The following is a 115343-nucleotide window of genomic DNA, read 5'->3' as shown; positions in this document are numbered from 1 at the left end:
TCGATCAAGTTCGCGTTGTCGAAGTAATCGACCATCACCGCATCGCGAACTTCGAGACGAGCGGGCCGCTGTACTACCGCGCGGAGCCGGTCGGCTGCACGGCGACGATTCTGAAGAAGCTGTACAAGGAGAACGGCGTCGAGATCTCCAAGGACATCGCGGGCCTCATGCTCTCCGCCATCATCTCGGATTCCCTGCTGTTCAAGTCGCCGACCTGCACGCCGGAAGACGTTGCCGCCGCGCGCGAGCTGGCTGTGATCGCCGGCGTCGACGCGGACGCATACGGCCTCGACATGCTGAAGGCCGGCGCGAATCTGGCCGACAAGTCGATCGACGAGCTCGTCTCCCTCGATGCGAAGGAATTCTCGATGGGCAGCGCCAAGGTCGAGATCGCGCAGGTGAACGCGGTCGACGTGAACGACGTTCTGGGCCGCCAAGCCGAGCTGGAGGACAAGCTGAACGGCATTATCGCCGCGAAGGGCCTGGACCTGTTCCTGTTCGTCGTCACGGACATCCTGAACAACGATTCCGTCGGCATCGCGCTCGGCAAGTCCGCCGCTGTCGTGGAGCAAGCTTACGGTGTCAAGCTTGACGCCAATAGGGCGATTCTGAAGGGAGTCGTGTCCCGCAAGTCGCAGATCGTTCCGATTCTGACGGACACGTTCGGCAAGCAATAAGGTTATTAGAAAATAATTGAATTTATTCCTGTATTGGGTGCTTGGTCGCAAGTGCCATCCGGTATTTCAAAAAGGGGGCCTTATCCCTGCCGTTCAGGCTTCGCCCTGGATTTTCCAATAATTAGGATACTGATTCGAGGGGATAAGGCACCCACTTGCGAAAAGGGCAGGGCCCCCACACAGGGCAGAGCTGCGATACATACTGGGGTGGGGTATCCCAGTCGCTCCACCCGCGTATCGAGTCTCCTCCGCTTATCATCATTTTTTGCGGGGAAGTCGGGGGTAGAAGATTAGCTGTTACGAACGGTAATTCTGGAACGTATACTAGGGAGGTATGGCCACATGTCCGTTTACGATTATTCCGTTAAGACGATTCGAGGGACGGAGACGACGCTCGAGCAGTATGCCGGCAAGGTGCTGCTTATCGTGAACACCGCCAGCAAGTGCGGGCTGACTCCCCAATACGAAGGCTTGCAGGCGCTGTACGAGACGTACAAGGACCGCGGGCTTGTTATCCTCGGCTTCCCGAGCAATCAGTTCAAGGAGCAGGAGCCCGAGAGCAACGAGAAGATCGAAGCGTTCTGCACGCTCAACTACGGCGTTACGTTCCCGCTCTTCGAGAAGCTCGAGGTCATCGGCGACGACGCGCATCCGCTGTTCAAGTACTTGACGAGCCGCGGGCCTGCCGATCAATTCGACATCAAGTGGAACTTCACGAAGTTTATCGTCGATCGCGAGGGCAATGTCGTCGAGCGCATCGATCCGATGGTGGCGCCGGCCGAGTTCGAAGAGAAGCTGGCCGCGCTGCTGTAACAAGCGGCGTTAGATGTGGTTTGCGCATACGCATAAGCGTCGCGAATTTGCCCCCTCACGGGGGCTTTTTTGCGGTTCGTTGGGCTTCCGGATTGGGCTGTCGGAAAAGAGACAAGCGAGTCGAGTTGCCATCAAGCGAGTGAAGCCGCCGGGATATACGGCTCCAGCTCACGCTTGAGGCTGTCCGTGATGCCGACGAGAGGCAGCCGCGTTCGCTCGCAGGAGATCGCTCCGCTGCGGGCGAGCAGCCACTTGAGCGGCGCCGGATTCGGTTCGCGGAAGAGGAGCCGGATGCAGGCCTGCAGCTCCTCGAACCGGGCGGCGCCCTCCGCAGCGCGGCCTTCCCGGAACAGGCGCAGCACGTCGAGGAACCGGGCGGTGTGCGCGTTCGCCGAAGCGAGAAAACCGCCCGCCGCGCCTGCGAGCAGCATCTCCGGGAGGAGGGCGTCTTCCCCGCACAGGACCGGCTTGCGGTTCCCTCGCCGAAGCAATTCGCGGAGCAGCGTTAGATCGCCCGAGCTGTCCTTCATGCCGATGACCCCGTCCATCGACAGAATCGCGAGGGCGGCTTCCGGCGTCAGCCGCACGCCGGTTCGCGCGGGAATCTCGTACGCGACGACAGGCAGCCCGGTCGCGGCCGCTTGGCGGAAGTGCTCGACGATGCCCTCCTGAGAAGGGCGGCTGTAATAGGGAACGACGACAAGCGCGCCGTCCGCCCCGAAGCGCATCGCCTCCTCCGTCCGGCGGACGGTGGCGCGCGTGTCGTTCGTCCCCGTGCCGACAAGAATCGGCAGCTCGCGCTCGCCGACAATCTCCCGCGTCGCCTCGATGAGCAGGCGCACCTCCTCCCAGGAGACGGTAGGCGACTCGCCGGTCGTGCCGTTCACCACAAGTCCTTGAATGCCCTCTTCCGCGAGCCGTCCGATGTAACGGCGATAAGAGGCGATGTCCAGTTCGCCGTCCGGTCCGAACGGAGCGACGACCGGAACGTAAAGACCGCCAAGCGGCCGTTCGTTCAGCAGGTTGCTCATCTTGCCATCATCCTTCCATCCACGTGGTTTCGTTTCCCTCCTTTAGCGTATCATTTTCCAAGTGTGCATGGGTCGAATCTTCTCGATGGGGCCATCGACGGAACCGATGCCCGCTTCCCATCCCAGCCTCTCAGTCCCGCGCCCCCATGTAAAGCAGCCGCGCGACGTACCCCGGCTCGTAACGAGGCGTCACCATATGATCGCCCGAGCCCTTGATGAGCCGATACAGGCCGAGCCGCGCGGACATCGCGGGGTGGAAGCTGTATTCGTCCGTCTGCGGGAACACGTTGTCCTCCGTCAGATAGACGTAGCTGCGCGGCGTCGGGAGCGAGTAGAACTTCTTCAGGTCCAGCTTCTCGTACAGAGGGCCGGCGGGCTCGGGAGGCGTCAGCGAATACAGCCAATCGACCTGATCCTTGCTGCCCAGATTGGCGAACGACTCGCGGAACAACGGGTAGGGAAGCGCGATCGTATCGTCGGGGGAAGCGGCTCTAAGCTTCGCGAAGGCAGCCTGGGCCGCGGGAGGAAGCTGTTCGGCAACGCTCTGTCCGTCGGGCAGCACGAACGCGTTCAGGAACACGAGCCGCCTGATTCGCTCCGGAAGCTGCTCGGCGACTTTCTGAATGATCGTGCCCCCGAAGCTGTGGCCGACGAGGACGATGTCGCTTAGCCGCTGCTCGAGGATGTAACGGACGACGGACTTCACGATCATGTCGTGGGTCGCTTGCCGATTCGGGTCCGAGTCGTGGCCGGCATAAGGTGGCGCATGGACGGTGTGCCTCATCTGGCGCAGCTCTGCGGAGACGCCGTCCCAGAACGAGGTGTCGGCCCAGGCACCGTGGATAAGAACGAACGTGAGCGACTGAACGGAACGATAGGGAGGATGCATCGCGGGAATCACTCCTTTTCCGCTGTTCTATGGGTACTCTATGCCCGCAAGAATCGCGTCATACCGACGAACGGCGCGGGTTCGCTGCGGATGGACGACCTTCGACAAACTCTCCCGAGATCCGCTCCGAGCGTTTGACAAGCTTCTCGACAGGCGGCATGTACAATCGAACAAGCGGAGCCGCTCCAACTCCGATTCTCGCTCCGACTTCAGCCGAGCAGGTGAGTGTCGTTCATGATTCGATTGCGCCCTTATTTAACTGCATTAATTATTCTCTTCGCAATTAGCGAGCTCATCGGCAATGCCTCGGGGCACACGGCGAGTGCGGCGAATGCTGCGAATGCGGCGACCTCCCGGATTCAATACCGCTGGAGCTCCATCCCGCAGCCGCAGGCGTTCCCGAGTGTCTATACGGAAGTGGACGGCGTGCTTACCTTCCGCGGCTCGGCCGAGCGCAGCGCTCCCGCTTATGGAACCGTAGAGATGAAGACGTTCACACCGCTCAAGGCATGGAGCTTGACGACGAAGACGAGCTCCTGGGGAGGGGGCGCGGGGTGGACCGGTCAACCGGCCATCGTGCGCTGGGAGCCGGATGTGCTGCAAGCGATGAATGTGCAAGATAAGTTCAAGAAGCTGAAGGACTTCACTGAGGTTATCTACGCGTCGCTCGACGGGTACGTGTACTTCCTGGAGCTTAAGACGGGCGAGAAGACGAGGGAGCCGCTGAAGATCGGCAACCCGATCAAGGGGAGCGTCTCGGTCGATTCCCGGGGCTATCCGCTGCTCTATGTGGGCGAGGGCATTCCCGAGAAGGGGACGATCGGGTTCGGGCTGTACAGCCTGATCGACCAGAAGCGGCTTTACTATATGAAGGGGATCGATTCGTTCGCGAAGCGGGGCTGGGGGGCCTTCGACAGCTCGGCGCTGTTTAACCGCTTCGACGATACGCTGCTCGTAGGCGGCGAGAACGGCATGTTCTACAACGTGAAGCTGAACACGGCGTTCGATGCGGCGAAGAAGACGCTGACGATCAAGCCGGAGGTGAGCAAGTACCGCTATTCGATCGCGGGCAACTCGTATCAAGGCATCGAGAACTCGGTCGCGGTGTACGGGCATTACGCCTACTTCGCCGACAACGGCGGCAGCCTGCAGGCGATCAATCTGATGACGAACACGCCGATCTGGTCGCTTCCGTCCGTCGACGATACCGATGCGACGATCGTGATCGAGACGGAGAACGGCGTGCCGTATCTGTACACGGGAACGGAGGTCGACAAGCAGGGGAGCAAGGGCTACGCGGTGCTTCGCAAGATCAACGGCTTGACGGGGGACGTCGTGTGGAAGAAGCAGTACGCTTGCTACACGCAGCTTGGGGATCATCCGGTGAACGGGGGGCTGCTGGCGACGCCGGTGCTCGGGAAGCAGGCGATCGCGGATCGGGTCGTCTTCACGCTGGCGAGGTACGGGAGCTTCGGCGCGGGTCTGATGGTTGCGCTGGACAAGAAGACAGGGGACGAGCTCTGGTCGTGGAAAATGCAAAGGTACGCCTGGTCGTCGCCGGTCGATGTGTACGATAGCAAGGGGAATGCGAGCCTGCTTCAGGCGGATTCCGCGGGCAATGTGTTCGTCGTATCCGCCATGACCGGTCAGGTGAAGGGCAAGGCAAGCCTCGGTGCGAACGTCGAAGCGTCGCCCGCCGTGTTCGACGATTATGCGGTCGTCGCTTCTCGCGGGGGGAAGATCTTCGGCTTGAAGCTGGAATAACGGGAGAGCGGGTCAGCGGAGAGCCGAGCAGCGGGAGCGGAACGCCGGCGGTTGAAGCCGCAGCCCCGGCCGGGCGTTAGCCTTGCCGTGTCCCGCCTCCGCCGGCGTCAGTCGTGCCGCAGCAGCTCTTGCAGCTCCTCCTCGGTCAAGGCGGCGAGCGATTCGCCCGCGCCCGGCTCGAGCACCTCGTCGATCAGGTCCAGCTTGCGCCGCTGAAGCTCGGTCATTCGTTCCTCGATCGTGCCCCTGGCGACCATTCGGATTACCTGAACGACCTTCCGCTGGCCGATCCGGTGGGCGCGGTCCGCCGCTTGCGCCTCGACGGCCGGGTTCCACCAGAGGTCGTACAGGATGACGGTGTCGGCGCCCGTCAGGTTGAGGCCGGTTCCTCCGGCCTTCAAGGAGACGAGGAACAGGCTGAGCTCGCCGGCATTGAACCGTTCGCTCATCTCGACGCGATCCGCGGGCGGCGTCTCGCCGTCCAGCCGGAAGTAGGGGAGGCCGCGGTAGACGAGCTCCTTCCCGATCAAGTCGAGCATCGTCGTGAATTGCGAGAACACGAGAATCCGGCGGCCGGAGGCAAGTCCCTCGTCGATAAGCTCAAGCAATTGCTCAAGCTTGGCGGAGCCGCCCTTGTAGCCTTCGACGAACAGCGCCGGGTGGCAGATGAGCTGGCGCAAGCGGGTCAGGCCCGCCAGAATTCGAATCCGATTCGGTCGGTGATCCTTGTCCTTCAGATGCTTGACCGCTTCGGCGCGAAGCTCCGCAAGATAGGCGACATACAGCTTCTTCTGCTCCGGCAGCAGCTCGGACAGGCGATCGCTCTCGAGCTTGTCCGGCAGGTCGCGCAGGACATCGTTCTTCCGCCGGCGCAGCAGGAAGGGACGGATTCGCCGCGACACCTCGCCCGGCGGGAGCTCGAAGAACCGGTTCTTGTCGCCGAACAGCTCGGGGAACACCGCATCGCAGATCGACCACAGCTCGGCGAGACGATTCTCGATCGGCGTTCCGGTAAGGGCGAACCTTCGCGGCGCCGCGAGGCTCTTGACCGCCTTCGCGGTCTGCGTCGCTTCGTTCTTGACGTTCTGCGCCTCGTCGAGGAGCAGCGTGTGGAACGCAAGCGGGCGAAGGCGGCGGATGTCCTTGCGCAGCAGCGGGTAGGACGTGATCAGCACGTCGGGCGCCGCTTCGGCAGCCGCTCTGCGCTCTACGCTGCGCCAGACGGCCGTGCGATCCGCTTCGGCGCCGTCGACGACCGCGGCGCGAACCTCCGGCGCGAAGCGGCGCAGCTCGCTGAGCCAGTTGTAGACGAGGGAGGCCGGGCAGACGATCAGGGCGGGCTGCGCGGATGCGCGGATGCCGGGCAGCTCCGAGACGAGATACGCGATGCTCTGGAGCGTCTTGCCGAGCCCCATCTCGTCGGCCAGAATGCCTCCGAAGCGGTAATGGGCGAGCGTCTTCATCCACTGGTAGCCATACTTCTGGTAATCCCGCAGAATCGGGGAGAGGGACTCCGGCACCTCGTGGTCGAGGTGGTCGGGGTTCCTCATGTTCTCGAGCAGCTTGCGCACGGACTTGGCGAAGCGGACGGCGTCGCTCTTCTCCCGGTCGAGCGCGCCTGTGAGCAGCAGGGCGCGGGAGAGAGGGACGCGCGCACGCGAATTGTACCATTCGTTCTTCCGGATGGCCGCCTCGTCGAGCAGCCGCATGACCTCCAAGAAGGAAGGGCTCTCGAGCGAGAGCAGCGTCCCTTCGGGCAGCCGGTAATACTTGCGCTTCTCCTGGAGCGCCTTCACGATCTCCTTCAGCTCCGAGTCGCGAATGCCGTCCAGGTCGAAGCGGAATTCGAGCCAATCCATCCGTTCCTCCGTCTGGACGGTCACGACGACGGGGGAAGGGCCGGAATGAAGGCGCAGCTTCACGGCGGTCGTCGCGTACACTTGCGCCAGCTTCTCCAGCTCCGGAAGCTTATGGTACAGGAACTCGTATTCCGCGTCCTCGTCCGCCATGACATAACCGCCTTCGGTCTTGTAGAAGCCGCCGGCGTTCATGATGCGAAGAATCGCCTGCTCCTTCTCGCCCTCCCGGATCAGGATGCGATCGGAACGATGCCGACGTTCGTCCGCTTCCAGCGGGTGGACGACGATATCGCCGTAATGGAATTCGAGGCCGGCCAGCAGGCGGTCCCGCACGCGGTCGAGGAACAGCTTCGCCCGCAGCGGTCGTCGCGTCAGCTTCTCGGAGAGAACCGGATCGATGACGACCGTTCCGAGGCGCATCAATCCGGGCGCGGCGTGCTCGACGAAGGCGCCGATGCGGGCGGCGGAGATCGGCAGCCGTTCGCCGCTGCCGGCGCTGCCGCTGCCGTGCTCGTCGCCGAGCAGCTTCTTCAGTTCGGCAAGCTGCCGGCATTCGGCAGCGGGAATCCGGCACAGCTCCCCGTCCGCGATGGCGAGGCCGTACGCCTTGAGCACGAGCAGGCGGTCGAGACCGGCAGCCCGCAGCGCATACTCGCCGTCCTCCGCTTCGCCGAGCTCGAAGCGCAGCGGGACGGGGCGGTCCGAGACGGCGAGCTTGCCTTCCCCGGAATGCTCGGTCGCCAGGCGGGCATGCTCGGCGGCGGCCAGCAGCGGCTGCAGCGACTCCCAATAGACGGGAGGGATCGGCAGCGTGCGCTCGCTGCTGCCGGACTTCACGCGAGTCTGGATGACCGGAGCGGCGGCCAGCGCCGTTCGTTCATGGGAGGAGATCCGGGCGAGCAGGCGCACGATCTCGTCGTCGCGCGGAGACAGCGCATGGCGAGCCGGGTCGAACTCGGCTCCCCGCGCGAAGGCATACCGTTCCCCGCGCTCGCAGCGCTTCAGGAACTCGCGGATGTCGGCAACGGGATGGCGCTTCCCGCTGCCGACGTTCAGTTCCACGCCGATCAGCCATTCCGGCTCGGGAATGCCATACGGAAGCGGCCGGCAGACGTACTCGATCTCGAGCAGGGGGCGTTCCTCGCCGTAGGAGGCCGCCCGAGCGCCGAGCGTCGGCGCTTCGGGCAGGAAGAGACTCAGCAGCTTCTCGTCGAGCGGTTTCCCCTGGGCCGGGCGGGGGACGGCTGCGGAGGCGGCGTTCTTCTCTTCCTGCGGCTGCGGAACCGTCCCCGACTTGGTCAGCTCGACAATCGCCAGAAGAACGGCGGCGATATGCGAGCAGAGCTGGGAATAGGAGGCGAGCGAGGGGCATGTGCAGCTTGCGTTCACATCGGGAACGCGGCCTTGCCCGGACAGCTCGACAACGACATCGTAACGCTGGCTCGATTGGACCGTCGCGCTGTAGGCAAGCTTGGTCTCGTCGCCGACGTCCGGCTGCTCCACCCGATGCAAGATCACCTGTCCGCCCTGCAGGGCGGCTTGCCCCCGTTCATAGGAGAAGCGGCCGCACAACTGCTTCACTTCCCGGCTCGTCAATGCCATGATACGTTCCCCATTCCTTCCCGCACGCCCACCCGAATGAATGTTCGCTGTTTGTCGTTATCCCTATCCTAGCATATTTTCTTTTCTTTTTCTTGCCCTTGGTACCCTCGCAGCCCCCTTGCGGACAGGCAAGCCCGGGGCGGGTTTGACATCGGTTCTCCGGGAGGATTAGACTAACGCTATCAACCATTTGTATTATCGGTTAATAACGAGAGCGGAGGAGAGATCGACGATGAGCGAGTGGAACCGATCCCGCCGGGCCAAGAACGGCAAGTTCCTGAACGAGATTCCGGCGATGAATAAATTAACCGCCAGAGACGTCTTCTCGCTGCTGCGGGAGATGATGTCCTCACGAACCCTCCGGAAGCCGGCACGGCCGCTTCCCGTTGTTCCGCTCGGGCAGGAAGCGCTGCGGGACGGGCAAGACAAGGTCGTATGGTTCGGCCATTCAGCCGGCCTGCTGCAACTGGACGGCAAGACGATCCTGATCGACCCGATGCTCGGCCGCAGCCCGTCGCCGATTCCGTTCGGGCGCAACCGGCGCTATAGCGTCGGGCTTCCGATCTCCATCGACGAGCTGCCGCGCGTCGACATTGTTGTCCTCTCCCACGACCATTACGACCATCTGGACTCGGGCTCCATACGGAAGCTGATCCCGAAGACGGACCTGTTCCTCGTTCCGCTCGGCGTCGGCAAGCGGCTGAGGAAGAGAGGGGCGGCTGCGGATGCCGTCATCGAGATGGACTGGGGCGACGAACGCGAGGCGAAGGGCATCCGATTCGCCTGCGCGCCGGCGAGACACTTCTCGGGGCGCGGCCTGTTCGATCGGGACTCCACGCTCTGGTGCTCGTGGATCATCAAGACGGAGAGCAGAAGTCTCTTCTACAGCGGAGACGGCGGCTACGGCCCGCACTTCAAGAGAATCGGCGAGCAGCACGGCCCGTTCGACCTGGCTATTATGGAATGCGGGCAGTACGACGAGCGCTGGCATGGCGTTCATATGCTTCCCGAGGAGACCGTTCAGGCATTCCTGGACGTGAAGGGGGAGGAGCTTCTGCCCGTTCACTGGGGAGGCTTCACCTTGGCGCTTCATGCCTGGAACGACCCTGCCGCGCGGGTATCCGCCGAAGCGGAGAAGCGGGGAGTGACGATCCGTATCCCGCGAATCGGGGAAGTGGTCTACCTGGGGCGGGGAGCGGAAGAGCCTCATCCGGATTCGCCGTGGTGGAAGAGCCAGACGAACCGGCCCCTTAATAACGGCAACGTTGTTCAGTTCGGCTGACTTGCGCCGAGCGCAGCTTGGCACGGACGGAGGTATCCCGTCAATCCGGTTAAAGACGAAGACCCCGCGAGGGGTCATCTATTATTCCACGGAGGCATTATTCCACAGAGGCATTGGCGATATTTTGCTCCAGCAATTCCCCTACTTGCCTTGCTATATCTTCCGTGCCGGCGGTTAATTGACGCAAGACAAAGGATTCCACAATGCCCAAAACCGCCATGCCCAAAAATTTCAAAATAACTTCGGCATCCTTTTCCGGACGGATTCGATGAAGCTTGAGGCTGAGTTGGTGCATGATGAATTGCAGAAGCTGCTTGCGAAAAGAAACCGTGCTGTCACTTCCGAACAAAGCTGCAAAGAAAGCTTGATGCTCCGCGAAATAATGGAACCAGATCACGGTGCCTTCAATAAAGCCCTTCTCTTTTTTCTGTTCGCATATGACGCCCAATTCCTCCAATTGCTTATTCACGATGGAATCCAGCAAATCGTATTTGTCGACATAATGCAGATAAAAGGTTTTGCGGCTGATGTCGGCTCTCTCCGTAATGGATTTTACGGTGATTTTGTCGAATCCATCCTCAAGCAACATAAGCAGAAAAGCCGACTTGATGGCGTTCTGCGATTTTACAATTCTGCGGTCCGTTTGGTTGCTCATGGTACAATCCCTTTCTGTTACTACCCAAACTTCAACAAATGTATAGTACTACATGGAAATCAAAATCTGTCCCTTGAAGTCAGATAAGCAATCTTATAACGTAAATATACACGAGAGTAATAAAACTCTCAAGAGTATAATCATGAAATAACAGGAGGCTCTTTATGTCAGTGAATAAAAAAGAAGTCAAATTCAAGGCGCATGAGCTTATGGTTGCAGGTATTCTAAAATGTGCCCCGAAATGCGGAAAATGAAAAGCATAATCCGGCCATCGTGTGCGTTCATCCTGGCAGCAGTTGCAAAGAACAAACCGCCGGCATTTATGCCGAGAAGCTTGCCGAGCTTGGCTATGTGACGATTGTATTTGATGCGTCTTACCAAGGCGAGAGCGAAGGCGAACCTCGATATGCGGAAGCGCCGGCTGCACGCGTTGAAGATATCCGTTGTGCCGTCGATTATCTGACTGCCCTGGACTTTGTGGATGAGAACCGCATCGGGGTATTGGGCGTATGTGCCGGGGGCGGTTATGCTGTAAATGCCGCCATGACAGAGCGCCGAATTCGGGCGGTGGGAACGGTTGTCGGAGCCAATATAGGACGTGTGCAGCGCGAGAGCGCCGATCCGATCAGGGCCCTGGAGGCCATCGGCCAACAGCGAACGGCGGAAGCCCGCGGAGCGGAGCCGATGATGGTCAATTGGATTCCTTGCAGTCAAGCGGAGAGAGAGAAGGCGGGAATAACGGATATCGATATTGTGGAAGCCGTCGATTATTACACCACGCCGAGAGGGCAGAGCTCGAACTCTCCCAATAAATTGAAGTTTACAAGTTTGGATTCGGTATTGGGGTTTGATGCTTTCCATCTGGCGGAAGAGCTGCTGACTCAACCGCTGCAGATCATTGTAGGCGACAAGCAAGGGGCATTCGGTTCGTACAAGGATGGTCATGAATTGTACCGCAGAGCGGCATCCGCGAAGAAGGACTTGTTCGTTCTTGAGAATGTAAGCCACTACGATCTGTACGACCAGCCGGAGCCCGTTGGACAAGCCGTTGAGAAGCTTAATGCCTTCTATAAAGAAAATCTGTAGAAAAGAAAATCTGTAAAAATCGGCTCGTTGCCCAAACAAAAGAACCGTCCGGGGAGATTAAAGCTGGCCCGGACGGTTCTTCTGATTTGAAATCCTATTCCCCAGGTGATGGATTGGAATCACTTGATCTCCAGCACCTTGTATTCGATATCGCCCATCGGAGCGTTCACGACGACCTTGTCGCCGGAGGTCTTGCCGATCAGCGCGACGCCCATCGGGCTCTCGTACGAGATCTTGTTCGCCAGCACGTCCGCTTCCGCGGCTCCGACGACCTTGTATTCGACATTCTCGTTCATCTCCACGTCGAGCAGCACGACCGTCGTTCCGACCTGGATCTTGTTGTCGCTCTTCGACTGGACGATGCGAGCCTTGCGGAGCATGCCTTCGATCGTCAGGATACGCGTCTCCATGAACGCTTGATCTTCCTTCGCCGAGTGATACTCGCTGTTCTCCTTCAGATCTCCGTAGCTGATCGCCATCTTGATCCGGGCGGCCAGTTCCTTCCGCTTAACCGTCTTGAGCTCTTCCAGCTCCTGCTCGAGCATCAGCTTGCCTTCCGGGGTCAGCATGACTTCGTCGTTGGACATGAGAACCTCTCCTTCACTATCGCTATACGCCTTCGATAAGCATCCGTTCAGCCATACCGTAAGATTTAATAATATCGCTTCCGGAATCGTTTTGTCAATTTCGCTTCGCAGGATGTCGCGCCGGACTTCAGGCGGAAGGGGGAACCGTGAATAGAAAAAAATGGCGACGACGACAATAGGCATGTGAAAACTCGTCAAGCTTGCCGGCCGTTCGGTCGCGATTAGGAGGGAGGCCGCCGGGAAGATGTCGGAAGAGCGGAAGATCACGTTCCTGCAGGCTTGCACGATGATGGCGCTCATGAACGGCTTGTCGGATCATGTGATCGTCAACCCGATGATTCTCGATTCCTCCGGACGCGATTCGTGGATCACCGTGTCTGTCGCAGGCGTTCTCTTCCTCGTATGGAGTCTGATGGTCGTTGCCATTATGCGGATGTCCGGCATGAAGCCGTGGAGGCAATGGCTGCGTTCCGCCACGATGCCGGCCGTCTCCTGGCTGCTGGTCGCTCCCGTCTGCGCGCAATTGTACCTGATCGCGGGCATGACAATCGTTCATACGGCGAGCTGGCACGTGACGAATTATATGCCGGACAGTCCGGAACTGCTGCTTGTCCTCTGCCTGGTGACACTGACGGCATTGCTCGCGATCTGGGGCCTGCGGATCATCGCCATCACGTCCGGCATCCTGCTGCCCGTTGTCATTGCGCTCGGGATGCTTGTCGGCATCGGCAACACGTCGCAGAAGGACTACAAGCTCCTGCTGCCTATTCTCGAGAACGGCTGGCAGCCGGTATGGGATGGAGTCGTCTACGCCGAGGCGGGCTTCGTGGAGCTGCTGCTCTTCGTTCTGCTCCAGCACCATATCTCGGCCAAGGTGAAGGTATGGCAGATGCTTGCGTTCGGCTTGTTCCTGGTAGGAATTATGCTGGGACCGATCATCGGCGGCATCGCCGAATTCGGCCCGAAGGAAGCCGCGCTCCAGATGGAATCTCCTTACGAGCAATGGAGGCTGCTTCGCATCGGGCAATACATCGAGCACTTGGACTTCCTGTCCATCTTCCAATGGCTGTCGGGAGCTGGCGTACGCGTCAGCCTGGCGCTGTTCCTGCTCGTCGATCTGCTGCCGCTCAAGAGCGCCCGCGCGCGGGGCTGGACGATCGTCGGCATTATGCTGAGCTACATTGTCGTCATCCGGTCGCCGATCAACGAATACGACTTCTACCTGTGGATGTACGACTATTACATGCCGATCTCGTTCACGGTGCTGTTCCTGCTGTCGTTCGTATGGATGGCCGTGGCCGCGATCCGGAGGCCGTCGAGGAGGGGGAAGAGTTTATGAGCAGAGGCGAATCTTGCGCGAAGCGGAGCTGGACCGAGGAGGAGCTCGGCGAACTGTTCTCCGGAAGCGCCGATGTCGTGTTCCAGAGCTGCTCCTTCGGAGACAACGGAGACAACCGGGCGCTTCTCCTCTATGCGGACGGATTGTGCGACAGCCGCCTGATCAGCGAAGTCGTCATTCCCGAGCTTCGCCGCCAGTACGACAGCGCGGGCTCGTTCGCGGATGTCGGCAAGGCGCTGGCGGGCGTGCTGCCCGTGATGGGCGAACACTCCGAGCTGTCCAAGGAGCAATTGTGCGAAGCGATCTTCGAAGGGGCCTTGCTGCTGTTCTTCCGCAGCGAGGGAACGTTCTGCCTGCTGGAATATCCGCAGCGGCCGTCGCGGAATCCGTTCGAATCGAGCACCGAGATCTCCATCAAGGGACCGAAGGATTGCTTCATCGAGGACCTCTCCGTCAACATCGCCTTGATCCGCAAGCGAATCCGCAGCGAGTCGCTTCGCGTCGAGAAGTACGTGATCGGAGCGAGGACACGAACGAAGGTGGCGCTGCTCTACTTCCATGACATTCTGAATCCGCAGATACGGCAGGAAGTGCGGCGAAGGCTTGAGAGCTTCGAGGTGGACGGCCTTTATTCCATCGGGCAGATCGAGGAGCGGCTGGTCGGCTCCAGCTTTAAGCTGATGCCGCTGCTCGCCTTCAGCGGCCGCCCGGACATGGCGGTGTCAAGCCTGCTCGCCGGCCGCTTCGTGCTTATCGTGGACGGCAATCCCATGGTGCTGATCGGGCCGGCTGGCCTGGCGTTCATCATGAAGTCTCCCGAGGACATCCACTTTAATTACGCCTATGTCTCGTTCGCCCGCATCATCCGTATTTTCAGCTTATTCCTGTCGATCTTCCTCCCGGCAATCTGGGTTGCCCTGATGGCGTTCCATCAGGATCAGATTCCGTTCCGGCTTATGGCGACGATCTCCGTCGCAAGGCTCGGCTTGCCCTTGTCCGCCCAGATGGAGATGTTCATTCTGATCATGCTCATCGAGATCTTCCGGGAGGCGGGCATCCGGCTTCCTTCCGCGATCGGACAGACGCTGACCTCCATCGGCGGGCTTATCATCGGCGATTCCGCGATCCGCGCCGGACTCGTCTCGCCGTCCGTCGTCGTGGTCGGGGCGATCACGGCCGTCTGCAGCATTACGCTCGTCAACCAGTCGCTCAGCACGATTGTCAGCATCCTGCGCCTCTTCATGTTCGCGCTCGCTTCATTCGCCGGCATGTACGGCGTCATTCTGGGCATCGTGCTGTTGACCGCCTATCTGGCGACCCAGAAGTCGTTCGGCGTCTCCTATCTGTCGCCTACCTCGCCGCTCTCGGTCAAGGATATTGTTCAGGCGAACTTGAAGCTGCCGTGGGCTTGGATGAAGAACAGGCCGACGGTGCTCCATCCGATCGACAAGGACCGGCAAGGAGCGGAAGGGGAATGAAGCTGCGAAGGAGATTCGGCGCGCTCGCCCTTCTTGCGGCGCTCGTGCTGCTGCCGGGGTGCTCGAATTCGCACGATGTGCAGAACATGGCTTACGTCACGGCGATCGGTCTGGATTACGCGGACAACAAATACAAGGTGTACCTGCAGATTCTCAACTTCAACAGCGTTGCCAAGACGGAGAATCCGAATGTTGGCAGGAAAATTCCGATCTGGGTCGGACACGGAGAAGGGGATACGCTGTCACGGGCGTTCACGTCCGTCTCCGAGACGTCGCAGCTCCGGATGTTCTGGGGCCATGTGAAGGTCATCTTCCTGACGGATCGGATTCTGCGCGAGAGCAGCTCCCAGCCGGCCAATTCGATCAACCGGAATCGCGAGATCCGGTATAACATCTACCTCTTCGGGACGAAGGAGAACCTGGACGACATTCTGTCGGAGCCGTCGCTCCTGGATCTGTCGCCATTGGACACGCTGGCCTACAACGGCTCCCAGGCCGTCTCGGAACGGTTCTTTACGCTCCCGATGACCGGCAACCGGTTCGTCTCGCTCGTCAGCGAGCCCGGAGACGCGGCATGGATGCCCTCGGTGGAGCTGGAGCAGAAGAGCTGGACCGAAGACGAGAAGCCCAAGAAGATGTTCCGCGTGTCGGGGTCTTACTTCTTCCGGAAGGGGAAGATGACCGCCTGGCTTCCCGATGTCGACGCCGTGGGGATGAGATGGAAGGAGAAGGGGCTGGAGGGCATCCCGCTTCGGGTGCCCGCGGCAGGGAAGCCGCTTGCGGTCGTCAACGTCATGCGTCCGGAATATAAGGCGACTCCCGTTCTCGAGGGAGGCGACGTGCGCTTCGATATTCGCGTGAAGGCGGCGGGCTTCATCTACGAGATCTTCGAGAACCGCTCCGTGGCCGACATTGAACGGGAGACGGCGAAGGTCATAAAGGAAGAGATCGAGATGACGTTCCGCAAGGGAGCGGAGCAAGGGTGCGACCCGTTCGGCCTGCGCCAGACGCTGTATCGCACGCATCCTCGTGTGTTCAAGAGCCTGTCGGACAAAAAAGGGTTTATCTTAACAAAGGAGTCGCTTCGGAATGTCAACGTTACGGTCCATATTCGCAATATCGGCAAGCTGAAGGGGCGGGTGCAATAGCCGATCTCGTCCGAATCGCAGATGCGGAAGCGCGGTTCGGGCGAGCGCGCAGGGCGAGTTGTTCGGCGGCTAACGATGTGCTTGACAAAGTGACACTTTCCACGGTACAAGCTGCGACTTGTACGAATATGCTGTTATTCAGCGATGGGAGGTGATTACACGATGTCGATTCAATTTCTGGACGGAAGATTGTCCATTCATCGGAGCAACAGCGCGGGAGCCGATGCCTTGACGACGACTCCCCTCTTCATCGGGGATTTGGGGCTGCAGGTGATCGGCGCCATTCCGACAGGCAATGCGGCCAACGTACGGGCGGCCTTGAGCGGCACGGTCGGTATCGAGATGGTCGACTCGGGCATCTTTATCGATATTACGATCACGGTGGAACGCAATTCCAACGGTACGGCAGGAACCGGAGTCGTTATCCTGTCCGAAGTGCTGTCGACGAACGGCGTTGGCGCGTTCTCGCCGATCAGCGTCAATGCGGGCGACTTCCCGCCGGAAGCCGATGTACTGGCCGGGCAGATTCGCTATTCGATGTTTATTGAGGCATCGGAGGGAGGAGCGACGCTCAGAGGACCGGTCGTCTTTAACGGCTACGCAACTGCAGGGGCGACAACGTAATCGGCTCCAGGAAAGGGAAGCTTGTATCAATCAAACAGCGGCAGTCCTGCTGTACGGCACAGCCCGGACTGCCGCTGACGATAATAATTAATGATAATAATTAATGACATAAAGTTTACATAAATAATATTACGTCAATTAAGCAAAGCCCGATGCGTTTCTGCCAATCCCCGAGCCAGAGCAAACTCGGCTTCCCAGCCGAGGAGCCGAGCGGCCTTGGCAGGGTTCAGGCAACTGTTCCGAATGTCTCCGCTGCGACTCTCCGTCCGCTCTATGGCCGCCGGCGAACCGTGAACAGCCGAGAGCAGGGCGGCGAGCTGCCGAATCGATGTTTTCCTCCCTGTGCCGATGTTGATTATTTGTTTGTCTCCCAGACGCACGGCCGCAGCGTTAGCCCGGACGACGTCGCGGACGTAGACGAAGTCCCGCGTCTGCTCGCCGTCGCCGTGAACGACAAGCGGCAGATCGCGCTGCAGCCGATCGAGGAAAATCGCCACCACGCCGCCTTCGCCGACGGCACGCTGCCGGGGACCGTACACGTTGCCGTAGCGCAGGATCGTGTAATTCAGCCCGGTCAGCCGCGAGTAGAGTCGGATGTAGCGCTCTGCCGTGTCCTTGGACAGTCCGTAGAAGGAGAGCGGAGCGGGCGGCGATTCCTCCGAGATTCGTTCGTGCGGCAGATCGCCGTAGACGGCCGACGACGAAGAGAAGACGAGCTTGCCCGCTCCGGCGCTGCGGCACGCTTCGAGAAGCCTGAGCGTTCCGACGACATTGGTGTCGGCGTCCGCGGAAGGGGACAGGAGGGAGGGCCCGACGCCGATCTGGGCAGCCAGGTGGAAGACGCAGTCCGGCGCGCAGCGAAGCAGCAGCTCCGCGCTCTCGTCCGCGCGAATGTCGCCGATATGCAGCTTGGCCTCCCGGTTGACATTGCGCTCCAACCCCGAGACGAGATTGTCGAGCACATGAACTTCCGCCCCGTTGCGGATCAAATAATCGGTCAGATGGGAACCGATGAAGCCCGCCCCTCCTGTAATGAACGCTCTCACGACGATCCCTCCCGCATTCGCGAATCCGAGCCTGTCGTGTATCGTACGCTCTTCAAGGCGAATCGGCTTGTACAGGCGCCTCTGCGGCGGAAGCACAATTCGGAGGAGGGAGGGGGCACGAGACGCTGAAGGCGAGATGCCCGGATTTTCCGGATTTCGTTGCGCTGCGAGGACGATTGGAGGACGTGTGATCTCGAATATGACGAATACGATTTTGCGGGTCGGGACCCGATTGGCAGCTTGTACTGGATTAAGCGATAAGTCATTTGGTATAATGCATTATTATAATTAAGAAAGCAGGACTGGATCATGGGACGCAAATGGAACAACATCAAGAACAAGAAAGCGTCGAAGGACGCGAGCAATAGCAAGATTTATGCCAAGTTCGGGATCGAGATCTACGTTGCCGCCAAGAAGGGCGAGCCGGACCCGGAAGCGAATCGCGCGCTTAAGGTTGTCCTTGAGCGTGCCAAGACGTACAACGTGCCGAAGGCGATCATCGACCGCGCTCTGGACAAGGCGAAGGGGTCCGGGGAAGAGAACTACGTCGAGCTGCGGTACGAAGGGTTCGGCCCGAACGGCTCGATGATTATCGTCGATACGCTGACGAACAATGTCAACCGCACGGCAGCCTCCGTTCGCGCCGCATTCAGCAAGAATGGCGGCAATATGGGCGTCAACGGTTCGGTCGCTTATATGTTCGATGCCGCGGCCGTCATCGGCCTGACCGGCAAGTCGGTGGATGACGTCATCGAGCTGCTGCTCGACAAGGACGTCGACGTGCGCGATGTCGTGGAGGAAGACGAATCGGTCGTCGTGTACGCCGATCCGGAGCAATTCCACGCGGTCCAGGACGCGATCAAGAGCATGGGGGTCACGGAATTCACCGTGGCCGAGCTGACGATGATTCCGCAGAACTACGTGGAGCTGCCGGAGGAGGCGCTGCCTTCGTTCGAGAAGATTATCGACGCGCTCGACGACCTGGAGGACGTTCAACAGGTGTACCACAACGTGGAGCTGCCGGAAGAGGACGAGGACTAAAGTCAATTCGAATCGAAGCGGCAGGAACAAGGCGGACAGGGGCCCGGAATCGGGAGCTCTGTCCGTTTTTTGTGCGGGATGGGGGTGCGGACGGGCGATTCTATGCGAAAAATCACATACGTTCGGGGGAAAAAGGAGCTTTGCGGCGCAACGAATGCGAAAAACCGCATATATGGAGGCAATACGGACCCGAAGTCCCCGTATAGATGCGAAAAATCACATAAAATGCCTCGATCCATCAGGAAAACGCGCCGACGAATGCGATAAATCGCATAAAATCGTATAAAACGCCGAATCGGACCGGGGAATCGGAACGGGGAATCGCAACAGGGAGGCGGGCGGGTCAGGGAATCGAACCGGGGGAATCGGAACAGGGAGGAGAGCTGTTCAGGGGCGACAATGGTGACGGGTCGTGGGGGGGGGGGGCGCCCGATTCCGCCGTCTCGTCCATGCTTCCGCGTGCTTGCGCGAATATGTTGATTAAGGGGGAAAAACGGCTGCGGGAGGGATGGCAGTGAAAAGAGGGACAACATGGACAACAGAGACAACGTGTCGGTTCATGAGGCTGCCGGGGAGGTGAAGCCGGCGAGCGCACGGCCGCTGCTGCTGTATGTCCATATTCCGAAGACGGCCGGAACGAGCGTCGCTGCGATGTTCCATGAGCAATTCCAGGAGAAGCTGGGTGTCGTCGATATGGGGAATCGGGAGCATTGGCTGAACGTTCTGAAGCTCCTGCCTTGCCGCTACGATTGCCTGATCGGGCACTTCGCTTACGGCCTTCACGCGGAGCTCGCCCGTTCTTGCGAATACGCCTCGATGATGAGGAATCCGATCGCTGCGATGGTGTCCTACCATTCCTACATCGTCAGAAGAACGGACCATCCGCTTCATGCCTGCATGGGCGACGGCAGCCTGGAGCACTTTCTGAGCTTGCCCGCCGAGACGCTGGCCGTGTTCCGCAATTATCAGACGGCGATGCTCACCGGCAAGCCGGGCGCGTCCGCGGAGGAGACGATCAGGCTGATCGAGCGGGAGTACCCGATTGTCGGGACGGTCGAGCAGCTCGAAGAGACGGTGTTCCTGCTGCAGCAGCGGTACGGCTGGGGAGATATCCATATGCGCCGGGAGAATGTCGGGAACAGCGCGGTGCAACGGAACAAGCTCCGGCCGACGGAATATCGTCGGATCGCGGAGCTTGTCGGCGTTGATCTGATGGTTTACGCCTATGTCCGGGCGAGGATGGAGAAGACGGTACAGGCGCTTCCGAAGCAGCAGCAATCGGCCATCCGCGAATTCAAGGCGACCGGCCTGCTGCATCTATAGGCCGCGAACCCCGCCGAGGCTGGCGCCGCGCACGAAGAAGCGGTCGATGCTCTTCTCCACGGCAGGGTCGGGAACAAGCGGCGGCGCGTGGTGCGGCTTCAGGCGAATGTCGAGAATGACGTTGTCGCAGCCCCAGTGCTTGTGGTCGAACGCGGCGTTCACGCCGTGAATGTCGTGGGACGGGTTGCTTCTTGTGAAGGCGACCCAGAGGAAGTTCGCCAGGCTGTCCGCGACGAAGCCGCTGTCGTCGCAGACGAGCAGCAGCGGGCAGCCGTCGAGTCCGCCGCGCGAGCGCAGCTCCTCGGCGAGCCCGCCGAGCTCGCGGCCGGCCAACTCGTAGCTGCCGAACGCGGCCGCCTGCAGCGCGACGACGCCGGGCATGACGAGGCGGGCGTGCTCGAAGCCGCGAAGGCCGCGCAGCGATTCGGGCACGTCGCGGCACAGCTCGCGCCGGGCGTCGCCGTAGGCGGCGAACACAACCTTGCTGCCGCCGTTCAGCTCGCCGCCCGAATAGTCGAGCGTGTCGATCGTTGTGTTCGTATGGAAGTGCAGGTCGCGCCGCAGGTCGATTCTCTCGAGGATATAAGCCAGGAACTCCTCGATGTTATGCGTGTCGAGCGGCCGTTCGTCCTCGGCGGTGATGAACAGGTACTTCGCGAGGCTGAGCTGATTCGTGCCGAGAATTCGGCTGGCGATCGTGAGCAGCTCGGTCGGCTTCTTCGTCTTCATGTACGGCGTATACCGTTCGCTGCCGATCGCGAGCAGCAGGGGATGGACGCCTGCGGCATCGACCGCATGGACTTCCTTCACCCCGGGAATCTCGCCGCTGATCGCGTCCCCGGTAATCTCGTGGATCAGCTCGCCGAAGGACGTGTCCTCCTGCGGCGGGCGGCCGACGACGGTGAACGGCCAGATCGCGTTCTTCTTCGCGTACACCTTGCGAACCTTCATGACCGGGAACGGGTGAACAAGGCTGTAATAGCCGAGATGGTCGCCGAACGGCCCTTCCGGCTTCGTCTCCAGCGGATGCAGCTCGCCCGTGATGACGAAGTCCGCGTCGTTGCTGACGAAGAAGCCGTCTTGATAGCTGTAGCGGAACCGGCGTCCGCCGAGCAGGCCGGCGAACAGCAGCTCGCTCAAGCCTTCGGGAAGCGGCATGACCGCGGACAGCATGTGCGCGGGCGGGCCGCCGACGAAGCAGCTGACCTTGAGCGGCTCGCCCCGGCGGGTCGCCTTCTCCTGGTGGATGCCGATGCCGCGATGAATCTGGTAATGCACGCCGACTTCCTCGTTCAGGCGGTAGTCGTTGCCGCTGAGCTGGATACGGTACATCCCGAGATTGGCGTTCATGGCGCCCGGCTTGTCCGGGTCCTCGGAATACACCTGCGGAAGCGTAATGAACGCGCCGCCGTCGTCCGGCCAGTGACGGATGAGGGGGAGGTCCGAGATGCGGATCTGCTGCTCCGCCACGGGGAAGCCGCCGGCTTGCTTCATCGGCAGCGCCTTGAGCGCGGCGAAGCCCGACGAGAGGTTGCGCAGCGGGTGCTTCAGCGCCTGCATCGGGTCGTCGCGCAGCCGCACGATCTGCTGCACCGCTTCCAGCGTATGGCGGAAGATGAACTTGCTCCGCTCGAGCGTGCCGAACAGATTCGAGACGGCCGGGAACCGGGAGCCCCCCACCTTCTCGAACAAGAGGGCGGGGCCGCCGGCTTCGTATACTCGCAGATGGACGGCCGCCATCTCGAGATGGGGATCGATCTCTTCGCGCACTCTGACGAGATGTCCGTGCCGTTCCAGGTCGAGCACGCATTCTTCCAAGCTCTTATACATAAACGATAGTCTCCTAGCCACAATGGGGAAAAGTAAATTGAAGTCCGAGTATGTCCAGAATAGCGCATGTGGCGGGCGATCTCAACCGTGCCGACCGCTCCCGACCGCGCGTATCGTCAGAACATGCTCCAGCTCATCTCCTTGGAGATCGTCTCGAGCAGATGGACGCCCGCGCAGCTGTTCCCCTTGGCGTTAAGCGCCGGGCCGACGACGCCGATGCCGAGCCGGCCCGGAACGATCGCGAGAACGCCGCCGGACACGCCGCTCTTGGCGGGCAGGCCGACCTGAATCGCGAATTCGCCGGACGCGTTGTACATGCCGCACGTCGTCATGAACGTCTTCGCGATCTGCACGCAGCGCCTCGGGATGAGCGTCTCGCCGGTAAGCGGATCGACGCCGCCGCAGGCGAGCACAAGCGCCATGCGGGCCAGGTCGGCGCAGTCGACCTGAATGGAGCAATGCCGGAAGTAGACGTCGAGCACCTCGTCCACCTTGCCTTCGAGCACGCCGTGATCCCTCAGCAGATAAGCCATCGAGCGGTTCAGGTCGCCGGTCTCGGATTCCGACAGGTACACGCCGGTGTCGTACGCGAGCCGGCTGTTGCCTGCCAGCCGCCGGAAGAACTGCAGGATGCGGGCCGACTTCTCCGCGGGGGAGCTTCCGCGGATCAGCGAAGAGACGGTGATCGCTCCGGCGTTGATGAGCGGGTTGAACGGGATGCCGGGCTGCACGAGCTCCAGCTTCAGCATCGAGTTGAAGTTGTCTCCGGTCGGCTCCATGCCGACCTTGGCGAATACGGCGGCTTCGCCGTTGTCCATCAGGGCGAGGATGAGCGTGAATACTTTGGAGATGCTCTGAAGAGTGAAGCGCAGCTCGCTGTCCCCGGACGAGGCGGCCTTGCCGTCGGCGGCGAGAATCGTAATGCCGAGCGCATCCTTGGGCGCCTTGGACAGCTCGGGAATGTAGGAGGCGACCTTGCCTCCGGAGGTGTAGGGACGGCTCGCCGCCACCCAGGCGTCCAGCCGCCGCTCCAACAATTGCATCTCGCTCGTGTTCTCCATATCGTTCACTTTACCGTTCCCATTGTCCATGGCGCTCGAGCTCCTCTGTTCGCGGCCGTTCATGTTCGGCAGATGCGATTGCCGGCCGCTCTTGTATAGGCTATTATCGGATTATTCGCGAAGCTTATGAAGGCCCAAACGGGCCATACTAATCAGGATTCCGTCGCTTCATGACCGGAAGGGGAGTGGGCAGAAGCATGAAGCTTATCTTGCTCGGAACGGGCGCCGGACGCCCGACGCTTGAACGCAATGTCACCTCGATCGCGCTGCAATTCCCGGAGCGCCGCAACCGCTTCTGGCTGTTCGATGCCGGAGAAGGCACGCAGCATCAATTGCTCGGCCGGAAGGAGCTTAAGCTGAGCAAGCTGGAGGCCGTCTTCATCACGCATCTTCACGGCGATCATCTGTACGGCTTGCCGGGGCTGCTCACCAGCCGCTCCTTCATTGAAGGAGCGGGCAAGCTGACCGTCTACGGGCCGGCGGGGATAAGCGCCTATCTGGAGGGCATCTTCGCGGCAAGCGAGGTGCGGCTGGACTACGAGCTCGAGATCGTCGAGCTGGAAGACGAGCGGACGGAACTGGACGCCGGCTTCTGCCGAATCGTCGCCATGGAGCTGGACCATCGGATTCGCTGCCTCGGCTACCGGATCGTCGAATCGCCGAGATGCGGCGCGCTCGATACGGAGAAGCTCGCCCGCCTCGGCCTGCCTCCCGGCCCGGAGTACGGCCTGCTGAAGCGCGGCGAGTCGGTGACGCTCGCGGACGGAACGACGGTGCGCCCCGGGGATGTGCTGGCCGATCCGACGCCGGGCGCGACCGTAACGATTCTCGGGGACACGGCGCCGTGCGGCAATGCATTCGAACTCGGCAGGGAAGCGGATCTTCTCGTTCACGAGGCGACGTTCGCGGCCGGCCTGGAGGAGAAGGCGGCGGCTTACGGGCATTCGACCATCGCGCAGGCGTGCGGCATCGCGCTGAAGTCGGAAGCGAAGCGGCTTGTGGTGACGCACTTCAGCGCGAGATACGCGAAGGAGGACGTCCGGCGGATGGTCGAAGAGGCTCGGTCGATTTTCCCAGAGGTGTATGCCGCCCATGACGGCGCGGAGTTCGATGTGCGGACAGGTTTTATAAATAATTAAGAATTCGCTCCTGAATTCTTAAGACGCGGGGAGTACAATGTTCCTTAGAGCGTTGCAAGATTCGTTATGGAGGATTCGCGGAAGATGAGATCGACATTCAGAGTTACCCTAACCTTATTTATCGTGTTTCTGGCGGCGGTTGTGGCATTCGGCATTCTGCACACCCGGGCGGACGAGAAGAAGAACGACAGCGGCGAAGCTTCGCCGAGCTCGTCGGCATCCGAATCTGCATCCGAATCGGCAGCTCCTTCCGGATCAGCCGCCGATTCCGGCTCCGGCGCGGCCGCGGTTGCGGAAGACCAACTCGTGAACGTGCAAGGCGTCAACTACATCGTCTCCGGCGGCGAAGCGGCTTCGCTGTTCGTCTACAACAAGAGCGCCGCCGATCAGTATGCGAATGCGCTCAACCGATTCAAGGCAAGCATCGACGCTTCGGTCCGGGTGTATTCGCTCCTGGTTCCGACGGCGGGGGAATTCTCGGACAGCGAGCTGGCGAAGAACAATTCCGACTCGCAGAAGGAGGCGTTCGCCCATATCGGCGAGCTGCTGGACCCGGGAATCGTTCAGGTGGACGCGTACGACGCGCTCGCGAGCCATCTCGACGACTACGTGTATTACCGGACCGACCATCACTGGACCGCGCTCGGCGCCTATTACGCATACAAGGTATTCGCGGAGGCAACCGGGGAGCAGCCGGCTTCGCTGGACGACTTCAAGGAAGGAACGATCGGCGACTTCCTCGGCAGCGAGTACAAGACGCTTCAGCTCGAGGAGCTGAAGGCGAATCCGGATACGATCGTTTATTACACTCCGACATCGGACTACGAGTACACCGCCTATTCGACGAAGAACGCTCCGCTGAACCGCGACCTCGTGAACGCGAAGTATGCGAACGACACGAACGGCCTGTACGCGGTGTTCATGGGCGGAGACACGCCGTGGGGGGAGATAACGACCGAGAGCGCCAGCGGGCGAACCCTTCTCGTCGTCAAGGATTCCTATGCCAACGCCTTTATCCCGTATCTGCTGGATCATTATTCCAAGATTTATTACGTCGATCCGCGTTCGTACACGGGCAATCTGACGGACTTCGCAACCGAGAAGCAGGCGACGGACGTGCTGTTCCTGAACAATGCCACGGTTGCCCGAATTACGGGGATTGCGGAGTTGATCGATTCCCTCTTATGAGCGATGACCGATGACCGACAAGGCGCCAGCCGCGCAAAATCGTTTGAGCAGTTTGATTGCATTCGGGGACGAGTGCGGTTAAACTGCTTTTTGTGCGCATTATATGTTAACGAAAGCGACACAAACTTTTGACAGAATCTTGTTAGGTGTCAAATGAAGAGGAATCGCGGTCCAAATTGTGTTAGCATGGGGTAGTGGGTTTGTAGAGAGAAAACGGAAGGAGTGTTCGTGCATGCGCGCGCAAGCCGACCGTCTCGGCTACGAGATATCGGTCAAGTCGGTCACCAATATCGTATTCGAGACCATTAAAATAGGAATCATCAAATCGAATCTTATCTCCATGTTCGCCGGCCTGTGCATGGCGCTGTACGTCTCGGACGCGTCGTTCTTCGACAAAATCGGCGAGATCGTTCTGGCGCTTGTCGGGACCACGTTCGTCATCGGCGCGGCGGGGGCGTTCAACAACGTCTACGACCGGGACATCGACATTGTCATGGAGCGGACGCGCAAGCGGCCGACGGTCACGGGCCAGGTCAGCGCGAGGAACGCGATTCTCGTCGGCTCGATCCTGTCGGTCGCCGGTCTCGTTCTGCTCGCCCTGGCTTCCTGGGAGGCGGCCCTGTTCGGCTTCCTCGGCTTGTTCCTGTACGTCGTTCCTTACACGATGTGGACGAAGCGGAGAACGGTGTACAACACGGAGGTCGGAAGCTTGTCCGGGGCGACGCCGCCGCTGATCGGCTGGGCCGCCATCTCGAGCGATCTCAGCCATCCGGCGCTGCTCGCGATCTTCCTGCTGATGCTCGTCTGGCAGATGCCGCACTTCTACGCAATCGCCATCCGGCGCATGGAGGAGTACCGGTCGGCGGGCGTCCCGATGCTTCCGGTCGTCTACGGCCTTCGCCGCACGTATTACCAGCAGAACTTCTACCTTGTTCTTCTGATCGCGACAAGCGCGCTGTTCTGGTCGTTCAGCCCGACCATCGCCGTCGTCAACGCCGTCGTCAGCGCCGTATGGCTCGGACTGAGCGTCGCCGGTTATCGGCGCATGCCGGAGAGCGGCTGGTCGAAGACGATGTTTATTTTCTCCCTGTATCATATGACATTCATTATGCTGATCATCATCGGTTACTCGCTGATTAAACCCTTGTTCTGATTCGAACGAACCGCCCATCGGCCGTCTCCGGCCGGTGGGCGGTTTTGGGTTGTGCGGCGAATTGTGGTACGATGCCAGAGACAATGTTCTAGATAAGGCGGGAAACAGGAATGAAGACGACGGGAATGCAAGCGCAAGGGATGAATACGCAAGAACCAGCAAAGCCTCAGCAAACCGATACGACCGGCCGCAGCACCTATCGCTTCAGCGAAGCCCCGATCTGGGAGCTGCAGCGGCAATATTACGAGAAGTTCGGTCTGGATGCCTGGCGCAACGATCAGGTGCCGCAATACATCACGAGCAACCCGATGATCGGAACGGCATATGCGGACATTCTGTTCGGCATGCTTCAAGACTTGGCCGCACGCGGCCGGACGGACGAGCCGGTGGTTGTCGTTGAGCTCGGAGCGGGGGCGGGGCGCTTCGCCGGCCAAGTGCTGCACTCGCTCGGCGAGCTCATCGCATACGCCGGAGAGGACATCAAGCTGCCTCCGTACCGCTATATCATGACGGATCTGGCGGCGGACAACGTCGCCGGGTGGCAGCGCCATCCCGTGCTTGCGCCGCATGTTGCGGCCGGACGCCTGGACTTCGCCCGCTTCGACGTGGTGCGGGACACGGAGCTTCGGCTCGCCGTATCGGGAGAGACGATCCGCCCGGGAGAGCTGAACCAGCCGCTCCTGATTATCGCCAATTACCTCTTCGACAGCCTCCCGCAGGAGCTGCTCTATATCGGGGAAGGGCAGATTTACGAATGCGACGTGGAGATCGAAGCGCCGGACGCGGACGGGGCGTTGTCGTCGGCGGATGCGCTGGCCGCGATCAGAATGAGCTATGTCAATCGCAGAGCTCCCGAATACGACCGGCCGGATTACCCGTACCGGGGCGTTATCGACCTGTACCGGCAGGAGCTTGAGGACTCCCATGTGCTGTTCCCGGAGGAAGCGCTGCGCTGCCTGGAACGGCTCCATGCCTTGTCCTCGGCGGGATTCGTCCTGATTACCGCGGACAAGGGGGACCACCTGACGGACGATTGGCGATTCGCCGAGCCGCCCAACCTCGTCCTGCACGGCGGCAGCTTCTCGCTGACAGCCAACTACCACGCGATCAATCGCGCGTATGAGGAGCGGGGGGCGCTGGCGCTTTTCCCGGAGCATCATTACAAGAACCTCAACGTCGGCTGTCTGCTCATGCTCGAGAACCCCGGCGGCTTCGTGAACGCGAAGCTGGCGTATCGGCGTTCCGTCGAACGGTTCGGCCCGGACGACTTCTTCAGCCTGAAGCTGTGGATGGATCGAAGCCTGGAGTTCTTGGGGATGCAGCAGGTGCTCGCCTTCTGGCGGCTCGGCCGCTACGACGCGGAATGGTTTATCCAGAGCGCGAAGCGCATCTCCGAGCTTCTTCCGGAGGCAAGCGACGAGGAGAAGCTCGACATCGAGCTTGGCATTCGCCGGATGTGGGCAGCTTATTACGAGATGCCGCAGAGGTACGATCTGGCGCTGGACGTCGGGATGCTGCTGTTCGAGATGGATCGCATGGGCGATGCCCGCCTCTTCCTGGAGAGATCCGTGGCCGAAGCGCAGGAAGAGCCCGATCCGATGGTGTACTATTGCCTCGCGATCTGCTGTCTGGAGCAAGAGGAGGAGGAACGCGCGGCCTCGTATTTGCGCCTGGCGCTGAAGCAGGAGCCGGACCATCCGGAAGCGAACGAACTGCTTGACGCGTTGACGAACAAGGAGGAGTAGACCGTGGCACCGGAAGCGAGCAAGGTTCCCTACGGGTACGAACCGCCTCAGGAGCGGACGAAGGGGACGCTGATCTGCTACGATTCGTTCGAGCGGGCGGAGGAAGCCGAGTTGAATGCGGAGTTGGACACGGCGGCGCGGATCGCGGAGGAGCGCTCGTTCGCGCGGCTTGTGCTGTATCCGATTCACGAAGAGACGATGCGGCGAATGGGGAGCTCTCCGGTGGAGGCGTATTACAAACGGGAGAAAATGCTGCTCGAGTGGCAGCGGACGAGAGGGGAATCGTGGATCGCGGTCGACAGGTGGGAGGGGAAGCGGAAGAAGTATACGCCGATGGACCAAGCGCTTCGCCATCTGACGGAGACGCTGCCGGCGCCGTACTTCCTGCTCCTGACGCCGGACATTGCGAACGCGTTCGCCTCCTTCTCCTCGTTCGAGGAGTGGATCGTCAAGCTTCGGCTGATTGTGACGGGACCGCCGGAGCGGCCGCACCCGAAGCTGCTGCAATTCCGCGAGCGCTGGGAGCTTGCGGAGGGTCCCCGCTCCTAATTCTGCGTATCGCGCTCACTCCAAAAAAACGTCAGGCGGAAATCGCCCTGACGTTTTTTTGGGGTTCGCCCGTCGTCCGATCCGACGCTTCGGGCGATTTTATGCGGTTTTTCGGTGACTCAACGCATTTTATGTGAATTTTCACATTCATCGGCGGCGATTTCGCAGAATCGGGGTGTTTTATGCGGTTTTTCGCATACATTTCGTCATTCGGGCCGGAATTGCCGCCATGAATGTGATTTTTCACATTCGTTGCGCCTCGCAGCCGCTTTTTCCTTCGCATGAATGTGAAATTTCGCATAAAATCCCGGCAGCGGGGCGGCAGCGGGGCGGCAGCGGGGCGGGGCAGCGCAGTCGGTTGCGGGGCGGCAGCGGAGTCGCCATCCATGCGGGCACCGGGCGGGATCGGCGCCCGGCTTAGGTCTCGTAAAGCACGCGGCCGGTCTGCGACAGGTCGTAGCCGGAGATCGCTTGAAGCTCGCGAAGGAACGCTTCCGAGCGCAGGATACGCAGGACGGCCTCGATCCATTCGAGGTTGTCCGGCCGCTTCAGCAGCACGAGGTCGTATCGCTCCTGAATCAGCGGGATGAAGTCGATGCCTCCGACGATCGCCGCCGCCTTCTCGATGCCGATCCCGACATCCGCCTCGCCGGACGCGACCTTGCCTGCCACCCCGAGGTGATTGTTCTCCTCCCAGTCGTACCCGTCCAGCTTGGAGCCGGCGATGCCGTGCAGCCGCAGTTGCTCGTCGAGCAGGACACGCGCGCCGGCGCCGCGTTCGCGGTTGACGAAGCGCAGGCCCGGCTGACCGAGGTCGCTCCAGCCGCGAAGCTGCTTCGGGTTGCCCTTCTCCACGTAAAGCCCGGCGCGTCGGCTCAGCAGGTTCACGACCAGATAGGAGGAGCCGATGAGCAGCTTGCGGATGTACGGCAGGTTGTATTCCCCCGTATCCCCGTCGAGCAGGTGTGTGCTGACGATGTCCGATTCGCCCCGGTACATCGAGATCAGGCTGTCGAGGCTCCCCACATAAGAGCGAAGCGGCCGCACCCCCGGGATGCTCTTCTCCATATGCTTGGCGAGAATGTCGAGGCTGACGTCCTGCCCGGTAATGACGAGCGGCCGCAAGCTTCCGGACGCGTTGACGGGCCTCGGCGGCTCCTCCGCCGGCTCGCGGATTCCCTTGGAGCGCCGCTTGTACGCATCGAGGTCGGAAGCGTCGACGCGCATCTGCTTGCCAACCCGATAGGCGGGAAGCTCGCCCTTCTTGATCAGGTCATACACCGTAAGCTTGGAGATCTTCAGCAGCTTCGCAATCTCTTCCGTCGTGTACGATATGTCTTCGGTCATCGGAATTCTCCTTGGAATATTGGTCGATCGTACAAGTAAATGCCGTGTTTCCTATATTGTAACACAATTCCGTGAAGGCAGGGTTGTCAGGGCCATCGGCGCTTTGTATGATAATGTTTAGTTATAGATGAATATAAACAGATATAAATGGAGAGGTGTGGGAGCGATGAAGATGTGGAGCAAAAGCGTCCTGTCCCTGATGATGGCAGGTGCGATGGTTGTCGTCGCGGCTTGCGGGAACAACGGCGATGCGAAGGAGCAGACGCCGTCCGCCGAGAAGGTCGAGCTGACGATCTCGGCCGCAGCCAGCCTGACGGACGCCATGACCGATATTCAGCAAGCCTACGCCGAGCAGGCGCCGAACGTGACGCTGACGTTCAACTTCGGGGCGTCCGGCGCGCTGCAGCAGCAGATCGAGGAGGGAGCGCCGGCCGATCTGTTCCTCTCCGCAGCGACGAAGAACATGACGGCGCTCGTCGATAAGGGCCTCATCGAGCAGGATCAGACGGTGACTCTGCTGAACAACGAGCTTGTTGCGGTCGTGCCGAAGGAGGGCGGACCGGACATCGCGGGCGCAGCCGATCTGTCGAGCGACTCCGTGAAGTTCATCGCGATCGGCATCCCCGAGAGCGTGCCCGCCGGCCAATACGCCCAGGACTCCCTGACGGCGTCCGGACTGTGGGATTCCTTGCAGAAGAAGCTCGTTCAAGGCAAGGACGTCAAGCAGGTGCTGCAGTACGTCGAGACCGGCAACGCCGACGTCGGCTTCGTCTACAAGACGGATGCGCTCGTCTCGGATAAAGTCAAGATCGCGTATACCGTCGACCCGGCGACCTACAAGAAGGTCGAATACCCGATCGGCATCGTCAAGGCGAGCGCCCATCAAGAAGCTGCGGCAGCGTTCTACGAGTACCTCCAGTCCGAGGACGCGATGAGCATCTTCACCGGATACGGGTTCTCGGCGCCTAACGAATAAAGATGACCTGGGCGGATTACGGAACGCCGATCAAGCTGTCGCTGCAAGTCACGCTGCTCGCCAGCATCTTCGTCATGATCGTCGGAGTGTTCGTTGCCAGAGGGATGAGCCGGTCCCGCTTCCGGGGCAAGGTGCTGCTGGAGACGGCCTTCATGCTGCCTCTGGTGCTTCCTCCGACCGTCGTCGGCTTCCTTCTGCTTATGCTGCTGGGGCGGAGGAGCTGGATCGGCCAATTCATCGAATGGCTGTTCCGCGCTCCGATTGTGTTCAGTTGGTGGGCGGCGGTCGTGGCGGCGGTCGTCGTCTCGTTCCCGCTCGTGTACCAGTCGATCCGGGTCGGCTTCGATTCCGTCGACCGCAGCCTCGAAGAAGCGGCCCGCTCGAACGGGGCGAACGAATGGCAAGTATTCCGTTACGTCACGCTTCCGCTCAGCTCCCGCTCGCTCGTCACCGCCTACATTCTGGGCTTCACCAGAGGACTCGGGGAATTCGGGGCGACGCTGATGATCGCCGGGAACATTCCGGGACGGACGCAGACGCTGCCGACCGCGATCTACGTCGCCGTCGATTCGGGCCATACCGAGCTTGCCTGGGCGTGGACCGGGACGATTCTTGCGATCTCGTTCCTGATGCTGCTTGCCACGGGACGAGGCTCCCGGAGCTCCGGCTCCGGCACGAGAAGCCGATAACGAAGGGCCGATTCCGGAAGGGATCGGCTCTTCGCCGTTCGGCGGGCCGATAAACGCGTTTGGTGCGAATCCGCATAATACCTCTTCCCGCGTGGAACGATGGGGATGTTCGTCCGTAGTAAGTGGGTAGGACATTTTCTAACATTAAACTCCCTCTGGGAAAAGGAAGATCTGCTTGGGACTAAATCTGTTGCTCGTCGCGCTGCTTATCGTACTTACCGCCTTCTTCGTCGCCACGGAATTCGCCATCGTCAAGCTGCGCTCCAGCCGTGTCGATCAGCTCGTCTTGGAAGGGAAGAAGAATGCGCTCGCCGTGCGGAAGGTGACCTCCAATCTGGACGCTTACTTGTCGGCGTGTCAGCTCGGCATTACGATTACGGCGCTCGGCCTCGGCTGGCTCGGGGAACCGACGATCGAGAAGCTGCTTCACCCGCTGTTTAACGCTTTGGCGCTCAGCGAGAGCGCCAGCCACGTCATCTCGTTCGCGGTCGCGTTCGTCGTCATGACTTATCTGCACGTGGTGCTCGGGGAGCTGGCGCCGAAGACGGCGGCGATCGTGAAGGCGGAGCAAGTCGCCCTGTTCACCGCTCCGATCATCATTTACTTCTACAAAATCATGTATCCGTTCATCTGGGCGCTCAACGGCTCGGCTCGCGGCTTCGTGAAGCTGTTCGGCATGCAGCCGGTCAAGGAGCACGAGGAGGCCCATTCCGAGGACGAGATCCGGATCATCCTGTCGGAGAGCTATGAGAGCGGGAAGATCAACAAGACCGAATACGGCTACGTAAACCGGATCTTCACGTTCGACGAGCTGCTCGCCCGCGAGATTATGGTGCCGCGAACCGACATGGTGTGCCTGTACACGGACAAGACGGTCGAAGAGAATCGCAGCATCATCAAGAGGGAACAGTACACGAGGTTCCCGGTCGCCCAAGGGGACAAGGACCACATCGTCGGCGTTCTGAACACCAAACGTTTTTTCCTCAGTTATGACAATGACCCGAACTTCGATTATCGCTCGCTTATTCAGCCGATCATGGCCGTCCCGGATGCAATGCCGGTCAAGACGCTGCTGCGCAAGATGCAGCAGGAGAACGTCCACCTCGCCATTCTGCTCGACGAGTACGGGGGCACCTCCGGGCTTATTACGATCGAGGACATTCTCGAGGAGATCGTCGGGGAGATCCGCGACGAATTCGACAAGGACGAAGGCAGGGAGATCGAGCCGCTCGGCGACAATCGATACCTGGTGGAAGGGACCGCGCTGATCGAGGAAGTGAACCGGGTCGTCGGCACGCGCATCGAAGACGAGGACGTCGATTCCATCGGCGGCTGGCTGTACAATCACGAGCCGGAGCTGCCCGTCGGAACGGCGCGGCGCTACGGCAACGTTACCTTCATTATCCGGGAGAAGGGGCAGCACCGGGTGCGCAAGATCGAGATCGCGATAGACGACGAGAGTCATTAAGCAATGACAAACCTCGTATAATTCGGTAAGATAGATAGGAATTGAATAGGAGTTCAGGTTCCTTCGCCGTGCGCGCAAGGAATAATAGGGAAGCGGGTGAGAGTCCCGCGCGGTCCCGCCGCTGTATGAGAGGAGCGTTCGCTACGAAGCCACTGGCCAACCGGGAAGGCAGCGAACGCGATGAATCTTGAGCCAGAAGACCTGCCTGAATGACGACACCATTAACTCTACGAGCGATAGGGGGTGTTCCGTTCATGCCAGCTTGTCTGGGCGCAGTCGTGAGCCGAACCTCTCAACCATTCCGGTTGAGAGGTTTTTTGGATCGGCGGGGCTGCGAGGCGGGCGAGTCCGGCAGGAAGCTGGCGGGAAGAGAATACCGGTGAGGGACAGAATTGCAACGACAGGAATAGAGAGGTTCATTGCATGAGAAAAACTAGCAGGGTTATGCGGCTGGCGACCGGTTGCCTGGCCGTGACGGCGCTCTTCTCGTATGCGAGTCCGGTGCAGGGGGTTGCTCTCGCAGCGGCTCCCGAATATGGAGGGCGGCTCGGCAGCTTAAGCGGGAGCTATGCGGATGCGGCTTCGGTGTCGCCATGGGCAGCGGACGCGATGGCGAACGCCGCGGCGCAAGGCTATGTGCAGGGAAGCAACGGCAGGCTGAATCCGCAGACGGCGGTTACGCGGGCCGAATTCGCCAAGCTCCTGACGAGTGCGCTTGGGCTGTCCGCTTCGCCGGTGAAGACGAACGGCTTCGCGGACGTATCCGCGGACAAGTGGTTCTACGGTTACGTGAACACGGCCTATCAGGCGGGCTTCGTGAGCGGGTACGGCAACAGGTTTAACCCGAACGAGAGCATCACGCGCGAGCAGATGGCTTCGATTGTCGCGAGAGCGCTAAGGCTTGAAGCGGCGTCGGAGGCGGAAGCGAAGCCGGAAGCGGAGGCGGCTGGCGAAGCGGGAGCAGGAGCGGGAGGCGGGAGCGTTGCCGGCGAAGGGACGGGCGATGGCGGCGAGGCGTTGGCGGACCTGGGCCGGGTGTCCGGTTGGGCGGAGGCGGACGTTCGGAAGACGCTTGCTTACGGGATCATGCAGGGCCAGGGAGATCGCTTCGCCCCGTTTGATTCCGTCACCCGCGAGATGGCGGTTGTCGTCGTCATGCGAGCGTCCGACTACCGCCTCGAGCATCCGATCGTTCAGGCGGAGGCGTCCGAACGGCAGGAGATCGTTCGCCGCCGGCTCGTCTCTGCCGCCGCTTATTTGCAGCGGACGGTCGCAAGCCCTGCGGTGAGCAGCATCGGCGGGGAGTGGACGATCGTCGGCCTCGCCCGTTCCGGCGAGCCGATCGATCCGGCGTATTACGCGAAGTACGAGGCCAACCTGATGAACGCCTTGGTCGATGCGGAGGGCAATCTTCATTCGGTGAAGTACACCGAATACGATCGCGTTATTCTTGCCCTGACCGCTCTCGGGAAGCGAGCGGACGAGGCGGACGGGTTCGATCTGCTCGCGAAGCTGGCCGACTACGAGCAGTTGATCAAGCAAGGGGTCAACGGGCCGATCTTCGCCCTGCTTGCGCTCGACAGCAAGGGGTACGCCATTCCGCAGAACGACGGCGTCAAGACGCAGACGACTCGGGAATTGCTCGTCGACTTCATCCTGAACCGCGAGATCGCGGGCGGAGGATGGGCGCTCGGCGCGAAGGAGACGGTTGCCGATCCGGACGTTACGGCGATGGCGCTTCAGGCGCTGACGCCTTACTATGATTCGAGCGCGGAGGCGAGAAGCGCGGTCGATCGCGGCGTCGCCCTGCTGTCCGCCGCGCAACTGGCGGACGGAGGCTTCGCGAGCGCGCAGTCCGTCAATTCGCAGAGCGTCGCGCAGGTCGTCATCGCGCTGACCGGCCTTGGCATCGACCCCGGCGCGGACGCGAGGTTCGTGAAGAACGGGCGCTCGGCGCTGGATGCGCTGCTCGGCTTCGCGGACGTGTCCGGCGGCTTCTATCCGATTCTTGCCGGAGGAATCGCGAGCGGCGGCTCCGAGCCGGGCATCGTGGACACGATGGCGACCGAGCAGGCGCTGCTCGCTCTCGTCGCTTACGACCGCTATGCGAGCGGAAGCGGCCGTCTCTACGACATGACGGACGTCTGAATGCCGAGCGGATCGGTCAGGGGGCGGCGCTTCGCACGGGAGCGGATCAGGGTGGCAGGCTGCCGCCGTCCATGAATGAATTGGAGAGTGCATGAGGCAATGAGAATGACTCCGAAGAAATGGCTGGCCGCGGCGGGAATCGCCGGCGTGCTGGCGCTGGCGTTCGCGTGGGGCGGCGACCGTCCTTCCGGATCGTCCGAACCGGCAGCGACGAGCGCTTCCGGCCTTGCGGGCGAAGCGGCTCCCGAGGCAAGCGCGGGCGCGGCGCCGTCGTCGGCTGCGGCGTCCGGCCCGGAGGCGGATTCGTCCGCGGCAACGGGCTCGGGCGGCCAGGGAGCGGCGCCGGGGGCGAACGCAGGCTCCGCATCGGGGACGAGCGAAGGTGCCGCGTCGGAGCCGAGCGAAGGTGCCGCGTCGAGCGCTTCGTCCGCGGCAACCGATGCGGGCGGGGCGGCGGCTTCGACACCCGCTTCCGCGCCGCCAGCTTCGGTCAGCCCGCCCGCCACTCCGGGCCCAAGCGATGCGTCCGGGGCCGGACCGTCCCCCGGGAGCGCCGCCCGGCCGTCCGAATCGCCGGCTGCAGCCGAGGACAAGAACACGCAACATACGGCAACGCTGTCCGTGACGGCCAAGTCGATTCTGGCGAACCTCGACCTGTTCGACGAAGACAAGCTTGAGGTTCTGCCGGCAGACGGCGTTCTGTTCGCTTCGCGCCAGGTGACGTTCGAAGAAGGCGACACGGCGTTCGACGTGCTGCAGCGGGAGATGAAGAAGAACAAGATACCGCTCGAGTTCGCCAAGACGCCGGCCTATAACAGCAGCTATGTCGAAGGGATCGCCAACATCTACGAATTCGACTGCGGGGAGCTGAGCGGGTGGATGTATAAGGTGAACGGGGCGTTCCCGAATTACGGCAGCAGCCGTTATTCGCTCAAGGACGGAGACGTTGTGGAATGGGTGTACACATGCGATCTTGGACGCGACGTCGGGGGCGAACAGGCGGCGGGGAAGCAGACGTGAGAAGAGACGCCTTCGCTTCCTATCATCCCGTCGTCGGCTTCGCGTACTTCGTTGCGGTTATCGCCTTCAGCATGCTGTGGATGCATCCCGTTCTGCAGGCGATCTCGCTGTTCGGGGCCGTCGTCTACTCCCAGTTGCTGAGGAGCGCGAAGGCGCTCCGGTTTAATCTGCTGTACATGCTGCCGCTCCTGCTGTTCGCGGCCCTTCTGAATCCCGCCTTCAATCATGCGGGAGCGACGATTCTGTTCTATCTGCGCAGCGGGAACCCGGTAACGCTCGAATCGCTGTTGTACGGGGCGGCGGCGGCGGTCATGTTCGTGACGGTGCTCATCTGGTTCTCCTGCTACAACGCCGTCATGACGTCCGACAAGTTCATCTACTTGTTCGGCCGGCTGCTGCCGGGCTTATCGCTGATCTTCTCGATGGTGCTTCGGTTCGTGCCCCGGTACCGCAATCAGATCGGCCGAATCTCGCTCGCGCAGAGAAGCATCGGACGCGACGCGACGCAAGGATCGTTGGTGCGGAAGGCGCAGAACGGCATGCGAATCGTCTCGATCATGACGACGTGGGCGCTTGAGAACGCGATCGAGACGGCCGATTCCATGAAGGCGAGAGGGTACGGACTGCCGCGCCGGACGAGCTTCTCCCTCTATCGCTTCGACAGGCGGGATCGACTTGCGCTCGGCTGGCTTGCGTTCTTCGCCGCAATCGTCTTGACGGGAGCGGCGCTGGGGCATAACGCGATCCGCTTCTTCCCGTCGATCCGGATGGAGCCGGCGACGCCGCTGAGCTTCATCGTGTACGCAAGCTATTGTGCGCTATGCCTGATGCCGGTCGGCATTCAATTGGTGGAGGACTTCAAATGGAAATTTATCGCATCGAGAACGTAACGTTCTCCTTCCCCGAGCAGACGGCTCCCGCCCTGCGCGATGTCTCGCTTCGCATTCGCAGCGGCGAGTTCGTTGCCGTGTGCGGCAGGTCCGGCTGCGGCAAGAGCACGCTGCTGCGGCACCTGAAGCCGGCGCTGACTCCGCACGGCAGCAGGGAAGGGAGCATCCTCTACCGGGGAAGGGAGGTCGGGGAATGGGACGCGAGAACGCAAGCCTCGGAGATCGGCTACGTGCTGCAGAGCCCCGACAACCAGATCGTCACGGACAAGGTGTGGCATGAGCTGGCGTTCGGGCTTGAGAGCCTTGGCGTGGATACGCCGACGATTCGGCTGCGCGTCGCCGAGATGGCCAGCTTCTTCGGCATCCAGTCGTGGTTCCGCCGGGACGTCGCCGAGTTGTCCGGCGGGCAGAAGCAACTGCTGAACCTGGCCTCGATCATGGCGATGCACCCGTCCGTGCTTGTGCTCGACGAGCCGACCTCGCAGCTCGATCCGATCGCGGCGGCGGAGTTCCTCGGCACGCTCAGCAAGATTAATCGGGAGCTCGGCACGACCGTTGTGCTGACCGAGCACCGTCTTGAGGAAGTGCTTCCCCTGTCCGACCGCCTGATCGTTCTCGATGCGGGCTCCGTGATCGTCGACGAGGCGCCTCGGGAGGCGGGTGCTCGGCTGCGCAAGCTCGATCACCCGATGTTCCGCTCGATGCCTTCGCCCATGCGAATCCATGCCGGAAGCGGAGCCGGCGGACCGGTGCCGCTGACGGTAAAGGAAGGGCGGCAATGGCTGGATTCCGTTGCAGGGAGGGCCATCGCCGATTCCGGGACGGGAGAAGTGAAGGAGCCGGCCGGGAATCCGGACGGAGCACGGCGGCACGCGAAGGAGCGCGCGAGCGGCGCGAGGCCCGCCGCAGTCGAACTGCAGGACGTCTGGTTCAAGTTCGCGAAGAATGCGCCGGATACGATCAAGGACCTCTCGCTCCGCGTAGAAGAGGGGGAATTCCTCGGGCTCGTCGGCGGCAACGGGACGGGGAAGACGACAATGCTCTCGCTGATCGGAGGGCTGCTGAAGCCGTATCGCGGCCGAATTCTCGTCGCGGGCCAAGACCCGGCCAAGACGAGCCCGGACAAGCTGTTCCGCGGGCTGCTCGGCGTGCTGCCGCAGAATCCGCAGTCGCTCTTCGTCAAGAAGACGGTTGAACTTGATCTGTATGAGATGCTGGACGGCGAGAAGCTGTCGGAGGCGCAGAAGGCGGAGCGGATCGCCGAGGTTGTCCGGTTCGCGGAGCTTGAGCCGCTGCTGCGGATGCATCCGTACGACTTAAGCGGCGGCGAGCAGCAGCGGGCGGCCCTTGCGAAGGTGCTGCTTCTGGAGCCGGCCATTCTGCTCTTGGACGAGCCGACGAAGGGGCTGGACGGCTTCTTCAAGGAGAAGCTGGGCGAGCTGCTCCGGAAGTTCCATGAGGATGGCAAAACGATTGTGATGGTGTCGCACGACATCGAGTTCTGCGCCAAGCACGCGAAGCGGTGTTCCATGTTCTTCGACGGCAGCGTCATCTCGTCGAACGAGACGGCGGCGTTCTTCGCCGGCAACTCGTTCTACACGACGTCCGCCAATCGGATGGCGCGCCATCTCGATCGGGCGGCGGTAACGGAGGAGGACGTGATTCGCTTATGTCGAACGGAACGCTAAAGGGCGGCAACGGAAGGGATGCGGTTGACCGGACGGGACCGCGCGTGTCCGGACAGCAGCGTGCGGCGTCCCGCCGCTGGTCGCGCCGCACGCTGCTGTCCGCCCTGCTCATCGTCCTCGTCATCCCGGCGACGATTCTGCTCGGCGTGTTCGTCCTGGACGACCGCAAGTACTACTTCGTCAGCTTGCTTATTATTTTATATACGCTCGTTCCGTTCGCTCTCGTGTTCGAGAATCGCAAGCCGCAGGCAAGAGAGCTGATCGTCATCGCCGTGCTTGCCGCCATCGCCGTCGCGGGCCGGGCCGCGTTCTTCATGGTTCCGCAGTTCAAGCCGGTCGTCGCGATCGTCATTATCGCGGGCGTCAGCTTCGGCGCGGAGGCGGGCTTCCTTGTCGGGGCGACCGCCGGCTTCGTCTCGAACTTCTTCTTCGGGCAAGGCCCGTGGACGCCGTGGCAGATGTTCTGCTTCGGCATCATCGGCTTCGTCGCGGGGCTGCTCTATCGCAAAGGATGGTTGAAGCGGTCCCGGTTGTCCTTGTGTTTCTTCGGAGGATTAATGACATTAATTATCTACGGCGGCATCATCAACATCGGTTCGGTTATGATGTTTACCCCGAGGTTCAACTGGCAGGCGTTGGCTGCGGCTTACGCGACGGGGTTCTGGTTCGATCTGGTGCATGCCGTCGCGACGGTGGTCTTCCTGTACGTGCTGTCAAGACCCATGATCGAGAAGCTGGACCGGATCAAAACCAAGTACGGACTCGTCGAACGCTGATGTCCGACGGAAGCGCGCCTGTCTCCATTAACGGCACCACTCTGCTTTATATATAAAATTTTTAAGACGAGAGGAAGTTAAATCAGATGAGAACCAACAAAACAAGAAACAGCTTGCTGTCGGCGGCATTGCTCGCCGTCGGATTGACGTCTGTCGCGGGAGGGGCAAGCGCCGCTTCCCAGACGGCGAATGCGCCGATCGGCGAAGTGACGATGACCGTCGAGAAGTTCACGATCGGCCAAGGCTATTACCTGGAACCGACCGTCGTTCCGTTCTATGCGGGAGACAACGGGGCGGACCTGGTGCTGCGAGCGCTTGGGGAAGACAACGTGAAGTACCAAGGCGCGACGGACACCGGCTTCTACCTGACGGGAGTCAAGGATTCGACGCTCGAGGCGAACATTCCGGCTTACATTCTGTCCCATATGAGCGAGGAGCCGACGGCGAGAGAGAGCGACGACGAATGGCTCGGCGAGTACGACTACTCTCCCGAAGGCGGCTGGATGTCGGTGGTGAACAACGTATCGCCGGATGTCGGCCCTTCCGATTACAAGCCGCATGAAGGGGACGTCATTCGTTACCAATTCACCGTGTCGGGCTACGGAGCGGACTTCACGACAAGCGAATGGGCGGAAGGATACGCGACCTTCGCGAACAAGGACAAGCTGACGACGCTCGTGGCAGGGTTGAATTCCTCTTCCGCCCAAGCGGCCAAGCTGGCCCAAGCGGACATCAAGAGTGCTTACGACAACGCCTATGACGTCCTCAAGAACCTGGAGAGCACGCAAGCGAGCGTCGACGCGGCCTACGACCGACTGGCCGGGCTGCTCGACTGGAAGCTGGCATTCTCCGACGCCGGAACGATCTCGAGCTGGGCGGCCGACTCTCTCGGCAAGGCCGTCGAGAAGGGCTACCTGCAAGGCAGCGACGGCAAGCTCAGCCCGAAGGCGACCATCACGCGGGCGGAGTTCGCGAAGCTCCTCGTGAACGTTCTCGGACTGGAGCTGTCGACTTCCGCATCCAGCTCCTTCAGCGACGTATCGCCGGAGAAGTGGTACTTCGTTTACGTGAACACGGCCAGCGAGGCGGGCTTCATCAGCGGCTACAAAGGCGCCTTCCTCCCGAACGACTCGATTACCCGCGAGCAGATGGCTTCGATTCTCGTCAAGGCGCTCGGAGTCAAGGACGCGGCTGCTGCGGCAACGATCGCCGACGCCGCAAGCGTCTCGGCCTGGGCGAAGGCGGATGTCGAACTTGCCATCGGCACTGGGCTTATGCAAGGGCAGGACAACCGCTTCGATCCGCAAGGAGACGTTACCCGCGAGATGGCGACGGTAGTGGCGCTGCGAGCCTATGCTTACCGTGCCGAGCACGCGGCTGCGTAAGGCCGGGCTTGAGGCAACGACACAGGCAAGGCGCGACGAGGCTAGTGCAAAGCGGCTAGAGGCTAGAGGTTAGCGTTAGCGGTTAGAGGCTGGAGGTTAGCGTTAGCGGTTAGAGGCTGGAGAGGCTAAAGGTTAGCGTCTAGAGGCTAGCGAGTACAGAGGTTAGCGGAATCAATGCAGGCAAGCGAAGCAAGAGCAAGCCGGCGGTACGGGGATCGGTCCCTGTGCCGCTTTTTTTATGCTCGCAGCGCTCTTGCGGCCTGCTCATTTCCCAAATGAATGTGAAATTTCACATTCATTTGCGTGGATTACGGCCGTTTGGCCAATTTTATGCGGTTTTTCGCATATAATCGGCCAGCTCGCAGGATCGCACGGCGATATATGCTATTTTTCACATAGAATGCTCGATTGCGGGCGTCGCGCCGGATTTGAATGTGAAATTTCACATAGAATCGTTCATCGACTGAGGATGTGTTGGTGGAGTAGCGTTGGTGGAGTCGCGTTGGCGGAGGGGAGCGCGTGGGGGCGCGATCTAGGTTGTGACGACGGAGGGCGTGTTGGCGGAGCACATTGGCACGGGGACATGTTGCCGGGCGATGCGTCAGTGGGGAGGAGACGGGGCGCGATCCATCGGCGGGGACAGCCGGCTGCCCGTTTGCCATGTCGATGGCGATCCTGTACCATTAAAGCTTGGATAGCACACAGAGAGGATGGAATCGAACATGGAAGCGAACGTACCCGTCAAGCTGACTTCTTACTCGAGCAAGGGAGGCTGCGGCTGCAAAATCGGACCGGCGGATCTGCACCAGGTGCTGCGGAATCTTCCTCCGGCGGAGCCGAACCCGAACCTGCTGGTCGGGCTCGATACGAGCGACGACGCGGGTGTGTACCGGCTGACGGACGAGCTTGCGCTTGTGCAGACGGTCGACTTCTTCACCCCGATCGTCGACAACCCGTACGACTTCGGGCAGATTGCCGCGGCCAACGCGATAAGCGACATCTATGCGATGGGCGGCAAGCCTTTAACGGTGTTAAATATAGTGGCGTTCCCGATCTCGACGCTGGACAAGCAAGTGCTCGCGGACATTCTGCGCGGGGCCGGCGACAAGGTGCGCGAAGCGGGAGCGACGCTCGTCGGCGGGCATTCGATCGACGACAAGGAGCCGAAGTTCGGGCTTGCGGTGACCGGGCTCGTGAACCCGAGCCGCGTGCGCACGAACGCGGGCGCGAAGCCCGGCGACAGGCTGATTCTGACGAAGCCGATCGGCGTCGGCATCCTGACGACGTCCGTCAAGAAGGACCAGCTCGGCGAAGCGGAGATTCGCCGGATGACGCAAGTGATGGCGACGCTTAACAAGACGGCGGCCGAGATCATGGAGCCGTATCCCGTCCATGCCTGCACGGACGTCACCGGCTTCGGCCTGATCGGGCACGCGCTCGAGATGGCGAAGGGCAGCGGTCTCGGGCTTGTGATCCGGGGAAGCGACGTGCCGAAGCTGCCGCGCGTGCGGGAGCTGGCCGAGAACGGCTTCGTGCCCGGCGGCACTAAGAACAACTTCAAGCATGTGCAGGACGACGTCGACTTCCCCGAGCCTATGGACGAGCTCGACCGCTTGATTCTGTGCGATGCGGTCACCTCGGGCGGCTTGCTCATCTCCGTCGACGCGGATGCTTCGCAGCGGCTTCACGCGGAGCTGGTCGCGGCCGGAGTGGAAGCAAGCCTGATCGGCGAAGTGACGGCCGACCATCCGAACCGCATCCGGGTCGTCTGACTCGGGAAGGCGGCGCGGATAGGCAGGATGGATAGGCGGCGCGGAGAGCACGATCAGAGAGGAAGAGAGCATGTTCCAGGACATCACCATAGAAGAATGGGCCGAACTGCGGCTGGCCAAAGGAATTACGACGATCGACGTTCGCTCTCCCGGAGAATTCGCGGAAGCGACGATCCCGGACAGCGTCAACGTTCCGCTCTTCGACAACGAGGAGAGGGCTGAGGTCGGCACGCTGTACAAGCAAGTCGGCGTGCAGGCGGCGAAGGAGCGGGGGCTTGAGATCGTCTCCGCGAAGCTGCCGTCGTTCATTCGGCAGATCGGGTCCATATCGGGGAAGAAGGCTGTTTTCTGCTGGCGGGGCGGCATGCGGAGCCGGACGACGGCGACGCTGCTCTCCTTGATGGACATTCACGTCTATCGTCTCGCCGGGGGCTACCGGGCGTATCGGAGCTGGGTGCTGGAGAGCCTGGCGTCGATGACCTTCGAGCCGCCGGCGTATGTGCTGAACGGATTGACGGGAACGGGCAAAACCGCGATTCTGCAGCTTCTGGCGCAGCGCGGAGCGCCCGTGCTGGATCTTGAAGGGATGGCCGGACATCGCGGCTCCATCTTCGGCGGCATCGGGAGGACGGCGAGCAATCAGAAGAAGTTCGATGCGCTGCTCTTCGAGCGGCTTCGGCTGCTGCGGGACGCCCCTTACGTGCTGTTCGAAGCCGAGGGCAAACGAATCGGCAAGGTCGTCCAGCCGGAGCTTATGGTTCGGAAGCGGGAAGAGGCGAAGACGGTCTGGATCGAATTGCCGCTCGAGGTAAGAGTGCGCAACCTGATCGAAGACTATCGGCCGGGCGAGCATCAGGAGGAGTGCCTGGCGGCATTCCGCGTCATCAAAGGCCAGATCCACACGCCGATTGCGGCCGAGATCGACGCTTCGCTTAAGGAAGAGAAGTACGAGCGGGCAATCGAGCTGTTGCTGACGCATTACTACGACCCCCGTTACGAGCACAGCTCCGGCGGGCGCTCCTCCGGCGAGGAGGCAACGATCCGGGCGAGTTCGATCCCGGACGCGGCCGAACAGCTAGAGGCATGGATCAACCATCCATCGAACGTTCCGATGGTACGGTCTTAAACGGGCCAGTCGCCAAGACATACGGTCATACGGATTGAAGCCAGGCCCATGCGGACGTGCATGGGTCTCTTCAACGATGGATCGTTGGATCGAGGGAGTGCAGAGGCCAAGGGGGAAAATGGGTTGCGGAAGAAAGTCCCCATCTGGCATACTCGAGTGGGAGGCCGTATCGGGCGGCCGAATGGCACTCCTGGCACTTGTGTGGAGAACGGAATGTGTGGAGAACGGAATATCGATGGAGGTGAACGCATTGGGCATTGCTCTGATCCGAGAGGACCGAGACTTGAGAAGCGTTGCGAACTTCTGATTTTGATGATCAACCCATTCAGAAAGGAAGGTTCGCGACCATGCCAACCCCCAAGCCTCTGACGATTCACAAGTTGAGAGAGATGAAGTCGAACGGACAACCCATTGTCATGACGACCGCCTATGATTATCCTTCCGCCCGGCTGGCCGAGGAAGCCGGCGTGGACATTGTTCTTGTCGGCGATTCGCTCGGGAACGTCATTCTGAACTACGAGTCCACGATTCCGGTAACGCTCGACGACATCGTTTACCATGCCCGGGCGGTCGCCCGCGGTGCGATGCATACGTTCCGCGTCGCCGACATGCCGTTCATGACGTATCACGGCAGCCTCGACGAGACGCTTCGCCATGTGCGCCGTCTCATGCAGGAAGGGCATGCCCACGCGGTGAAGATGGAAGGCGGCCAAGAGATCGAGCGCACCGTCAAACGGATCGTTCAGGCGGGGGTGCCCGTTCTGGGGCATATCGGCCTCACTCCGCAATCGATTCACCAGCTTGGCGGCTATAAGATCCAAGGCAAGGACCCGCAGAGCGTCCGCCGTCTGCTGGACGACGCGAAAGCGCTGGAACGCGCGGGAGTATTCGCGATCGTGGTCGAGCTTATGACCGAGGAGGCGGCGGAGCGTATTGCGCGCGAGGTCGCGATTCCGATCATCGGCATCGGAGCGGGCCGAAGCTGCGACGGCCAACTGCTCGTCTACCACGACCTGGTTCGTTATTCCCCGGACTATCGCGGGAAGAAGTTCGTCAAGACCTATGCGGACGTCGGGAGCCTGATCCGGGACAGCATCGCGAGGTATGCCGATGAAGTCAGGACACGGGCGTTCCCGGCCGAAGAGCACGTCTTCCATGCCGGGCAAGACAGCGTGAAGGCATTGTACGGCCAATCCTGAACGGACGCAGGGTCGCCTCGCCGTAACGAAGCAAAAAGAGAGTATCCATCACATCTGTGGGTACTCTCTTTCGTTTTGTCGCTTAGTTAACGCCTCTGTTGCGCTATTTAGTTATGGTTCCTTCGCCGATTAACCGTTCTTTATCCTTTAAAGAGAAAACGCCAGGCAACCAGTCTTCCAAATGTCCGTATCCGCCAACAATATCTTCATCGACTTGATAAATGACCGCGTATATTTGCTTTCCTGTTTTTTGTTTTTCTTTGAGCAAGTAGGTTGTAATATAAATCTCTTCATTCGCGTACGGCTTCAAATCCACAATAGCTGCGATGCTTGGGTCCGCGCTTTTGGTCTCCAGCTTTGCCTTGCCGATCTTGTCCTCAACATGCCAAATCCACCCCTTCATTTTCCATTATAGAGACGAGACGTAAAAATCTGCATGAAGGTTGCAGCTTCGACCATTCTCCCAGGGCATAGAAAAAGACGTGCGAATCCGCACGTCAACGCAATGTCATTTAAACCTTCTGCACCTCGGAAGACATCTCGCAACGGAACCCGTCACCGGCATCAGACGCCGGATTTCCTCCCGCCTGCAAGGTAATCTTCGATGGCGGGAGGCACCTCCGAGAGATCGGACAGCGTCAGGAACGCTCCCTGCGGCGCGGCGTCGATCGGGATCATGTTGAACATCCATTCCTGGTCGCGCTTCATGTAGATGGCGTTAAGGCCGCATTCGAGGGCGGGCACGACATCGGTTCGGATCGAGTTGCCGATCATCCACGTGCGGCCGGAATCGAACGCGCCGTCCGTTAGAATTCCCTTCAGCGCCTCGGTGTTCTTGTGCATGCGCACATAGATGCGGTCGTCGAAGTACCGCTCAAGCTGCAGCCGCTCGATCTTGCGCTTCTGGATAACCGGATCGCCGCCCGTATACAGATGCAGCTCATGGCCGCTCTCGCGCAGGAAGGTGAGCGTGGCGTCCATGTGCGGGTAGGGCTCGGCCTCATGCTCGTAGACGCTGATTCCGATCTCCCAGAGCAGCTTCTTCTCCTTCTCGTCCGGGCTGCGGCCGTAGCGTTCGCAGAAGAAGAGATACGTATCGACGAACGATTGCGGGAAGTGTTCGCTGAGGAAGCCGAGAACCTTGACCCCGGCAATATCGATCTCGGTATGCTTGGTCAGGAATTCTCCACGCGCCGGAGAATAAGAGGAGAACCAGTCCATCATCGTGTCGGCGAATTGCTCCAGCGTCAGATGGAAGTACTTGTTGCAATAAATAAGGGTGTCGTCCAGATCGAACAAGAGAGTCTGCTTCATTCTTCATGCTCCTTCAAGGATTCCAAGACAATACTTCCATTATGGCGACGAGGGGGGAGTTTGTAAATGCGGGCAAAGTGGCAAAATGGAAGAATGCCCCGATAAAGGGCGAAGGGTCGTTCCGGCGATCCAACCGGTCAGGAGGTGAGCGGCAGCCGATGCCAAGAAACGGCAGCTCCAAAATCGACGACCAGCAGAACGCCTCGCGGATGAAGGAAGAAGCGAGAGCGCTTCGTCTGGACAAGATGTCCCGTTACCCGCCAAGCCTGAACAAGATCAACAAGAACTTGCCGTAATTGCACGCGAATACGGACGAGAACCCTTGTTCTCGTCCTGGTCATCGCAGCTCCCTGGTCCTGTTGACGACAAACATGCAGGGTCGCTTGTACCTTGTTACGCGTACTTGGCGCGCTTGGCGTTCAGATCCCGCCGAATGAACGCAATCCGCTGCCGCACATAGAAGTCGTAGCTTCCCCCGCGCAGCTCGCGAGGGTTTATCGTGTGCCCGGTATCGTTATCGACAATGATAAGCTTCCCGTCGGCGTAAAATTTGAACGTAAGATCTCGTGACGGGCGGCTTCCTCTCGAAGGTTCCACGTAGCGGAAGTGTTCGCAGTTAACCATCCCAAATCCACCTCTCTGGCAGATGATATAAGAACAATTGTTCTTGTTCTCATTATAGCAAACATCCGTTCGTATGGAAAGGTGTTCCGGAATACAATAAACTATATTTATTGCGTAAATTTACGAAATTCTATTCGTCATTCAGAAGGAGCACCCATAATCGATGATTACGATAGCTGGCTTGACCCGCAAGCTGCCCCAAGGCAAAGTTGTGCTGAAGGACATTCGAGGACAGCTTGAGGCCGGGGCGTTCATCGCCGTCGTCGGCCCAAGCGGCAGCGGGAAGTCGACGCTGCTGAAGTGTCTCGCCCTCAAGGACCCGTGGAGCGGGGGAGAATACTTGTTCGACGGCCAGAATCTGCTCAAGGCGGGCATGCTCGCGAAGTGGAAGGCGCGCCGGAAGATGGCTTATCTGGAGCAGAAGCCGATTCTCTATGAGAAGAAGACGGCGCTGAAGAACGTTCTGATCGGAGCGATCGGCCAAGTGCCGTGGTTCCGCCGCGTGACGGGCATGGTCCGCAACGACGACTATATGGGCGCGATGGAGACGTTGGAATCCGTCGGTCTTATCGACAGGGCGCATCAGCATGCGGAGAAGCTGAGCGGCGGCGAGCGCCAGAGAGTCGCGATCGCCCGGGCGATCGCGCACGGCGCCGAGCTGCTCTTCGCCGACGAGCCGGTATCGGGCCTCGATCCACATTCCCAGGAAGATATCATGGACAGGCTGAAGAAGATCTGCAAGGAGAAGCGGACAACGATCGTCGTCGCGATGCACCGCCTCGAGCTGGCGGAGAAGTTCGCGGACGAGATCTGGGGGCTGAAGGACGGGCAGATCGAGCTGAAGGTGCGCGGCCGCAGGCTGACCGGCGCCGAGAAGGCGAGATTGTCTTGAGCCGGGATACCGGGAGTCTTGGCGCCGATAACGCCGATAACGCCGATACCTTCAATAACGCCGCGATCCGTCCGATTCCGGCGGAGCGGATAGCGGAAGCGCATGAGCTCGAGAGCCTCTGCTATCCGGCCGATCAGGCCGCGACGCTGGAAGCGTTCCGTTATCGCCAGGCGACGTTCCCCGGCTTCTTCCTGGGAGCGTGGGAAGGGGACCGGCTGGTCGGCCTCGTCTGCGGCGTGCGCACGGATGCGCGGGATTGCGCAGATGTCGGCATCAAGCGGAGCCACGGCGGACGAACGGATGGCCGCAAGCTGTGCATTCTGTCGGTTGCGGCGCACCCGGATCGCCGGGGGCAGGGGCTTGCGACGCGGCTGCTCGACGGGGTTGTGTCGGCGGCGAAGGCCGCAGGGCTCGCGGCGGTGATGCTCATGAGCCAGCGCGAGCTCGTGCCCTGGTACGAAGCGCGCGGCTTCCGGGCGACGGGGCTTGTCCATGCCGAACACGGAGGCGTTCGCTGGCACGACATGCGCCTCGACTTCGGGGCGTGACGGAACCCGGCGACGGAGGCAAGGCAGAACGGAGGGAACGGAGTGGACGGAAGGAGCAGGGCAAACGAAGGCGATCGTCTCGTCTCCATCAACACGGGCAAGGCGAAGGTGTCCAGCTTCAAGGGCAAGGAAGCCCGCTCGGGCATCTGGAAGGCTCCTGCCGGGGAGGTTCTCGCGCTTGCGCCCGAAGGCTTCGAAGGAGACGAGCAGGCGGATCTCGTCAACCACGGAGGACCGGACAAGGCGGTGTGCGTATACAGCCTGATTCACTATCCCCATTGGGAGAGTGTGCTCGGCCGGCGGCTGCCGATCGGAGCGTTCGGGGAGAACTTCACCGTCGCAGGATTGTCCGAGGACGACGTGCATATCGGAGACGTCTATCGGATCGGCGATGCGGTTGTTCAGGTGAGCCAGCCAAGGCAGCCTTGCTGGAAGCTGGCGATGAAGTGGGGGATGGACGAGCTGCCGGCGCTTGTGACGGAGCGGGGGGCGACCGGCTTCTACTTCCGTGTGATCGAGCCGGGGGTTGTCCGCACGGGCGAGTTCGAGCTGGTGGAGCGGCATCCCGCAGGCATCTCCGTGACCGAGGCGAACCGGATCATGCACAAGGACCGGGCGGATAAGAGCGGCATAAGGAAAATGCTCGGGCTGGGCGCGCTCTCGGACTCCTGGCGAGGAACGTTCGCGAAGCGGCTCGCCAGGCTGGAGGGGGAAGCGGAATGACGGGGTTCGAGGGGAAGACGGTTGTCCTGACCGGGGCCGCCGGCGGGATCGGCCGCGATCTGGCGCGGGCGTATGCCGGGCGGGGAGCCGCCGTGCTGCTCACCGATCTGTCCGGCGAAGCCGGGGAGGCTCTCGCCCGCGAGCTGAACGAGGCCGGAGGGAGCGCGAGCTTCTTCCCGGCCGACCTGGCGCAGCCCGAGGCCGCCGGGCTGATTATGGAGGCGGCCGTGCGGACGTTCGGCCGCATCGACATTCTGATCAACAACGCGGGCTTCGGCATCTGGAAGCCGCCGCTCGAGCTGTCGGTCGACGAATGGGATGCCGTGCTGAACGTCAACCTTCGCGGCACGTTCCTGTGCTCCCGCGAAGCGGCCAAGGTCATGAAGCGGCAAGCGCAGGGCGGGGCGATCGTGAACATCGCGTCGACGCGGGCGGCGCAGTCCGAGCCGAACTCGGAGGCGTATGCCGCCTCCAAGGGCGGGATTGTGGCGATCACTCACGCGCTTGCGCTGTCGCTCGGCGCGGACCGCATTCGCGTGAACGCGATAAGCCCCGGCTGGATCGACAACGGCAAGTTCGGCGAGCTGCGTCCCGAGGACCATGCCCAGCATCCGGCGGGCCGCGTCGGACGGACGGCGGATATCGCGCGCGCCTGCTTCTATCTGACCGATCCGGACAACGACTTCGTCACCGGCATCAACCTGACGGTGGACGGCGGCATGACCCGGAAGATGATCTACGAGGAATAGACAGGACCTATGCAATCGCAGAGAGGTTGCTACATACAATAGGAGCAGAAGGGCGGCAACCGCGGCGCAGCGGCGGAATTGCCGCCGTCGGCTCCTTTTTTTGCAAGCGTTTACCAAAATTCGTCACGGTCGGCAGGAATTAAGATGAGCGATAGCGAATTGTCTCTTAAACAGCTTCATCAGCCACTGCACCCGGTGCGTCATTCACTTCTTGCGTTGTCGGCAACAACCATAAGAAGGGGGAATCGAAGGCTTATGTCATCGCTGCCCAGAACGAATGAACTCGGTTTTTTCGAGATTCGCCTTGAATCGATAGGCGGACTCGGGGCGAATCTCGCCGGCAAGATGCTCGCGGAAGCGGGCGTCATGGGCGCTTCTCTGAACGGAGTCAGCTTCAGCTCGTACGGCTCCGAGAAGAAGGGCTCGCCGGTCAAGGCGCACATCCGCTTCTGCGACCCGGACACCCGGATTCGCGACACCTCACCCGTCGAACGGCCTCATGTCATCGGAATTTTCCACGAGAATTTATCCCGCACCGTCAACGTCATCTCCGGCATGTACGAGGACAGCATCGTCCTGGTGAACTCCAGGAAGTCTCCCGAAGAGCTCAAGGATCAATTGAAGCTGAAGAGCGGCACGATCGCTGTCGTCGACGCGACCGGCATCGCGCTGTTCGAGCATAACCGCGTCAACATGGCGATGCTCGGCGGCCTGTTCCGGCTGTGCGGCTTCCTCGACCCGGAGTTCATGAAGGGCGTCGTGCGCAAGTCGCTCGAGAAGAAGTACCCCGCTTCCGTCCAGCCGGCCCTAAGCACGTTCCAGCGCGGCTACGACGAGGTCGCGATCCAATCGTTCGCCTTGCCGGAGGGCGAGGAGATGCCCGGCTTCGTGCGTATGGACACCCCCGTGCTCGGCTACGAGACGCAGCCGCTCGGCGGGGTCATCACGAATCCCGGCAACAGCATCCTGAAGGACCTCAGCATCTCGCGGGCCGGGCGCCTGCCGCACTTCGCGGACGACAAGTGCATCCACTGCGCGGCCTGCGACAACGTCTGCCCGGACTTCTGCTTCGTCTGGGAGGAGCAGCCCGACAAGAAGGGGCGGCCGCAGATGTTCCTGCAGGGCATCGACTACCAATACTGCAAGGGCTGCCTGAAGTGCGTTCAGGCGTGTCCGACCTCCGCGCTCTCCGGAGAGTTCGAGGTTGAGGGCTATGCCGACGGCAGCCGCGTTCCGCACCGCTTCAATCTCGCGATCTCTTGAGGAAGGGGGGGAGCATTCCATGGCGATTGACATGAGCAAGACGGCCGCCCCCAAGGGCAAGGTCGAGCAACGAGTCGTCTACGAATCCGGCAACGAGATGGCCGCTTACGCCGCGCACCAGATCAACTATCATATCATGGGGTATTTTCCCATATCGCCTTCGACCGAAGTGGCCCAATTCCTCGATCTGATGAAGGCGAACGGCCAGCACGACATCGTGCTGATCCCGGCGGACGGGGAGCACGGCTCCGCCGGCGTCTGCTACGGCGCCTCGACGGCGGGCGGGCGCGTCTTCAACGCAACGAGCGCGAACGGCTATCTGTACATGCTCGAGCAGATGCCCGTCCAGTCGGGGACGCGCTTCCCGATGGTCATGAACCTCGTCTGCCGCTCCGTGTCCGGTCCGCTCGACATTCACGGCGACCATTCGGACCTGTACTTCGCGCTCAACACCGGCTGGCCGATCGTGCTGTGCCGCGACCCGCAGGCGGTGTACGACATGAACATCCTCGCGCTGAAGCTGGCGGAGGACCCCGAGGTGCGGCTTCCGGTGCTCGTTGCCTCGGACGGCTACTTCACGAGCCACCAGAAGCGCCGCGTCATGACGTTCGCGAACCGCGAGGACGTGCAGGCGTTCGTCGGCGAGAAGCCGCCGGAAGGGTTCGCGCACGTGCTCGACCGCGACAATCCGATTACGGTCGGCCCGTACATGAACGAGCCGGATTACATCAACAACTGCTACCAGCAGTCGATGGCGATGTACCGGGCGGAAGCGGTGTACGACCGCATTCGCCGGGAATACGCGGAGCTGACCGGACGCGATTACCCGATTCTCGACCTGTATCGGATGGACGACGCCGAAGTTGCGGTGTTCCTGCTGAACTCGTCGGCGGAGATCGTCAAGGACGTCGTCGACCAGCTCCGGGAGCAGGGCGTGAAGGCGGGGGCGATCTCGCCGAACATCATTCGCCCGTTCCCGGCCCGGCAGCTCGCGGACGCGCTGCGCGGGGTGAAGGCGGTGACGGTCGGCGACCGGGCCGACTCGTACGGCGGACACGGCGGCAACATGACGCTTGAGGTGAAGGCGGCGCTGCAGACGTACGAGAACCATACGACGAAGGTCGTAAGCCGCATCTACGGACTTGGAGGCAAAGACTTCTACGCGGAGGACGGGCTGAAGCTGTTCGAGGCGGCGATCGCGGCGGCGGGGAGCGGTTCGGGAACAGCGACTCCGGGTACAGCGGCAGATGCGGCACGAGTCGTCAAGCCGTTCGATTACCACGGACATACGCCGGGCGATCCGGCCAAGGCGCCGAAGCGGGTGCTGGAGCCGATGAAGTTCGAGGAGCTGAAGACCGGCCTGATCACCGTAACCCCCGACGAGGCGAGCGGCAAGCTGAACGTCCGCGTGCCGCCGCTGCGCAATCTCACCAAGAAGCCGAAGCGGATCGCTCCGGGGCACGGGGCCTGTCCGGGCTGCGGGATTTTCTCCGGATTGGAGCTGTTCTTCAAGGGCATCGAGGGGGACATGGTCGCGCTCTTCCACACCGGCTGCGCCATGGTCGTCACGACCGGCTATCCGTACTCCGCGCACAAGGCGACGTACATCCACAACCTGTTCCAGAACGGGGCGGCCACGCTGTCGGGCGTCGTCGAGATGTTCCATGAGCGCAAGCGGCGCGGCGAGCTCGACCACCTGGGGCTGAAGGACGACTTCACGTTCGTCATGATCACGGGCGACGGCGGCATGGACATCGGCATGGGACCGGCGATCGGGGCGGCGCTGCGGGGCCACAAGATGATCATTCTGGAGTATGACAACGAAGGCTACATGAACACGGGAGCGCAGTTGTCGTATTCGACGCCGCTCGGGCATCGGACGTCGACGTCGAACGTCGGCAAGCAGCAGGCGGGCAAGGTGTTCCACCACAAGGACACGGCGCAGATCATGGCGGCCACGAACATTCCTTACGTATTCACGGGAAGCGAGGCGTATCCGATCGACCTGGTGCGCAAGGCGGCCAAGGCGCAATGGTATGCGCAGAACGAAGGGCTTGTGTACGGCAAGATTCTGATCACCTGTCCGCTCAACTGGCTGTCGGAGGACCAGGACGGCTCGACGATTATCGACCAGGCGGTCAATTCGTGCTTCTTCCCTCTGTACGAGGTGGAGCGGGGCGTCACGGCGATCACGTACAACCCGGAGGAGAAGGGCAAGAAGGTCCAGGTCATCGATTGGCTGAAAATGATGGGAAAGACGAGGCACCTGTCCAAACCCGAGAACGAGGCGACGCTGCGCGAATTCGAGAGCGAGATCGAGCGGCGGTGGACGGTGCTCAAGGCAAAGCATGAGCATCCTTATCTGTGAGGCGGTGAGCGAATGTGCCCTACGCGCTTAGGCATTCAGTGAACGGCGAGCTGCTCGCGGGCATGCAGACGAACGCCCATGGCCTGCCGTTCTACGGTCTTCTGCTCTGGGACGAGGAGCCGGGCGAGGAGAAGCGCTTCGACGCGTTGATGGGATCGGGGCGCTTCCGGGCGCTCTCCCCGGAGGCGATCGTCAAGGAGCGGCACGCGGCGGAATGGGAGCAGGTGCGGGATCTGGGCCGCTGGAAGTTCACGCTGCTGTCGGAGCAGGAGGCGAAGCTCGGCAACGTCAAGCTGCGCAACGATCCGTCGCTGCGGGCGTACTTGCAGGACGGTCAGGTGACCGCTCGGCCGGAGGGTTGATCGGGAGCGGGTCGGAAGGTTGAACTGATGCGGCCGGAAGGTTGATCGGGATGATCCGGATGCCGCCGAAGCCGTTGGCTTGCGAATTTTATATGAATTTTCACATTCGTCGGTGCGGATGGGGAGGGAATCGGGACGTTTTATGTGATTTTTCGCATACATCCGGCCCCTCTGGCCGAAAATTCCTCCACGAATGTGATTTTTCACATTGAATCGCCTAAAATGCCCGTTGCCGAGCTGCACCAATGCGGTTTTTCACATAAAACCGTCAACCGCATCGGATAAAACCGCCAAAGGCATCGGCCATGCCCTGGCATGCCGCTTCTCCTCAACAATCCAAAGGACCGTCGGGGGTGACTCGCGATTTCCCTTGACGGTTTTTGCTGTGCGGCGGGCTCCCTATATTTTGTTTCTCTTCTCGGTGAAATGCCCGTCATCACGTTCCTTGTATTTGTGCTATAATGGGAGTCGACGCAAGCAAGGATTGTGCGAGATGTCACCGGGAGGGAACAAATCATATGGAACGACGTTTTGTCATCGAGGCGGTCATGATCGCCACTTACGGCCAACTGCTTCTGCCGAAACGTCCTGTCGAATACAGGATTCCTTACTCCACGATCATGGAGTTGTACGATATGAAGGACAGCCCGGAGCCGATCATGCCGGAGCCGGATGACGACCGGCACGTGAAGGCCAAGGTGGCGGAGATGATTCAGTTCTTCGAAGATCCGTTTAATAAGAAGAAGCTGGAACGGGCGCTGCTGGCGCCGTGGCGTGAGAGCCCGCCGTTGCCGATCAACGAGCACGTGACGTTCGTCATCGTGAACGCCGTGGAGAACATGCAGTACGGCGAAGTATTCGATCCGATCGAGACGGAGCTGATTCTGACTTCGCTGCGCCTGCAATGCCCGATTCTGACCGATCAGATCGAGTTCCAGGACAAGGCGATCCAGAGCAGCGTTCCGGTGCTGCTCTACGACATCGACGACTACGAGTTCGCGCTGGAGGAAGATGTTCCGTCTTCTGACGGCTATTCGCAATGAGGAAGCTGCCGGCTGGAGCCGGCAGCTTCTCTCGCTAGGAGGGATTGAATGAGGCTCGGAGCCGCCTGGGCTCGCTGGATGGCGGCCAGACTGCGCAAGCACGGGAAGCCGGAGCAATCCCTTGCTTGGTACGGCCGGATCGGCGAGCGGCGAATGACGGAGCATGATCGGCTCGATTACGCCGATCTGCTTATCGAACGGGATCGCGCGGCGGAGGCGATCCGGATTCTGGGAGCGGCGATCGCTTCGGCCAACCGGCCGGGCGCCTTGCTGAAGCGGGCTCTCGCTTACAACGATATCGGCCGCGAGAGGGAAGCGATTCGCGATCTGGACGAGGCGATTCGCCAGGAGCCGGAAGCTGCGATTTATTGGTATACGAGAGCGATCTCCCTCAGCAATCTGAGGGAATACGAAGCGGCTGCGGAGAGCATGGAGCGGGCGCTGGAGCGGTGCGGGGAAGAGGCGCGCGCTTCGATGGGCTACGAGCTGGCGTGCATCTGCCTGCGGCTGGAGCAGGTCGACCGGGCCGTTCGTCTGCTGGAGCGAGTCGTTGCGCAGGAGAAGTTTGTCATTCCGCTGCATCGGTTCCGCTATGCGGAAGCGCTGGAGGCGGCAGGGCGCGAAGCCGAGGCGATCGCCGAGCTGCGCAAGGCGGTGCGGGAGCAGAGCCGACTGCGCCTGAGCCAAGACCGGGGAGCGGCCTTCCTGCTGGAGAGAACCGGTTACTCGGACGCCGCGATTCGGACCTTGATGGCGATTGCCGATGCGGAATACGGCTTCCGCATGAAGGAATCGCAGTTGCTCGAGAAGGCGGGGATGATGAGCGAAGCTCTCGAGACGATCGAAGCCGGCCTCAAGGAGTATCCCGGCGAAGAGCTGCTGCTGCTTCGTCAAGGGGTGCTGCTCCGCCAGTCGGGGCGGGAGGAAGAGGCGATCGCGAAGCTTTGCGAGCTGGTCGAGGCCAACCCGGACAGCTTCTCTTCGCGGATGGAGCTCATTCTGACCTACCGCCGCCTGGAGCGTTGGGACGCGGCGGTCAGCGCTCTGAACGAGACGCTGAAGCGCCACCCCGGACATTCGGTTGTCCGCTATTGGCTCGTCGATGTGCTGCGGGATTCCGGCCAGCCGGAGGCCGCCCTGCGCATGAGCCTGGCTCTGACGCAGGAGGAGCCGGGCGATCCGCTGAACTGGAAGCAGCGGGCGGAGCTGTTCATCGACGCGGAGCAATACGGGGAAGCGGACGAGGCGTACACGAAGGCGATCTCCCTTGACGGCAGCGCGGATTATTACATGAGGCGGAGCTTCTCCCGCTACATGGACCGCCGCTACGAAGCGGCCATGCTGGACGTCCAGGAGGCGATGAAGCTCGAGCCGGCTCTGCAGGAGGACAGCAAGACGGCTTATGCGCTTGCCGAGCTGTACTCGGGCATGAACAACCATGCGCTTGCCGAGGAGGAATACGAGCGGGCGATCCGGCTCGAGAGCGACAATCCGCGCCTGTACGAGAGAAGAGCGATCGCGCGGATGAACGCGGGGAAGTATGCGGCCGCGATCGAGGATTGCCGGGCCGGCCTGGCGCTCGTGCCCGACCATGCCCGGTTGATCTGGATGCTGAGCTGCCTGCATTGGGAGCTCGGCGAGTACGAAGCGGCGCTCACGGAAGCGCGGCACTACGCGCGGCTCGTTCCGGACGATGAGCAGGGAATGCTCCATCTGGCAGCGATCCATTCGAACCTTCGGCAATATGACGAAGCGATTCGCGCGATGGACCGGGCGATCGAGCTGGAGCCGTTCCGCGCCCGGCTGTACCTGGAGCGGGCATCGCTCTATTATCACCATCGGTTCGACCGGTTGCGAGCGGCCGCCGACCTGTCGGAATGGCTGCTGTACTCCGCCGCCGAACGGCCGGAAGATGACCCGCTGTCGCTGCTCGACGAGCTGGACGGCTTCGACGACGAGATGCGGGAACGGGTGATGGAGCGTTATGCCGGCGACGGCGGCTCCGGCCGTTATCTCATGTGAGGAACTGATCCAGATGAATTAGGAGCGGGCAAGCAATTTGCGCGAATAGCATTCCACAAATAGCAGATACTGGGGAGAGACTAGCAGAAGGCGGTGCTCCCCATGTGTCAGCGATATTCTCTAACCGCAAGGTTGCCCGAGCTGATCGAGCAATTCCGGATCGATACGGTCGATGCGTCCGTGTCGTACCGGCCCAAGTATAACCTGTCTCCTACCCAGGATGGCTCCATTGTGTACGAATACGGCAAGGAGCGGGTTCTGGACAGCTTCCGGTGGGGCTTCATGCCGTACTGGTCGAAGGACGGCATCAACGCGGATGCGAGCGCGATCGGCGAACGGCTGATCTACCGCCGAATCGTCAACAAGCAGCGGTGCGTCATTCCCTGCTGCGGCTTCTACGGATGGCGAGCCGACAAAAAGGTTCTTCAGCCGATGCGGATTGTTTTCCGGGATAAGCGGACGTTCGCCGTGCCCGGATTCTACGAGATCTGGCCGCGCGTGGACGGCGGAGCGATCAAGGCGTTCACGATGCTGACGACGCCCGCAGCCGGAGTTGTCGAGTCGTACGCGCAGCGGATGCCGGCACTCTTGGACGAGGACGGCATCGACGCATGGCTGAGCGAGGATGTCCGCGAATACCGGAAGGTGTATCCCGTCATTCGGGAACTGCCCACGGCCGAGCTGGAAGCATTCCCGGTGGGAGGCTACATAAACGATGTCTCGCTGGAGGTTCCGGATTGCGCGGAACCGATCCGTCCGGCGTATGCGGCGCTCAGAAGATAAAGATCAGCCTCCGCGGCCGACATCGGCGCTGCGGGGGCTTTTTTTGCCTATATGCAATGCAACAGAGGGAGAGGACAAGAGGATGGAGAAGCAAGTCGATGTATATCTGTTGACGGGGTTCCTGGGGAGCGGCAAAACAACCCTGCTGCGCAAGCTCATTGAAGACGCGGAGGGCAGGGGGCTGAAGTCCGCTGTGCTCATGAACGAAGTGGGCGACGTCAATCTGGACGGCTTCGCGGTCGGCGAGAAGGTTCCCATGGCGGAGCTGCTCGGAGGCTGCATCTGCTGTTCCGTCAAATCCGATGTCGGCTTGGAGCTGCTTGAGCTGATTCGGGCGCATCGTCCGGACGCTGTCTGGATCGAATCGACCGGCGTCGCCCAGCCGCTCGAGATCATCGATGCGGTGTCGGAGACGTCGCTCTATACGCGGCTTGAGCTGAAGGGAGTCATGACGGTCGTGGATGCCCGGCATCTGCTCGATCGGGTCCGCATCGGCTCCGGCCGGACGTTTAAGCTGATGAAGGATCAGATCCGCGTCTCGTCGGTCCTGATTTTGAACAAGGCCGATCTCGTCGGAGCTGCGGAATTGGAGGAGCTGGCGGGCTGGCTGCGGGAGTGGAACCCGTCTGCTGCGATTCTGCCGACGGTGCGCTGCGACGCGGATCTGACGTTCCTGAGGGAGCCGGGCCCGGAGCAAAATCGCAGCGAGGCGCGCGGGAGCGGGAATGGGAATGGGAGTGGGAATGGGGGCGGACATGAATCCGTTCCTCATGAGCATACGCAACACGAGCACGGGCACGTTCACCGCGATCATGAGCACATCCACGTCTGGACGCATTATTTGAACGAGCCGCTGGACAGCATTCGGTTCGAGCGGTTCCTGAAGGAGCTTCCGGACGAGGTATACCGCGCCAAAGGCATCGTGACCTTCACCGACACCCCAAGCCGCTTCCTGTTCCAATACGCTTACAAGGAGAGCGACTTCATGAGAATCACCCCGCAGAGAACCGTGCACGACGTACTGGTGTTCATCGGCGAGGGCTTCTCGAAGGAAGAGCTGCTGCTGAAGCTGGAACGGTTGCGCGAGGTGTCGGCGTAGCAGGGGGGCAGCAGCGGGCAGAACCCAAGTAGAACCCAGGCAGACCCAGGCAGAGCTCAGACAGAACCCAGACACAACCTAAGCGCCATCTTCGATTGCAAGCTCCCGCCGTTAGGCGGGGGCTGTTTGCCGTAGTGCCTCTGCTGCCAACCTCCTCTATCCGGAAAATCCGCACAACAACTCCACAAAAGCTTCAACCTGGGTGCAACATACTAACTAATCCGCACCATGCGCGCCCGGCCGAACGAATGCGAAATTTCACATAAAAAGCGCCACCGGGGTGGTCATCTCAAAGGGCCGAACAAATACGAAATTTCACATAAAAAGCGCCACGGGGGCGGTCAAACGGCCGAACGGCCGAAGCTGCCGCGCTCGCCGGCGGCGCGCCGGACCGCGCTGGCGAATGGCAAAGCTCGCGGCGGGGGATAGTAAGGAAAGAGGTGGTAAAGATGGAATATCAATTGATCCGAATCGGCCGAACGACGTGCCTTATGATGGTCATTATGTCCATCGGGTTTATGAATCACGTGGTTATCGCCCCTATGGTGCTCGACCGTGCGGGAAGGGATTCCTGGCTGACGGTTCTGTTGACCGCGGCCATCTTGCCTGTCGCTATTCTGCTTCTGCGCGCTCTTCTTCGATCCATCGGAACCCGACAATTGCCGGAATGGCTGGGGGAGAGAGTCGGACTTCCCGCCAAATACGCGATCCTCGCCGTATTCGCCGCGCTGCTCGGGATGATCGTCATCTCCACCGTTCTCGATACGATTCAATGGGGGGAGGCTACTTATCTTCCCAGGACGCCGACGTTCGTAACGACGCTCATCTTCGCAACGTTATGCACGGCGGGCGCGGTGCTCGGCATCCACGTGATCGCCTATGTCTCCTGCCTGCTGCTTCCATTCGTCTGCCTTCTCGGCCTCTTCGTCTCCGGAGCCAACACGCCGCGCAAGGATTACAGCGAGCTGCTGCCGGTTCTCGAACATGGCTGGTCTCCCGTGCTGAACGGGATGGTTATGGTGGCGGGGGGCTACTCCGAGCTCGTCCTGCTCGTGCTGATCCAAGGGTACGTCAACAAGCCCTTCGCCCAAAAGCATGTCTGGATCGTATCGGCCTTCATTGTCGTTCTCAGCCTTGGTCCTATCGTCGGCGTGCTGACGGAGTTCGGCCCGTACGAGGCTTCTATCCAGCGGTATCCGGCCTTTATCCAATGGAGAATCGTTCAGATCGGCAAGTACTTCGAGCATGTCGACTTCTTCGCGATCTTCCAGTGGATCTCCGGCGCGTATATTCGCACGTCCTGCTCGCTCGCGTTAATGATGGATCTATTCGCAATTCGCAGCCGGGTGAAGAGGGGGATATTCGGAGGGGCGCTCGGCCTTCTCACCCTCGGTTGCTCGATCTATCCGGTCGACGATTCCACCGAGTATCGGTTCTATGCGGGCTATGCTCCCATCATGCTGTGCGCCTTCGCGGCGCTGCTCCTGCTTCTGCTTCTGATCGCCGCCTTCGGGAAGAGAGGAGACGCCTCCCATGAGACAAGCAACGGGGCATGATTGGTTCGATGAGGAATTGCACAACTGCGCGGATGTCATTGTCCAAGAGGTGGTGGGGGGCGAGAGGCGAATTTGCCTTGCGTATACGACTGGCCTCGTGGACGAGATGCTGCTGACCGAGAGCATCCTTCCCCGACTGCAGATTATGCTGCGGGATGGAGGGGAGATCGGCTCGGCCTATGCGCTGATCGAGCTTCGGCATGACAGCGAGCTTGCGCGGAAGCGGGTTTTTGCGCAGTTGTTCTCCGGTCATCTGCTATTCTTCATGGACGGCGATATCCGTTCGTTCTCCATTGCGAAGATGCCGGGCCGGCAGCCGGAGGAGTCCAGCTCGGAGCTGTCCGTCAAAGGGCCGAAGGACGGCTTCGTCGAAGAGCTGCACATCAATCTCGGCCTCATCCGCAAGCGGATTCGGACGACCAAGCTGAAGGTGGAGCTGTTCACGCTCGGCACCGAGATGATGATCGATATGGCTCTGCTCTACATGGACGGCGTTACGAAGCCCGAATGGGTGGACGAAGCGAGGAAGCGACTGGACAAAATCCACACCAAGGCAATCAACGGAGCCGCTCAGGTCGAAGAGATGCTCGGAGACCGTTCCGTCTCGCTGTTCCCCCTGATCGATTATGCCGGCCGACCCGACTCCGCCGCGGACGCGCTGATGAACGGCAGCGTTGTTTTCCTACTGGAGAATTCTCCGCTCATCTTCATTGCCCCGGTAAATCTGTTCTCGCTGCTGAAGTCGCCGGAGGACAATTACTTGCCGTACCACTTCGTGACGGTCGAGAAGCTTGTCAGGGTCATTGCGCTCGTCGCCACGATCTTCCTGCCCGGCTTCTGGGTGTCCGTATCCGCGTTCAACGTCGACCAGATTCCGTTCCCTCTGCTGTCGACGATCATTCTCTCGCGAGTCGGACTTCCGGTATCGGCGACGATGGAGATGTTCCTTATGCTCTCCTTGTTCGAGGTATTCCGGGAAGCCGGCGTACGGCTGCCGAGAGCGGTCGGACAGACGGTGGCGGTCGTCGGCGGGGTCGTCGTCGGCGAGGCGGCGATCGAAGCGGGCTTCACGTCTCCGACCATGCTGGTCATCGTCTCGCTGACGATCGTGTCTTCCTTCACGCTCGTCAACCAATCGCTGTATGGGGCGGTTACGATCATGAGGGTGCTCGTGCTGTTGTTCTGCATGCTGTTCGGGATGTACGGCTTCTTCCTCTCGATGATGGCGGTGCTGACGTACCTGGCGTCGATTCGCTCCTTCGGCCTGCCGTACTTGCAGCCGTTCGGACCGTTCCATCTGCGGCAGGCGCTCTCCACCCTGATCCGTCTCCCCTCTAACCTGTCCAACGGCCCGTATCAACCGCGCCGATCCAAGAGCAAAAGAGGAGGGAAGTAGTCCGATGGCCGGCAAGCTGCGAGGGGTAAGAAGGCTTGGCGGATGGGGAGCCGCGCTTCTCGCTTGTCTTGGCATGACGGGCTGCTGGGACGAAGTGATGATCCAGGATCTGCACTACATTACGGCTCTTGGATTCTCGTACAACGACAAGAAGCAGGAATATGAAGTGTTCGCTCAGATCATCGATCTGGCCGGCGTGGCGAAGAAGGGCAATTCCAGCTCGGAGCGAAGCGCCTCCGTCTTCGGCCACGACAAGGGAGCGACGCCAAGCGTAGCGCTGGACAATCTGTTCCATACGATGCAGATGAGTCCCAATCTGGATCATGTGATGGCGATCGTCATCGACCCGTCGTCGGCCCCTGTGCTGCCGGACATGCTCGATGGAGTGGATCGCAACAGCGCAATCCGTTACGCGATCCATCTCCTCGGGACGGATAGCCCGCTTGGCGAGCTGTTCAGCTCGACTGGCAGGAACGCGCTCTCGCCGCTGAATACGGATATTTACCAGCCGAATTCGAATCGGGCGAGCCTTCCCTTCACAACGAAGAACCAAGTAAGGGACGTCGTCAAGTCGTTAAAGTCCTGCCCGTGTCCGCTGTACATCCCTCTTATGAGGTTGGATGGAACTCACTGGGAGCTGAACAGCGGCTTGCGTCTGGATCTGCCTTCCTTCCAGGGAGCGTTCGTGATGGACAACGGTCGTTATGCCGGGCAGTTCGGCGAAGCGGAGCTGTTCGGAGTCCGGTGGTTCCAAGGGGTGTCCAACGGCAGGCAACTGACGGTGACCGAAGGGGAGAAGGTCAGTGCGGTGCTTCGAATCAAGAGCTCGTCGGCAGACTATCGTTATGACAAGGAGCCGACCCCGACGTTCACGCTGTCGCTTACCGTACGGGCGCTCTTGTCCGAATACGTCGACCACTTGACGGAGCAGCAGATCGAAGAGCGGGCGGAGCAGGAGATCAAGGATCAGATCGAAGCCTCCCTGAAGCTCGCCGGAAGCAAGTCGGTCGACTTGTTCGGGTTCGAGGAGTATCTGTACCGCCATCGGAGCGCCGAATGGAAGCGGCTCAAGCAGCGGAACGAGACGTTCGAGAAGCTTCCTGCGAAGGTCGAGGTCAAGGTGCATCTCGTCCATTCCGGGAAGATGAAGCTGCAGAAGAGCTGATAACCCGGCCGAATTCGCTTCGCGCAACCTCTGTTTTGTCAGCTTGGCGGGGGATGTGATACGATAGGGGGAAAATGGCACCTACAGCAGAAGGGGAAGTGCGGGGACATGCAGCTACGAATTCTGGGAGCGAGAACGAGCTACGACAAGGCGAACGGTTACGTCGCGCACATTCAATTCGAAGTGGACGGGCACAAGCAGCCCTATGAGGCGACAATGCAGAGCGATCGCGGAGACGAATGGAGCCATTCGCTCTTCTTCCTCGGCGAATCCGGAAGCGAAGAGGAGATCGACGCGGTGGAGGCGGAGCTGGACACGAACGACGAGCTGTTCGAACTTCTCGTCGATGCGGCGGAACGGGCCTGGAACGAGAGCGAGACATCGAGGGCGTAGCTTCGCACAGCACACAAGACGAGAAGCCCGGGAGCGAACTTCTCGGGCTTCTTCTTTTCCAATCCCTTATTTAACAATCATAACCGGGCATTCGGCATGCTGAACGACGTTGTGGCTGACGCTGCCGAGCACGAACTCGCGGATCGGGCCAAGGCCGCGGCTGCCGATGACGATAAGGTCGTTCTGCAGTTCTTCGGCCAGGTCGAGAATAGCCAGCGCCGGGCTGCCTTCGAGGAGCTTGTATTCGGCCGCTACGCTGTCCGGGACGCGCACCTTCGCCTTCTCAAGCACCTTGGACGACTGTTCGGTGAGCTGCTGGGCCAAGTCGGCCGGCGTGTTGATCAGAAGGTCCCCGGAATTGTAGATCGGAAGGTAGAAGACGTGAGCGACGGTCAGCTTCGAGCCGAAGCGGCTTGCGATCTGGACCGCGTGATTGAGCGCCTTATCCGACTGTCCGGAACCGTCGTAGGCGACAAGAATATGGGAGTAGCTCATGGGAAACACCTCGTCTGATTAATATGTAGGCCGACAGCCTCTCTGTTCACCTTACCCCTTTCTGACAATTTTGAAAAGTGCTATCGATCACATGTTTACCAATTTGACACATTCGGCAGCCGTCCTCTTCGCGGGGCATGCGGGACAAAATTGATTTCCGGCGGGAGGTGTGCTACATTAATTGTCCACATTTGAGAGACGAATATACATTCGGGAGGAGAAGGAATGTCGGTTAGCGCCAAGCACCAAGAAGAAGTTCGGAAGCTGGAGCGGGTACGCGGGGAGATCATCGCTCAGAGGGAGGCGATCGGAGCGCCGTATACGGGCAAGGACGTGACGGAGCAAGTGCTGGACGACCTGCGGCAGCAGAAGAAAAAAAGGCTGGAGATCGCGGAGAGAGAGCCTTACTTCGGGCGTCTGGACTTCCGGGAGGACGGCCATGCGGCGGCTATGCCTCTCTACATCGGCAAGACGGGCGTCGGCGAGGAGGAATCGCAGAAGCCGCTCGTCATCGACTGGCGCGCCCCGATCTCGAGCCTGTTCTATTCGTTCACGGGAGGAGACGCTGCGGTGTCGTACGACTCTCCGGACGGCATTGTGAACGGACGCGTCTTCCTTAAACGCAATCTGCTCGTTCGGGACGGAGAGCTGCAGCGCGTGGTCGACAGCTACGAAGAAGGCCAGGACAATGCGGCTCTGACGACGGACGAATTCCTGCTGCATCGGCTCGGCGAGAGCAAGGACAACAAGCTGAAGGATATCGTGTCGACGATTCAGCAGGAGCAGGATGCGATCATCCGGACGGAGAAGAACAAGGCGGTATTTATTCAAGGAGTGGCCGGCAGCGGGAAAACAACGGTTGCGCTGCACCGCCTCGCCTATCTGCTGTATCGGTACAAGGATCGTGTTCGTGCGGAGCGGATGATGATTCTTGCCCCGAGCCGGATGTTCCTCGACTATATCTCGGGGGTGCTGCCGGAGCTCGGCGTCGGCGACATTCGCCAGACGACGTTCGAGGAATGGGCGGTCGAGCTGCTCGAAGGAACGGTTGTTCAAGAGAGCCACGCGGCGGCGCTGGAGCGGTGGTTCGAGCGCAAGACGACAAGGGAGGAGCGCGAGGGCGCGCCCGGGCGAATCAAGGGAAGCGTCGCCTACGCGCAGAAGCTTCGCGAGTCGCTCGCCGGCTTCGAGGAGAGCTTGATTCCGGACGAAGAGTTCAGTCCGTATCCGGGAATCAAGCTGTCGGCCGTGCAGATTCGCGCCTGGTTCCGCGAGGAGCCGGCGGAGGAGCCGATCATGAAGCGGCGCGAGCGCCTGCTGAACCGGCTCAAGCGCTGGATGGAGATCCAGCTCGGCCGCGGCCGTTGGGGCGACAAGACGATCAAGGCGGCCGCGACGGCGAAGTGGAAGTCGTATTCGAACAAGGTTCCTTCGCTGACGGCGGCGGAATTTTATCGGCTGCGCTTCCCCGGGGATGCCGCTTATAAGCCCTCGGCTTCGAAGCGCAAGCCGACCGTTGTGCCCCGGGAAGATCTGCCGGTGCTCGCCTTCCTGCACTTGCGCCTGTATGGCACGCCGGAGCCGGCTTACGACCATATCGTCATCGACGAGGCGCAGGATTATTCGCCGCTGCAGCTCTCCGTGCTGGCGAACCGGCAGCGGCTTCCGTCCTTGACGGTGCTCGGCGACCTGCAGCAGGGCATTCACGATTACGCGGGCATCCGTTCCTGGAAGGAGCTTGCGGACCTGTTCCCCGAGAGCGACACGGCGTACTACGAGCTGGATCGAAGCTACCGTTCGACGACCGAGATCATCGAGTTCGCCAATCGGATTCTCGCCGGGATGGAAGGGGAGGCGAAGCCCGCAGTTCCGGTGTTCCGCAGCGGCGAGCCGGTGGAGTGCGTCCCGCTCGCGAAGGGGCCGGCGGCGCTGGCCGCAGAGACGGCGCGTACGATTCGCGCCTGGAGCGGCGAGCCGGGGCTGTCGACAATCGCCGTGCTGTGCCGGACGGCAGACGGCAGCAAGCGCTTGCATGCCGAGCTCAAGAAGCTTGGGACAGAGGCATCCTTGCTGCAGGCGGACCAGCAGGCGTATAGCGGCGGCGTGACGATTGTGCCCGCCTACTTGTCCAAGGGGCTGGAATTCGACGCGGTGCTTATCGCGGATGCGGATGAGCTCAGCTACGGGCCGGAGGATGCGAAGCTTCTCTATGTCGCTTGCACCCGTGCCCTGCATCGGCTCAAGCTGCTGTTCCAGGGCGAACCGAGCCCGCTCATCGGCGAGAACTCGGGGCGCTAGAGAGGAATAGGGAGGACCGGGGAATAGAGGGATGATGGAACAGAGAGGATAGCGGAAGAGAGGATGACAGAAATAGAGACGATGGCAGAATGTGTGATATAATAGCTCACAGTTTAACATCCTTCCCGCGAGGAGCGCTGCCTAATCTATGAATCGTCGCATATGGCTCACCTTCCTGCCCATTCTCCTCATCTTCCTGGCGTTATCCGGCTATATCGTCTGGAACGGAGGGTTGTATCTCGAAGCGCTGTGGCCGGAGTACCCGAAGCTGCTGTATTGGCTCTTGATGGGGCTCTTCGCCTTCAGCTACATACTTGGCCGCATTCGCTTCCGGCCCAAGGCGCTGTCTCGTTTCCTGAAGGTCGTCGGCTCTTATTATTTTGTTGTGTTCGAGTTCGGGGTGCTGCTCTCGCTTGTCGTCGATGTGATCGGCGGGGGTGCCAAGCTGCTTGGCATTTATCCCGATCGCTACGCGCTTGTCGCCGGCTCGATCGCGCTTGCGGCGCTGCTGCTGCTTCTGGCCGTCGGTTCCTGGAACGCCTGGACGCCTATCGTGCGGCGCTACGAGGTCGCGATCGACAAGCGAGCCGGGGTGCTCGACAAGCTGGAAGTCGTCGTCGCCTCGGATCTCCATCTGGGCAACGTGGTCGGCAATCGCCATCTGGATCGTTTGCTGCGCATCGTGGACCGGATCGAGCCCGATCTGATCCTGCTTGCCGGAGACGTGATGGACGAGGACATTGAACCGGTCATCCGCAATCGGAACGACGAGCGGTTAGGCCGGCTCCGTGCCCGCTACGGAGCCTATGCCGTGCTGGGCAACCATGAATATTACGGCGGCCATGCCGAGGAATTCGTCGGTCGGATGCGTTCGGTCGGCATTCCGGTGCTTCGCGACGAGACGACGCTTGTGGCGGATGGGGCCGTCCAACTCGTCGGGCGCAAGGACAAGACCGCGGAATCGGCCGATCCGGACGGGCGCCTGCCGATGAAGGCGCTCACGGAAGGGCTCGATCCCGCGCTGCCGATCCTCGCGATGGACCACCAGCCTTACCAATACGCCGCTGCCGCCGAGGCGGGCGTCGATCTGCTCGTCTCGGGGCATACGCACAGGGGGCAATTCGCGCCGAATCATTGGATCACCCGCCGCCTGTTCGAATTGGATTGGGGCTACCTGCGCAAGGACCGGATGCACGCATTCGTCTCCTCCGGCTTCGGGACGTGGGGCCCTCCGATCCGCCTTGCAAGCCGCAGCGAGCTCCTTCATATCACCGTCCGCTTCAAGGAGGAATAACGCTTGAGAATGACCAGCATCGCCGTCATCGTCAGCTTCATCGCCTTCGGCATCTTCGCCGCCCTCGTCGGAACGAATTCCGTATCCGGCTTCGACGATCCGATCATCAAGCTCATTCAGGGCTGGGAATCGCCGGGTCTGACGTCCTTCATGGAGACGATCTCCATGTGGGGCACCACCTGGTACGTCGTCTCGGTCGCCGTCGTTGTTATGCTGCTGTTGGCTCTCCTGCTCGGCCAGCGCAAGGAGCTTCTGCTCTTCGCGGCGGCGCTCATCGGCTCGACTCTGCTGAACAATATCGCCAAAGGGCTGTTCGAGCGGGAGCGTCCGTCGCTGCACCGCCTTATCGAAGAAGAGGGCTTCGGCTTCCCGAGCGGCCATTCGATGGCCTCCTTCACGCTGGCGGTCATCACAGCTTACCTGCTCTGGAAGCACATCTCGTCGTCCGTTCTTCGAACGGCGGTTGTCGTGCTTGCGGTCGCCTGGTTCGTCTTGATGGGGACAAGCCGCATCTACCTCGGCGTTCACTACCCGAGCGACGTCATTGCCGGCTACCTGCTCAGCGCGACCTGGGCCGGGATCATGATTACGGCCTTCCGAGGCTGGATCGCACGCGACGACAGAGAGGAACCGACTTTCGAGTACGCGCTGAGGAATATCGATCAATAATTCAGGTCAGGAATTCAAGCCAGGAATTCAAGTCAGGAATCCAAATTAGGCTGCAGCCGCTCAAACGCACCGTTTGAGCGGTTTTTTGCCGTGTGAACCCCTCTGATTCGCCTACTGTCGGACTCACCGCACCCATTCGTCCCCATTGACCCCATCGGACTCGTCCAATCCAACAAATTTGCCGAACCCGGCAGGCCCTCTGAAGTCGCCAAACCCTCCAAACTCAACGAACCTGCCAAACCCGCCGAACCCAACACACCCAACACACCCAACAAACAAACCAATCGCCAAACTCCCACCGCCCCCGCCGAGCCCGTCAAAGCTGCTGAGCCCACCGAATTCAACAAACCCAACAAACAAATCCAACAACCCCGCCGAGTCCGTCAAACCTGCCGAGTCCGTCGAACCTGCCGAGTCCGTCGAACCCGCCGAACCCGCCCAACCTGCCGAACCGACCGCCCCCAACAACCCCGCCTAACCCGCCGAAGTCGTCGAACCCGATGGCCGCCGAATTTTATGTGAAAAATCACATTGGTGCTGCCCGAAAAGGGGTACATTGCCCGTTTTTATGCGAAAAATCACATTCATGGAGGAAAATCCATCCCGCGCTTCCGTATATATGCGGAAAATCACATAAAACGCCGCAATTGCCTCCCTATCGATGCCTCTGAATGTGAAAATTCACATAAAATCGCAAAAGTCACCGGACCAGGGGGCGGAAAGCGAGCCGAGGCGGGGATTGCGAGAGATCCAGGGAGGGAGATCGAGGGAGATCGAGGGAGATCGAGGGAGCCGGGCGGAGAATGAGCAAACAGGAGAAGGTGCGCGAGAGAGGCGGAAGATGTATAGATGGATGAGCGTAAGAGGAAGCGAGCACGAGAGAGAGCGGAAGCTGGAGCGAGCAAGAGAGAAGGCGATCCCGCAAGATGCCCTGCCGACTTGGTACCGCATACGGATACCTCGCAGAAAGCACAAAAGCGGCGGATCGAAGAATAAGGCGGTTTTTCTCATGGCTTTCGGCTTATATATGACACACTAATAAAAACATTATTGTGTCATATTTAAAAATGTGATATACAATAAATAGGATTCACGCGATTGAAAAAGAGATGAAGCGAAGGAGGGGGCGAGAATCGAACTTACGTCACGACAGTTGGAGATCGTCGACATGGTGACCAAGTCCGCTCCGATTACCGGGGAGCAGATCGCGGAGACGCTCGGCGTCAGCCGTCCGACCATCCGTTCGGACTTGTCGGTGCTGGTGATGCTTGGCTTTATCGACGCGAAGCCGAAGGTCGGCTACTTCCTCGGCAAAGCGCTGAAGCCGGAACGCAAGGCGCAGGATTGGATGCAGGAATGGAAGGTCAAGGACCGGATGAGCCGTCCGGTCGTCATTCGCGATACCGCCACCGTCGGCGACGCCGTCATCAGCCTGTTCGTGGAGAATGTCGGGAGCTTGATCGTCACCAGCGATCAGGACGCGCTTATCGGCATGGTATCGCCCAAGGATCTGCTGAAGTTCACGCTTGGGAATCCGAGCGCTTCGACGATTCCGATCCGGATGGTGATGACGAAGCAAGCGCAGCTTGTGACAATCGAGCCGGAGGAGACGCTGCTTGAGGCGGCGCGGCGGATGATGGCTTATCAGCTCAACAGCCTGCCCGTTGTCCGGGCACGCATGACGGAGGACGGAGGCCGGGAGGCGGAGGTCGTCGGTCGCATTACGAAGACGAATATTACACAAGCCATGGTAGAGATAGCCTCGCATATGTAGATGGGGTAGGAGGAGAAGCGGTGCCGGGTGAAGAACGGAAGATCATCTATGTCTGCTCGGATGCGGTGGGAGAGACCGCTGAGGCGGTAGCCAAGGCGACGGTACGTCAGTTCGCGCTTGCGAACGTAACGATTAAACGGTATGGCGGCATCAAGCAGGAGGATGAGGTGAGGGCGGTCGTCATGGAGGCGGCCCGAACCGGGGGATTCATCTCGTACACCCTCGTTCAGCCCGAGCTTCGGGAGACGATGAGGGACGAATCGATTCGCGCGGGGGTGAAGGCGGTCGACGTCATGGGCCCGATGATGCAGGCTTTTATCGACACGTTTAACGATTCGCCGAAGTACAAGCCTGGGCTGCTGCACGAGATGGACGATCATTACTATCGCAAGATCGAGGCTGTCGAGTTCGCGGTCCGCTACGACGACGGGAAGGACGTTCGCGGGCTCGTGAACGCTCAGATCGTTCTGATCGGGGTATCGCGAACGTCGAAGACGCCGCTTAGCATTTATCTGGCGCACAAGGGCTATCGGACGGCGAATTACCCGCTTACGCCCGAAGTGAAGCCACCGACCGAGCTGTTCGGGCCAGCCGTTCCTTCCGAGCGGCTGACGGTGGGGCTGACGATGCGGCCGGAGCGGCTGCTGAAGATTCGAAGCGAGCGTCTGAAGGCGCTCGGGCTTCCGACCCATGCGCAATATGCTTCGCTGGAGAGAATCGAGGCGGAGCTGCGGTATGCGGACGAGATGATGCAGCAGTTGCGCTGTCCGGTCATCGACGTGACGGAACGGGCGATCGAAGAGACCGCGGGCATTATTCTTGAGCATTGGCAGAACGTGACATTGTAGAAAATAAACCTGACACAGGATCAAACGAGGGGGAACGATCATGGAGAGAGAGTTGGCATTGGAGATCGTACGCGTCACGGAGCTTGCCGCATTGGCATCGGCGCCATGGCTCGGCAGAGGGGACAAGAACAGTGCGGACGGGGCGGCGACTTCCGCCATGAGGTCGATGTTCGACACCGTGTCGATGAAGGGGACGGTCGTCATCGGGGAAGGCGAGATGGACGAAGCGCCCATGCTCTATATCGGGGAAGAGGTCGGCAGCGGCAACGGGCCGGAGCTGGACGTCGCCGTCGATCCGCTTGAAGGAACGGAGATCGTCGCCAAGGGACTCAACAATGCGCTGTCCGTTATCGCCGTCGCGGGCAAGGGCAATCTGCTTCATGCGCCGGATATGTACATGGAGAAGCTGGCCGTAGGACCGGAGCTGGCCGGCAAGCTGAGCCTGACGGACCCGCTTGAGCTGACGCTGCAGAAGGCGGCGGCGAACCTGCACAAGAAGGTGTCCGATCTGACCGTCATGATTCTGGATCGCGATCGGCACGAGTCGATGATCAAGACGCTGCGCAAGGTCGGCGTGCGAATCAAGTTCTTGTCGGACGGGGATGTCGCCGGCGCGATGGCTCCTGCGTTCCCGGAGGCCGGCATCGATCTGTACGTGGGCTCGGGCGGCGCGCCGGAAGGCGTGCTGGCCGCAGCGGCGCTGCGCTGCCTGGGCGGCGAACTGCAAGGGCGGCTGATGCCTGCGGACGGGAATGAGTACAAGCGCTGCGTCGAGATGGGAATCGAGGACCCGTACCGGGTGTTGACGATGGACGACATGATCGGGACGGAGGATGTTATCTTCGCGGCTACCGGCGTGACCCCGGGCGAATTCCTTGGGGGAGTCCGCTACTTGTCGGAGCAGAGAGCGGAGACCCATTCCATCGTAATGAGAGCGAAGACCCGCACCATCCGCTTCATCCGGGCAGTTCATTACCTCCCGAACAAGAAGCTTCTAAGCGAGCTGTAAGAACGCCGCGAAGAGCCGAACCGCTTAAACGTCGAGTTCCGGGCGCAGTCCCGCTACTTTATAAACTTATAGCCAATGCCCCACACGGTCTTGATGTGTTGGGGCTCTTTGGGGTTCCGCTCGAGCTTCCTCCTCAGATTCGTAATATGAACGTCGATCGCTCTCTCGTTCACGTACGAATCGATTCCCCGCACGGAATTGAGCAGCTCCTCGCGACTGAATACGCGGCCCGGATACTGCATGAACAGCTTCATCATCTCGTATTCCGAGAACGTCGTCTCGATATTATGACCCTCGAGCATAATCGTTCGGCGCTCCCCATTCAGCAAGATCCGATCGCGGGCCGCGGCGGCGCCCGCCGGCACCGGCTGGGCCGCGTTAACCCGGCGGAGCAACGCCTGAATCCGGACCTTGAGCTCCTGAACGCTGTAAGGCTTTGTTAAGTAATCGTCGGCTCCGAGCGTGATGGCCTGAATCCGGTCGGCAACCGCATTCTTCATCGAGGTTACGATGATCGGAACCGGCGTCTTCTCGCGGAAGCGAGTGCACAGGATCGGGCCGTCCGCGTCCGGAAGCATCAGATCGAGAATAATGACCTCCGGGGAAAATTTAACCAGAGCCTGGAAGCCCTCGCGAGCCGATTCCACCCGTTCGACGTCGAATTGCTCTTCGGTCAGATACAACGTCAGCATCTCGCCGAGAATCGAATCGTCTTCTATGACCAGAACCTTCGTCACTTCAAATCTCCACCCATATCTGAATTGTTAGTTAAACTAATACTTTGCTTATACTTCTCGATGGAACGGAAGACAGTCGCTCCTCTCGATCGATTATCCTCTTCAGGCGAGCCGGTTCGACCGGCTTCGTCATCACTTCGACCGACTTCGACCGGCTTCCGCGCGGGATTGCCGAGAAGCGTATCGGGAACAGCGGCATTCCGGGCTATTCGCAGGGAGATCGGCTTGTCTCGGACGAGCTTCGGCATCGTGTGCTTCAGGCTCTCCGACATGGAGTCAGATGGAGATGGATGTTGCTCACAGTCCGTACGCCATGCTCCGGTTGGCGGATAAGACCGGCGAGTGATGAGGGAGGATTCCGAACATACAGCCACCATTGTAATCCGAAGCGAACGCGCATGCAAATCTTCCTTGAAGTATGAGATAAACTAACATTTGACAAATAACCATTAGGTAAATTTTTTAATGCTTTCTCTTTATCATGGCATCATAAGGAAATTTTGCGAGAGAACAACGACTCGGATTCGCTTGACGGAAGCCCGGACCCGCCACCCGCCCCGCCCCCGATCCGAACTTAACGACTGATCCAAGCCCAATTAAAGGAGCCGACTTATCCAATGAGAATGTTAAACAGCTACTTCACGAGCGATAATCAGAAGTATGAAGCGCCCAATGTACCCATCAACCTGTTGAATCCGTTGTTCTTATCGTTCGCCAAGCACCACAAGCTCACCCCGCGGGAGACTCAGGTCATGAGAATTCTTGTTGTCGAAGGGATGCGCAACGATGACATGGCCGCGCAGATGCACATCTCGCCGAAGACGCTCAAGAACCACCTGGCTTGTATGATGAAGAAGACGAACACGTACTCCTCCCGTTCGCTGCAAGCGATGTTCTTCAACTACGTGCTCCGTACGCTGCTTCCGACCGCCTGATTGGAGTCGATTCATGATGAAGCGATTCATGGACGGGTCGCTTCGCAACGTTCGCAACGAGAACATCCTCGCCGCACTCAAGCGGCGAGGATGTTTGTTTACCGTCAGAATCAAGATCGGGGAGGCTGGCCGAGCGGCAGCTTCACGGTGAAGGTCGTGCCGATTCCCGGCGTGCTCGCCGCGCGGATGGTCCCCCCGTGCATATCGACGATCTTGCGTACGATGGACAGGCCAAGCCCGCTTCCGCCCGCGGAACGGTTCCGCGACTTGTCGACCTTGAAGAATCGCTCGAAGAGATGGGGGAGATGCTTCTCCTCGATGCCGATTCCGGTGTCCGCGAAGCTTACGACCGCATGAGCCTCCTGCTTCTCGAGCTTGATCGTCAGGCTGCCGGAAGGGGGGGTGAACTTGATGCTGTTATGGAGCAGATTGCTCCACGCCTGGTTCAGCAGCTCCTCGTCCGCGTGAATGACAACCTCATCAAGCTGGATGTCGAGCTCGAGCTGCTTGGCCTCCCACAGCGGCTCGCAGGAGAGGACCAGCTTGCGAAGCTGGCGGTCGAGCCGGTAGTCGTGAGGCTGGTACGGGTGATGGGCCGATTCCAGCGATGTCAGCTTCAGCAGATTGTCGCTGAGGCGCGAGAGGCGGTCGCTCTCGGTCTCGATAATCTCGAGGTAATGGGCGCGTTGCTCCGGCGAGAGATCGCCTCCTTGCAGCGCCTGCGCGAAGCCCTTGATCGCGGTAAGCGGCGACTGAATCTCGTGCGAGACGTTCGAGATGAATTCCTGCCGCATCTGCTCCATCTGCCCGAGCTCGTTCGCCATTCGGTTCAGGTTGTCGACCAGCACGGAGAATTGACCGGCGTACCGGGGGTGCGCTTCGAGTTTGATGTTGAAGTCCCCCTTGGCCATCCGCTGCATCGCGTCGATCATCAGCTTGAACATGTTGATCGCGTGCCGCTTGTCCCGCTTGAACAGCAAGCCGACAAGCTGGATGGCGAATCCGAACAGGAATAGCGCCATGACAATCGCGACATATTCGCGGAGCGTCGTATGCATTCGGGCAAAAATCCAGTATTGATCCAGGAACCGAGTCAAGTAGTGAGCCAACGTCCAGCAAAGCGAGAAGAAGGCGAAGAAGCCGAACGCGCCGAGCATCATGTGATACCACCGAGGCTGTCCGAGCTTCGGATGCCGCTCTCGGCGCTTCATCCGTTCCTCGATTCTCTTGCTGCGCTCTTCCATAATCTTGCGCTTGTTCTCGAGCTTCTGTTCGAGACGCCGCATCCGCCATTCTAGATGATCCCGATGCCGATCCCGCTTCAAGGGAGCACCTCCACTCGGTAGCCGAGCCCGCGGATGGTCGTGATGCGGAAGCCGTTGTCCTCTTCGGGGAACCGTTCGCGCAGCCTGCGAATATGAACGTCGACCGTCCGTTCGTCTCCCTCATAATCGTAGCCCCAGATCTGCTCGATCAGTTGCTCCCGCGAGAACGTCTTGCCCGGGTAGCTTCCCAGCTTGTGCAGCAGCTCGAATTCCTTGAGCGGCAGCGTGTGGGCGACGCCTCCGACGGTCAATTCGTACGTCTTGTGGTTCAATTGAACGCGTCCGAGCTGCAGCGTCTGCGAGATCGCGATGTTGTAGCGCCGCAGCAGCGCCTTCACGCGCATGACGAGCTCGACGGGTTCGAACGGCTTGACAAGATAGTCGTCCGTTCCGAGCTGGAATCCCTTCACCTTCTGCGAGGTCTCCCCCCGGGCCGTAAGCATAAGCAGCGGAAAATCATAATGGCTCTTAAGCTGCTCGCACAGCTCCCAGCCGTCCATGTTCGGCATCATGATATCGAGAATGGCGAGGTCCACCTGCGTCGACTCCAGGAGGGAGAGAGCTTCGACTCCGTCCGCCGCCTCGCGGATCTCGAACCCTTCCCGCTCCAGGAAGACGCGAACCAATTCCCGAATATGAGGATCATCGTCTACGATAAGCACTCTTGCCACGTTCAACCCGCCTCCTTCTGTCCTCTCCATCTCAATCCATCTGAATCCATCTCAATTCAAATCCATCATACCTCAGAACCCATCATGATTCACGAAGATGAACTGAATATGAATGGAGCGGTTCTATGCTACAATGGGAAAAAGAAAGGAGGAGCGAATTCACGTGACATCGAACAGCGGGCGACCGTCTCGCGGCCGATTCGCTCCGACGCCGTCCGGGCGAATGCATCTCGGGAACGCGTCCACGGCGCTTCTGGCCTGGCTGCAGCTCAGAGCTGCGGGAGGCGCGATGGTTCTGCGGATGGAGGACCTCGACCGGGCAAGATGCAAGCCGGCTTATGCGGAGCTATTAATAGAAGAGATGCGTTGGCTCGGCCTCGATTGGGACGAGGGACCGGATATCGGAGGGGCGTGCGGGCCGTATACGCAGAGCGAGCGGGACGAGCGATATCGGGAAGCGATCGCTCGGCTTCGCGGGGACGGTTGGCTCTATTCGTGCTATTGCAGCCGCGCGGAGCTGCTCCAGATGGCGAACGCGCCGCACGGCCTCGCTTCCGAAGGCGCCCCGGTCCGCTGCGGCTGCCGGGAGCTGTCGCCGGAAGAGCGGGAGAGGCGGGAGCGGATTAAAGCGCCATCCCTTCACTTCGCGATGCCGGAGCGGGATATCGGGTTCCGCGACGGCATCGCCGGAGAGCGGAGCTTCCGAAGCGCCGGAGACTTCGCGGTTGTGCGGGCGGACGGCGTCGTCGGCTACCAGCTCGCCGTCGTCGTGGACGATCTCGCGATGGGAATAACCGACGTGTTGCGCGGATGGGATCTGCTCGATTCGACGCCGCGGCAGCTTGCCTTGTTCGAGGCGCTCGGGGCGACCGCGCCGCGCTACGCGCACGGCCCGCTCTGGCTCGGCGACGACGGCAGCCGCCTGTCCAAGCGCCACGGCTCGGTGTCGCTGTCCGAGCTGAGGGCGGAGAGCGTCAAGGCGGAGGAGATCGTCGGACTGATCGCCTGGGCGACGGGGCTTATCCCGAAGCCGGAGGCAGCGAAGCCGGCAGAGCTGATTCCGGTCTGGTCGCCGGAGAAGGTCGCGCAAGAAGCGATCCGGCTTCCCGGCGACTGGATGGAGCGGCTGCGTTAACGGCAACGTTCGAGAGAGAGAAGGAGAGGAAGCTTGCTATGGAAGGAAAAGACGACGTTTGGGGAACGCCGCGGCTGACTCGCCAGATTGCTTTTCTCATGGAGATTGATCGCTTGAAGACGGTGCTGCGCCGCACGGTTCTCACCGACGGAAGCCGCCGGGAGAATACGGCCGAGCATTCGTGGCATATCGCGATGATGGCCATGACGCTGCACGAATACGTTGCCGAGCCGAAGCCCGACTTAAGCCACACGATCAAGCTGCTGCTTGTGCACGATATCGTGGAGATCGACGCGGGGGACACGTTCGCTTACGATACGCAAGGATATTCGGACAAGGAAGAGCGGGAGCAGGCGGCGGCCAGCCGGATCTTCGGTCTGCTGGAGGAAGATCAGGCGGCGGAGTACAGGAAGCTCTGGCGCGAATTCGAGGAGATGGACACAAGGGAGGCGCTGTTCGCGGCGGCGATCGACCGGCTGCAGCCGATGCTGCACAACTATTATACGGAAGGCTACAGTTGGAAGGAGAACGGCGTTCGCCATGCGCAGGCGCTCAGGCGAATCGGCTTCATCGACGGGGTGTCTCCCGTGCTCGCTTCCTTCATTCAAGAGCTGCTGCAGCGCGCCGTCGACCGAGGCTTCCTGGAGAGTTGAATCGGATTGCCCAAGGACAGTGGACAAGGACAGGTGATGCGAGATGCCGTATCTGATCGGCGAGAAGGTGATGCTGCGCGAATACCGGTACGAGGACCTGGTGCCGATTCGGGGGTGGGTCAACGATCCGGACGTCGTGGCGACGTTGTCGGACATCTTCCTGATGCCCCAGACGCTGGAGGCGACGGAATCGTTCCTGCAGGCGATGATGGAGCGCCAGCCGAACCGGGCCGGCTTCGTCATCGCCCATGCCGACACGCAGCTATATATCGGCCAGATCAATCTGGATTCCATCGATTGGAAGAATCGCGTCGGGCGGATCGGGATCGTGATCGGAAGCGTTCCGGAGCAGGGGCGCGGATATGGCTCGGAAGCGATGAGGCTGCTCATCGACTATTCGTTCCTCGATCTCGGACTGAATCGGCTCGAGCTTGAAGTGTACGACTTCAACGAGCGGGCGATTCGCTGCTACCGCTCATGCGGCTTCCGCGAGGAGGGGCGTCTGAGGGAGCGGGAATACAAGCGAGGCCGCTGCGTCGACGTTGTCGCGATGGGGCTGCTGCGGTCGGATTGGGAGGCCGCCGGAGGCGGGAACGAAGAGTAACAGAAGGAAGCGCCGCTCGGAGAGCCATCTTCGGGCCGGCGTTTTTTTTATCGTATTCGCGGTTGGCGTTCCATATAATTCTATCAATAGGATTTTGTGAGACCGGTTGGGGTTTGCTATAATGCTAGGATGCGAGGTTGATAGAGAGAAGAAGCGGGAGGAGATGTTCTTGTGATCAGAAGTTGGGGAAGTTGGGGCAGAACCGCCGTTATCGCCGCGATGGGAATGTCGCTCGTTCTGCCAGTGTCTCCGTTGTCTCCATTGTCGCCTTGGACCCCGTCGGCCGCTGCCGCCGGCGTCTCGGCAAGCGCTTCGGCCGCTGCCGCAAGCCAGGCGATCAAGATTGAGCTCGATCATTATGCGCTTCCGTTCGACTCGGCGCCGAGAATCGATAACGGCGTTACGCTTGTTCCGTTCCGCACGATTGCCGAGGCGCTTGGCATTACGGTAAGCTGGGATGCCGCGGCGAAGACGGTCGTGGCGGTCGGCAAGGATGCCGACGGCGCGACCGCCAAGGTCGTGCTGACGCTCGGCAAGAAGACCGCCGTAGTGAACGGGCAGGAGGTGGCTCTGACGGCGGCGCCGGTTCAGCAGCAAGGGCGGGTGCTCATCCCGATGGCGTTCTTCGGCCGGCAGTTCGGCGCGACCGTCGAATGGGACGGCGCGAGCAAGACGGTGAAGATTCAATCGCCGAAGCGGGAGATGCGCCTTATGGGGTATTATGCGATAAGCTCGTACGATCAGGTGAGCCGAATCGACAGCTTGAACGCGGTTGCGTTCGGCTGGAGCCAGATCGACACGTACGGCGCGTTCACGACGACGGAGAAGCCTTATCGGCTGCCGTTCGCAGACGGAGACGTGACGCCGGAGTCGATTGTGCAGCGGGCCGAAGACAGCTATCTGATGGTGTTCGGCGTGGACGGCCAGCGGCAGTTGACCAAGACGCTGACCGATGCGGCTGCGAAGGAAGCGTCCATCGAGCAGATGGTTGCGTTCGCGCAGGAGAAGGGCATCGGCGGCATCATGCTCGATTACGAAGGGCTTGGCTGGAAGGACGATTCCGCCACGGCGCAGAAGCAATTCAACGGCTACGTGTCGGCCCTGTCCGAACGTCTGAAGCAGGAGGGGCTTAAGCTGTCGCTTGTCCTGCAGCCGCTCAACGGGTCTTATAAAGGATATGATTACAAGACGCTGGCCGGTTATGCGGACGAGATCGTGATCATGGCTTACGCTTACGGAGAGGAGAAGCAGCCGGAGCCGCTCGCCAAGGTCGACGAAGCGATCCGTCTTGCGCTGGCGCAGGACGTCGCGAAGGAGAAGCTTATGCTGGCCGTCAATATGGACAACGAGAACGAGACGACGGTCGGGGACAAGATCGGCCTGGCCAAGCGCTACAGCCTGGCAGGCGTCGCATTCTGGAGGCTCGGCATCCTGACTCAAGCGGAGCTGAGCGCCATCGACGCCAGCGTGACGAAGATCGGAGGCTAACGGAATTGTGCTGAACGGAACGAGCATGGATACGATCATCGGGACGATTATGCAGCGATATGCCGCAGATGCGTCCTATGCGCTGACGGAAGGCGCATCCGGCTACAACAACACGACGAGGTACATCGAATGCGGCGGAGAGCGGTATGTAATGAGGATCTACGAGACGCACCGCGATTCGGCGAAAATCCGCTTCGAGCATTCCGTGCTGACCCTGCTGGGGAACAAGGAGCTTCCGTTCGGGGTGCCGCAGCCGGCAGCGCTATCGGATGGCAGCGGCAGCTTCCTTGAGCTGGAGGACGGGCGGTATGCCTGCCTGTTCCGTTATATGGACGGCGTTCGTCCGAACAGCCGTCTTCCTGCGGCCGCCGCAGCCGTCGGCGAGACGATCGGACGCTTGAGCCGGGCGCTGGCGGCTGCCGCGCCGGAGGAGGCTCCCGAGTATCCGCCGTACTACGAGATGGATCTCGCGCACCCGTCCTGCGGCCCGGAGGTCGTGGCCGGCTTCTGCCTCGCCCCGCCGGCGGAGTTCGCGGATCAGGCCGCCGCGCTGCGGACGATTCTCGGGGAGCTGGAACGCTTCCGCGCTTCGCTGCCGAGACTGCGGGAGCTCCCGCACCAGCTCGTTCACGGCGATGTGAACGATTCGAATCTGCTGGCCGCGCCGGACGACCCGGCTCGCATCGTCGCCGTGCTGGACTTCGAATTCGCCACGCGCGACCTGCGGGCGATGGAGCCGGCCGTCGTGCTGTCCGGCATGCTCGGGGACGAGGCGGCGGAACGAACGATTCCGGCGTTCCTCGCGGGCTTCGCAAGGCACGTCCGCTTGTCGGAGGAGGAAGCGGATGCGGTGCCGTCGCTGATCAAGCTGCGCAAGCTCGACGTCTTCGTGCACTTCCTGGGCCGCTATCTTGACGGGGTGGACGGGGCGGCGGTGCTGCGCGAGCAGATCGGGGATGCGGCCGCAGGGCTGATCGGGCTTGAGCGAACGGGAGAGCGGCTGGCGGAATGGTGCCGGCTCCTGACGGAATAAAGCAAAAGAAGACGGCTGCCGGATTAATCGGCTGCCGTCTTCGGCTTGTCGATCGCCTGTTCCATCGTCTTGTCCGTCAGGTGCGCGTAGATCTGCGTCGTCTCCGGGGAGGCGTGTCCAAGCTGCTCCTGGGTTTTGTACAAGTCGTTGCGCAGGTAGTAGTCGGTTGCGAACGAATGCCGCAGCTTATGGACGGACAAGTACGGCTTGCCGAATCGCTTCGCGTACTTGATGACCATCTCCTGGATCGCGCGTTTGGTCATTCTCGAGCCTTCTTTTTTGCCGTTGGCGATGGCGAGGAAGAGGGCTTTCTCGCGCCTTGGCGCCCGGTAGCGCAGGTCGCGAAGCTCCAGATACGCTTCGAGATCGCCGACGGCATCCTGGCGGAAGAAGACCGGCGTCTTGAACGTATCGTCATTCTTCCCTTTTCGGTACACGTAGAGCAGCTTTTTTTTCATATCCAGGTCGTCGACGTTCAGGTTCACCAGCTCCGATACCCGCAGCCCGGAATTAAGAATCAGGCTGACGATGCAGGCGTCGCGGATATGGTTGAGCTCGTGCGCGTGGAGCGCCTGCTTGTTCGTCGCCGCATCCTGGGCGTAATCGCTGTGAATGTAGCGGATGAACTCGGCGATCTCTTCCTCCTGCAGCAGCTTGCCTTCGAGCTTGGCCGCCGTGTCCTTCGGCTTGTGCGTGCGCTTGACGGACACCTTCGCCATGACGTTGCGCTTCAGCAGCGGATAGAAGTTCTCGTCCTCGGCGATCTGGCTCAAGTAGTGGAACAGCGAACGGAGGGAGGACAGCTTGCGCGAGATCGTCGTCCGGGTGTTCGGGCCGTCGGCCTTCGACGCCATGTGCATCCGGAACCCGTCGATGCTGTCCATGTGCAGCTTCTCGAGCGCCTCGATCGGAATGTCGCCGATCTTCGCCGCATCCGTCAGCCCTTCCCTCATCAGATAGGAGAAAAAAATCTCGTAATCCCGCACGTACTCCAGCAGAGACGAAGGGGAGAGATCCGGCAGCTTGTAATTGATGAACTTCTCGACGTACCAGGGCATGGACGGCACGCGCCGGTCAAGCTCTTCGCGGTCCTTCCTCTTCTGCAGATTCATTCGATCACCCACGCGGATTAATATTCCAGCCGATTGATATTCCAATAGTATAGCATGGAAGCGCCGGCCAATCGTTAATGATCTAAACTAATAGGCCGATTTGGCTGGGCTGGCTTCTTCCTGTATGATCGGATTAGGCAGGAGAACGCTGCTCTGATCCCCTGATCCGATGACTTCTGCGATTTTATGCGGTTTTTCACATTCGTTGGCTGGGTTGGGCGGGAATCGAGGCGTTTTATGCGATTTTTAGCATATATGCGGAGTTTGGGGCCGGAATTTCCTCCACGAATGCGAATTTTCGCATATAATCGGGCAAAGTGTTCGTTATCGGGCTTCGCCAATGTGGTTTTGCACATAAAATTCGGCGGCCATCGGCTCCGGCGGGTTCGACGAGGTCGGCAGGGGCGGGGTTCCCGATCGTTCAGTCCAATACATACATAATACGAAGAGAAAGGTGGAGGAGCACTATGGCCATCGTACAAGTAACGATCGTTCCGCTCGGAACGGGGAGCACAAGCGTCAGCGAGTATGTTGCGGCGGTGAAGAAGGAGCTGGACCAGGCGGCAGAGGAGATTCGCTACCAGCTTACGCCGATGAGCACGATTATCGAAGGGGAGCTGGACGATCTGCTCGCCGTCGTGAGGCGTCTGCATGAGGTGCCGTTCCGCGCAGGCGCGCTGCGGGTGTCGACAACCGTGACGATCGACGACAGGCGCGACAAGAAGGGCTCGATGCAGCAGAAGCTGGATTCCGTGGAGGAGAAGCTGCGGGAATAGGCGGCATGTAACTTTATGCCTCTCGCCGCCGTCTGATGGGTATCGACCGGGAAAGTCGATAGCTATCCAATAGAGAGGGGGCGGGGGCATGAGTGCGGGAAGGCTTGGGATCTGCGGGTTAATGGCGTTAATGATCCTGATCGTCAGCGGCTGCGACGGCGGTCTGCGCATGTTCTCTTCGGGCAAGCCCGATTATGTCTCGTTAAGCAGACAGCTCATGGGGCAGGGCTTCAAGGACACGCTGGCGAAGGAGCACGCGAAGGCGTTGAGCTCTTCGGCGATGGACGATTCGGTTCAATTGCAGGTGAGAAGACTCGGGGATGTGCGGGAGCCGCTGACCGAGAGCGATCTTAAGCAGGTGAAGCAGGCGATCTACGACAAGATCGGCTATACGTTCAAGCTGGAGCTCAGCGCTTACAACCTTGGCGATGTCTCCCATACGCAGGGCAGGGTGACGGCGATCGACGGCACCCGGCTGCTGATCGTCGACGAAGCGCGAACGATCGGCGCGGACAAGTCGCCGGATGCCGCATGGTACGACTTCGCGCTGCCGGATGCCAGCTTGCGGCTGGCGGAGGGGGACGAGATCGCGCTGGAGGAGATCGGGATCGGCTACCGGGTGCGGGCGTGGAGCGAAGGCTTGATGCTGACCAGCTATCCGGGGCAGACGGGAGGGCTTGCGCTGGACGTGCTGGACCGGGTGCCCGGCGAACCGGACTTGACCGGAGAGGTGGCCGAGGTCCGCCTGGCGTCTTCTCTGCAGGAAGAGAGTTATCTGCTTATTGGGGCGACCAAGGTCGTCTTGAGCGAATTCACCCAATATATAGTGTCGGGCGAGCCGGCGACCGCCGGGGAGGTTCGGGTCGGGGACGAGGTCGAGATTCGGACGACAGGACTACCCTCGGGCGTGCCCGGCGAGGTATACGCATCGCATGTGAAGACGATCTAGCGCCGTTTACGTCTATTTAACCTTCATTTAACAGAAAGCGGGAAGCCACACATCCCAATCGGGGAGCGGCTTCTTGCTTTTTTTGTTCATTTGTGTTGCTTTGACTGGAAGACAATAGAGTGATAAACTCATGTCTCGTGACCGGTTTCGGCGAATTAGGACTCGAGGCATATGGACAATTTTCTTGGAGCGGAAAGTGCGATAACCCGTTGACACCCACAAAATATTGATTTAAATTTAGTAATACGAACTAGATATAGTCGGTGTGAGTGCCTTGGCGTTCACCATCGCCCAAGGCATAAGAGGGAAGCCGGTTCGAATCCGGCGCGGTCCCGCCACTGTGACGGTAGAGTTCCTCCTCGTCTTGCTAGAGTCGCTTGGCTCCTGCCGGAGCCGCCGGACAAGAGGAATTCGGACACCTAAGCCAGAGACCCGCTCACGCCGAGAGACACAGCCACTCCTACGACGGATAGGAGCGTGTCCGATACGGTCCACCCAGGCATGAACAAGGAGCGATGCTCCTTATTAGCCATGGACGCGTTCGGCGATTGAATTCCAGATGTTGCCGAATGCGTCTTTTATTGTCAGAAGGGTAAGGAGCAGCATAAGGGTAAGAGATAGAGAGGAGACGAAGCCGTGCTTATCGCTTACGATTCCAAGACGGGCAATGTGAAGAGATTTATTCGCAAGTTGGACCTTCCCGCCGTTCAGATTGACGAACAGACCAAGCTGGACGAACCGTTCATACTCGTTACATACACTACGGGATTCGGTCAAGCCCCTGCGAAAGTCATGTCCTTCCTCCAGCGTAATCACGATCGCTTGCTCGGCGTCTCCGCCAGCGGCAACCGCAATTGGGGCGACGGCTTCGCGAAGAGCGCGGATATTATCTCCCAGAAGTACGGCGTTCCGGTTCTCATGAAGTTCGAGATGTCGGGAACGACCGTCGATGTGGAAAAATTCAAAAAAGAGGTGAGCCTCATTGCGGCATATTGAACTTAACAACCTGCTGATGCAGCGGGATTCCGAAGGCTTCTTCCAGTTGGACAAGGACCGTGAGGCGGTCGATTCCTTCATGGAAGAGGTCAAGCGCAAGAGCCTGATCTTCTCCTCGACGGCCGAGAAGGTTCGCTATATGATCGCCGAAGACTTCTATGATGACGTCTACGAGCAGTATTCCGAGTTCGAGGTCGAGAAGGTGTACGCCCTCGCCCATTCGTACGACTTCCAGTTCCAATCGTACATGGCCGCTTCCAAGTTCTATACGGACTACGCGGTGAAGAGCAACGACAAGTCGCTCTACCTGGAGCATTATCCGGATCGCGTGTCGATCGTCGCGCTCCACCTCGGACGCGGCAACGTGGACACGGCGCTGAAGCTGGCTTCCGCGATGATGGAGCAGCGCGTTCAGCCGGCGACCCCGACGTTCCTCAACGCGGGCAAGAGCCGCCGCGGCGAGCTCGTCTCCTGCTTCCTGCTCGAGATGGACGACGCGTTGAATTCGATCAACTACGTGCTCGGCACGTGCATGCAGCTCTCCAAGATCGGCGGCGGCGTCGCCGTGAACCTCTCGAAGCTGCGCGGACGCGGCGAGCCGATCAAGGGCGTCGAAGGCGCCGCGAAGGGCATCATGCCGGTTCTGAAGCTCATGGAGGATGCGTTCTCCTATGCGGATCAGATGGGGCAGCGCAAGGGCTCCGGCGCCGGCTACTACAATATCTTCGGCTGGGACGTCATGGAGTTCCTCGACAGCAAGAAGATCAACGCGGACGAGAAGACGCGCCTCAAGACGCTGTCGATCGGCCTGATCGTGCCGAACAAGTTCTACGAGCTGGCGGAGAAGAACGAGCCGCTTCACGTCTTCGCCCCGTATTCGGTCTATAAGGCGTTCGGCCAGCACCTCGACGACATGGATATCGACGAGATGTACGACACGCTGCTCGCCGATTCCCGCGTGAAGAAGAAGGTCGTCTTGAGCGCGCGCGACATGCTGACGAAGATCGCGACGATTCAGCTCGAGTCCGGCTATCCTTATATCATGAACCGTTCGAACGCGAACCGCGATCACGCGCTTAAGGGAATCGGCGCGATCAAGATGTCCAACCTGTGCACGGAGATCTTCCAGTTGCAGGAGACGAGCGAGATCGGCGACTACGGAATGCCGGACGTTATCCGCCGCGACATCAGTTGCAACCTCGCATCGCTGAACATCGCGAACGTCATGGATACCCGCAAGGTTCGCGCATCCGTTCACGAAGGCATCACGGCGCTCACCGCCGTCAGCGACATGTCGGTCGTCGCGAACGCTCCGGGCGTCGCGAAGGCGAACGAAGAGCTGCATTCCGTCGGCCTCGGCGCGATGAATCTGCACGGCTACCTCGCGAAGAACCGCATCGCTTACGAGAGCGCCGAAGCGCGCGACTTCGCACGCACGTTCTTCATGATGGTGAACTTCTATTCGATCGAACGAAGCATGGAGATCGCCCGGGAGAGAGGGGAGACCTTCGCCGGCTTCGAACGCTCGGAATATGCCAGCGGCGCGTACTTCGAACGATACCAATCGACGGATTACCGTCCGGCGACCGAGAAGGTCAAGGCGCTGTTCGAAGGCATAACGATCCCGTCTCCGCAGGATTGGGCGGAGCTGGGAGCAGCCGTGCAGAAGCATGGCCTGTACCACGCCTATCGCCTTGCGATCGCCCCGACGCAGAGCATCTCGTACGTCCAGAACTCGACGGCGAGCGTCATGCCGATCGTCGAGCCGATCGAGACGCGCACGTATGCGAACTCGACGACGTATTACCCGATGCCGTTCTTGGAGCGCGACAACTTCTTCTACTACAAGTCCGCGTACCAGATGGATCAGTTCAAGATCATCGACCTGATCGCGGAGATTCAAGCTCACGTCGACCAGGGCATCTCGACCGTTCTTCACGTCAACAGCGACGTGACGACGCGCGAGCTGTCGAGGTTCTACATCTACGCGGCCAAGAAGGGGTTAAAGTCCCTGTACTATACGCGGACAAACATTCTGTCCGTCGAGAATTGCGTCAGTTGCGCAGTCTAAGCTAAGCAATCGCTTGAGCCGCTTCTGCGCGGCCTGATGAGAGGGGACAATCAACCATGTGCGCAATGAAGGCCGTCAACTGGAACCGTCCAGAGGACGATTATACGAATATGTTCTGGAACCAGAACATCATGCAGTTCTGGACCGATGAAGAGATTCCGCTGTCGGACGACAAGATGGTATGGATGGAGATGAGCGAGGCGGAGCGCACGCTCTACAAGAAGGTGCTCGGCGGGCTGACGCTGCTCGATACCGTGCAGGGCGGCGTCGGCATGCCGAAGATTCTCGAGCACGTCGACGGCTTGCAGCGCAAGGCGGTGCTCGGCTTCATGGCGATGATGGAGCAGATCCACGCCAAGTCGTACAGCAGCATCTTCACGACGCTGGCCACGACGGAAGAGATCGATGCGGTGTTCCGTTGGGTCGAGGAGAACAAGCATCTGCAGATCAAGGCGGATACGATCTCCCAATATTACAAGAACATCGAGTCGCGCAAGGATCTGTACCTGGCGATGGCGGCTTCCGTTCTGCTCGAGAGCTACTTGTTCTACAGCGGCTTCTTCTACCCGCTGTATCTGGCCGGCCAAGGCAAGATGACGAGCAGCGGGGAGATTATCGACCTGATTCTTCGCGACGAGAGCATTCACGGCGTCTACGTCGGCCTGCTCGCGCAGGAGGTATTCGCGGAGCTGACCGAAGACGAGCAGAAGGATGCATCCGAGACGTTCCACGGCCTGCTGCAGTACTTGCACCAGAACGAGATGGACTACACGGACGAGCTCTATAAGGAGTTGGGTCTGGACGAGGAAGTCAAGACGTTCGTCCGCTACAACGCGAACAAGGCGATGATGAACCTCGGCCTCGAGCCGATCTTCCCTGTCGAAGAGGTCAATCCGATCGTCTTCAACGGCATCAGCACGAAGACGAAGCAGCACGACTTCTTCTCCAAGAAGGGCAACGGATACGTGCGCACGCTGAACGTCGAGCCGCTTACCGACGACGACTTCAAATTCAACTTCTAAATACGATAGACAAGAAGAACCGGCTTGCTCCCGATATCGGGGCAGCCGGTTCTTTGTTGTTCACTTGGTCTTGCCGGTCCCGTCCTCCACGTGGAAGTAGGATTCCAGGAACTCCACGAACGACCGGGACGCCTTCGGCAAGTATCGCTTGTCGTTCCAGGCAATGGCGAATTCCCGTTCGCAGTTCGGCCGCTCGATGCGGAGAAGCTTGACGGAGGCGTCCTCCGTCTGGCTCGGGTTGCGCGGGGTGAACGCGATGCCGAGTCCGGCCTGCACGAGGCTCCACAGCGCAGAAGGCTCATCCACCTCGCAGATGATCTGCCTCTCGATGCCGGCTTCCCGGCAGTAGCCGTCGTTCAGGTGCCGGAACGGGTGCTCCTCGTGATACTCGATAAACGCTTCGTTGCCCACCTCGGACAGGGATACGCTCGAACGCTCCGCGAGCGGGTGGCTCGCCGGAACCGCGAGGCACACTTCCGCCGTGAGCACGGTCAGCTCGCGAATCCACGGCTGCTTCAACGACACGGCGGTAAAGATAAGGTCGACCTCGCCGCGATCCAGCAAGGAGATCATCTCGTTCGAGGCGGCGGGAGGGATCTGCACGACGCGGAACAGCATCTCCGGGTACGCCTCGCGGAAGGCGCTGATCGAGGAGGAGAGGCGGCTTAGCGTCGGCGTGGCGAGCCGGATCGTGCCTTGCTCCGCGCCCGCCATATCCGCCAGCTCCCGGCGGCCTTCCTCAAGCGCGTTAAGCGCCGTCTCCACCTGGCCGAGGAACGCGCGCCCGAAGCGATTCAAGCGAATCTGGCGGTTCTGGCGATCGAACAAGGGCACGCCGAGATCGGCTTCCAGCCGGGAGATCGTCTTGCTTAACGCCGGCTGGGCAATCCGCAATTGCTCGGCCGCCTTCGTCATATGCTCAAGCTTCGCCACCGTTCGGAAGTAGGTTAATTGCAGCAGCTCCATTTTCGGCCCCATGCCTCCCATCATCGTTCATTGATATACCAAAGGATATCACTATATATAATAATATATATTATACATTATGAATGTGGAAAGCTATAGTAGAGGAGGAAAAGCAATTCAGGAGCCATTCGGGAGGGATCACAATGAGAAACGGCGATATTCTGATTAAAATTCTTGCGGTTACGCTTGTCCTCTCTTCGATGAGCGCAACGATGTTCAATATCGTTCTGCCGGAGATTCGGGTCGACTTCGGTCTCACGGTGGCGCAGGTAAGCTGGGTATCGACCGTCTACCTGCTCATCTATGCGGTCGGCTCGGTGCTGTACGGCAAGCTGCTCGACCGTTACCCGGCGAAGCAACTGATTACGGCCGGCTTGCTCGTATTCGCGGCGGGTTCGCTGCTCGGCCTGCTCGCGACGTCGTTCGCGTTCGTTCTGTCGGCGAGAATTCTGCAAGCGATCGGCGCATCCGTCGTGCCGGCGCTGGCGATGATGATTCCGGTTCGTTACTTCCCGCCGGAGCGGCGGGGGAGGGCGCTTGGCATCTCGGCTACCGGGCTTGCGCTCGGCAATGCGATCGGACCGGTCGTCTCGTCGCTGCTCGTCTCGTTCGTTCATTGGCGATGGCTGTTCGCGATTCCGCTGCTTATCTTGTTTACGCTGCCGTTCTACCGGAAGCATCTCGCGGAAGAGCCGAAGGTAGAGACGCGCATCGATTGGCTGGGAGGCGGACTGCTGGCGGGGACGGTCGCTCTGCTGCTGCTCGCGATCACGCAAGGAAGCGCGATTCTCGGGGCCGGCAGCGCCGCTGCCCTGCTGCTGTTCGCCTGGAGAATTCGCAGCGCGAGCGCTCCGTTCATTGCGAGAACGCTGCTCCGGGATCGGGTTTATTTAATGGGGTTAACGATCGCCGCTCTCGTCATGAGCGTCAGCTATGCGCTGCCGTTCCTGACGCCTCAACTGCTCGCCGACATCAATCGGTTGGAGTCCGGCTGGATCGGCTTCGTAATGGTTCCGGGCGCCTGCGTATCCGCTTATCTGGGACGCAAGGTCGGGAAGCTGGCGGATGTGAAGGGCAATCCGTTCGTGTACCATTGCGCCTTCGCGCTGCTGTTCAGTTGTTTCCTCGCGTTATCGTTCTTCGTCGGAAGTCCCGCCGTCGTCATCGGCTTTATTTACATGCTGGGAACGGTCGGACAGATGTTTATGCAGATTGCCCTGTCGAACACGATCTCCCGCAGCATTCCGAAGGAGCAGGTCGGCGTCGGCATGGGAATGCTGACGCTCGGCAACTTCCTGTCCGGGGCGATTGCGACAAGTGTCTTCGGCAAGGTCATCGATCATGGGGCGGTCACGCCCTGGATTCCGTGGCAATCGCACGAGACGGCATTCGTCTTCAGCAATCTGTACCTGGTGCTCGCCGCCGCGCATATCGGTATTCTGCTCCTGTACCGAAGCGTGTTCGTCTCAAGGAGGAAGTCGCGTTCGGCGGCTCCGATCCAGGCGTAGAATCAGGCATTGACGCGCAAAACGACGATAATCGAACCAAACATAAGAGCCGAGGGCGTGTAAACGCTTAACCGAATAAGGGGAATGTCAGCCTCGTGCAATTCTGCCGGATATCGGTTTTGGCAAGCGGGGATAGTTGCAGTATGATCATCTCCGTAGTTCAAATATTCGTAATCGCTGAATCTCCGCGAAGGAGATCGGGGGAACCAATCGCGGCGAGCATTCGTCGCGCGGGGTGAATCGGCGGCGCAGCCATGCCATGCGTCTGCCGTAGGGCGACTCTAATCGCCCGAATCCGTCAGCTAACCTCGTAAGCGTCGTTAGAGAGGGTGACACAGCTTCGGCCGATCAGGCCGCGGAGGGTTCCTCTGCGGCTTTTTTTGGTGCATGGAATCAACCCTAAGGACGGATAAGGAATGGTGATCGGCAATGGCATCCAGGATCAAACGAATACTGCTCGGCAGGCCGCTTAAATCGACCGAGTTAGGGGAACAAAAGCTTCGCAAAACAAAGGCGCTGGCCATTCTATCCTCCGATGCCCTGTCGTCCGTCGCTTACGGTCCGGAACAAATTCTGCTTGTGCTTGTCGCGATCGGCGCGACCGCGTTCTGGTATTCGATTCCGATCGGGATCGGCGTGCTGGTTCTGCTGACGGCGCTGATTCTGTCCTATCGGCAGATCATCTTCGCATATCCGCACGGCGGCGGCGCTTATGTCGTCTCCAAGGAGAATCTGGGCCTGTCGTACGGTCTTGTGGCCGGGGGCTCGCTGCTTGTCGATTATATTCTGACGGTGGCCGTCAGCGTATCGGCGGGCACGGACGCCCTGACGTCCGCCTTCCCAAGCCTGCACCCGTACAACGTTCCGATTGCGGTCGTCTTCGTCATCGGCATCACCCTCCTGAACCTGCGCGGCGTGACGGAGTCCGCTTCGGTTCTGGCTTACCCGGTTTATCTGTTCGTGCTGGCGCTGTTTGTGCTGATCGGCGTGGGGCTGTACCGCATCGCCGCAGGCGACGTCTCGCCGGAGCTGCATGCTTCGCTCGGAACGCCGGTGGCGGGCATCAGCCTGTTTATTCTGCTGCGGGCGTTCGCTTCGGGCAGCTCGGCGCTGACGGGGGTCGAAGCGATCTCCAACGCGATCCCGAACTTCAAGTCTCCGGCGCCCGGCAATGCGGCGAAGACGCTGATCGCGATGGGGGCGCTGCTGGCGGTGCTGTTCTCCGGCATCGTGTTCCTGGCGTATTATTACGGCATCTCGCCGCTGCCGGAGGTGACGGTCGTCTCGCAGATCGCGGAAGAGACATTCGGCCGCCGCTTCCTGTATTACTTCATTCAGGGAACGACGGCGCTGATTCTGATTCTGGCAGCCAACACGGGCTATTCGGCCTTCCCGCTGCTGGCCGTCAATCTGGCCAAGGACAAATTCATTCCTCGCATGTTCACGGTTCGCGGCGACCGACTCGGCTACTCTAACGGGATTATTTTCCTCGGGGTGCTGTCGATTGTTCTGATCGTTGCCTTCCACGGACAGACCGAGCACCTCATTCCGCTGTATGCGGTCGGCGTGTTCATTCCGTTCACGCTGTCGCAGAGCGGGATGATCCGGAAGTGGATTCGCGAGAAGCCGCCGGGCTGGGCGCCGAAGCTGGTCATCAACTTCATCGGGGCGCTGATCAGCTTCACGGTGACGCTCATGTTCTTCCTGACGAAGTTCGCCATGGTGTGGCCCGTGCTCGTCTTCCTGCCGATTATCCTCTTCGTGTTCTACCGGATCAGGCGGCATTACGAGGCGGTCGGCGAGCAACTGCGGATCGCCTCCTGCGAACCGGCGGTGCCGATCGAGGGCAATGTCATCATCGTTCCGGTGTCGGGCATCACGCACGTTGTCGAACGTTCGCTGAACTACGCCCGGTCGCTGAAGGCCGAGCAGATTATTGCGGTGTACGTCCCGTTCGAGCGAGAGGAGGAGCTGCGCTTCGAGGAGAAGTGGAGCAAGTGGAAGCCCGACATCCGGCTCGTCACGCTGCATTCCCCGTATCGCTCGATCATTCAGCCGCTTATGCGGTTCATCGATTCCGTGCAGCGCAAGGCGGGGGAGTCGAATTACCAGGTGACGGTCATTATTCCGCAATTCATTCCGAGGAAGAGCTGGCACAACATTCTTCATAACCAGACGAGCTTCATGATCCGCACCCGCTTGCTTATGTACGGCAAGGACATCATTATGACAACCGTTCCTTATCATCTGAGAAAATAACCCGAGCATCCAACGGCAATCAACCAAACGGCAACCGCTCGTCGGACGGACGACGCTCTCGTTCGCACACGTCGGTTGCCGTTGTACCAAGAATAAGTTTACATAATAATAGTTACGTAAATCAATACGAGCGACGCATGCAGGGGACGACAAAATTTTACATAAAAAGAAGGAGATTAGGGGGAGGGAAAGAATGTATGGAGGGGAAGAACGCAGTTAAACGAATTTGAAGCGGCAACTCCTGGGGCAACTCTGCATAAGAAACGGAATTCGGAGAGGAAGAGACGACGATGAGTACAAATCCCAATCAGCCCGCGGCCTCAGACAAGGTTATTATCGGTGCCCGGGCGCTTGGCGAGCAGGTCTATAAAATTATGCCGACGTACGATCTGTTATTGGAGCAATTGCAAGAGATTCGTTCCGCTGCTGCCGATTATTTGAGTGGGGGGCAGAGAGGGCGGGAGGAGCTGAGCAAGCAGGACTTCAACAATACGCTCGGAATCTTCGGCCCGCGCGGTACGGGGAAATCCTCTGCGCTCTACACGCTCCGGGTCGAGCTGGCGCAGGACAAGAGCAATATCTTGCTTCCGCTGATCGAGCCGGATAACTTCGGGGACAACACGAAGATCATCGGTTCGATCGTCGGCCTGCTGTGCAAGGAAGGCAACGCCCTTCTGGATCGAATGCGGTGTATGGACTTGCCGAGATGCGATACGAGCGAAGCGTCCCCGCTTGGCTCGTACTTCAATAACGGCACGTTAAAGCCGAACAACCCGCTTAAGCAAATAATGGACGACACCATTGAATATCATCTCTACACCGAACGGCAATACAGGGACGTGCTTGTGCAGAACTATGCGGATCTTGGAACTCATATTCGCAAGTCCGAACGGCTGCTCATCCCGGATATCGAGTTTAAGAAGAAGCTGATGGCGCTGGTAGACACTATTGTTGACGTGCAAAAATCCATGGTTGGCAAGGGGAACGGGAGTAAGCGCGACATGTCGGCAACAGGCGCAAACCCGCCCATTCCTCTCATTTATATTTTTATCGATGATATTGACTTGAAGACTTCCAAAACGCGCGAGCTGATGGACGCTCTCTTGCAATATGTCAATCATCCGAATATCGTCACCGTTCTATCGGGGGACTACGATATTCTGACCGAATCGATTATACTGGCCTTGTTGCAGGACGAGCCTCTGCGGGAGCTTGGCTTGGGAGCTTATAAATCTTTGAAATCCGAGAATGAAGAAAATTCCGAGAAAGCTCTTACCATATTGGGAAGGAAGTCAAAGTTAGCCCATGAGTATTTAAAGAAAACAATCCCGCCGGCAAGACGCCACCAATTGGTGAAGTGGAACGAGCAGACGATTCCCGGCTTCGCGTTCGGAGAGGAGACGCTTCTGGCGCAATTGGTCAAGCTGCTGGGGGAATGGTCCATCTTCAGCTACATGGCGGATGTCGACCATTCGGACCGAACAGGCAAACCAGGCAACACAAACAAAACAGTCAGCAAACCATTAACCAAAAGCTATATCATCTTCGATGAACGGCCGCGCGGAATTGTGAATGCCTACTACCACCTGAATCAATTGCTCAAGGCGCGGCAGGAAGGCAGGGAGATAAAGCCGGAGCATCAATTCCAACTGGTTAAGGCGTTCGTCGACACGCTGATCCTGTCCAATTCCCGACTGTTGCCGCATCAAGGGTTTATATACGAGAGGTTCCTGCTCTGGGGGAGCGAGGCCGGAAGCTCTGCGATTCGCTACGATACGTTAGATGAATTGAAGGGCAACGGGGAGTTGGAAAAGGAGCTTGCGAGCTTGCGAACGGCCTTGTACGTGATCGGCGAGCTTATTCGCAGCTTGCTGCCGGGAGCTGCGTACGATTCGCCCGCTTATCTAAAGTGGCGGAGAAGCGTCGTTGACGAGCTGTTGAAGCGGCCTGCGGAATTGGTTGACATCGCGGACGCAAGGATAAAGGAACTGTTCCTGCAGAGGAACCAGCATGCCGATTACCGCCTGTTCTTCTTGGCGGAGGCGCTTGCCGTCTTGGCGGACCCCGAGGTCTCGGGATTGCTGGTTGAATTCATGTCCGATTCCCATGTCCAATGGTACAAAAGCCAGTGGGAGGCGGATAACGCTCAAGCGCAGGACGAGCTTACGATTCGAACGATTCATACGCTTCTGCTTAAGGAAGAAAAGATGCGCGAACGGGGGAAGTCGACGAATTCTTTGTTGGATGAGCTCTATCAGCAGGCTTACAACGGGCAAGCCGACGAGAGGAGCGATCTGGCGAACTTCAGCATCAATCTCCTGGAGGCTCTGTGTGCGGAGACCGCGGAGATAGTAACGGCGGAACGCCAATTTAAGCCGCTGCTGGACACGTGGGACCAGGAGCTTGTTAGCCTCCAAATAAAAAACAAGTGGCCGGAATATATGGAGCTGCAAGTGAAGAGGTCCCTCTTCCTTAATTCCCTTATCTCCATTAAGAAGGCCGCAGCAATAAAGTATGAGTTTGACAAGAGTGCTGCTCATATCGGGCGTATGCTAACCTTGATCAATCGCGAACGGGAGAATGAGGAGGCCGGCCAACCTTCTAATGTTCCGGATGCCATTTATTTGACGCTGGAAAATAAAATGAAGGATTTCGCAAAAACCGTAAAAGACAAATGGCTGAAGCCTAAGGCGGAGCTTGAGGTTGAATTGGACCAAATCGAGCCGCGCGCCATAGAGGCGTTCAGAGCCGATCCGGATGGATTAAGCTACACTCGCTATAAAGAAACAAAAGGCTTAGTCAAGAGGGTTCTCTACCCGGACGGAGAAAATAAAGCAACGAGGGCAACGTTCGCTTCCTATTGCAAAATGCTCCGATCGGTCGAAAATCTATCGCAAAATAATCGGGTCTACTATGGCCGGAAGCAGGCGGCAGCGTTCCTGCCCTTCTTGAGGAATGCCGCTTATTTCTCCACGACGACGATCCTGAAGGATGAGGACAAGGCCGCGATTCAACAATATGCCAAGTATGTCGGGGCCAATCAGATCGAGATGGAGCAGGATGCTTATGAGGGCGCCAAGAAATATATTAAGGAGAAACTGGAGGAGGCGCACGAGCACTTCCAGATGAGGACGCTGGAGGACATCATGGAATACAATCTTAACATGACGGATCTGGAAAGCGATCGGCCAGGCGACGACAGCCCGGAGGGTCTGCTGGACTTGGGAGATTTCGATGCTTAACAAGATCACATTGCTTATCAACATCTCGTTATTCCCGTTCCAGAATGTTCGGTTCCTCGGGCAGAAGGAGATTCTGGCGGCGATCGATGGAGAAGGGCCGGGCGAATCCGCCAAGGCGGACCGTAAACAGGCGCAGAAGCGCCTTCGCGTCCAGATTCAGAATGAGGTTCTGCGGAAGGCGCGCCCCAAAAGCATGGATGAGATTCATTTGCTTATACAGAAGTTTTATCCGATGCTTGTCAGCGTTGACGATGCGGACAAGTGGAGACAAGCCGGTTTTGCCGCTCCGTCCCGCGCGCGCTCTAAACGCCGGACCGAGATGAGGCTTTACAAACACTATTTTCAAATATTGGAGGAGTTCGGCGATGCGTTGATCTCTTACCGGGACGGAGATGTCGTATTCAAGTATTGGAAGAACGATGTGAATCGCGACAGGCAGTGGAGCTTCATCGACTTTATGGAGCAATACAAGGGGCAGGACAAGGTTCACTTCTTCCACGCGATAAGTCGATTTATCCCGCTCGATCTGATTATCATGCTGCACTTCATCAAGAACGGCTTGCTTGAGCCTGTCCAGCTCCACGAGTTCTATCAGCATGTCAATCTGGCGGATGCGGCATTGGATGACATCTTGCGTCGAGGAGTGGCGGAGAATCATATTCATGCGACGGCCGCGTTTAACTTCTCCATCCTGTGGCAGGCGGTCATGAACGGGCGTATGGAGGCCGGATATCTGCGGGAATTCCAGCCCAATCATCTTGCCGCTTCCGCGCAGGCGGAAGCTTACCTTCTTACGGCCAGGCTTCTTCGGCTGGTGATGGCGTTCTACCTGAAGGACCAGGTGTACCGGAATCGTCCCGACGCTTATCAAGCGGAGTCGGTCGTTCAAACGCATCAGTCGCTGTTCGCCTGGCTGAGCGACAACTTGGAGCTGAGCGACCCCGAGACGTTGCAATTGCTGTTCCGCCTGCTCAGGGAAGGGAGCAACGAATTTGCTCCATCCGAGGACCTGATCCGGGCGATCGATCGAGTGTGGGTCGCCTTCACCGATCTGGCGGAACCGGACCCGTCGGACTGTATGTTCGATGTGTTCTCCAGTCATCGCGGGGTCAAGACCTACGGGGAAAATTTGTTGCTGCACCATGCTCTCTTGTATAAGCGCCATATTCAGCAGGAGGAGAGGTACGCCGATCATTATGAACAGTTCTTCCGTGCCTTCTTCATCTACGTGTCGATCAAGAACGAGTTCTACCAGCAAGTGATTCAACCGACCGTTATGCACGGACTCGACTTCTTCCGCGGATACTTTGACCGGGCGACGGATGGCATCGTCCGGAATGGGAATTACTATGAGACGATGCTGCGAACATTGTTCCAGAATCGTTATCTGAAGAAGGTAGAGCTGCGGATCTCGATTAAAGACAAGCTGCAATGGAACAAGATGACGCTGCTCGATATTCTGCGCTCTTACCGTAATGTTCTGCGGAACGATTACGGAGTCGACGACGATCCACAGGTTGATTTTCCCCTGCTCGGTATCGTCTATCACCTCATTAAGCGTCCGGATACCGTGAGCAAGGACTTGTGGCTGTACGATGAAGAGCGCCATCATACGTTGAAGAAGGCGTTGCACTTCGGCGAGCTGCAGGAGCAATACATCAAGCAGGTGCAGCATCTGCAGGAGCTACGCAGAGTCGTGCCGATGGCTACGAACTTTATTGTCGGTCTCGATGCGGCCGCTTCCGAGAATGCCACTCCTGTGCATGTGTTCGCTCCCGTCTTCGAGGAGGCGCGGGACAGCAAGTACGATGCGCTGCGCATCGTCGACCCGGAAGGGAGAATCTTGCCGCGGCAAAGCTTGTTCTTCACCTTCCATGCGGGAGAGGACTTCCGGCATCTGATCTCCGGGCTTCGGCGCATCGATGAAGTGGTGCGGTACTGCAAGCTGCACGCCGGAGACCGGATTGGCCACGGCATCGCATTGGGCGTGGATATTCCGGAATGGGTGCGGCACAATCCGCTGGTCATTCTGCCCCGAGGCGAGTACCTGGACAATCTGCTCTGGATCTGGGGAGTGTACAGCTATACGCCCAAGCTTCAGACGGAGACGCTCGTTTATCTGGAACGAACGATCGACCGGATTGCCGCAGAGCTGTTCGACGAGGTGGTGTCGGCGGGAGAATTGCGAATTCCGGTTCTCTATAACGTATACGAACGCAGATTCAAGCGACGCACCGAGGAAGTGAAGAAGCTTCAAGCGGAAGCTGGCGCAAGGCCGCAGGACAAGCTCTACATCGCTTATCATCAGGAAGCAACCTTACGGAAAATGGAAGAGCCGATCTACGTCACCGCCAATGAGATCGAGCAGATGATGATGACCGATATGCAAAATTATTTGATTCGCAAAATGGCCGCCAACGGAATTGTTGTCGAGGTCAATCCGTCGTCGAATGAAGCGATCGGAGAGATTGATTCCATGTTCGGCAACCAGTTGTTTAAGCTCCAGTCCGCCGGCAACGCCGAGCTTACGAATGTGCTTGTCAATGTCAACTCCGACGACCCGATGGTGTTCAACACGAATGTCAGCAACGAGCTTGTCTATATGTATTACGGCATGCTTCAGCAGGGGATGGGGCGGGAGGCCGCGCTTGATTGGATCGAGAAGCTGCGGAAGGCAGGGATGGACACTTCGTTTATTCGCGGAAGCCATAGCCGCAAGCAGTATGTGCAAATTCTGGATATGACGATTGACGAGTTGGAGAAGTACGCTCCTCCGTTCTGATCGCTCATGGGCCGCATCTGCAGCAAATCCTGCAGCAAATAACTCAAAACGGCAGTCCGAGCGTCATCGCGCTCGAGCTGCCGTTCGTGGTTGGCGGGTTGATTACAGAATAACGAAAATAAAGAACAGAATCGCGATGACAAAGCGGTATACGGCGAACCATTCCAGGCGAAGCCGCTTGATCAGGTTCAGGAATGTGACGACGGCGATCATCGCAACGACGAAGGCGGCGATGAAGCCGATCAGGAACAGCACCAGCCGGTCGGATGTCAGCATGTCGCGGCTGTCGTACATATCGAGCACCGTTGCGCCGAGCATAACCGGCACGGAGATGATGAACGTGAAGTCCGCCGCAGCCTTCTGGCTTGTCCCGAGCAGCAGGCCGCCGGAGATCGTCGATCCGGAGCGGGAGAAGCCGGGCCAGAGCGCCAGGCACTGGAACAAGCCGATGCCGAACGCTTGCTTGTACGTGATGTCGTCCGTCTCCTCGGCCGTGATCTTGCGCTTGACCCGTGCGGCGACGATCATGAGAATGCCGCCGACGATCAAGCTGATCAGCACCGGCTTCGGTCCGAACAGATCGTTCTTGATGAAGTCCTTGGCGAGCAGGTAGACGACGAGGGCGGGGATCATGGCAAGAACGAGATGGAAGACGTTCAGCTTGTTCGGTGTCAGCTTAAACGTTACGACATCCTTGGCGATGCCGAGGTACCTCTTCCAATACAGAATCAGAACCGCCATGACCGCGCCGAGCTGGATGACGATCTTGAAGGTGGTCGTCCAATCCTCGTCGAACCCGATAAGGTCGCTGACCAGAATCAAGTGACCGGTGGAGGAGACGGGGAGGAATTCGGTCAAGCCTTCTACGATGCCGAGAATAATGGAACTGAATAAATCGCTCATCTACGGATTTCACCTCATTCATTAAGTTGATGCCAGCATCGCTAGGGAACAGCCTAACACGGAATCCGCAGGGCGTCACCGGACTTAAGGCCGGGCTTTGTGCGACTATGTTCGCGAATCGCAGGCTCGCACAGCGCGAAGCCCCTCTGCGGAATAAGCCGCGATGGCGCTCAAGGAGCCGGACATCCGGTTCGAACGAACCGTTCAAGCGTATGTAGGAATTGGAGCGCAGACCCTTATAAAGTTTACGCCCAATGGAGTCCGATGACAAGGGGCGGCCAGGAGCTTAAGGCAAGAAGCTTAAGGCAAGCGCTCCAGCTCCAATAGCTGCGTCTTCATCGCCATGCCGCCGCGGTAGCCGGTCAACGCCCCGTTCTTGCCGATGACGCGATGGCACGGAACGGCGATCAGGATCGGGTTGGCGCCGATGGCGGCCCCGACCGCGCGCACCGCAGCGGGCTTGCCGATCCGCTCCGCAATGTCCGAGTACGTCCGAAGCTGGCCGTACGGAATCTCGCGGAGCGCCTGCCAGACCGCCTCCTGGAACGCCGTTCCGCGGTAGAACAGAGGGGCCTTGAGCTCGCCCGGTTCTCCTCGGAAGTAGCGAATAAGCTCGTCCGCATAAGGACGCAACTGCTCGTCGCCGCGAACGAGCGGCCGTTCCGGGAAGCGGGTTGCCGCCCACGCGGCCAGCTCTTCATAAGGGCGGTCTTGCGAGCCGACGAAGCTTAAGCCTTCCTCTGCGGCGGCGAGATGAACCTTCCAATTGCCGCACACAAGCAAGGTCCAGTAGAGCGGCTGCCCGCCATTCGTTGTTCCGTTGTTCTTGATCATGATCGCGTCTCCTCCGTCTGTTGCTTATTGGGCTGCCGATGCTGCCGGCGATAGGCTTCCGGCGTCTGGCCGGTTTTTTTCTTGAACAGGGTAATAAAATAAGGGGTGTTCGCGAGCCCGACGGCTCTGCCGACTTCGGCAATCGAGGCGTCGGACTCGGTTAAGCGCCGCCGGGCTTGGCCGATGCGAACCTGCTGGACGTATTCGACCGGAGTCAGCCCCGTGATTCTTCTGAACGTGCGATGCAGGTGATAGGGCGTTCCATGGGTCAGCTCGGCCAGTGTCGCCAGCGTCAGCGCTTCCGCGTAGTGCGCATCCGCATATGCGGTGACGAGTGCGATCCATTCCTCGTCCGGCAGCCGCTCTCCGGTCGGCTTGCATCGCTTGCACGGGCGGAATCCGGCGGCAAGCGCTTGGTCGGCCGTGAGGAAGAAGTCGATGTTCTCCCGATTGGGCAGCTTCGAGCGGCAGGAAGGGCGGCAGAAGATGCCCGTCGTCTTCACCGCATAGAAGAAGCTCCCGTCGTAGGAACCGTCGTTGTTGGCGACAGCCTGCCACTGCTCGTCATTCATGCGATTCATGCGATTCTCGCCTCCTACGTAAGTATAACCTTGAAATCGGGCGTTGAGGGGATTTAGGCAATAGAAGAGCAAGATAACGAAATGATCGTGCGACGGGTTGACGGACAGGAACACTTCTGCTATTCTTCTTAAGTGTAATAATTACACAAAAGAACGGCATCCAAAAAGAACGGCGTCCGACCGAGCCTCCGCCCAAGCATGCAGCCAAGCATCCGCTCGGAGCCGGATGTTTCGCTTGCTTCTCGAGTTGGATTTTCCGCTTGATTCGTAATCGTAATTATTACGCGTACCGCGAAGGCGATGGTAAAGTCGCCTCGAGAAGGGGGATCGGAACGAGATGAGACTGGCCAGCCTTCGGGACGTGATGTTCGGCTATGGCGATGTGCCTTGCCTGGAAGAGGCTAACGTCGAGATCCACTCCAACGAGTTTGTTGCCGTCACCGGCCCTAACGGCGCAGCGAAGACCACGCTCCTTAAGCTTGCGTTGGGGCTGCTGCAGCCATGGCGAGGAACGGCGGAGATCTCTTCCACGAACAGGGAAGGCGGCAAGCTTGTCGTCGGATACGTGCCGCAGCAGATCGCCTCGTTCAACAGCGGCTTCCCGAGCAACGTGCTGGAATTCGTTCAATCGGGACGATACGGCCGCGGGTCGTGGCTGCGAAGGATGAGGAAGAACGACCGGGAAGCCGTAGAGAAGGCGCTCCTCCTGACGGATACGCTCCATCTGCGCAATCGCAAGATCGGCGAGCTGTCCGGCGGGCAGAAGCAGCGGATATGTCTGGCCAGAGCGCTGGCGCTGTCCCCGGATCTGTACGTGCTGGATGAGCCGACAACCGGGATGGACAAGGAGAGCCGCGCCCGGTTCTATGAATTGATGCGCAACGAGGTTCGCGAGAAGGGCAAGACGGTCGTCATGGTGACGCACCACTTGTCAGAGGTCGAGCCGGAGCTGGATCGCCTCATTACGCTGGAGAGGAAGGAAGAGAGCGGATGGAGATGTTGCACTACGACTTCATGCAGCGGGCATTTTGTGCCGGCGGGATCATTGCGCTGTTAGCTTCCGCTCTTGGCGTCTACTTGCTGCTCCGGCGTCAGGCCCTGATGGCCGACATGCTGTCCCACGTATCGCTCGCGGGCGTAGCGGGAGGAGCTTACTTCCACGTCAACCCGACGGTGACGGGATTCCTCGTGGCCATCGTCGGCGCGATCACCGTCGAATATCTGCGCCGGGCCTACCGGACGTACAGCGAAGTCTCGGTGGCGATCATCATGGTCGGCGGCTTGTCGCTGTCCGTTATTCTGATGGGGCTGAACAAGACGCTGAATGTCAGCTTCTCGTCCTACCTGTTCGGTTCCGTCGTAGCGGTGAATCGGACCGAGCTGCTCTTCATGCTCGCGACGGCGATCGTCGGCGCCTTGTTCTTCTACCTGCTGCGCAGGCCGCTTTATTTGATCTCCTTCGATGAAGAGACGGCCCGTACGAACGGTCTTCCCGTATCGTGGATCTCCCTTGGCTTCAGTGTCGTGACGGGGATGATCGTTGCCGCAGCGATGCCGATTGTCGGCGTGCTGCTCGTCTCTTCGCTGATTGTGCTGCCGGCCTCGCTGGCGATCCGAATCTCTCCGAGCTTCGCGGCCGCTGTCTTTGTCTCGATGGGCATCGGATTGGTCGGCGTATTCGCAGGGCTGTCCGCTTCTTACGAGCTGAGCACGCCTCCCGGAGGAACTATCGCATTCGTCTTGCTGGTGTTCCTCGTTGTCGGGGTGACGCTCAAGAAGGCGCTCAAGAAGCTCGGGGTCAGAGCCCGAATCCAAACCGTTCAAGAGGAAACACCCGCCACTCCTTCCAGGGTGACGAGAGCCGAATAAAGGGCGAATCGTCATCCGGAGAAGGGCGGATTTCATTATAACAACTTTATTCTGTGGAGGTATGGCGAAGCATGACCAGTTGGATGAGAAAAACGATGGTAGTAAGCGCGGGGTTGGCCCTCGTGTTATCGGGTTGCGGCAACAAGGCGGAGGTGTCTCAAGCGGACGAGAGCGCGGGCAAGATCAAGGTCGTCACGACGTTCTATCCGATGTACGAGTTCAGCAAGCAGGTGGCCGGCGATCATGCGGAGGTCGTGGCGCTTATCCCTTCCGGCGTCGAGCCGCACGATTGGGAGCCAAGCGCGAAGGATATGGCGACGCTTAAGGACGCCGACGTGTTCGTCTACAACGGCATCGTGGAAGGCTGGGTGGAGGATGCGCTGTCGAGCGCGGCCAACAGCGATCGCATTGTCGTCGAAGCGAGCCAAGGAATCTCGTTGATGGAGGGCACGGAGGACGAGCACGAACACGGGGACAACGGCGACCACGACGAGGAGGAGAACGATGCGGAGGAAGAGGGGCATGAGGAAGAAGGCCACGGGCTGGACCCTCACGTCTGGCTGAGCCCGGTTCTGGCCCAGAAGGAAGTCGCCGCAATCCAGGCGGCGCTTGAGCAAGCCGACCCGGCGCATAAGGACGATTACAAGAAGAACGCCGAGGCTTACATCGCCAAGCTGCAGGAACTCGACCAGGAATACCGGGACGGGCTCAAGGATGTCAAGCATAGAGAGTTCGTTACTCAGCATGCCGCGTTCGGGTACTTGGCCCAGGAGTATGCCCTGACGCAGGTTCCGATCTCCGGCTTGTCGCCCGAACAGGAGCCGTCGGCAGGCGAGATGGCCGAGGTCGTCAAGTTCGCCAAGGAGCACGAGGTCAAGACGATCTTCTTCGAGACGCTGGTCGATCCGAAGGTTGCCCAAGTCGTTGCGGACGAGATCAATGCCAAGACGGACGTGCTGAATCCGCTTGAAGGCTTGACGGAGGACGATATCAAGAACAACCTCGATTACATCGGGATTATGAAGCAGAATCTGCAAAATTTGATCAAGGCGCTAAACGAATAGATGGCCCAAGAGACAGAATGGCTGACAAAGCAGATCGTCATGGCGGTCGGCGAGGTCGCCACGGGTTCAAATCGTAATAATTACACCTAGATTGGGAGAGCTTACCCATGAACACAATTCCGGTAACGGTTCTAAGCGGTTATCTCGGCGCAGGCAAGACGACCGTTCTGAACCATGTGCTGAACAACCGGGACGGGCTGAAGGTCGCCGTCATCGTCAACGACCTGAGCGAAGTGAACATCGATGCGCAGCTCGTCAAGGATGGCGGCGGGTTATCGCGAACGGACGAGAAGCTGGTGGAGATGTCCAATGGCTGCATCTGCTGCACGCTGCGCGAGGACTTGCTCGTCGAGGTGAAGAAGCTGGCGAGCTCCGGTCGATTCGATTACATTCTGATCGAATCGACCGGAGTCGGAGAGCCTGTGCCGGTTGCCCAGACGTTCACGTATGCCGACGAAGAGCAAGGGATTCATCTGGCGGAATGGTGCCGGCTGGATTGCATGGTGACCGTCGTCGATGCCAAACGGTTCTGGCACGACTTCTCTTCCGGCGAATCGCTGCTGGAGCGCAATCAGGCGGTCGGCGAGGAGGACACCCGGGACGTCGTCGACCTGCTGATCGACCAGGTCGAATTCTGCGATGTGCTCCTGCTGAACAAGTGCGACACCCTCGCCGGCGACGAGCTCGATCAATTGGAGGCCGTCCTGCGCAAGCTGCAGCCGCGCGCCAAGCTTATCCGAACCGTTAACGGGGAGGTCGACCCCGCGGAGATTCTGAATACCGGCTTGTTTAACTTCGAGGAAGCGAGCCAGTCGGCCGGTTGGCTGAAGGAATTAGAGAAGCCGGTTCACGTGCCCGAGACCGAGGAATACGGGATATCCTCGTTCGTGTTTAAGCGAGTGAAGCCTTTTCACCCGAGTCGGCTCTTGGAATGGATGGAGAACTGGCCCGAGGAAGTGGTTCGCGCCAAAGGCATGATGTGGGTGGCGTCCCGGAACGATACCGGCCAGAGCCTCAGCCAAGCGGGTTCTTCGATTCAATTCGGCCCTTCGGGTTATTGGTTGGCCGCCCTGCCGGAGGAAGAACAAGAAGCGCATCTGCGGGATGATCCCGAGCTGGGCGAGGAATGGTCGGATCCGTTCGGCGATCGCGTCAACAAGATCGTGTTCATCGGCGTCGGCCTGAATCCCGGCCAATTGTCCGCCTCGCTCGATGCCTGCTTGCTGACCGAGGAAGAAATGAAGAGCGATTGGAGCCTGTTGAACGATCCGCTGCCTTGATCCAGCCAATCCCATCCAAATTACGGAATAGCTCAAGCGGGTGATGACGGTTGAATGTCAGGAAATACATGGACAGATGTTTGCTTGAACTGTTCGATAACGGAATGCGCGTTACCGAACAGCGTAAACGGCTGCTAACGCTCCTTGCGACATCGAAGCATCCGCAGGCCGCCATGGAGCTGTACGGGAAGATGAAGCGAACGTTCCCCGGCTTAAGCTACGAAACGATCTATTTGAATCTCCGCTTGTTCCTGGACTTGCGGTTGATCGAATCGATGCTTGTCGGGAGCGATGTGCGATATCGGGCGCTCCTGGCAGAGCAGGCTCCGCATTATCAATTCATCTGCATGGACTGCAAGCAAGCGATCCGAGTGACCTTCGATCCGGCCGATTCGGCGTTCCCGATGCCGGAGCGGTTCCAATCCGTCCATTACAAGCTGGACATATTCGGTTATTGCAAGGATTGCTGCGGCAGGGAGAGCTCGTCGGCCATGCAGTAGCGCTTGTTCCATGCATTTACAATTACAAGAGAGAAGGCGATCCGCATGAGAGTAACCGTTACCCTTGCTTGCACCGAGACGGGAGATCGGAATTACACGACGACGAAGAACAAGAGGACCCACCCGGAGCGCTTGGAGCTGAAGAAGTATTGCCCCCGTCTGAAGCGCTACACGTTGCACAGAGAAACTCGTTAAGCCGGATTTGCCGGAAACAATTCAACTACTTATAATGGAGGCAACAACAATGGCGAAGAAATCGAAAGTGGTTAAAGAGCAGAAGAGACAGGCGATCGTCGCCCGTTACGCGGAGATCCGGAAGCAACTGAAGGACAATAAGGATTATGAAGGCTTGAAGAAGTTGCCCCGGAACGCTTCGCCGACTCGGCTGCATAACCGCTGCGAGCTGACGGGAAGACCGCACGGTTACCTCCGCAAGTTCAAGGTGTCGCGGATCGCCTTCCGGGAGCTGGCCTACAAGGGGCAGATTCCCGGCGTGAAGAAAGCAAGCTGGTAATTCGATTCCGATTGGCAATTCCGATTCGTTCGCAAGGGGGAGAGGGAATGGATATTGTGACAACCCGCCGAGTGGAGAAGCTGCTCCAGTGGTATATCGGCGAGAAGATTCCGCCGTCCATGCGTTCGTCCGTTCGTCTGACGTACAAGTGGGAGGCAGCGGAGCTTACTCTATGCGAGGAACGGCCCGATCCCTCTTATCGGGAGTGGGTCGGACAGCCGATCGTTCGGTTTCGCTTCTCGGGGGACCGGTGGCATGTCTTGGCGAGAGCGAAGGACGGAACATGGGGAACGGCCGAGGCGATTCCTCCCCATGCGGACTTCGAGCGCCAACTGGAGCAAGTGGAGGTCGACCGCGCGGGAATATTCTGGACGGCCTGATATTCGGATTGAACAAGGAGCAAATCATGGAATGAGCAAATCGGCTTCTAGCTCGCGTATGCCGCGAGCCAAAGGCATGGACATGGCAAGTTATTGGGCGCCGAGCGAATGCTCAAGGCAAGTCAAACGCTTGGTGCTGTCTCCCTTAAACCGGAAGATCGTGGAAGAGTTTATCGCCATTCTGGGCATGAGGGAGAAGTTCGAGAAGTACGAGGTGAGCTGCCCGAACAAGCTGCTCATGTACGGTCCTCCCGGAACGGGCAAGACGCTGACCGCCTTCCATGTGGCCTCCCGATTGGAGCTGCCTCTCATTCTCGTGAGGCTCGATTCGATCATTCACAGTCACTTGGGAGAGACGGGCAGCAACATTCGCAAGGTATTCGACTATGCCAGAGCGGCGCCTTGCGTTCTGTTCCTCGACGAGTTCGACGCGATTGCCAGAATGAGGGACAACAACGATGAAGTGAAGGAGATGTCCAGGGTCGTCAACACGCTGTTGCAATGCCTGGACGAGTTCAACGGGAACAGTCTCTTCATGGCGGCTACGAATCTGGAGACGGAGCTCGATCATGCCGTTTGGCGGCGGTTCGATACGAAGATCGCCTATGGAATGCCCGACGAGCGCACCAGGGCCGAATATTTGCACTCGTTAATCGGCGAGTTCGAGAGGGAACAAGAGGTCGTCTCCGCCGCTCACGAGCTCATGAAGGAATGCAGCTACGCGGAGATGGAGCAGATCGTCACGAAGGCGAAGCGGAAGGCGATTATGCTCGATCAGCCGTTGATGCAAGAGCATCTGACGGAAGCGTTCATCGAATATGTTCCCGGCTCGGCGTACGCTCGCGGCTAGACTCGGCGCAACAATATCGCATCGACATTAATCGTAATAATTACAATTAAAGGAGGTCCATCATGAAGGTTCAGACGCCGGACAGCCAATCGGATCATCAATCGGACAGCCAATCGAATAACCAATCGGACCGCAAAATCCCCGTAACCGTGCTCAGCGGCTACCTGGGCGCGGGCAAAACAACCGTGTTGAATCACGTGCTGAACAACCGCGAGGGCCTGAGAGTAGCCGTTATCGTGAACGACCTGAGCGAAGTCAACATCGACGCCGATCTGGTCAGGGACGGCGGCGGCTTAAGCCGCACGGAGGAGAAGCTGGTCGAGATGTCCAACGGCTGCATCTGCTGCACGCTGCGCGACGACCTTCTCCAGGAGGTCGAACGCTTGGCCAAGGAAGGCAAGTTCGATTATATTCTGATCGAATCGACCGGCGTCGGGGAGCCGCTGCCCGTTGCCCAGACGTTCACCTATGTGGATGACGAGCTGGACATCGATCTGTCCAAGCTGACCCGGCTGGACTGCATGGTCACCGTTGTCGACGCCTATCACTTCTGGAAGGACTACAACACCCGCGACACCTTGAAGGATCGCAGCCAGGAGGCTGGAGAGGACGATGCGAGAGGCGTCGTTCACCTGCTGACGGATCAGGTGGAGTTCTGCGATGTGCTCATTGTCAACAAGTGCGACATGGTTGCCGAGGAGGAGTTGACGAAGCTGGAGACGGCCCTGCGGGCGATGCAGCCCCGCGCCAAGCTGATTCGCACCACGCACGGCCAGGTCGATCCGAAGGAGATTCTGAATACGGGCTTGTTCGACTTCGAAGCCGCGAGCCAATCGGCCGGCTGGATTCAAGAGCTGGAGAAGGATCACCATACGCCGGAGACGGAGGAGTACGGCATCCATTCGTTTGTCTATCGGAGGAAAATCCCGTTCCATCCCGAGAGGCTGCTGAAGTGGGTGGCCAATTGGCCGCAGGAGGTCGTTCGTTCGAAGGGAATCGTGTGGCTCGCCACCCGCAACAATATGGCTCTGTCGTTCAGTCAGGCGGGGGTCTCCCGGCAGTTGTCGCCCGCCGGGCTGTGGGTGTCCGCGTTGACCGAAGACGAGAAGCGGGCTTACTTCGGAAGCGGCGAGGTGCCGCGCTCCCCCGATTGGGACGAACAATGGGGCGACCGGGTCACGAAGCTGGTCTTCATCGGAATCGGAATCGACCGCGAGAAGCTCTCCGCCTCTCTCGACAAGGCGCTGCTTACGCCGGAAGAAATGAGCGGCAACTGGCGCGAGCTGAAGGACCCGCTTCCCCGCTTCGGACAGAGGTGAGGGAATGACGAGCCCCGTTCCCGTCTACGTTCTCGCCGGATTTCTCGGAAGCGGGAAGACAACGCTTCTGCGCCTTGCGATCGATGCGCTCGTTCAGTCGGGCCGTCGCCCGGCCGTTCTCATCAACGAGATCGGCGATGTCGACATCGACGGCCCGATTCTCGAGCGCGAGGTGCCCCGCGCCGAGGTGCTGAGCGGCTGCGTGTGCTGTACGGGAAGCGGCGATGTGCCGCTCGTCATCGAGAAGCTGTGCACGGAGCATAACCCCGATGCGATTCTGATCGAAGCGAGCGGAGTCGCGAATCCTCTGTCCATCGTCGACAGCGTGACGGATGCTTCCTTCCTGCGGCGAGTCGAGCTCGTCCGAACGATAACGGTCGTCTCGGCCCCGCAGCTATCGGCAACGCTTCGCAGCCATCCGGAAGGGAAGCTGTTCCGGCTCTTAAGGGATCAGGCACGAGCTGCGGACACGATCATTCTGAACAAGAGCGACGGTGTCGGCCGGGAGGAGTCGAACAGGCTTCAGCTTGCGCTAAGAGAGTGGAATGCCGGAGCCGCGATCGCGAGTACGGAATACGGCAGAGGAGCCGTTCCTCTGCTGCTCGAAGCGAAGCCCGGGCGAATGAACCATCGAAGGTTCAAGCCGCTGCCCATTCTGTTTGAGGAAAATGCCTCTTGTTCGCTAAGCCCCCCTAAGCCCAAGCACGCCACCCATTCTTTTCTCAAAGCGCACACGCATTACTTCCGCGCACCGATCGCCCGCGAGTCGTTCGAAGCTTATCTGGCCGGTCTTCCCGATCAGGTCTACCGTGTCAAGGGAATTGTCCGGTTCAAGGGGGACGACACGCTGTCGCTTGTGCAATATTGCTACGGTCAATCGCATCTGTCGGCCATCCGTCCCCGGCAAGCGGTGCAGGAGGTCATCGTCCATATCGGTGAAGGCTTCTCGGAAGAGCGGATCGAGGAAGCGCTGGCCGAGCTGGAGAACGAAAATACGAACTGGAAATGAGGCTGAACCTTGACTACATTCGATTGTTTGGTTGTCGGCGCCGGAGCGGCCGGAATCGGGATCGGCTGCGTCTTGCAGGACTTGAACGTCCAATCGTTCCGCATTCTGGAGCGGGGGCAGGTGGGCGCCTCGTTCCGACTATGGCCGCCGGAGATGAGGATGATCACGCCGTCATTCACGAGCAATGCCTACGGGATGCTCGATCTGAACGCGGTTACGTTAAACACCTCTCCCGCGTATTCGCTGAATACGGAGCACCCGAGCGGCAAGCAATACGCCGAATACTTGCAGGCCGTTGCGAAGCACAAGAAGCTGCCGATTCGGGAAGGCGTCGACGTGTCCGCGGTTCGCCCGCTGCCGTCCGGCGGATTCGAGGTCGACACGTCCGACGGCACGCTGCGCAGCCGCTTCGTCATCTGGGCCGCCGGGGAGTTCCAATACCCGAAGCTGGATGCCGTGGCGGGGGCCGAGCATGCCATTCACACGAGCCTGATTCCAAGCTGGAAGGACCTGGACGGCGACGAATTCGTCATCATCGGGGGCTACGAGAGCGGCGCGGATGCGGCGATCAACCTTGCCAAGCTGGGGAAGCGGGCGACCCTGATCGACCGAAGCGGACGGTGGACCCGGAAGGGCAGCAGCGATCCGAGCGTGGAGCTGTCCCCTTATACGAAGGACCGTATCCACAGCCTGGAAGAGGATCGCATTCGGCTGATGGGGCAGCACGACGTTCGCGGGATCGAGCTTACCCGAGCGGGCAAATATCGCATTCGCTGCGTCAATTCGTCCGGAAGGGAGACAACCGTAACCTCCGTTACGCCGCCTATACTCGCGACGGGGTTCCATGGCAGCTTAAAGCTTGTCGAGCATCTGTTCGAGAGGAGTGCGGAGGGGACTCCGGCTTTAACGGGGCACGACGAATCGACGATGACGCCGGGGCTTTACTTGTCAGGTCCGGCCGTCAAGCATGGCAATCTGCACTTCTGTTTTATTTATAAATTCCGCCAGCGCTTCGGGGTGATCGCGGATCGGATCGCTTCGAAGCTTGGGTTGGACTGTACCGTCTTGGAGGAATACAGGAAGCAAGGCTTCTTCCTGGACGATCTGTCCTGCTGCGGAGAGAACTGCGAATGCTGAACAACGAGACGCTTCCGCCTTCCTCCTTGGCGCTTATCGGCTTCGAATCGTCCGGGAAGTCCGCCTTGTTCCGAAGCTTGACGGGAGACGTATCCTCCGAGGTGGCGAACTTCAGAGGCTCGACCGTCATGGCGAGAAGGGGCAAGCTGCCTTCGAACCGGCAGATCGTCGATCTGCCCGGCATCCGCCTGCAGGACGACAGCGTCACGACGCTGTTGGCTCTGGAGGAATTAAGCCAAGCGGATACGGCGCTGCTTGTCGTTCGGGCGACTCACGTTGCCTCGGAGCTGCCGCCCTTGCTGGAGTTGGCCGCCTCCCGCCCGATCCGCGCCGCGCTGCTGCTCACCTTCGCGGATAAGGTTCCTTCGCGGGTCGAGAAGCAGGTCCGGACGTACCGGGAGCAATTGGGAATACCCGTTCAGGCGGTGGATGCCCGCTATCTGGATACCGGCTCGAGAGCAAGAATTCTGGAATCGGCGTCGCGAGCAACGGTTGTTCAGCGTCAATCGCTCACGCAGCTTGCGAATCTTCCGACGGAATTTAAAGACATGGAGCCGCCGGCCACCTGGCTCGAGCTTCCGATATGGGGACGGCTGCTCGCCGTTCTGATGCTGCTGTTGCTGTTCGCCCTCCCGGTCTTCCTGGCGTATCGGCTCTCTTCCTGGCTGCAGCCGATCGGAGACCGCATCTTCATCGGGGGGCTCGCAGAGAAGCTGTCCGGGCTGCCGGGACCGCTGTCATCCCTGCTCGCAGGAGATTACGGGGTGATCACGCTGGGGTGGTACTCGTTTTTGTGGGCTTTTCCCGTTGTCCTGCTGCTCAGCATGGCCATCGCCATCGGCGAGGAGAGCGGCATCAAGGATCGAATTACGGACTCCCTGGACCCGTGGATGAAGCTTGTCGGGCTCAGCGGCCGAGACCTGATTCCCGTGCTGTCGGGCTTCGGCTGCAACGTGGTGGCGGTTCATCAGAGCCGGGCCTGCAGCGCTTGCACGCGCAAGTCGTGCGTGTCCCTGATCGCCTTCGGATCGGCCTGCAGCTATCAGATCGGAGCCTCGCTGTCCTTGTTCGGATCGGCCGGCCGTCCCTGGCTGTTCCTGCCTTATCTGCTGCTCCTGACCGTAGTCGGGGCCATTCATACGAGAGTATGGAACAGGGGAGGGCACCCGGCCTTGTTCGCCATTCAGCCGGGCAAGACGTTCCTGCAGGTGCCGGACCTTAAGGCGGTCCTCTGGCGGGTGCGCAATGTGCTGAAGCAGTTCTTGCTGCAGGCGATGCCGATCTTCCTTCTCCTGTGCGTCGTATCGACGATTATGCAGGGGACCGGGGTCATCGACGTGCTGACGGGATGGGGGGCTCCGCTGATGCATTGGTTCCGCTTGCCGGCCGAAGCCGCAGGCGGAATTGTGTTCTCCATTCTGCGCAAGGACGGGCTGCTTGTCCTGAACCAGGATAACGGCGCTTTCCTGAGCGGACTTCATGCCGGCCAACTGTTCGTCCTGGTCTATCTGGCATCTACGCTTACGGCTTGCCTGGTGACGCTGTGGACGATCCGCAAGGAGTTGGGGCTGACCTTCGCCGCTTCAATGGCTTCCAAGCAGACGGTCACTTCCATTATCTCGGCAAGTGTTCTGGCTCTATGGAATTGACAGAGGTTTTTATTCCTGTTATTCTCAGTTCGTAAGAATTACAATTTTGCAGGTGAAGAGCTTGAAGTTATCCTCGGTTCACGGAGCATGGAAGTCGCACGCCCTGTTCGGCGCTTTGATCGGATTCATCGCTCTGTTCGCTCTTCATCCAACGTTGTTGATCCATGGCGTCGGTTCCTTCGCCCAAGAGATTCATACCTTTAAGACCATGCTCATCAGCATTCTGCTAGAGGCGCTGCCCTTTCTGATTCTGGGCGTATTCGCGTCGTCGATCATGCATGTGTTTATTCCCGAAGCCTGGATTCGCAAGGGAATTCCGCGCAATCCGATTCTGGGCATTGTGATGGCGTGTCTGCTCGGCATTGTTTTCCCGATCTGCGAGTGCGGGCTGATTCCCGTTGTCAGAAGATTGACAGCCAAGGGAATGCCGGCTTACGCAGGGGTTGTCTTTATTCTCGTCGGGCCGATCGTCAATCCGATTGTGTTCTCTTCCACTTACCTGGCCTTTCGAACGAAGCCGGAGATGGTGTACGCGAGAATGGGACTGGCTATTGCGATAGGTCTGCTCGTCGGTTTATTGCTTTATTATTTCCTTAAGCAATCCCCATTCCGCAGGGGGAAGAACGAGCCTGAAGCAACACCCGGACACTCGCACGCAGACGGACATTCGCATTCGCACTCGCATTCGGGCAACCGATGGGCTGACGTATTTGAACATGCCGGGGCCGAGTTTTTCGATATGGGGAAGTACTTGATTGTCGGTTCCATGCTCGCAGCCGCCATCCAAGCTTATGTTCCTCGGGCGGACCTGGTCGGGATCGGCCAACAGGAATTCGCGGCGCATTTCTTTATGATGGGTTTTGCTTTTGTGCTGTCCTTATGCTCCACCTCCGATGCCTTCGTGGCCACCTCCTTTACAGGTACATTTTCTACCGGGGCATTGCTCTCGTTTCTCGTATTCGGTCCCATGCTGGACGTGAAGAGCACACTTATGCTGCTGTCCCTGTTCAAGACAAGGTTTGTTCTGACGCTTGCCGCCATTATTGTTCCGGCCGTCTTCGTCGGGGCATGGCTCCTGGGAAAATATTACTTGAGTTAAACGGACTCGCAAGGAGGAAGATCGGTGGATAACAGAAGGAGCTTGCTCGCGCACTACTGGATACGGGCTATTCTCTTGGGCGGGTTCGCGTTCTATATCGTGCATCTGGTCAGCGCGAACAAGCTGCATTATTATATTGTTCCCCGACTGATTCCCTATGTGAAGTTCGGATCGGCCGCCATGTTCCTATTGGCCGTGTTCTACTTGTACATGATCGTTCAGCAATCCGACAAGGAAGAGAAGGCGGGCTGCGATTGCGGACACGAGCCTTCCCGTTCCCTAGCGGCCAACGGCTTCATCTATTCGCTGTTCGTGATTCCGCTGATTCTGGGGTTCGCCTTGCCCGATCGCATCATGGGAAGCGAAGTGGTGTCGATCAAAGGCATGAACTTGAACGTCGCCGCTTCCGCTTCAGCCGCTTCGCCAAGCCAAGCTTCGGCCCCTGCGGTCAAGCCTTTGGAGACGGTAAGCCCATCTCCGGAGCCGACAGTGCAAGTGCAAGAGCCGGCAGAGCAAGAGCCAGTACAAGAACAAGAGCAAAAGCCAGAGCAAGAGCCAGTACAAGAGCCGGTACAAGAGCCAGAGCAAGAGCCAGTGCAAGAAGAACTCGCCCAGGCACCGGAGGTTGACGAGCTGGATGCGCTGTTCCCGGCGGACGAATACAGTGTCGACTTCGCGGAGCTAGGGAAGAAGTGGTACAAGAAGGACGCGATCAAGGTCAACAGCGTCGGATTTCTGGAGATGCTGACGATGCTGGACATGTACAAGACCAACTTTATCGGCAAGGATATCGTCATCAGCGGGTTCGTCTATCGCGAGGAGGATATGGGGCAGGATCAGTTTGTCGTGTCCCGGTTGGCGATGCTGTGCTGCTCCGCGGATTCGATGCCGTATGGCTTCCTGGTCAAAGCCGCTTCGGGAGCAGCCTTGAAGGAAGATACGTGGATTACGATGACGGGCAAGCTGACCACAACGGACTATCGCGGGAATGAGATCATTCTGCTGGAAGCTACCAAGATCAAGGTCATCGAGGCGCCCGAAGATCCGTATGTCTATCCATTTATCGATGACTTCGACCAGTTGTATGAGGAATGAGGGCCGGGAGAGGGGCGTTTCCTGCAAGCTGAAGGAGTTCAATGCCAACCTGACCAAGTCCAAGGCACTCGGCTTCGCAACTTTATTGTGAAATTTCTACCCAAGGTAAACAGCACGGCGACAATAGCCCGTTTCAAGTCGATCCCAAAGCGCTTTCATTACTCCATCGTATATTGTTTTGTCACTTGAATTATGTGACACCCCAAAGTTTACTGTAGATCTACATGGAACATACAACGGAACATCCTCGCCGTCTTGAGGATGTATCGGTTCATCATATTCATCGTGAAACCAATATTCAAAGCCAAATATAATCGGGAGTGGATTCCCTTGGTTTTTAATTTTTTCTAGATGGCCTACTATGTATCCATCATGATTTGCTTCCATCCAAGGCCCAGACCAAAATTTCCCTCCATTTTGACTAAACGAATTGTCAAAGGACCATCTGAAACCGAAATAGTTTGTACCTTTCTTTTTCGTTATCGCTACGGCGGTATCCCTCGCTAAAATCAAATTGACTGGAGTTTGTTTGATAAAGGTACTCGTAATTGTACTGAAGTCATCGAAAAGCGATATTCCGTACTTAAGGCTAACATAAGGAACTTTTTCTCCTTGAAGAATAAGTAAAGAAACGACTTTATCTCCTCCGCATATAATGCCTTCAGAAAAAGTTTTTGCATTCGTGGCTATCAATAAAGTACTATTACAATCGAGATTGTCTGGACTTCGTCCAAGTACTCGGTAAAGTTTCAAATTTTTATCTTGAGTCTGATCTACATATGGCTGTAACTGTTAACGCTCACGTACTTTGTCGGTGAAAGAATCACCGACAATGACGTGGGCGTTCGTGCGTCAGGCACGACAGCTGCCTGAGAAGCCTAACGCCAATCATCAGGGGAGTGGAAAAACGGCAGGT

At 59.6% G+C, this 115343-nt stretch carries 101 protein-coding genes, 1 pseudogene and 3 riboswitches (1 of these 105 running past the window's edge); of the genes and pseudogenes, 80 read left to right on the top strand and 22 right to left on the bottom strand.

Going from position 1 to position 115343, the window contains the following annotated elements; translation table 11 throughout:
- Both E6C55_RS12195 and E6C55_RS12190 read left to right on the top strand, forming a co-directional pair.
- Positions 1 to 677 carry the 3' portion of a manganese-dependent inorganic pyrophosphatase gene (locus tag E6C55_RS12195; protein ID WP_136370072.1) on the top strand. It extends 256 nt beyond the left edge of the window, so 677 of the gene's 933 nt are visible here — the last part of the coding sequence; its start codon lies beyond the left edge, outside the window; it ends in the stop codon at positions 675 to 677.
- A 342-nt stretch (positions 678 to 1019) separates the two neighbouring features.
- A complete protein-coding gene (locus E6C55_RS12190) occupies positions 1020 to 1490 on the top strand; it encodes a glutathione peroxidase (protein ID WP_136370071.1) in 471 nt (156 codons plus the stop codon).
- A 131-nt stretch (positions 1491 to 1621) separates the two neighbouring features.
- Here E6C55_RS12190 and dapA read toward each other — a convergent pair whose 3' ends face one another.
- Together dapA and E6C55_RS12180 are read right to left on the bottom strand one after the other, a co-directional pair.
- Positions 1622 to 2521 carry a 4-hydroxy-tetrahydrodipicolinate synthase gene (gene dapA / locus E6C55_RS12185; protein ID WP_330999623.1) on the bottom strand — a complete coding sequence of 300 codons (900 nt, stop codon included), beginning with the start codon at positions 2519 to 2521 and terminating at the stop codon, positions 1622 to 1624.
- 130 nt (positions 2522 to 2651) lie between these two features.
- Positions 2652 to 3410 carry an alpha/beta fold hydrolase gene (locus E6C55_RS12180; RefSeq protein WP_136370070.1) on the bottom strand — a complete coding sequence of 253 codons (759 nt, stop codon included), beginning with the start codon at positions 3408 to 3410 and terminating at the stop codon, positions 2652 to 2654.
- A 234-nt stretch (positions 3411 to 3644) separates the two neighbouring features.
- On the opposite strand from E6C55_RS12180, the gene E6C55_RS12175 reads away from it, so the two are divergent.
- On the top strand, positions 3645 to 5174 hold the full coding sequence (locus E6C55_RS12175) for an outer membrane protein assembly factor BamB family protein (protein WP_136370069.1): 1530 nt from the start codon (positions 3645 to 3647) through the stop codon (positions 5172 to 5174).
- 107 nt (positions 5175 to 5281) lie between these two features.
- Here the strand turns inward: E6C55_RS12175 and E6C55_RS12170 are convergent, their stop codons facing one another.
- On the bottom strand, positions 5282 to 8635 hold the full coding sequence (locus E6C55_RS12170) for a DEAD/DEAH box helicase (RefSeq protein ID WP_136370068.1): 3354 nt from the start codon (positions 8633 to 8635) through the stop codon (positions 5282 to 5284).
- Positions 8636 to 8867: 232 nt separating this feature from the next.
- Here E6C55_RS12170 and E6C55_RS12165 point away from each other — a divergent pair, with 232 nt between their 5' ends.
- Positions 8868 to 9917 (top strand): MBL fold metallo-hydrolase, encoded by a 1050-nt coding sequence (locus E6C55_RS12165; RefSeq protein WP_136370067.1) that lies wholly within the window; start codon positions 8868 to 8870, stop codon positions 9915 to 9917.
- A 97-nt stretch (positions 9918 to 10014) separates the two neighbouring features.
- Here the strand turns inward: E6C55_RS12165 and E6C55_RS12160 are convergent, their stop codons facing one another.
- Positions 10015 to 10572 carry a TetR/AcrR family transcriptional regulator C-terminal domain-containing protein gene (locus E6C55_RS12160; protein WP_136370066.1) on the bottom strand — a complete coding sequence of 186 codons (558 nt, stop codon included), beginning with the start codon at positions 10570 to 10572 and terminating at the stop codon, positions 10015 to 10017.
- Positions 10573 to 10736: 164 nt separating this feature from the next.
- Here E6C55_RS12160 and E6C55_RS12155 point away from each other — a divergent pair.
- Positions 10737 to 11658 (top strand): annotated as a pseudogene (locus E6C55_RS12155) (alpha/beta hydrolase).
- A 119-nt stretch (positions 11659 to 11777) separates the two neighbouring features.
- Here E6C55_RS12155 and greA read toward each other — a convergent pair.
- Positions 11778 to 12245, bottom strand: a complete 468-nt coding sequence (gene greA / locus E6C55_RS12150) for a transcription elongation factor GreA (protein ID WP_136370065.1) — start codon at positions 12243 to 12245, stop codon at positions 11778 to 11780.
- A 244-nt stretch (positions 12246 to 12489) separates the two neighbouring features.
- On the opposite strand from greA, the gene E6C55_RS12145 reads away from it, so the two are divergent.
- From E6C55_RS12145 to E6C55_RS12130, 4 genes are all read left to right on the top strand, one after another.
- Complete coding sequence (locus tag E6C55_RS12145; RefSeq protein WP_136370064.1) at positions 12490 to 13584, top strand: endospore germination permease; 1095 nt, start codon at positions 12490 to 12492, stop codon at positions 13582 to 13584.
- Complete coding sequence (locus tag E6C55_RS12140; protein ID WP_136370063.1) at positions 13581 to 15062, top strand: spore germination protein; 1482 nt, start codon at positions 13581 to 13583, stop codon at positions 15060 to 15062. The genes E6C55_RS12145 and E6C55_RS12140 overlap by 4 nt, the downstream gene beginning before the upstream one ends.
- A complete protein-coding gene (locus E6C55_RS12135) occupies positions 15059 to 16210 on the top strand; it encodes a Ger(x)C family spore germination protein (protein ID WP_136370062.1) in 1152 nt (383 codons plus the stop codon). The genes E6C55_RS12140 and E6C55_RS12135 overlap by 4 nt, the downstream gene beginning before the upstream one ends.
- A gap of 162 nt (positions 16211 to 16372) precedes the next feature.
- Positions 16373 to 16834, top strand: a complete 462-nt coding sequence (locus E6C55_RS12130; RefSeq protein ID WP_136370061.1) for a hypothetical protein — start codon at positions 16373 to 16375, stop codon at positions 16832 to 16834.
- Between the two features lie 134 nt (positions 16835 to 16968).
- On the opposite strand, the gene E6C55_RS12125 is transcribed toward E6C55_RS12130, so the two are convergent.
- Positions 16969 to 17880: an NAD-dependent epimerase/dehydratase family protein gene (locus E6C55_RS12125; protein ID WP_136370060.1), complete on the bottom strand. Its 912-nt coding sequence runs from the start codon at positions 17878 to 17880 to the stop codon at positions 16969 to 16971.
- A 309-nt stretch (positions 17881 to 18189) separates the two neighbouring features.
- Between E6C55_RS12125 and E6C55_RS12120 the strand changes: the two genes are divergently transcribed.
- Both E6C55_RS12120 and E6C55_RS12115 read left to right on the top strand, forming a co-directional pair.
- Positions 18190 to 18921, top strand: coding sequence for a YebC/PmpR family DNA-binding transcriptional regulator (locus E6C55_RS12120; RefSeq protein ID WP_136370059.1), 732 nt, complete (start codon positions 18190 to 18192; stop codon positions 18919 to 18921).
- A gap of 531 nt (positions 18922 to 19452) precedes the next feature.
- The gene (locus E6C55_RS12115; RefSeq protein ID WP_136370058.1) at positions 19453 to 20244 is read left to right on the top strand and encodes a hypothetical protein; all 792 of its coding nucleotides are present in this window, start codon (positions 19453 to 19455) and stop codon (positions 20242 to 20244) included.
- On the opposite strand, the gene E6C55_RS12110 is transcribed toward E6C55_RS12115, so the two are convergent.
- Both E6C55_RS12110 and glsA read right to left on the bottom strand, forming a co-directional pair.
- Positions 20239 to 22074, bottom strand: coding sequence for a UbiD family decarboxylase (locus E6C55_RS12110; protein WP_136370057.1), 1836 nt, complete (start codon positions 22072 to 22074; stop codon positions 20239 to 20241). The two genes, E6C55_RS12115 and E6C55_RS12110, sit on opposite strands and share 6 nt — an antisense overlap.
- A 116-nt stretch (positions 22075 to 22190) precedes the next feature.
- On the bottom strand, positions 22191 to 23135 hold the full coding sequence (glsA, locus tag E6C55_RS12105) for a glutaminase A (protein ID WP_136370133.1): 945 nt from the start codon (positions 23133 to 23135) through the stop codon (positions 22191 to 22193).
- 197 nt (positions 23136 to 23332) lie between these two features.
- Here glsA and rnz point away from each other — a divergent pair, with 197 nt between their 5' ends.
- The 5 genes from rnz (at position 23333) to E6C55_RS12080 (ending at position 28909) form a co-directional block, all read left to right on the top strand.
- The gene (rnz, locus tag E6C55_RS12100; protein ID WP_136370056.1) at positions 23333 to 24274 is read left to right on the top strand and encodes a ribonuclease Z; all 942 of its coding nucleotides are present in this window, start codon (positions 23333 to 23335) and stop codon (positions 24272 to 24274) included.
- An 84-nt stretch (positions 24275 to 24358) separates the two neighbouring features.
- Positions 24359 to 25462 carry a DHHW family protein gene (locus E6C55_RS12095; RefSeq protein WP_168735600.1) on the top strand — a complete coding sequence of 368 codons (1104 nt, stop codon included), beginning with the start codon at positions 24359 to 24361 and terminating at the stop codon, positions 25460 to 25462.
- Positions 25463 to 25694: 232 nt separating this feature from the next.
- Positions 25695 to 26615: a heme o synthase gene (cyoE, locus tag E6C55_RS12090; protein WP_136370054.1), complete on the top strand. Its 921-nt coding sequence runs from the start codon at positions 25695 to 25697 to the stop codon at positions 26613 to 26615.
- 140 nt (positions 26616 to 26755) lie between these two features.
- The gene (locus E6C55_RS12085) at positions 26756 to 28360 is read left to right on the top strand and encodes an SAM-dependent methyltransferase (RefSeq protein ID WP_136370132.1); all 1605 of its coding nucleotides are present in this window, start codon (positions 26756 to 26758) and stop codon (positions 28358 to 28360) included.
- A gap of 3 nt (positions 28361 to 28363) precedes the next feature.
- The gene (locus E6C55_RS12080; RefSeq protein ID WP_136370053.1) at positions 28364 to 28909 is read left to right on the top strand and encodes a hypothetical protein; all 546 of its coding nucleotides are present in this window, start codon (positions 28364 to 28366) and stop codon (positions 28907 to 28909) included.
- Between the two features lie 417 nt (positions 28910 to 29326).
- Here E6C55_RS12080 and E6C55_RS12075 read toward each other — a convergent pair whose 3' ends face one another.
- Positions 29327 to 30256, bottom strand: a complete 930-nt coding sequence (locus E6C55_RS12075) for a helix-turn-helix transcriptional regulator (protein ID WP_136370052.1) — start codon at positions 30254 to 30256, stop codon at positions 29327 to 29329.
- Positions 30257 to 30422: 166 nt separating this feature from the next.
- On the opposite strand from E6C55_RS12075, the gene modA reads away from it, so the two are divergent.
- The 12 genes from modA to panB all read left to right on the top strand — a co-directional run bounded on the left by modA (position 30423) and on the right by panB (position 45393).
- Positions 30423 to 31232 (top strand): molybdate ABC transporter substrate-binding protein, encoded by an 810-nt coding sequence (gene modA, locus E6C55_RS12070; protein WP_136370051.1) that lies wholly within the window; start codon positions 30423 to 30425, stop codon positions 31230 to 31232.
- 2 nt (positions 31233 to 31234) lie between these two features.
- The gene (modB, locus tag E6C55_RS12065) at positions 31235 to 31921 is read left to right on the top strand and encodes a molybdate ABC transporter permease subunit (RefSeq protein WP_136370050.1); all 687 of its coding nucleotides are present in this window, start codon (positions 31235 to 31237) and stop codon (positions 31919 to 31921) included.
- A gap of 175 nt (positions 31922 to 32096) precedes the next feature.
- Positions 32097 to 33389, top strand: a complete 1293-nt coding sequence (locus E6C55_RS12060) for a hemolysin family protein (RefSeq protein WP_136370049.1) — start codon at positions 32097 to 32099, stop codon at positions 33387 to 33389.
- Positions 33390 to 33427: 38 nt separating this feature from the next.
- Positions 33428 to 33612: riboswitch (cobalamin riboswitch) on the top strand.
- Positions 33613 to 33812: 200 nt separating this feature from the next.
- Positions 33813 to 35537, top strand: coding sequence for an S-layer homology domain-containing protein (locus E6C55_RS12055; RefSeq protein ID WP_136370048.1), 1725 nt, complete (start codon positions 33813 to 33815; stop codon positions 35535 to 35537).
- A 105-nt stretch (positions 35538 to 35642) separates the two neighbouring features.
- Positions 35643 to 36557 (top strand): DUF4430 domain-containing protein, encoded by a 915-nt coding sequence (locus E6C55_RS12050; protein ID WP_136370047.1) that lies wholly within the window; start codon positions 35643 to 35645, stop codon positions 36555 to 36557.
- Positions 36554 to 37447 (top strand): energy-coupling factor transporter transmembrane component T, encoded by an 894-nt coding sequence (locus E6C55_RS12045; protein WP_168735599.1) that lies wholly within the window; start codon positions 36554 to 36556, stop codon positions 37445 to 37447. Before E6C55_RS12050 ends, E6C55_RS12045 begins: the two co-directional genes overlap by 4 nt.
- Complete coding sequence (locus tag E6C55_RS12040) at positions 37420 to 39135, top strand: ABC transporter ATP-binding protein (protein ID WP_168735598.1); 1716 nt, start codon at positions 37420 to 37422, stop codon at positions 39133 to 39135. The genes E6C55_RS12045 and E6C55_RS12040 overlap by 28 nt, the downstream gene beginning before the upstream one ends.
- Positions 39117 to 39911: an ECF transporter S component gene (locus tag E6C55_RS33795; RefSeq protein ID WP_168735597.1), complete on the top strand. Its 795-nt coding sequence runs from the start codon at positions 39117 to 39119 to the stop codon at positions 39909 to 39911. Before E6C55_RS12040 ends, E6C55_RS33795 begins: the two co-directional genes overlap by 19 nt.
- Positions 39912 to 39997: 86 nt before the next feature.
- Positions 39998 to 41296, top strand: a complete 1299-nt coding sequence (locus E6C55_RS12035) for an S-layer homology domain-containing protein (protein ID WP_136370045.1) — start codon at positions 39998 to 40000, stop codon at positions 41294 to 41296.
- A gap of 722 nt (positions 41297 to 42018) precedes the next feature.
- Positions 42019 to 43068 (top strand): selenide, water dikinase SelD, encoded by a 1050-nt coding sequence (gene selD, locus E6C55_RS12030; RefSeq protein WP_136370044.1) that lies wholly within the window; start codon positions 42019 to 42021, stop codon positions 43066 to 43068.
- A 70-nt stretch (positions 43069 to 43138) separates the two neighbouring features.
- Entirely contained in the window at positions 43139 to 44194 is a 1056-nt protein-coding gene (mnmH, locus tag E6C55_RS12025; protein WP_136370043.1) for a tRNA 2-selenouridine(34) synthase MnmH, read from the top strand.
- A 347-nt stretch (positions 44195 to 44541) separates the two neighbouring features.
- Positions 44542 to 45393 (top strand): 3-methyl-2-oxobutanoate hydroxymethyltransferase, encoded by an 852-nt coding sequence (gene panB, locus E6C55_RS12020; protein WP_136370042.1) that lies wholly within the window; start codon positions 44542 to 44544, stop codon positions 45391 to 45393.
- A gap of 103 nt (positions 45394 to 45496) precedes the next feature.
- Here panB and E6C55_RS12015 read toward each other — a convergent pair whose 3' ends face one another.
- Positions 45497 to 45796, bottom strand: a complete 300-nt coding sequence (locus tag E6C55_RS12015) for a DUF4830 domain-containing protein (protein WP_136370041.1) — start codon at positions 45794 to 45796, stop codon at positions 45497 to 45499.
- A 161-nt stretch (positions 45797 to 45957) separates the two neighbouring features.
- Positions 45958 to 46707 carry an HAD family hydrolase gene (locus tag E6C55_RS12010; RefSeq protein WP_136370040.1) on the bottom strand — a complete coding sequence of 250 codons (750 nt, stop codon included), beginning with the start codon at positions 46705 to 46707 and terminating at the stop codon, positions 45958 to 45960.
- A 158-nt stretch (positions 46708 to 46865) separates the two neighbouring features.
- Here E6C55_RS12010 and E6C55_RS33790 point away from each other — a divergent pair, with 158 nt between their 5' ends.
- A complete protein-coding gene (locus E6C55_RS33790; RefSeq protein ID WP_168735596.1) occupies positions 46866 to 47003 on the top strand; it encodes a hypothetical protein in 138 nt (45 codons plus the stop codon).
- A gap of 97 nt (positions 47004 to 47100) precedes the next feature.
- Here E6C55_RS33790 and E6C55_RS12005 read toward each other — a convergent pair whose 3' ends face one another.
- Positions 47101 to 47331, bottom strand: coding sequence for a hypothetical protein (locus tag E6C55_RS12005; protein WP_136370039.1), 231 nt, complete (start codon positions 47329 to 47331; stop codon positions 47101 to 47103).
- A 163-nt stretch (positions 47332 to 47494) separates the two neighbouring features.
- On the opposite strand from E6C55_RS12005, the gene E6C55_RS12000 reads away from it, so the two are divergent.
- The 15 genes from E6C55_RS12000 to E6C55_RS11930 all read left to right on the top strand — a co-directional run bounded on the left by E6C55_RS12000 (position 47495) and on the right by E6C55_RS11930 (position 63693).
- Positions 47495 to 48223, top strand: coding sequence for a phosphonate ABC transporter ATP-binding protein (locus E6C55_RS12000; RefSeq protein ID WP_136370038.1), 729 nt, complete (start codon positions 47495 to 47497; stop codon positions 48221 to 48223).
- Positions 48220 to 48771 carry a GNAT family N-acetyltransferase gene (locus tag E6C55_RS11995; protein ID WP_168735595.1) on the top strand — a complete coding sequence of 184 codons (552 nt, stop codon included), beginning with the start codon at positions 48220 to 48222 and terminating at the stop codon, positions 48769 to 48771. Before E6C55_RS12000 ends, E6C55_RS11995 begins: the two co-directional genes overlap by 4 nt.
- Positions 48772 to 48813: 42 nt before the next feature.
- Positions 48814 to 49494 (top strand): MOSC domain-containing protein, encoded by a 681-nt coding sequence (locus E6C55_RS11990; protein ID WP_136370037.1) that lies wholly within the window; start codon positions 48814 to 48816, stop codon positions 49492 to 49494.
- Positions 49491 to 50243, top strand: a complete 753-nt coding sequence (locus E6C55_RS11985; RefSeq protein ID WP_136370036.1) for an SDR family NAD(P)-dependent oxidoreductase — start codon at positions 49491 to 49493, stop codon at positions 50241 to 50243. Before E6C55_RS11990 ends, E6C55_RS11985 begins: the two co-directional genes overlap by 4 nt.
- A gap of 255 nt (positions 50244 to 50498) precedes the next feature.
- A complete protein-coding gene (locus E6C55_RS11980) occupies positions 50499 to 51506 on the top strand; it encodes a 2-oxoacid:acceptor oxidoreductase family protein (protein WP_136370035.1) in 1008 nt (335 codons plus the stop codon).
- Between the two features lie 19 nt (positions 51507 to 51525).
- Positions 51526 to 53874: a thiamine pyrophosphate-dependent enzyme gene (locus E6C55_RS11975; RefSeq protein WP_136370034.1), complete on the top strand. Its 2349-nt coding sequence runs from the start codon at positions 51526 to 51528 to the stop codon at positions 53872 to 53874.
- Positions 53875 to 53888: 14 nt separating this feature from the next.
- The gene (locus E6C55_RS11970) at positions 53889 to 54236 is read left to right on the top strand and encodes a hypothetical protein (RefSeq protein WP_136370033.1); all 348 of its coding nucleotides are present in this window, start codon (positions 53889 to 53891) and stop codon (positions 54234 to 54236) included.
- A gap of 518 nt (positions 54237 to 54754) precedes the next feature.
- A complete protein-coding gene (locus E6C55_RS11965; RefSeq protein ID WP_136370032.1) occupies positions 54755 to 55279 on the top strand; it encodes an ADP-heptose synthase in 525 nt (174 codons plus the stop codon).
- 48 nt (positions 55280 to 55327) lie between these two features.
- A complete protein-coding gene (locus E6C55_RS11960) occupies positions 55328 to 57301 on the top strand; it encodes a tetratricopeptide repeat protein (RefSeq protein WP_136370031.1) in 1974 nt (657 codons plus the stop codon).
- 102 nt (positions 57302 to 57403) lie between these two features.
- The gene (locus E6C55_RS11955; RefSeq protein WP_136370030.1) at positions 57404 to 58084 is read left to right on the top strand and encodes an SOS response-associated peptidase; all 681 of its coding nucleotides are present in this window, start codon (positions 57404 to 57406) and stop codon (positions 58082 to 58084) included.
- A gap of 82 nt (positions 58085 to 58166) precedes the next feature.
- Entirely contained in the window at positions 58167 to 59183 is a 1017-nt protein-coding gene (locus E6C55_RS11950; RefSeq protein ID WP_136370029.1) for a CobW family GTP-binding protein, read from the top strand.
- Between the two features lie 449 nt (positions 59184 to 59632).
- Positions 59633 to 60739, top strand: a complete 1107-nt coding sequence (locus E6C55_RS11945) for an endospore germination permease (protein ID WP_136370028.1) — start codon at positions 59633 to 59635, stop codon at positions 60737 to 60739.
- Complete coding sequence (locus tag E6C55_RS11940) at positions 60717 to 62135, top strand: spore germination protein (protein WP_136370027.1); 1419 nt, start codon at positions 60717 to 60719, stop codon at positions 62133 to 62135. The genes E6C55_RS11945 and E6C55_RS11940 overlap by 23 nt, the downstream gene beginning before the upstream one ends.
- 4 nt (positions 62136 to 62139) lie before the next feature.
- Positions 62140 to 63300 carry a Ger(x)C family spore germination C-terminal domain-containing protein gene (locus E6C55_RS11935; protein WP_136370026.1) on the top strand — a complete coding sequence of 387 codons (1161 nt, stop codon included), beginning with the start codon at positions 62140 to 62142 and terminating at the stop codon, positions 63298 to 63300.
- A gap of 108 nt (positions 63301 to 63408) precedes the next feature.
- Entirely contained in the window at positions 63409 to 63693 is a 285-nt protein-coding gene (locus tag E6C55_RS11930) for a hypothetical protein (RefSeq protein ID WP_136370025.1), read from the top strand.
- A 66-nt stretch (positions 63694 to 63759) separates the two neighbouring features.
- On the opposite strand, the gene E6C55_RS11925 is transcribed toward E6C55_RS11930, so the two are convergent.
- Complete coding sequence (locus tag E6C55_RS11925; RefSeq protein ID WP_136370024.1) at positions 63760 to 64188, bottom strand: universal stress protein; 429 nt, start codon at positions 64186 to 64188, stop codon at positions 63760 to 63762.
- 225 nt (positions 64189 to 64413) lie between these two features.
- Here E6C55_RS11925 and E6C55_RS11920 point away from each other — a divergent pair, with 225 nt between their 5' ends.
- From E6C55_RS11920 to glpX, 6 genes are all read left to right on the top strand, one after another.
- Positions 64414 to 66486: a HelD family protein gene (locus E6C55_RS11920; protein ID WP_136370023.1), complete on the top strand. Its 2073-nt coding sequence runs from the start codon at positions 64414 to 64416 to the stop codon at positions 66484 to 66486.
- A 148-nt stretch (positions 66487 to 66634) separates the two neighbouring features.
- Positions 66635 to 67780: a metallophosphoesterase gene (locus E6C55_RS11915; RefSeq protein WP_136370022.1), complete on the top strand. Its 1146-nt coding sequence runs from the start codon at positions 66635 to 66637 to the stop codon at positions 67778 to 67780.
- Positions 67781 to 67789: 9 nt separating this feature from the next.
- Positions 67790 to 68449, top strand: a complete 660-nt coding sequence (locus E6C55_RS11910) for a phosphatase PAP2 family protein (protein WP_230986664.1) — start codon at positions 67790 to 67792, stop codon at positions 68447 to 68449.
- Between the two features lie 1153 nt (positions 68450 to 69602).
- Positions 69603 to 70223 carry a helix-turn-helix transcriptional regulator gene (locus E6C55_RS11905; protein ID WP_269145548.1) on the top strand — a complete coding sequence of 207 codons (621 nt, stop codon included), beginning with the start codon at positions 69603 to 69605 and terminating at the stop codon, positions 70221 to 70223.
- 20 nt (positions 70224 to 70243) lie between these two features.
- On the top strand, positions 70244 to 71071 hold the full coding sequence (locus E6C55_RS11900; RefSeq protein ID WP_136370019.1) for a pyruvate, water dikinase regulatory protein: 828 nt from the start codon (positions 70244 to 70246) through the stop codon (positions 71069 to 71071).
- Between the two features lie 40 nt (positions 71072 to 71111).
- Positions 71112 to 72080: a class II fructose-bisphosphatase gene (gene glpX, locus E6C55_RS11895; RefSeq protein WP_136370018.1), complete on the top strand. Its 969-nt coding sequence runs from the start codon at positions 71112 to 71114 to the stop codon at positions 72078 to 72080.
- Positions 72081 to 72133: 53 nt separating this feature from the next.
- On the opposite strand, the gene E6C55_RS11890 is transcribed toward glpX, so the two are convergent.
- The gene (locus tag E6C55_RS11890; RefSeq protein ID WP_136370017.1) at positions 72134 to 72817 is read right to left on the bottom strand and encodes a response regulator transcription factor; all 684 of its coding nucleotides are present in this window, start codon (positions 72815 to 72817) and stop codon (positions 72134 to 72136) included.
- Between the two features lie 617 nt (positions 72818 to 73434).
- On the opposite strand from E6C55_RS11890, the gene E6C55_RS11885 reads away from it, so the two are divergent.
- The gene (locus tag E6C55_RS11885; RefSeq protein ID WP_136370016.1) at positions 73435 to 73752 is read left to right on the top strand and encodes a response regulator transcription factor; all 318 of its coding nucleotides are present in this window, start codon (positions 73435 to 73437) and stop codon (positions 73750 to 73752) included.
- A gap of 110 nt (positions 73753 to 73862) precedes the next feature.
- Here E6C55_RS11885 and E6C55_RS11880 read toward each other — a convergent pair whose 3' ends face one another.
- Positions 73863 to 75077 (bottom strand): sensor histidine kinase, encoded by a 1215-nt coding sequence (locus E6C55_RS11880; RefSeq protein ID WP_230986661.1) that lies wholly within the window; start codon positions 75075 to 75077, stop codon positions 73863 to 73865.
- Positions 75074 to 75748 (bottom strand): response regulator transcription factor, encoded by a 675-nt coding sequence (locus E6C55_RS11875; protein ID WP_136370015.1) that lies wholly within the window; start codon positions 75746 to 75748, stop codon positions 75074 to 75076. Before E6C55_RS11875 ends, E6C55_RS11880 begins: the two co-directional genes overlap by 4 nt.
- 163 nt (positions 75749 to 75911) lie before the next feature.
- Between E6C55_RS11875 and gluQRS the strand changes: the two genes are divergently transcribed.
- From gluQRS to E6C55_RS11850, 5 genes are all read left to right on the top strand, one after another.
- Positions 75912 to 76883, top strand: a complete 972-nt coding sequence (gluQRS, locus tag E6C55_RS11870; RefSeq protein ID WP_330999622.1) for a tRNA glutamyl-Q(34) synthetase GluQRS — start codon at positions 75912 to 75914, stop codon at positions 76881 to 76883.
- A 38-nt stretch (positions 76884 to 76921) separates the two neighbouring features.
- Positions 76922 to 77536 (top strand): HD domain-containing protein, encoded by a 615-nt coding sequence (locus E6C55_RS11865; protein ID WP_136370013.1) that lies wholly within the window; start codon positions 76922 to 76924, stop codon positions 77534 to 77536.
- 43 nt (positions 77537 to 77579) lie between these two features.
- Positions 77580 to 78140, top strand: coding sequence for a GNAT family N-acetyltransferase (locus E6C55_RS11860; protein WP_136370012.1), 561 nt, complete (start codon positions 77580 to 77582; stop codon positions 78138 to 78140).
- 171 nt (positions 78141 to 78311) lie between these two features.
- Positions 78312 to 79628 carry a stalk domain-containing protein gene (locus E6C55_RS11855; protein WP_230986659.1) on the top strand — a complete coding sequence of 439 codons (1317 nt, stop codon included), beginning with the start codon at positions 78312 to 78314 and terminating at the stop codon, positions 79626 to 79628.
- A 7-nt stretch (positions 79629 to 79635) separates the two neighbouring features.
- On the top strand, positions 79636 to 80661 hold the full coding sequence (locus E6C55_RS11850) for a phosphotransferase (protein ID WP_136370011.1): 1026 nt from the start codon (positions 79636 to 79638) through the stop codon (positions 80659 to 80661).
- A gap of 23 nt (positions 80662 to 80684) precedes the next feature.
- Here E6C55_RS11850 and xerS read toward each other — a convergent pair whose 3' ends face one another.
- A complete protein-coding gene (xerS, locus tag E6C55_RS11845) occupies positions 80685 to 81773 on the bottom strand; it encodes a tyrosine recombinase XerS (protein ID WP_136370010.1) in 1089 nt (362 codons plus the stop codon).
- Positions 81774 to 82240: 467 nt separating this feature from the next.
- Between xerS and E6C55_RS11840 the strand changes: the two genes are divergently transcribed.
- The 5 genes from E6C55_RS11840 (at position 82241) to nrdF (ending at position 87587) form a co-directional block, all read left to right on the top strand.
- Positions 82241 to 82549 carry an MTH1187 family thiamine-binding protein gene (locus E6C55_RS11840; protein ID WP_136370009.1) on the top strand — a complete coding sequence of 103 codons (309 nt, stop codon included), beginning with the start codon at positions 82241 to 82243 and terminating at the stop codon, positions 82547 to 82549.
- An 88-nt stretch (positions 82550 to 82637) separates the two neighbouring features.
- Positions 82638 to 83498 carry a hypothetical protein gene (locus tag E6C55_RS11835; RefSeq protein ID WP_136370008.1) on the top strand — a complete coding sequence of 287 codons (861 nt, stop codon included), beginning with the start codon at positions 82638 to 82640 and terminating at the stop codon, positions 83496 to 83498.
- Between the two features lie 250 nt (positions 83499 to 83748).
- A riboswitch (cobalamin riboswitch) is annotated at positions 83749 to 83952 on the top strand.
- Between the two features lie 182 nt (positions 83953 to 84134).
- The gene (gene nrdI / locus E6C55_RS11830) at positions 84135 to 84494 is read left to right on the top strand and encodes a class Ib ribonucleoside-diphosphate reductase assembly flavoprotein NrdI (RefSeq protein WP_136370007.1); all 360 of its coding nucleotides are present in this window, start codon (positions 84135 to 84137) and stop codon (positions 84492 to 84494) included.
- Positions 84481 to 86565, top strand: coding sequence for a class 1b ribonucleoside-diphosphate reductase subunit alpha (gene nrdE, locus E6C55_RS11825; RefSeq protein WP_136370006.1), 2085 nt, complete (start codon positions 84481 to 84483; stop codon positions 86563 to 86565). Before nrdI ends, nrdE begins: the two co-directional genes overlap by 14 nt.
- Before the next feature lie 56 nt (positions 86566 to 86621).
- On the top strand, positions 86622 to 87587 hold the full coding sequence (gene nrdF / locus E6C55_RS11820; RefSeq protein WP_136370005.1) for a class 1b ribonucleoside-diphosphate reductase subunit beta: 966 nt from the start codon (positions 86622 to 86624) through the stop codon (positions 87585 to 87587).
- A gap of 60 nt (positions 87588 to 87647) precedes the next feature.
- Here nrdF and E6C55_RS11815 read toward each other — a convergent pair whose 3' ends face one another.
- Positions 87648 to 88553, bottom strand: coding sequence for a LysR family transcriptional regulator (locus E6C55_RS11815; RefSeq protein WP_136370128.1), 906 nt, complete (start codon positions 88551 to 88553; stop codon positions 87648 to 87650).
- Positions 88554 to 88696: 143 nt separating this feature from the next.
- On the opposite strand from E6C55_RS11815, the gene E6C55_RS11810 reads away from it, so the two are divergent.
- The 4 genes from E6C55_RS11810 to E6C55_RS11795 all read left to right on the top strand — a co-directional run bounded on the left by E6C55_RS11810 (position 88697) and on the right by E6C55_RS11795 (position 98344).
- Positions 88697 to 90061, top strand: a complete 1365-nt coding sequence (locus E6C55_RS11810) for an MFS transporter (RefSeq protein WP_136370004.1) — start codon at positions 88697 to 88699, stop codon at positions 90059 to 90061.
- Positions 90062 to 90226: 165 nt separating this feature from the next.
- A riboswitch (cyclic di-AMP (ydaO/yuaA leader) is annotated at positions 90227 to 90394 on the top strand.
- A 96-nt stretch (positions 90395 to 90490) separates the two neighbouring features.
- The gene (locus E6C55_RS11805; RefSeq protein WP_136370003.1) at positions 90491 to 92320 is read left to right on the top strand and encodes an APC family permease; all 1830 of its coding nucleotides are present in this window, start codon (positions 90491 to 90493) and stop codon (positions 92318 to 92320) included.
- 290 nt (positions 92321 to 92610) lie between these two features.
- A complete protein-coding gene (locus E6C55_RS11800; protein ID WP_136370002.1) occupies positions 92611 to 95562 on the top strand; it encodes a hypothetical protein in 2952 nt (983 codons plus the stop codon).
- Positions 95555 to 98344 (top strand): amidohydrolase family protein, encoded by a 2790-nt coding sequence (locus E6C55_RS11795; protein ID WP_136370001.1) that lies wholly within the window; start codon positions 95555 to 95557, stop codon positions 98342 to 98344. The genes E6C55_RS11800 and E6C55_RS11795 overlap by 8 nt, the downstream gene beginning before the upstream one ends.
- A 102-nt stretch (positions 98345 to 98446) precedes the next feature.
- Here E6C55_RS11795 and E6C55_RS11790 read toward each other — a convergent pair whose 3' ends face one another.
- The 3 genes from E6C55_RS11790 to E6C55_RS11780 all read right to left on the bottom strand — a co-directional run bounded on the left by E6C55_RS11790 (position 98447) and on the right by E6C55_RS11780 (position 100662).
- The gene (locus tag E6C55_RS11790) at positions 98447 to 99247 is read right to left on the bottom strand and encodes an undecaprenyl-diphosphate phosphatase (protein ID WP_136370000.1); all 801 of its coding nucleotides are present in this window, start codon (positions 99245 to 99247) and stop codon (positions 98447 to 98449) included.
- Between the two features lie 300 nt (positions 99248 to 99547).
- On the bottom strand, positions 99548 to 100081 hold the full coding sequence (locus E6C55_RS11785; protein ID WP_136369999.1) for a methylated-DNA--[protein]-cysteine S-methyltransferase: 534 nt from the start codon (positions 100079 to 100081) through the stop codon (positions 99548 to 99550).
- Positions 100078 to 100662 (bottom strand): bifunctional transcriptional activator/DNA repair enzyme AdaA, encoded by a 585-nt coding sequence (locus E6C55_RS11780; protein ID WP_136369998.1) that lies wholly within the window; start codon positions 100660 to 100662, stop codon positions 100078 to 100080. Before E6C55_RS11780 ends, E6C55_RS11785 begins: the two co-directional genes overlap by 4 nt.
- Before the next feature lie 337 nt (positions 100663 to 100999).
- Here E6C55_RS11780 and E6C55_RS11775 point away from each other — a divergent pair, with 337 nt between their 5' ends.
- The 15 genes from E6C55_RS11775 to E6C55_RS11705 all read left to right on the top strand — a co-directional run bounded on the left by E6C55_RS11775 (position 101000) and on the right by E6C55_RS11705 (position 114427).
- Positions 101000 to 101719 (top strand): metal ABC transporter ATP-binding protein, encoded by a 720-nt coding sequence (locus E6C55_RS11775; protein WP_136369997.1) that lies wholly within the window; start codon positions 101000 to 101002, stop codon positions 101717 to 101719.
- The gene (locus E6C55_RS11770) at positions 101653 to 102531 is read left to right on the top strand and encodes a metal ABC transporter permease (protein WP_136369996.1); all 879 of its coding nucleotides are present in this window, start codon (positions 101653 to 101655) and stop codon (positions 102529 to 102531) included. The genes E6C55_RS11775 and E6C55_RS11770 overlap by 67 nt, the downstream gene beginning before the upstream one ends.
- Positions 102532 to 102602: 71 nt before the next feature.
- On the top strand, positions 102603 to 103595 hold the full coding sequence (locus E6C55_RS11765) for a metal ABC transporter substrate-binding protein (RefSeq protein WP_136369995.1): 993 nt from the start codon (positions 102603 to 102605) through the stop codon (positions 103593 to 103595).
- A 107-nt stretch (positions 103596 to 103702) separates the two neighbouring features.
- The gene (locus tag E6C55_RS11760) at positions 103703 to 104875 is read left to right on the top strand and encodes a GTP-binding protein (protein WP_136369994.1); all 1173 of its coding nucleotides are present in this window, start codon (positions 103703 to 103705) and stop codon (positions 104873 to 104875) included.
- A 68-nt stretch (positions 104876 to 104943) separates the two neighbouring features.
- A complete protein-coding gene (locus E6C55_RS11755) occupies positions 104944 to 105375 on the top strand; it encodes a Fur family transcriptional regulator (protein WP_136369993.1) in 432 nt (143 codons plus the stop codon).
- Between the two features lie 45 nt (positions 105376 to 105420).
- Positions 105421 to 105570: a 50S ribosomal protein L33 gene (gene rpmG, locus E6C55_RS11750; RefSeq protein ID WP_136369992.1), complete on the top strand. Its 150-nt coding sequence runs from the start codon at positions 105421 to 105423 to the stop codon at positions 105568 to 105570.
- A 49-nt stretch (positions 105571 to 105619) separates the two neighbouring features.
- A complete protein-coding gene (rpsN, locus tag E6C55_RS11745; RefSeq protein WP_136369991.1) occupies positions 105620 to 105889 on the top strand; it encodes a 30S ribosomal protein S14 in 270 nt (89 codons plus the stop codon).
- 47 nt (positions 105890 to 105936) lie between these two features.
- A complete protein-coding gene (locus tag E6C55_RS11740; RefSeq protein ID WP_136369990.1) occupies positions 105937 to 106269 on the top strand; it encodes a DUF3024 domain-containing protein in 333 nt (110 codons plus the stop codon).
- 31 nt (positions 106270 to 106300) lie between these two features.
- Complete coding sequence (locus tag E6C55_RS11735; RefSeq protein WP_136369989.1) at positions 106301 to 107119, top strand: AAA family ATPase; 819 nt, start codon at positions 106301 to 106303, stop codon at positions 107117 to 107119.
- A gap of 62 nt (positions 107120 to 107181) precedes the next feature.
- A complete protein-coding gene (locus tag E6C55_RS11730) occupies positions 107182 to 108438 on the top strand; it encodes a GTP-binding protein (RefSeq protein WP_136369988.1) in 1257 nt (418 codons plus the stop codon).
- 4 nt (positions 108439 to 108442) lie between these two features.
- On the top strand, positions 108443 to 109447 hold the full coding sequence (locus E6C55_RS11725) for a CobW family GTP-binding protein (RefSeq protein WP_136369987.1): 1005 nt from the start codon (positions 108443 to 108445) through the stop codon (positions 109445 to 109447).
- 9 nt (positions 109448 to 109456) lie between these two features.
- Positions 109457 to 110584 (top strand): NAD(P)/FAD-dependent oxidoreductase, encoded by a 1128-nt coding sequence (locus tag E6C55_RS11720; RefSeq protein WP_136369986.1) that lies wholly within the window; start codon positions 109457 to 109459, stop codon positions 110582 to 110584.
- Positions 110578 to 112233 (top strand): nucleoside recognition domain-containing protein, encoded by a 1656-nt coding sequence (locus E6C55_RS11715; RefSeq protein WP_136369985.1) that lies wholly within the window; start codon positions 110578 to 110580, stop codon positions 112231 to 112233. The genes E6C55_RS11720 and E6C55_RS11715 overlap by 7 nt, the downstream gene beginning before the upstream one ends.
- Before the next feature lie 61 nt (positions 112234 to 112294).
- Entirely contained in the window at positions 112295 to 113332 is a 1038-nt protein-coding gene (locus tag E6C55_RS11710) for a permease (RefSeq protein WP_230986658.1), read from the top strand.
- A gap of 24 nt (positions 113333 to 113356) precedes the next feature.
- Positions 113357 to 114427 (top strand): TIGR03943 family putative permease subunit, encoded by a 1071-nt coding sequence (locus E6C55_RS11705; RefSeq protein WP_136369984.1) that lies wholly within the window; start codon positions 113357 to 113359, stop codon positions 114425 to 114427.
- A gap of 96 nt (positions 114428 to 114523) precedes the next feature.
- Here the strand turns inward: E6C55_RS11705 and E6C55_RS11700 are convergent, their stop codons facing one another.
- A complete protein-coding gene (locus E6C55_RS11700; RefSeq protein ID WP_136369983.1) occupies positions 114524 to 115180 on the bottom strand; it encodes a hypothetical protein in 657 nt (218 codons plus the stop codon).
- Between the last annotated feature and the right edge of the window lie 163 nt (positions 115181 to 115343).

This window comes from Cohnella fermenti (genome assembly GCF_004801405.1).
GTDB lineage: Bacteria > Bacillota > Bacilli > Paenibacillales > Paenibacillaceae > Cohnella > Cohnella fermenti.
Note: the sequence above shows the minus strand (reverse complement) of the source record. Positions and strands in the feature narration are given on the sequence as shown.

Excerpts from the sequence above, each read along its gene's own strand:
- E6C55_RS12190 (WP_136370071.1), top strand. The coding sequence starts at position 1,020 with ATGTCCGTTTACGATTATTCCGTTAAGACGATTCGAGGGACGGAGACG.
- dapA (WP_330999623.1), bottom strand. The coding sequence starts at position 2,521 with ATGAGCAACCTGCTGAACGAACGGCCGCTTGGCGGTCTTTACGTTCCG.
- E6C55_RS12180 (WP_136370070.1), bottom strand. The coding sequence starts at position 3,410 with ATGCATCCTCCCTATCGTTCCGTTCAGTCGCTCACGTTCGTTCTTATC.
- E6C55_RS12175 (WP_136370069.1), top strand. The coding sequence starts at position 3,645 with ATGATTCGATTGCGCCCTTATTTAACTGCATTAATTATTCTCTTCGCA.
- E6C55_RS12170 (WP_136370068.1), bottom strand. The coding sequence starts at position 8,635 with ATGGCATTGACGAGCCGGGAAGTGAAGCAGTTGTGCGGCCGCTTCTCC.
- E6C55_RS12165 (WP_136370067.1), top strand. The coding sequence starts at position 8,868 with ATGAGCGAGTGGAACCGATCCCGCCGGGCCAAGAACGGCAAGTTCCTG.
- E6C55_RS12160 (WP_136370066.1), bottom strand. The coding sequence starts at position 10,572 with ATGAGCAACCAAACGGACCGCAGAATTGTAAAATCGCAGAACGCCATC.
- greA (WP_136370065.1), bottom strand. The coding sequence starts at position 12,245 with ATGTCCAACGACGAAGTCATGCTGACCCCGGAAGGCAAGCTGATGCTC.
- E6C55_RS12145 (WP_136370064.1), top strand. The coding sequence starts at position 12,490 with ATGTCGGAAGAGCGGAAGATCACGTTCCTGCAGGCTTGCACGATGATG.
- E6C55_RS12140 (WP_136370063.1), top strand. The coding sequence starts at position 13,581 with ATGAGCAGAGGCGAATCTTGCGCGAAGCGGAGCTGGACCGAGGAGGAG.
- E6C55_RS12135 (WP_136370062.1), top strand. The coding sequence starts at position 15,059 with ATGAAGCTGCGAAGGAGATTCGGCGCGCTCGCCCTTCTTGCGGCGCTC.
- E6C55_RS12130 (WP_136370061.1), top strand. The coding sequence starts at position 16,373 with ATGTCGATTCAATTTCTGGACGGAAGATTGTCCATTCATCGGAGCAAC.
- E6C55_RS12120 (WP_136370059.1), top strand. The coding sequence starts at position 18,190 with ATGGGACGCAAATGGAACAACATCAAGAACAAGAAAGCGTCGAAGGAC.
- E6C55_RS12115 (WP_136370058.1), top strand. The coding sequence starts at position 19,453 with ATGGACAACAGAGACAACGTGTCGGTTCATGAGGCTGCCGGGGAGGTG.
- E6C55_RS12110 (WP_136370057.1), bottom strand. The coding sequence starts at position 22,074 with ATGTATAAGAGCTTGGAAGAATGCGTGCTCGACCTGGAACGGCACGGA.
- glsA (WP_136370133.1), bottom strand. The coding sequence starts at position 23,135 with ATGGAGAACACGAGCGAGATGCAATTGTTGGAGCGGCGGCTGGACGCC.
- rnz (WP_136370056.1), top strand. The coding sequence starts at position 23,333 with ATGAAGCTTATCTTGCTCGGAACGGGCGCCGGACGCCCGACGCTTGAA.
- E6C55_RS12095 (WP_168735600.1), top strand. The coding sequence starts at position 24,359 with ATGAGATCGACATTCAGAGTTACCCTAACCTTATTTATCGTGTTTCTG.
- cyoE (WP_136370054.1), top strand. The coding sequence starts at position 25,695 with ATGCGCGCGCAAGCCGACCGTCTCGGCTACGAGATATCGGTCAAGTCG.
- E6C55_RS12085 (WP_136370132.1), top strand. The coding sequence starts at position 26,756 with ATGAATACGCAAGAACCAGCAAAGCCTCAGCAAACCGATACGACCGGC.
- E6C55_RS12075 (WP_136370052.1), bottom strand. The coding sequence starts at position 30,256 with ATGACCGAAGACATATCGTACACGACGGAAGAGATTGCGAAGCTGCTG.
- modA (WP_136370051.1), top strand. The coding sequence starts at position 30,423 with ATGAAGATGTGGAGCAAAAGCGTCCTGTCCCTGATGATGGCAGGTGCG.
- modB (WP_136370050.1), top strand. The coding sequence starts at position 31,235 with ATGACCTGGGCGGATTACGGAACGCCGATCAAGCTGTCGCTGCAAGTC.
- E6C55_RS12055 (WP_136370048.1), top strand. The coding sequence starts at position 33,813 with ATGAGAAAAACTAGCAGGGTTATGCGGCTGGCGACCGGTTGCCTGGCC.
- E6C55_RS12050 (WP_136370047.1), top strand. The coding sequence starts at position 35,643 with ATGACTCCGAAGAAATGGCTGGCCGCGGCGGGAATCGCCGGCGTGCTG.
- E6C55_RS12040 (WP_168735598.1), top strand. The coding sequence starts at position 37,420 with ATGGAAATTTATCGCATCGAGAACGTAACGTTCTCCTTCCCCGAGCAG.
- E6C55_RS33795 (WP_168735597.1), top strand. The coding sequence starts at position 39,117 with ATGTCGAACGGAACGCTAAAGGGCGGCAACGGAAGGGATGCGGTTGAC.
- E6C55_RS12035 (WP_136370045.1), top strand. The coding sequence starts at position 39,998 with ATGAGAACCAACAAAACAAGAAACAGCTTGCTGTCGGCGGCATTGCTC.
- selD (WP_136370044.1), top strand. The coding sequence starts at position 42,019 with ATGGAAGCGAACGTACCCGTCAAGCTGACTTCTTACTCGAGCAAGGGA.
- mnmH (WP_136370043.1), top strand. The coding sequence starts at position 43,139 with ATGTTCCAGGACATCACCATAGAAGAATGGGCCGAACTGCGGCTGGCC.
- panB (WP_136370042.1), top strand. The coding sequence starts at position 44,542 with ATGCCAACCCCCAAGCCTCTGACGATTCACAAGTTGAGAGAGATGAAG.
- E6C55_RS12015 (WP_136370041.1), bottom strand. The coding sequence starts at position 45,796 with ATGAAGGGGTGGATTTGGCATGTTGAGGACAAGATCGGCAAGGCAAAG.
- E6C55_RS12010 (WP_136370040.1), bottom strand. The coding sequence starts at position 46,707 with ATGAAGCAGACTCTCTTGTTCGATCTGGACGACACCCTTATTTATTGC.
- E6C55_RS33790 (WP_168735596.1), top strand. The coding sequence starts at position 46,866 with ATGCCAAGAAACGGCAGCTCCAAAATCGACGACCAGCAGAACGCCTCG.
- E6C55_RS12005 (WP_136370039.1), bottom strand. The coding sequence starts at position 47,331 with ATGGTTAACTGCGAACACTTCCGCTACGTGGAACCTTCGAGAGGAAGC.
- E6C55_RS12000 (WP_136370038.1), top strand. The coding sequence starts at position 47,495 with ATGATTACGATAGCTGGCTTGACCCGCAAGCTGCCCCAAGGCAAAGTT.
- E6C55_RS11985 (WP_136370036.1), top strand. The coding sequence starts at position 49,491 with ATGACGGGGTTCGAGGGGAAGACGGTTGTCCTGACCGGGGCCGCCGGC.
- E6C55_RS11980 (WP_136370035.1), top strand. The coding sequence starts at position 50,499 with ATGTCATCGCTGCCCAGAACGAATGAACTCGGTTTTTTCGAGATTCGC.
- E6C55_RS11975 (WP_136370034.1), top strand. The coding sequence starts at position 51,526 with ATGGCGATTGACATGAGCAAGACGGCCGCCCCCAAGGGCAAGGTCGAG.
- E6C55_RS11965 (WP_136370032.1), top strand. The coding sequence starts at position 54,755 with ATGGAACGACGTTTTGTCATCGAGGCGGTCATGATCGCCACTTACGGC.
- E6C55_RS11960 (WP_136370031.1), top strand. The coding sequence starts at position 55,328 with ATGAGGCTCGGAGCCGCCTGGGCTCGCTGGATGGCGGCCAGACTGCGC.
- E6C55_RS11955 (WP_136370030.1), top strand. The coding sequence starts at position 57,404 with ATGTGTCAGCGATATTCTCTAACCGCAAGGTTGCCCGAGCTGATCGAG.
- E6C55_RS11950 (WP_136370029.1), top strand. The coding sequence starts at position 58,167 with ATGGAGAAGCAAGTCGATGTATATCTGTTGACGGGGTTCCTGGGGAGC.
- E6C55_RS11945 (WP_136370028.1), top strand. The coding sequence starts at position 59,633 with ATGGAATATCAATTGATCCGAATCGGCCGAACGACGTGCCTTATGATG.
- E6C55_RS11940 (WP_136370027.1), top strand. The coding sequence starts at position 60,717 with ATGAGACAAGCAACGGGGCATGATTGGTTCGATGAGGAATTGCACAAC.
- E6C55_RS11935 (WP_136370026.1), top strand. The coding sequence starts at position 62,140 with ATGGCCGGCAAGCTGCGAGGGGTAAGAAGGCTTGGCGGATGGGGAGCC.
- E6C55_RS11930 (WP_136370025.1), top strand. The coding sequence starts at position 63,409 with ATGCAGCTACGAATTCTGGGAGCGAGAACGAGCTACGACAAGGCGAAC.
- E6C55_RS11925 (WP_136370024.1), bottom strand. The coding sequence starts at position 64,188 with ATGAGCTACTCCCATATTCTTGTCGCCTACGACGGTTCCGGACAGTCG.
- E6C55_RS11920 (WP_136370023.1), top strand. The coding sequence starts at position 64,414 with ATGTCGGTTAGCGCCAAGCACCAAGAAGAAGTTCGGAAGCTGGAGCGG.
- E6C55_RS11915 (WP_136370022.1), top strand. The coding sequence starts at position 66,635 with ATGAATCGTCGCATATGGCTCACCTTCCTGCCCATTCTCCTCATCTTC.
- E6C55_RS11910 (WP_230986664.1), top strand. The coding sequence starts at position 67,790 with ATGACCAGCATCGCCGTCATCGTCAGCTTCATCGCCTTCGGCATCTTC.
- glpX (WP_136370018.1), top strand. The coding sequence starts at position 71,112 with ATGGAGAGAGAGTTGGCATTGGAGATCGTACGCGTCACGGAGCTTGCC.
- E6C55_RS11885 (WP_136370016.1), top strand. The coding sequence starts at position 73,435 with ATGAGAATGTTAAACAGCTACTTCACGAGCGATAATCAGAAGTATGAA.
- E6C55_RS11865 (WP_136370013.1), top strand. The coding sequence starts at position 76,922 with ATGGAAGGAAAAGACGACGTTTGGGGAACGCCGCGGCTGACTCGCCAG.
- E6C55_RS11860 (WP_136370012.1), top strand. The coding sequence starts at position 77,580 with ATGCCGTATCTGATCGGCGAGAAGGTGATGCTGCGCGAATACCGGTAC.
- xerS (WP_136370010.1), bottom strand. The coding sequence starts at position 81,773 with ATGAATCTGCAGAAGAGGAAGGACCGCGAAGAGCTTGACCGGCGCGTG.
- E6C55_RS11840 (WP_136370009.1), top strand. The coding sequence starts at position 82,241 with ATGGCCATCGTACAAGTAACGATCGTTCCGCTCGGAACGGGGAGCACA.
- E6C55_RS11835 (WP_136370008.1), top strand. The coding sequence starts at position 82,638 with ATGAGTGCGGGAAGGCTTGGGATCTGCGGGTTAATGGCGTTAATGATC.
- nrdF (WP_136370005.1), top strand. The coding sequence starts at position 86,622 with ATGTGCGCAATGAAGGCCGTCAACTGGAACCGTCCAGAGGACGATTAT.
- E6C55_RS11815 (WP_136370128.1), bottom strand. The coding sequence starts at position 88,553 with ATGGAGCTGCTGCAATTAACCTACTTCCGAACGGTGGCGAAGCTTGAG.
- E6C55_RS11810 (WP_136370004.1), top strand. The coding sequence starts at position 88,697 with ATGAGAAACGGCGATATTCTGATTAAAATTCTTGCGGTTACGCTTGTC.
- E6C55_RS11805 (WP_136370003.1), top strand. The coding sequence starts at position 90,491 with ATGGCATCCAGGATCAAACGAATACTGCTCGGCAGGCCGCTTAAATCG.
- E6C55_RS11800 (WP_136370002.1), top strand. The coding sequence starts at position 92,611 with ATGAGTACAAATCCCAATCAGCCCGCGGCCTCAGACAAGGTTATTATC.
- E6C55_RS11795 (WP_136370001.1), top strand. The coding sequence starts at position 95,555 with ATGCTTAACAAGATCACATTGCTTATCAACATCTCGTTATTCCCGTTC.
- E6C55_RS11790 (WP_136370000.1), bottom strand. The coding sequence starts at position 99,247 with ATGAGCGATTTATTCAGTTCCATTATTCTCGGCATCGTAGAAGGCTTG.
- E6C55_RS11785 (WP_136369999.1), bottom strand. The coding sequence starts at position 100,081 with ATGATCAAGAACAACGGAACAACGAATGGCGGGCAGCCGCTCTACTGG.
- E6C55_RS11780 (WP_136369998.1), bottom strand. The coding sequence starts at position 100,662 with ATGAATCGCATGAATGACGAGCAGTGGCAGGCTGTCGCCAACAACGAC.
- E6C55_RS11775 (WP_136369997.1), top strand. The coding sequence starts at position 101,000 with ATGAGACTGGCCAGCCTTCGGGACGTGATGTTCGGCTATGGCGATGTG.
- E6C55_RS11770 (WP_136369996.1), top strand. The coding sequence starts at position 101,653 with ATGGAGATGTTGCACTACGACTTCATGCAGCGGGCATTTTGTGCCGGC.
- E6C55_RS11765 (WP_136369995.1), top strand. The coding sequence starts at position 102,603 with ATGACCAGTTGGATGAGAAAAACGATGGTAGTAAGCGCGGGGTTGGCC.
- E6C55_RS11760 (WP_136369994.1), top strand. The coding sequence starts at position 103,703 with ATGAACACAATTCCGGTAACGGTTCTAAGCGGTTATCTCGGCGCAGGC.
- E6C55_RS11755 (WP_136369993.1), top strand. The coding sequence starts at position 104,944 with ATGGACAGATGTTTGCTTGAACTGTTCGATAACGGAATGCGCGTTACC.
- rpmG (WP_136369992.1), top strand. The coding sequence starts at position 105,421 with ATGAGAGTAACCGTTACCCTTGCTTGCACCGAGACGGGAGATCGGAAT.
- rpsN (WP_136369991.1), top strand. The coding sequence starts at position 105,620 with ATGGCGAAGAAATCGAAAGTGGTTAAAGAGCAGAAGAGACAGGCGATC.
- E6C55_RS11740 (WP_136369990.1), top strand. The coding sequence starts at position 105,937 with ATGGATATTGTGACAACCCGCCGAGTGGAGAAGCTGCTCCAGTGGTAT.
- E6C55_RS11735 (WP_136369989.1), top strand. The coding sequence starts at position 106,301 with ATGAGCAAATCGGCTTCTAGCTCGCGTATGCCGCGAGCCAAAGGCATG.
- E6C55_RS11730 (WP_136369988.1), top strand. The coding sequence starts at position 107,182 with ATGAAGGTTCAGACGCCGGACAGCCAATCGGATCATCAATCGGACAGC.
- E6C55_RS11725 (WP_136369987.1), top strand. The coding sequence starts at position 108,443 with ATGACGAGCCCCGTTCCCGTCTACGTTCTCGCCGGATTTCTCGGAAGC.
- E6C55_RS11715 (WP_136369985.1), top strand. The coding sequence starts at position 110,578 with ATGCTGAACAACGAGACGCTTCCGCCTTCCTCCTTGGCGCTTATCGGC.